General features: G+C 66.0%; 97 protein-coding genes, 1 tRNA gene, 1 other RNA gene and 1 riboswitch (1 of these 100 running past the window's edge). Of the genes, 57 read left to right on the top strand and 42 right to left on the bottom strand.

Annotated features, from left to right (window positions below; genetic code table 11):
- The 3 genes in view from ACK4HJ_RS12355 to ACK4HJ_RS12345 are tightly spaced (at most 40 nt apart) and all read left to right on the top strand, a layout consistent with a single transcriptional unit that may run on beyond the window.
- Positions 1–255 carry the end of an amino acid ABC transporter permease gene (locus ACK4HJ_RS12355; protein ID WP_409831778.1) on the top strand. Its footprint begins 504 nt before the window's first position, so 255 of the gene's 759 nt are visible here — the last part of the coding sequence; the start codon falls outside the window, past its left edge; it ends in the stop codon at positions 253–255.
- A 1-nt stretch (position 256) separates the two neighbouring features.
- On the top strand, positions 257–922 hold the full coding sequence (locus tag ACK4HJ_RS12350; protein ID WP_409831776.1) for an amino acid ABC transporter permease: 666 nt from the start codon (positions 257–259) through the stop codon (positions 920–922).
- Positions 923–962: 40 nt separating this feature from the next.
- A complete protein-coding gene (locus ACK4HJ_RS12345) occupies positions 963–1700 on the top strand; it encodes an amino acid ABC transporter ATP-binding protein (RefSeq protein ID WP_409831774.1) in 738 nt (245 codons plus the stop codon).
- 111 nt (positions 1701–1811) lie between these two features.
- Here ACK4HJ_RS12345 and ACK4HJ_RS12340 read toward each other — a convergent pair whose 3' ends face one another.
- Complete coding sequence (locus ACK4HJ_RS12340) at positions 1812–2732, bottom strand: MurR/RpiR family transcriptional regulator (RefSeq protein WP_409831771.1); 921 nt, start codon at positions 2730–2732, stop codon at positions 1812–1814.
- 122 nt (positions 2733–2854) lie between these two features.
- On the opposite strand from ACK4HJ_RS12340, the gene ACK4HJ_RS12335 reads away from it, so the two are divergent.
- The 5 genes from ACK4HJ_RS12335 (at position 2855) to htpX (ending at position 8071) form a co-directional block, all read left to right on the top strand.
- Complete coding sequence (locus ACK4HJ_RS12335; RefSeq protein ID WP_409831768.1) at positions 2855–4045, top strand: M20 family metallopeptidase; 1191 nt, start codon at positions 2855–2857, stop codon at positions 4043–4045.
- A gap of 47 nt (positions 4046–4092) precedes the next feature.
- A complete protein-coding gene (locus tag ACK4HJ_RS12330) occupies positions 4093–5082 on the top strand; it encodes a Bug family tripartite tricarboxylate transporter substrate binding protein (protein ID WP_409831766.1) in 990 nt (329 codons plus the stop codon).
- A 107-nt stretch (positions 5083–5189) separates the two neighbouring features.
- Positions 5190–6242: a dihydroorotase gene (gene pyrC, locus ACK4HJ_RS12325; RefSeq protein ID WP_409831763.1), complete on the top strand. Its 1053-nt coding sequence runs from the start codon at positions 5190–5192 to the stop codon at positions 6240–6242.
- A complete protein-coding gene (locus tag ACK4HJ_RS12320; RefSeq protein ID WP_409831760.1) occupies positions 6227–7006 on the top strand; it encodes a DUF3025 domain-containing protein in 780 nt (259 codons plus the stop codon). The genes pyrC and ACK4HJ_RS12320 overlap by 16 nt, the downstream gene beginning before the upstream one ends.
- Positions 7007–7198: 192 nt before the next feature.
- On the top strand, positions 7199–8071 hold the full coding sequence (htpX, locus tag ACK4HJ_RS12315; RefSeq protein WP_409831757.1) for a protease HtpX: 873 nt from the start codon (positions 7199–7201) through the stop codon (positions 8069–8071).
- 218 nt (positions 8072–8289) lie between these two features.
- Here the strand turns inward: htpX and ACK4HJ_RS12310 are convergent, their stop codons facing one another.
- From ACK4HJ_RS12310 to ACK4HJ_RS12300, 3 genes are all read right to left on the bottom strand, one after another.
- A complete protein-coding gene (locus ACK4HJ_RS12310) occupies positions 8290–11229 on the bottom strand; it encodes a DUF4132 domain-containing protein (protein ID WP_409831755.1) in 2940 nt (979 codons plus the stop codon).
- Positions 11230–11238: 9 nt separating this feature from the next.
- Positions 11239–11694: a hypothetical protein gene (locus ACK4HJ_RS12305; protein WP_409831753.1), complete on the bottom strand. Its 456-nt coding sequence runs from the start codon at positions 11692–11694 to the stop codon at positions 11239–11241.
- A 139-nt stretch (positions 11695–11833) separates the two neighbouring features.
- Positions 11834–12913: a GlxA family transcriptional regulator gene (locus ACK4HJ_RS12300; protein ID WP_409831750.1), complete on the bottom strand. Its 1080-nt coding sequence runs from the start codon at positions 12911–12913 to the stop codon at positions 11834–11836.
- A 110-nt stretch (positions 12914–13023) separates the two neighbouring features.
- Here ACK4HJ_RS12300 and ACK4HJ_RS12295 point away from each other — a divergent pair, with 110 nt between their 5' ends.
- Entirely contained in the window at positions 13024–14370 is a 1347-nt protein-coding gene (locus ACK4HJ_RS12295; protein WP_409831748.1) for an amidohydrolase, read from the top strand.
- Positions 14371–14404: 34 nt separating this feature from the next.
- Here ACK4HJ_RS12295 and ACK4HJ_RS12290 read toward each other — a convergent pair whose 3' ends face one another.
- From ACK4HJ_RS12290 to ACK4HJ_RS12240, 11 genes are all read right to left on the bottom strand, one after another.
- A complete protein-coding gene (locus ACK4HJ_RS12290; RefSeq protein ID WP_409831746.1) occupies positions 14405–16123 on the bottom strand; it encodes an NAD(P)/FAD-dependent oxidoreductase in 1719 nt (572 codons plus the stop codon).
- Between the two features lie 170 nt (positions 16124–16293).
- Complete coding sequence (locus ACK4HJ_RS12285) at positions 16294–17394, bottom strand: YbhN family protein (RefSeq protein ID WP_409831744.1); 1101 nt, start codon at positions 17392–17394, stop codon at positions 16294–16296.
- 58 nt (positions 17395–17452) lie between these two features.
- The gene (gene clsB / locus ACK4HJ_RS12280; RefSeq protein WP_409831741.1) at positions 17453–18772 is read right to left on the bottom strand and encodes a cardiolipin synthase ClsB; all 1320 of its coding nucleotides are present in this window, start codon (positions 18770–18772) and stop codon (positions 17453–17455) included.
- On the bottom strand, positions 18769–19572 hold the full coding sequence (locus ACK4HJ_RS12275) for an endonuclease/exonuclease/phosphatase family protein (protein ID WP_409831738.1): 804 nt from the start codon (positions 19570–19572) through the stop codon (positions 18769–18771). Before ACK4HJ_RS12275 ends, clsB begins: the two co-directional genes overlap by 4 nt.
- Positions 19573–19771: 199 nt before the next feature.
- The gene (gene cysK / locus ACK4HJ_RS12270; protein WP_409831735.1) at positions 19772–20689 is read right to left on the bottom strand and encodes a cysteine synthase A; all 918 of its coding nucleotides are present in this window, start codon (positions 20687–20689) and stop codon (positions 19772–19774) included.
- 117 nt (positions 20690–20806) lie between these two features.
- Positions 20807–21874, bottom strand: coding sequence for an RNA 3'-terminal phosphate cyclase (gene rtcA, locus ACK4HJ_RS12265; protein ID WP_409831733.1), 1068 nt, complete (start codon positions 21872–21874; stop codon positions 20807–20809).
- Positions 21871–22701 (bottom strand): nucleotidyltransferase domain-containing protein, encoded by an 831-nt coding sequence (locus ACK4HJ_RS12260; RefSeq protein ID WP_409831731.1) that lies wholly within the window; start codon positions 22699–22701, stop codon positions 21871–21873. The genes rtcA and ACK4HJ_RS12260 overlap by 4 nt, the downstream gene beginning before the upstream one ends.
- Before the next feature lie 195 nt (positions 22702–22896).
- Positions 22897–24120: an RtcB family protein gene (locus tag ACK4HJ_RS12255; RefSeq protein WP_409831729.1), complete on the bottom strand. Its 1224-nt coding sequence runs from the start codon at positions 24118–24120 to the stop codon at positions 22897–22899.
- 28 nt (positions 24121–24148) lie between these two features.
- Positions 24149–24889: a hypothetical protein gene (locus tag ACK4HJ_RS12250; protein WP_409831726.1), complete on the bottom strand. Its 741-nt coding sequence runs from the start codon at positions 24887–24889 to the stop codon at positions 24149–24151.
- A 27-nt stretch (positions 24890–24916) separates the two neighbouring features.
- Positions 24917–26059 (bottom strand): slipin family protein, encoded by a 1143-nt coding sequence (locus tag ACK4HJ_RS12245; RefSeq protein WP_409831849.1) that lies wholly within the window; start codon positions 26057–26059, stop codon positions 24917–24919.
- A 286-nt stretch (positions 26060–26345) separates the two neighbouring features.
- A tRNA-OTHER gene (locus ACK4HJ_RS12240) sits at positions 26346–26418 on the bottom strand.
- A 345-nt stretch (positions 26419–26763) separates the two neighbouring features.
- Between ACK4HJ_RS12240 and rtcR the strand changes: the two genes are divergently transcribed.
- The 4 genes from rtcR (at position 26764) to rnpB (ending at position 31462) form a co-directional block, all read left to right on the top strand.
- A complete protein-coding gene (gene rtcR, locus ACK4HJ_RS12235) occupies positions 26764–28392 on the top strand; it encodes an RNA repair transcriptional activator RtcR (RefSeq protein WP_409831724.1) in 1629 nt (542 codons plus the stop codon).
- A 492-nt stretch (positions 28393–28884) separates the two neighbouring features.
- Positions 28885–29844, top strand: coding sequence for an RNA ligase family protein (locus ACK4HJ_RS12230; RefSeq protein ID WP_409831722.1), 960 nt, complete (start codon positions 28885–28887; stop codon positions 29842–29844).
- A complete protein-coding gene (locus tag ACK4HJ_RS12225) occupies positions 29832–31013 on the top strand; it encodes an AAA family ATPase (protein ID WP_409831719.1) in 1182 nt (393 codons plus the stop codon). The genes ACK4HJ_RS12230 and ACK4HJ_RS12225 overlap by 13 nt, the downstream gene beginning before the upstream one ends.
- 10 nt (positions 31014–31023) lie before the next feature.
- An RNA gene (rnpB, locus tag ACK4HJ_RS12220) (RNase P RNA component class A) lies at positions 31024–31462 on the top strand.
- A 293-nt stretch (positions 31463–31755) separates the two neighbouring features.
- Here the strand turns inward: rnpB and ACK4HJ_RS12215 are convergent.
- The 8 genes from ACK4HJ_RS12215 to ACK4HJ_RS12180 all read right to left on the bottom strand — a co-directional run bounded on the left by ACK4HJ_RS12215 (position 31756) and on the right by ACK4HJ_RS12180 (position 39166).
- Positions 31756–32169, bottom strand: coding sequence for a hypothetical protein (locus tag ACK4HJ_RS12215; RefSeq protein ID WP_409831717.1), 414 nt, complete (start codon positions 32167–32169; stop codon positions 31756–31758).
- Positions 32166–32642, bottom strand: a complete 477-nt coding sequence (locus ACK4HJ_RS12210; RefSeq protein ID WP_409831715.1) for a hypothetical protein — start codon at positions 32640–32642, stop codon at positions 32166–32168. The genes ACK4HJ_RS12215 and ACK4HJ_RS12210 overlap by 4 nt, the downstream gene beginning before the upstream one ends.
- A 194-nt stretch (positions 32643–32836) precedes the next feature.
- Entirely contained in the window at positions 32837–34075 is a 1239-nt protein-coding gene (locus ACK4HJ_RS12205; protein WP_409831846.1) for a M48 family metallopeptidase, read from the bottom strand.
- A gap of 2 nt (positions 34076–34077) precedes the next feature.
- On the bottom strand, positions 34078–35340 hold the full coding sequence (locus ACK4HJ_RS12200; RefSeq protein WP_409831712.1) for a YjgN family protein: 1263 nt from the start codon (positions 35338–35340) through the stop codon (positions 34078–34080).
- Positions 35341–35531: 191 nt separating this feature from the next.
- A complete protein-coding gene (locus ACK4HJ_RS12195) occupies positions 35532–36317 on the bottom strand; it encodes an rRNA pseudouridine synthase (RefSeq protein ID WP_409831709.1) in 786 nt (261 codons plus the stop codon).
- Positions 36318–36352: 35 nt separating this feature from the next.
- Positions 36353–38044 carry an MBL fold metallo-hydrolase gene (locus ACK4HJ_RS12190; RefSeq protein WP_409831706.1) on the bottom strand — a complete coding sequence of 564 codons (1692 nt, stop codon included), beginning with the start codon at positions 38042–38044 and terminating at the stop codon, positions 36353–36355.
- Between the two features lie 113 nt (positions 38045–38157).
- Positions 38158–38355: a hypothetical protein gene (locus ACK4HJ_RS12185; protein WP_409831703.1), complete on the bottom strand. Its 198-nt coding sequence runs from the start codon at positions 38353–38355 to the stop codon at positions 38158–38160.
- 106 nt (positions 38356–38461) lie between these two features.
- On the bottom strand, positions 38462–39166 hold the full coding sequence (locus ACK4HJ_RS12180) for a glutathione S-transferase N-terminal domain-containing protein (protein WP_409831700.1): 705 nt from the start codon (positions 39164–39166) through the stop codon (positions 38462–38464).
- An 84-nt stretch (positions 39167–39250) separates the two neighbouring features.
- Between ACK4HJ_RS12180 and dapF the strand changes: the two genes are divergently transcribed.
- The 3 genes from dapF to ACK4HJ_RS12165 are packed head-to-tail and all read left to right on the top strand — an operon-like array spanning position 39251 to position 41827.
- A complete protein-coding gene (dapF, locus tag ACK4HJ_RS12175; RefSeq protein WP_409831697.1) occupies positions 39251–40132 on the top strand; it encodes a diaminopimelate epimerase in 882 nt (293 codons plus the stop codon).
- Positions 40129–40818, top strand: a complete 690-nt coding sequence (locus ACK4HJ_RS12170; RefSeq protein ID WP_409831693.1) for a DUF484 family protein — start codon at positions 40129–40131, stop codon at positions 40816–40818. The genes dapF and ACK4HJ_RS12170 overlap by 4 nt, the downstream gene beginning before the upstream one ends.
- Before the next feature lie 43 nt (positions 40819–40861).
- The gene (locus tag ACK4HJ_RS12165; protein ID WP_409831690.1) at positions 40862–41827 is read left to right on the top strand and encodes a tyrosine-type recombinase/integrase; all 966 of its coding nucleotides are present in this window, start codon (positions 40862–40864) and stop codon (positions 41825–41827) included.
- A gap of 90 nt (positions 41828–41917) precedes the next feature.
- Here ACK4HJ_RS12165 and ACK4HJ_RS12160 read toward each other — a convergent pair whose 3' ends face one another.
- A complete protein-coding gene (locus ACK4HJ_RS12160; protein ID WP_409831687.1) occupies positions 41918–43573 on the bottom strand; it encodes a methyl-accepting chemotaxis protein in 1656 nt (551 codons plus the stop codon).
- Between the two features lie 198 nt (positions 43574–43771).
- Here ACK4HJ_RS12160 and ACK4HJ_RS12155 point away from each other — a divergent pair, with 198 nt between their 5' ends.
- The 21 genes from ACK4HJ_RS12155 to ftsZ all read left to right on the top strand — a co-directional run bounded on the left by ACK4HJ_RS12155 (position 43772) and on the right by ftsZ (position 69414).
- The gene (locus ACK4HJ_RS12155) at positions 43772–45007 is read left to right on the top strand and encodes a class I SAM-dependent rRNA methyltransferase (protein ID WP_409831685.1); all 1236 of its coding nucleotides are present in this window, start codon (positions 43772–43774) and stop codon (positions 45005–45007) included.
- 113 nt (positions 45008–45120) lie between these two features.
- The gene (locus tag ACK4HJ_RS12150; RefSeq protein ID WP_409831682.1) at positions 45121–46191 is read left to right on the top strand and encodes a CobW family GTP-binding protein; all 1071 of its coding nucleotides are present in this window, start codon (positions 45121–45123) and stop codon (positions 46189–46191) included.
- A 186-nt stretch (positions 46192–46377) separates the two neighbouring features.
- On the top strand, positions 46378–47253 hold the full coding sequence (gene dksA, locus ACK4HJ_RS12145; protein WP_409831680.1) for an RNA polymerase-binding protein DksA: 876 nt from the start codon (positions 46378–46380) through the stop codon (positions 47251–47253).
- A gap of 43 nt (positions 47254–47296) precedes the next feature.
- The gene (locus tag ACK4HJ_RS12140) at positions 47297–49045 is read left to right on the top strand and encodes an STAS domain-containing protein (protein WP_409831677.1); all 1749 of its coding nucleotides are present in this window, start codon (positions 47297–47299) and stop codon (positions 49043–49045) included.
- An 84-nt stretch (positions 49046–49129) separates the two neighbouring features.
- A complete protein-coding gene (gene hslV / locus ACK4HJ_RS12135) occupies positions 49130–49693 on the top strand; it encodes an ATP-dependent protease subunit HslV (RefSeq protein WP_409831675.1) in 564 nt (187 codons plus the stop codon).
- Between the two features lie 107 nt (positions 49694–49800).
- Positions 49801–51126, top strand: a complete 1326-nt coding sequence (hslU, locus tag ACK4HJ_RS12130; RefSeq protein ID WP_409831672.1) for an ATP-dependent protease ATPase subunit HslU — start codon at positions 49801–49803, stop codon at positions 51124–51126.
- Positions 51127–51378: 252 nt separating this feature from the next.
- Complete coding sequence (gene mraZ, locus ACK4HJ_RS12125) at positions 51379–51807, top strand: division/cell wall cluster transcriptional repressor MraZ (RefSeq protein ID WP_218380857.1); 429 nt, start codon at positions 51379–51381, stop codon at positions 51805–51807.
- Between the two features lie 2 nt (positions 51808–51809).
- Positions 51810–52736 carry a 16S rRNA (cytosine(1402)-N(4))-methyltransferase RsmH gene (gene rsmH / locus ACK4HJ_RS12120; RefSeq protein WP_409831668.1) on the top strand — a complete coding sequence of 309 codons (927 nt, stop codon included), beginning with the start codon at positions 51810–51812 and terminating at the stop codon, positions 52734–52736.
- Positions 52737–52740: 4 nt separating this feature from the next.
- Complete coding sequence (gene ftsL / locus ACK4HJ_RS12115) at positions 52741–53064, top strand: cell division protein FtsL (RefSeq protein WP_409831666.1); 324 nt, start codon at positions 52741–52743, stop codon at positions 53062–53064.
- Positions 53061–54806 (top strand): peptidoglycan D,D-transpeptidase FtsI family protein, encoded by a 1746-nt coding sequence (locus ACK4HJ_RS12110; protein ID WP_409831663.1) that lies wholly within the window; start codon positions 53061–53063, stop codon positions 54804–54806. The genes ftsL and ACK4HJ_RS12110 overlap by 4 nt, the downstream gene beginning before the upstream one ends.
- Positions 54803–56323: a UDP-N-acetylmuramoyl-L-alanyl-D-glutamate--2,6-diaminopimelate ligase gene (locus ACK4HJ_RS12105; protein WP_409831661.1), complete on the top strand. Its 1521-nt coding sequence runs from the start codon at positions 54803–54805 to the stop codon at positions 56321–56323. Before ACK4HJ_RS12110 ends, ACK4HJ_RS12105 begins: the two co-directional genes overlap by 4 nt.
- 26 nt (positions 56324–56349) lie before the next feature.
- Positions 56350–57819, top strand: coding sequence for a UDP-N-acetylmuramoyl-tripeptide--D-alanyl-D-alanine ligase (gene murF, locus ACK4HJ_RS12100; RefSeq protein ID WP_409831843.1), 1470 nt, complete (start codon positions 56350–56352; stop codon positions 57817–57819).
- A 66-nt stretch (positions 57820–57885) separates the two neighbouring features.
- Positions 57886–59064, top strand: a complete 1179-nt coding sequence (gene mraY / locus ACK4HJ_RS12095; RefSeq protein WP_409831659.1) for a phospho-N-acetylmuramoyl-pentapeptide-transferase — start codon at positions 57886–57888, stop codon at positions 59062–59064.
- Complete coding sequence (gene murD / locus ACK4HJ_RS12090) at positions 59061–61103, top strand: UDP-N-acetylmuramoyl-L-alanine--D-glutamate ligase (RefSeq protein WP_409831656.1); 2043 nt, start codon at positions 59061–59063, stop codon at positions 61101–61103. The genes mraY and murD overlap by 4 nt, the downstream gene beginning before the upstream one ends.
- The gene (gene ftsW, locus ACK4HJ_RS12085; protein WP_409831654.1) at positions 61100–62368 is read left to right on the top strand and encodes a putative lipid II flippase FtsW; all 1269 of its coding nucleotides are present in this window, start codon (positions 61100–61102) and stop codon (positions 62366–62368) included. Before murD ends, ftsW begins: the two co-directional genes overlap by 4 nt.
- Positions 62365–63429 (top strand): undecaprenyldiphospho-muramoylpentapeptide beta-N-acetylglucosaminyltransferase, encoded by a 1065-nt coding sequence (murG, locus tag ACK4HJ_RS12080; protein WP_409831651.1) that lies wholly within the window; start codon positions 62365–62367, stop codon positions 63427–63429. The genes ftsW and murG overlap by 4 nt, the downstream gene beginning before the upstream one ends.
- Complete coding sequence (gene murC, locus ACK4HJ_RS12075) at positions 63426–64859, top strand: UDP-N-acetylmuramate--L-alanine ligase (protein WP_409831648.1); 1434 nt, start codon at positions 63426–63428, stop codon at positions 64857–64859. Before murG ends, murC begins: the two co-directional genes overlap by 4 nt.
- On the top strand, positions 64856–65845 hold the full coding sequence (locus ACK4HJ_RS12070; RefSeq protein WP_409831645.1) for a D-alanine--D-alanine ligase: 990 nt from the start codon (positions 64856–64858) through the stop codon (positions 65843–65845). Before murC ends, ACK4HJ_RS12070 begins: the two co-directional genes overlap by 4 nt.
- Positions 65845–66663 (top strand): cell division protein FtsQ/DivIB, encoded by an 819-nt coding sequence (locus ACK4HJ_RS12065; protein WP_409831642.1) that lies wholly within the window; start codon positions 65845–65847, stop codon positions 66661–66663. The genes ACK4HJ_RS12070 and ACK4HJ_RS12065 overlap by 1 nt, the downstream gene beginning before the upstream one ends.
- Positions 66664–66788: 125 nt before the next feature.
- A complete protein-coding gene (ftsA, locus tag ACK4HJ_RS12060; protein ID WP_409831639.1) occupies positions 66789–68018 on the top strand; it encodes a cell division protein FtsA in 1230 nt (409 codons plus the stop codon).
- A gap of 154 nt (positions 68019–68172) precedes the next feature.
- Positions 68173–69414 carry a cell division protein FtsZ gene (gene ftsZ, locus ACK4HJ_RS12055; RefSeq protein ID WP_409831636.1) on the top strand — a complete coding sequence of 414 codons (1242 nt, stop codon included), beginning with the start codon at positions 68173–68175 and terminating at the stop codon, positions 69412–69414.
- 277 nt (positions 69415–69691) lie between these two features.
- Here the strand turns inward: ftsZ and ACK4HJ_RS12050 are convergent, their stop codons facing one another.
- Complete coding sequence (locus ACK4HJ_RS12050; RefSeq protein WP_409831634.1) at positions 69692–71497, bottom strand: methyl-accepting chemotaxis protein; 1806 nt, start codon at positions 71495–71497, stop codon at positions 69692–69694.
- A 148-nt stretch (positions 71498–71645) separates the two neighbouring features.
- On the opposite strand from ACK4HJ_RS12050, the gene lpxC reads away from it, so the two are divergent.
- From lpxC to ACK4HJ_RS12030, 4 genes are all read left to right on the top strand, one after another.
- Positions 71646–72569, top strand: a complete 924-nt coding sequence (gene lpxC / locus ACK4HJ_RS12045; RefSeq protein ID WP_409831631.1) for a UDP-3-O-acyl-N-acetylglucosamine deacetylase — start codon at positions 71646–71648, stop codon at positions 72567–72569.
- A 38-nt stretch (positions 72570–72607) separates the two neighbouring features.
- Positions 72608–72784, top strand: coding sequence for a hypothetical protein (locus tag ACK4HJ_RS12040; protein WP_409831628.1), 177 nt, complete (start codon positions 72608–72610; stop codon positions 72782–72784).
- Positions 72785–72829: 45 nt separating this feature from the next.
- Positions 72830–72961, top strand: a riboswitch (TPP riboswitch).
- A gap of 104 nt (positions 72962–73065) precedes the next feature.
- On the top strand, positions 73066–74952 hold the full coding sequence (thiC, locus tag ACK4HJ_RS12035) for a phosphomethylpyrimidine synthase ThiC (RefSeq protein WP_409831626.1): 1887 nt from the start codon (positions 73066–73068) through the stop codon (positions 74950–74952).
- A gap of 223 nt (positions 74953–75175) precedes the next feature.
- Positions 75176–76849: a methyl-accepting chemotaxis protein gene (locus ACK4HJ_RS12030; RefSeq protein WP_409831624.1), complete on the top strand. Its 1674-nt coding sequence runs from the start codon at positions 75176–75178 to the stop codon at positions 76847–76849.
- Between the two features lie 24 nt (positions 76850–76873).
- Here the strand turns inward: ACK4HJ_RS12030 and ACK4HJ_RS12025 are convergent, their stop codons facing one another.
- The 11 genes from ACK4HJ_RS12025 to gspG form a co-directional block, all read right to left on the bottom strand.
- Complete coding sequence (locus ACK4HJ_RS12025) at positions 76874–79147, bottom strand: hypothetical protein (protein ID WP_409831621.1); 2274 nt, start codon at positions 79145–79147, stop codon at positions 76874–76876.
- 419 nt (positions 79148–79566) lie between these two features.
- Positions 79567–80955, bottom strand: coding sequence for a GspE/PulE family protein (locus tag ACK4HJ_RS12020; protein ID WP_409831618.1), 1389 nt, complete (start codon positions 80953–80955; stop codon positions 79567–79569).
- A 14-nt stretch (positions 80956–80969) separates the two neighbouring features.
- The gene (gene gspD, locus ACK4HJ_RS12015; RefSeq protein WP_409831616.1) at positions 80970–83408 is read right to left on the bottom strand and encodes a type II secretion system secretin GspD; all 2439 of its coding nucleotides are present in this window, start codon (positions 83406–83408) and stop codon (positions 80970–80972) included.
- 4 nt (positions 83409–83412) lie between these two features.
- Positions 83413–84237, bottom strand: coding sequence for a type II secretion system protein N (gene gspN / locus ACK4HJ_RS12010; RefSeq protein ID WP_409831614.1), 825 nt, complete (start codon positions 84235–84237; stop codon positions 83413–83415).
- A gap of 63 nt (positions 84238–84300) precedes the next feature.
- Entirely contained in the window at positions 84301–84873 is a 573-nt protein-coding gene (gene gspM / locus ACK4HJ_RS12005; RefSeq protein WP_409831611.1) for a type II secretion system protein GspM, read from the bottom strand.
- Entirely contained in the window at positions 84870–86162 is a 1293-nt protein-coding gene (gene gspL, locus ACK4HJ_RS12000; RefSeq protein ID WP_409831610.1) for a type II secretion system protein GspL, read from the bottom strand. The genes gspM and gspL overlap by 4 nt, the downstream gene beginning before the upstream one ends.
- A gap of 115 nt (positions 86163–86277) precedes the next feature.
- Entirely contained in the window at positions 86278–87321 is a 1044-nt protein-coding gene (gene gspK, locus ACK4HJ_RS11995; RefSeq protein ID WP_409831609.1) for a type II secretion system minor pseudopilin GspK, read from the bottom strand.
- The gene (locus ACK4HJ_RS11990) at positions 87318–87980 is read right to left on the bottom strand and encodes a type II secretion system protein J (RefSeq protein WP_409831606.1); all 663 of its coding nucleotides are present in this window, start codon (positions 87978–87980) and stop codon (positions 87318–87320) included. The genes gspK and ACK4HJ_RS11990 overlap by 4 nt, the downstream gene beginning before the upstream one ends.
- A complete protein-coding gene (gene gspI, locus ACK4HJ_RS11985) occupies positions 87980–88378 on the bottom strand; it encodes a type II secretion system minor pseudopilin GspI (protein ID WP_409831605.1) in 399 nt (132 codons plus the stop codon). The genes ACK4HJ_RS11990 and gspI overlap by 1 nt, the downstream gene beginning before the upstream one ends.
- Positions 88375–88806 carry a prepilin-type N-terminal cleavage/methylation domain-containing protein gene (locus ACK4HJ_RS11980; protein ID WP_409831602.1) on the bottom strand — a complete coding sequence of 144 codons (432 nt, stop codon included), beginning with the start codon at positions 88804–88806 and terminating at the stop codon, positions 88375–88377. The genes gspI and ACK4HJ_RS11980 overlap by 4 nt, the downstream gene beginning before the upstream one ends.
- A gap of 226 nt (positions 88807–89032) precedes the next feature.
- A complete protein-coding gene (gene gspG, locus ACK4HJ_RS11975) occupies positions 89033–89497 on the bottom strand; it encodes a type II secretion system major pseudopilin GspG (protein ID WP_409831600.1) in 465 nt (154 codons plus the stop codon).
- A gap of 51 nt (positions 89498–89548) precedes the next feature.
- On the opposite strand from gspG, the gene ACK4HJ_RS11970 reads away from it, so the two are divergent.
- Positions 89549–90004 carry a type II secretion system protein N gene (locus tag ACK4HJ_RS11970; protein WP_409831597.1) on the top strand — a complete coding sequence of 152 codons (456 nt, stop codon included), beginning with the start codon at positions 89549–89551 and terminating at the stop codon, positions 90002–90004.
- Between the two features lie 17 nt (positions 90005–90021).
- Here ACK4HJ_RS11970 and ACK4HJ_RS11965 read toward each other — a convergent pair whose 3' ends face one another.
- From ACK4HJ_RS11965 to ilvA, 3 genes are read right to left on the bottom strand one after another with little or no spacing between them, the layout of a single operon-like run.
- Entirely contained in the window at positions 90022–90663 is a 642-nt protein-coding gene (locus tag ACK4HJ_RS11965; protein ID WP_409831594.1) for a histidine phosphatase family protein, read from the bottom strand.
- Complete coding sequence (gene cobS / locus ACK4HJ_RS11960) at positions 90660–91469, bottom strand: adenosylcobinamide-GDP ribazoletransferase (RefSeq protein WP_409831592.1); 810 nt, start codon at positions 91467–91469, stop codon at positions 90660–90662. The genes ACK4HJ_RS11965 and cobS overlap by 4 nt, the downstream gene beginning before the upstream one ends.
- A gap of 55 nt (positions 91470–91524) precedes the next feature.
- Positions 91525–93087 (bottom strand): threonine ammonia-lyase, biosynthetic, encoded by a 1563-nt coding sequence (ilvA, locus tag ACK4HJ_RS11955; protein WP_409831589.1) that lies wholly within the window; start codon positions 93085–93087, stop codon positions 91525–91527.
- Between the two features lie 359 nt (positions 93088–93446).
- Between ilvA and ACK4HJ_RS11950 the strand changes: the two genes are divergently transcribed.
- Entirely contained in the window at positions 93447–93896 is a 450-nt protein-coding gene (locus ACK4HJ_RS11950; protein ID WP_409831587.1) for an OsmC family protein, read from the top strand.
- A 37-nt stretch (positions 93897–93933) separates the two neighbouring features.
- On the opposite strand, the gene coq7 is transcribed toward ACK4HJ_RS11950, so the two are convergent.
- The gene (gene coq7, locus ACK4HJ_RS11945; RefSeq protein ID WP_409831584.1) at positions 93934–94551 is read right to left on the bottom strand and encodes a 2-polyprenyl-3-methyl-6-methoxy-1,4-benzoquinone monooxygenase; all 618 of its coding nucleotides are present in this window, start codon (positions 94549–94551) and stop codon (positions 93934–93936) included.
- Positions 94552–94864: 313 nt separating this feature from the next.
- On the opposite strand from coq7, the gene ACK4HJ_RS11940 reads away from it, so the two are divergent.
- The 10 genes from ACK4HJ_RS11940 to ACK4HJ_RS11895 all read left to right on the top strand — a co-directional run bounded on the left by ACK4HJ_RS11940 (position 94865) and on the right by ACK4HJ_RS11895 (position 108002).
- Positions 94865–95911 carry a porin gene (locus ACK4HJ_RS11940; protein WP_409831582.1) on the top strand — a complete coding sequence of 349 codons (1047 nt, stop codon included), beginning with the start codon at positions 94865–94867 and terminating at the stop codon, positions 95909–95911.
- A gap of 545 nt (positions 95912–96456) precedes the next feature.
- Entirely contained in the window at positions 96457–98037 is a 1581-nt protein-coding gene (locus ACK4HJ_RS11935; RefSeq protein WP_409831580.1) for an ABC transporter substrate-binding protein, read from the top strand.
- Positions 98038–98184: 147 nt separating this feature from the next.
- The gene (locus tag ACK4HJ_RS11930; protein ID WP_409831578.1) at positions 98185–99165 is read left to right on the top strand and encodes an ABC transporter permease; all 981 of its coding nucleotides are present in this window, start codon (positions 98185–98187) and stop codon (positions 99163–99165) included.
- 150 nt (positions 99166–99315) lie between these two features.
- A complete protein-coding gene (locus ACK4HJ_RS11925) occupies positions 99316–100533 on the top strand; it encodes a M20 aminoacylase family protein (protein ID WP_409831575.1) in 1218 nt (405 codons plus the stop codon).
- A gap of 92 nt (positions 100534–100625) precedes the next feature.
- Positions 100626–102206 (top strand): ABC transporter substrate-binding protein, encoded by a 1581-nt coding sequence (locus ACK4HJ_RS11920; RefSeq protein ID WP_409831573.1) that lies wholly within the window; start codon positions 100626–100628, stop codon positions 102204–102206.
- A 104-nt stretch (positions 102207–102310) separates the two neighbouring features.
- A complete protein-coding gene (locus ACK4HJ_RS11915; RefSeq protein ID WP_409831570.1) occupies positions 102311–103222 on the top strand; it encodes an ABC transporter permease in 912 nt (303 codons plus the stop codon).
- 40 nt (positions 103223–103262) lie between these two features.
- Positions 103263–104255 (top strand): ABC transporter ATP-binding protein, encoded by a 993-nt coding sequence (locus ACK4HJ_RS11910; protein WP_409831567.1) that lies wholly within the window; start codon positions 103263–103265, stop codon positions 104253–104255.
- Positions 104252–105295 (top strand): ABC transporter ATP-binding protein, encoded by a 1044-nt coding sequence (locus tag ACK4HJ_RS11905; protein WP_409831566.1) that lies wholly within the window; start codon positions 104252–104254, stop codon positions 105293–105295. Before ACK4HJ_RS11910 ends, ACK4HJ_RS11905 begins: the two co-directional genes overlap by 4 nt.
- Positions 105296–105580: 285 nt before the next feature.
- Positions 105581–107527, top strand: coding sequence for a bifunctional metallophosphatase/5'-nucleotidase (locus tag ACK4HJ_RS11900; protein WP_409831563.1), 1947 nt, complete (start codon positions 105581–105583; stop codon positions 107525–107527).
- A gap of 193 nt (positions 107528–107720) precedes the next feature.
- Positions 107721–108002, top strand: a complete 282-nt coding sequence (locus ACK4HJ_RS11895; protein WP_409831560.1) for a hypothetical protein — start codon at positions 107721–107723, stop codon at positions 108000–108002.
- A gap of 27 nt (positions 108003–108029) precedes the next feature.
- Here the strand turns inward: ACK4HJ_RS11895 and ACK4HJ_RS11890 are convergent, their stop codons facing one another.
- On the bottom strand, positions 108030–108875 hold the full coding sequence (locus ACK4HJ_RS11890) for a MurR/RpiR family transcriptional regulator (RefSeq protein ID WP_409831558.1): 846 nt from the start codon (positions 108873–108875) through the stop codon (positions 108030–108032).
- Positions 108876–109081: 206 nt separating this feature from the next.
- On the opposite strand from ACK4HJ_RS11890, the gene ACK4HJ_RS11885 reads away from it, so the two are divergent.
- From ACK4HJ_RS11885 to tal, 4 genes are all read left to right on the top strand, one after another.
- Positions 109082–110110 carry an ABC transporter substrate-binding protein gene (locus ACK4HJ_RS11885; RefSeq protein WP_409831556.1) on the top strand — a complete coding sequence of 343 codons (1029 nt, stop codon included), beginning with the start codon at positions 109082–109084 and terminating at the stop codon, positions 110108–110110.
- Positions 110110–112341, top strand: a complete 2232-nt coding sequence (locus tag ACK4HJ_RS11880; protein WP_409831554.1) for an ABC transporter permease — start codon at positions 110110–110112, stop codon at positions 112339–112341. Before ACK4HJ_RS11885 ends, ACK4HJ_RS11880 begins: the two co-directional genes overlap by 1 nt.
- A gap of 26 nt (positions 112342–112367) precedes the next feature.
- Positions 112368–113432 carry an ABC transporter ATP-binding protein gene (locus tag ACK4HJ_RS11875; RefSeq protein ID WP_409831551.1) on the top strand — a complete coding sequence of 355 codons (1065 nt, stop codon included), beginning with the start codon at positions 112368–112370 and terminating at the stop codon, positions 113430–113432.
- Positions 113433–113728: 296 nt separating this feature from the next.
- Positions 113729–114679 carry a transaldolase gene (tal, locus tag ACK4HJ_RS11870; RefSeq protein WP_409831549.1) on the top strand — a complete coding sequence of 317 codons (951 nt, stop codon included), beginning with the start codon at positions 113729–113731 and terminating at the stop codon, positions 114677–114679.
- Between the two features lie 431 nt (positions 114680–115110).
- Here tal and ACK4HJ_RS11865 read toward each other — a convergent pair.
- Positions 115111–115343: hypothetical protein (locus tag ACK4HJ_RS11865; RefSeq protein WP_409831546.1), on the bottom strand; the 233-nt coding region annotated here is incomplete at its 5' end.

The raw sequence follows: 115343 nt of genomic DNA, 5'->3' as shown, positions 1-115343 counted from the left end.
ATCCCGCCGCTCACCAGCGAGACGATGAACATCTTCAAAAACTCGTCCGTGGCGTTTGCGGTGTCGGTGGCTGAACTCACCATGTTCGCCATGCAGGCGCAGGAAGAAACCTCGCGCGGCATTGAGGTGTACCTAGCCGTGACCACGCTGTACATCATCTCCGCGTTTGCCATCAACCGCATCATGGCGTTCGTCGAAAAACGCGTACGCATCCCCGGCATGGTGGTGGCTGGTGCGGCTGGGGGAGGCCACTGACATGAATCTCGACTTCTCCTTCTACAACTGGGACCTGATCTCCAACTTCGTGCTCAAGGGGCTTTACTTCAGCCTCATGCTCACGGTGATCGCCACCATCGGTGGCGTGATCTTCGGCACCCTGCTGGCGCTGATGCGCCTGTCCGGCAAGAAGTGGCTGGACGTACCCGCCACCATCTACGTCAACGGCATGCGCTCCATCCCGCTGGTGATGGTGATCCTGTGGTTCTTCCTGCTGGTGCCCGCCATCATCGGCCGCCCCATCGGCGCCGAAGTCTCCGCGGTCATTACCTTCATCGCGTTCGAGGCAGCGTACTTCAGCGAAATCATGCGCGCCGGCATCCAGTCCATTCCGCGCGGCCAGGTGTATGCCGGCCAGGCGCTCGGGATGACCTACAGCCAGAACATGAAGCTGGTGGTGCTGCCCCAGGCGTTCCGCAACATGCTGCCGGTGCTGCTCACGCAGACCATCATCCTGTTCCAGGACACGTCGCTGGTTTATGCCATCGGTGCCTACGACATGCTCAAGGGCTTTGAGGTGGCGGGCAAGAACTTCGGCCGCCCCATCGAGGCTTACCTGGCTGCCGCCGTCCTGTACTTCGTGATGTGCTATTCGCTGTCCTGGATGGTCAAGCGTCTGCACCAGAAGATCGCCATCATCCGCTGATCAATGCTGGTGCCAAAGAGATTGGATTGAGGAAAAAGAAATGATCGAACTCAAGAACGTATCCAAGTGGTATGGGCCGGTGCAGGTGCTCAACGAGTGCTCGGCCACCATCAACAAGGGTGAAGTGGTGGTGGTGTGTGGCCCTTCGGGCTCGGGCAAGTCCACGCTCATCAAGACCATCAACGCGCTGGAGCCCTTCCAGAAGGGCGAGATCACGGTGGACGGCGTGAAGCTGCACGACCCCAGCACCAACCTGCCCAAGCTGCGCAGCCGCGTGGGCATGGTGTTCCAGCACTTCGAGCTGTTTCCCCACCTGTCGGTGACGGACAACCTGACCATTGCACAGATCAAGGTGCTGGGCCGCAGTGCGGACGATGCCAAGAAGCGGGGCCTCAAGATGCTGGAGCGCGTGGGCCTGATCGCCCACAAGGACAAGTTCCCCGGCCAGCTCTCGGGTGGTCAGCAGCAACGTGTGGCGATTGCGCGTGCGTTGTCGATGGACCCCATCGTGATGCTGTTCGACGAACCTACGTCTGCGCTCGACCCCGAAATGGTCGGCGAAGTGCTGGACGTGATGGTGGGCCTGGCCAACGAAGGCATGACCATGATGTGCGTGACCCACGAAATGGGCTTTGCCCGCAAAGTGAGCAACCGCGTGATCTTCATGGACGTGGGCGGCAAGATCCTGGAAGACTGTTCCAAGGAAGACTTCTTCAACAACCCGGATGCGCGCCAGCCCCGCACCAAGGACTTTCTCAACAAGATTCTCCAGCACTGACTGGACTTGTCCGCCCATGCCGCTAGGCTTCGGGCGCTGATGCAAAAAAGCGCTCTTCGGAGCGCTTTTTTTATATGGAGCGCCCAACCGGGCGCGCCTTGCGGCCGCCGATTAGCGCCGCGGCCGCCGGCCGACTGGCGAGGGCGGCTCAAGGATGAGCTGCGCCTCAAAGTCCGTCCACAGGTCGTCACGCCGCTTCAACGCCTCGGACACCGCCTTGTGCCGCAACTGGGCCACGGCCGACACCAGGGCGTTGGCCAGAAAGAACGCGGCGGTGTACGAATCAAACGGCGAGGCGTTGGACGTACGCACCTGCAGCCGGTGATGGGCGAGTGCCGCCAGCGGGGCGGTGGCGCTGTCGGTGATGGCCAGCACCTGTGCGCCTGCGTCGCGAAAGCGCTGCGCCACCTTCACCGGCCCGCTGGCATAGCGGCGGATGCTGAAGACCAGCAGCGCGTCTTCCGGCTGGATCCACAGCAGCTGGTCGGTGGCGTCCACGGCGCCGGCACCCAGCTCGTGCACGCTGGGGCGGCACATGTTCAGGTGCAGGGCCAGCCAAGCGGCCATGGGCGCGCTGTTGATCTGCGCGAGCACAAAGACCCGCCCCTTGCCTTGGGCGATGCGCGCCACGATGGCCTCGAACGCCGCCATGTCGAGCCCGTCGCGTGTGGCGTTGATGTTGTGCTGGTCGTGCAGCAGGGCGTCGTCCACACATTGCTGCAGGCTGCGCTCGGTGCCGATGGTGACAGGCGCACGCTGCCCGGCGGTTTGCAACAGTGCCGTGACCTCGCCCCGCGCCTCGCGCTGCGCCTCGGCATAGCTCGCATAGCCCAACTTGGCAAACAGCCGCACCACGGTGGATGCACTGGTGCCGGTGCGCGCCGCCAGGGCAGTGGCCGACTCCAGTAGCGCGTGCGGGTAGTCACGCCCCAGGGCATCGGCCAGGGCGCGCTCGCTGGCGGTGAGTTCGCTGCCCTGGCGGGCTAGGCGCTCGGTCAGAAGCATGTTGGATGTTTGCAATGATGATTTCATTGATTTCTCTTTGATGAAAAATGTATTGCAAACCACGAGCGCGCGTGCAACACTTCGGCCAAATTGTGCCCCGCGCCGGGGCGGCACGAACAGACCGAAAACCCGCTCTTCCAACGATATCCATGCACGAAACGCACAAAAACAAGGCAACCCAGGTCGATTCCGCTACTGCCGCCCCGGCACTGGCCTGGCTGTCGGGCCAGGGGCAGGCCATGCAAGACCTGTTGCAAAAAGTGGTCAACATCGACAGCGGCAGCCGCGACGAAGCGGGTGTGACCGCCGTGGCCCATGCGCTGGCCGAGCGCCTGTTGGCCGCGGGCGTGCCCGTGCAGTTTGAGCCTGTGCCCGGCTACGGCGTGCTGCTGCACGCCCAGGTCACCCCGGACGAGGCGGCAGGCGAGGGCGCGCCGATCATCCTCATGGGCCACATGGACACCGTGTACCCCGCTGGCACGGTGGCGCGCCGCCCCTTCCGCGTGGAAGACGGCCGCGCCTACGGCCCCGGCGTGGCCGACATGAAATCCGGCCTGGTGCTCAACGTGTTTGTGGCCGAGGCCTTTGCACGCTGTGGTGGCCTGCATGCACCGCTGCACCTGTTCTTTTCGTGCGACGAAGAGATCGGCTCGCCTGCCACGCGCGACCTCATCATGGACAAGGTGCGCGGCGCCCGTGCCGTGTTCAATGCCGAGCCCGGCCGCGTGAGCGGCAACGTGGTCACCAGCCGCAAGGGCTCGATGGTGGTGGAGTTCGAAGTGACGGGAGTGGCCGCGCACGCAGGCATCAACCACGCCGCAGGCGCCAGCGCCATCGAAGCCCTGGCGCACAAGACGCTGGCACTGCACGCGCTCACCGACCCGGCCACGGGCGTGACCTGCAACGTGGGCGTGGTGCAGGGCGGCATCGTGCCCAACATGGTCGCCCCGCATGCCAAGGCCGAGGTGGACCTGCGCTTTACCGCCGACACCGACCCCGACGCACTGCTGGAGCGCGTGCGCGCCATCGTTGAGGAAGCATCCGTGCCCCGCACCCAGGGCCGCATCACCACCGCGCACCGCACCCTGCCCATGAAGCCCACGCCCGACTACCTGCTGGCGCTCTACCAGCAGGGCGCACGTGCGCTGGGCTTTGAGGTGCAGGGCGAGTTCACCGGCGGCGCGGCCGACAGCGGCCTCACGGCCTCGGTGGGTGTGCCCACGCTGTGCGCCACGGGCCCCGTCGGCGGCCACCCTCACACCGAGCGTGAGTACTGTGAGCTGAGCACCTTCGTGCCCCGCGCACAGGCCGTGGCGCTGGCCGTGCTGGGCCACCCCTGATTCCTGCCTTGTTCCCCATTTTTGTTTTTGCGTTTTCGAAGACAGCCATGAACCACATCCCTTCCCGCCGCCACCTCCTGTCCACCGGCCTCGGCCTGGCCGGCCTTGCCGCTGTGCCCGCGTGGGCGCAGGACAAATTTCCCTCGCGCCCCATCACGCTGGTCGTGCCCTTCCCGCCCGGCGGGTCGGTGGACATCATGGCGCGCCAGTATTCCGAGCCGCTGTCCAAGCTGCTGGGCGTGCCCATCGTGGTGGAGAACCGCGCGGGCGCGGGCGGCTCGGTGGGCGCCCAGTATGTGGCGCGCGCCAAGGCCGACGGCTACACGCTGGTCGTGTCGTCGCAAAGCAGCCACCTGGCCAACCCGCTCACGCAGCCCAAGGTGGGCTACGACCCGGTCAAGGACTTTGAAAACATCGCCATCCTGGGCCGCCTGCCCAATGCGCTGGTGGTGCACAGCAGCCTGCCGTTCAAGACCTTCAAGGAATTCATCGACTACGCCAAGAAGAACCCCGGCAAGCTCAACTACGGCAGCGGCGGCGTGGGCAGCATGGGCCAGTTGAACGTGGAAATGCTCAAGGCCGCCACCGGCGCCTTCACCACCCACATCCCCTACCGGGGCGGCACGCCGCTGATCACGGCGGTGCTGGGCAACGAGGTGCAGTTCATCCTCGACAACCTCGTCATCATGCTGCCGCACATCCAGGCGGGCAAGGTGCGTGCGCTGGCCCTGGCCAACGACCAGCGCCTGCCCCAACTGCCCGATGTGCCGACCCTGGCCGAAGTGGGCTACCCCCAGCTCAACCTCACGTCGTGGATTGGCCTGGCCGCGCCCGGCGGCACGCCCGATGCGGTGGTGCAGACCCTGTACAAGGCGGTGCGCGAGGTAGCCACCTCGCCCGCCATGCTGGCCAACCTCAAGGATCGCGGCGTGATTCCGCCCGAAGAGATGACCCCCGCCGCGTTCGAGAAGATGATGTCCGAGCGCCTGGTGAAGTTTGGCGAGGTGGTGCGCAAGGCGGGCATCACCGCCGAATGAGGTCCTACGGCAAGAGGGTTTGAATGAAATTGGCTGCTAGCGCTTGCTGGGTAAGCGCTAGCAGCTATCAATTTAATAGTTTTCTGACCGATGGGACAATGCAGCCCATGACCGCCGCATCCCCCACCCCCATCGACACTCTCACCCTCACCCGCCCCGACGACTGGCACCTGCACGTGCGCGACGGCGAGCCGCTGCACACCGTCGTGCCGCACACCGCCGCCCAGTTTGGCCGCGCGATCATCATGCCCAACCTGCGCCCACCGGTGACCACGGCGGAGCAGGCGCTGGCCTACAAACAGCGCATCCTGGCCGCCGTGCCCGCCGGTATGCAGTTCGAGCCGCTGATGACGCTGTACCTGACGGACAACGTGCCGCCCGAAGAGATCGTGCGCGCCAAGACTGCGGGCGTGGTGGCCTGCAAGCTTTACCCCGCTGGCGCCACCACCAACAGCGACGCGGGCGTGACCGACATCCGCAAGACCTACAAATCGCTCGAAGCCATGCAGAAGGCGGGCATGCTGCTGCTGGTGCACGGCGAAGTGACCAGCAGCGACATCGACCTGTTCGACCGCGAAGCCGTGTTTATCGAGCAGCAGCTCATCCCGCTGCGCCGCGACTTCCCCGAGCTGAAAATCGTCTTCGAGCACATCACCACCAAGGATGCGGCCGACTACGTGATGCAGGCCGACCGCTTCACCGCCGCCACCATCACGGCGCACCACCTGCTGTACAACCGCAACGCCATCTTTGTGGGCGGCGTGCGCCCGCACTACTACTGCCTGCCGGTGCTTAAGCGCGAAACGCACCGCGTGGCGCTGGTGCAGGCCGCCACCAGCGGCTCCGCCAAGTTCTTCCTGGGCACCGACAGTGCGCCGCACCCCGCGCACCTCAAGGAACATGCCACCGGTTGCGCCGGCTGCTATACCGCCCACGCCGCGATGGAGATGTACGCCGAGGCGTTCGATAACGCAGGCGCGCTCGACCAGCTCGAAGGTTTTGCCAGCTTCCACGGCCCTGACTTCTACAACCTGCCGCGCAACACCGGCACTATCACCCTGCGCCGCGAGTCTTGGACCCCGCCCGAGAGCTTTGTCTTTGGCGAAGCCAATCTCAAGCCGCTGCGCGCGGGCGAAGCGCTGCCGTGGCGGCTGGTGTAGCGCAGGCCTTCGGCAGCATCGACTGGGAGGCGCCTTGGCTGCAGCCCTTGCGCGGCCTGGGGCAACCAGCGGCGCAGCGGGTGGTGGACGGCCAGACCGTGCACAACGCGTTGCAACTGGCTTTGACGCAAGGCATGCCCGTGGCCTTTGCGCCGCAAACGGACCTGCCTGAAGGCACGGCCTACGAGCAGTACATCTGGCACGCCCGCCGCGTCCCGACGCGCGACAACCTGCATGATTTTTTCAATGGCCTGGTCTGGCAGCACTTTCCTCACACCAAGCGCCGCCTGAACGCGCTGCAGGCGCAGGCCATAGCGGCCGATGGGGTGCAGGCCGTGCGCGGGCCGCTGCGCGATGCGCTGACGGTATTTGATGAAAACGGGGCGCTGCTGTGGGCGCCTCAGCAGCTGTGGGATGCGCTCAGGGCGCGAGACTGGCAACGCCTGTTCATCGGCCTGCGGCCCCTGTGGGGCCAGGCGCGGATGGTGCTGTTCGGCCATGCGCTGCTGGAGAAGCTGGTTTCACCGCGAAAACCCATCGTAGCGCACGTGTACAAAGCGCAAGAAGCTATTGAATCAATAGCAAAATTGGATGCGTGCCTGGCGTCTGATATCGACCCGACACGCTGGGCGGCCAAGCCTTTCACGCCCTTGCCGGTGCTGGGCGTGCCGGGCTGGTGGCCGGCCAATGAGGCGGAGGACTTTTACGCTGATCCGCAGGTCTTCCGCGCACCCCCGGGCCGGCAGACCCGGGCGGGCCGCTAATTCCCGTCAAGCGCTGTGTGATAAGGGCCGGCGCGGGATTTGCACCTACCATTGCGCGATGCCATCGCGGCCGGTCTGGCGGCTTGAAGCCCGGCCTCTGGCCCCCATCTGCTGCGGCAGTGGCCTTGCTGGTTTCTGCTGGCAAGGATTGGCGTGACAACTGCCTATTCGTTTGAGTCCCACGGAGAACCCATGAAACGGATCCTGCTTTTTGTAATGACCAACCTGGCCGTGGTGCTGGTGCTGGGGGTGGTGGCGAGCCTGCTGGGCGTCAACCGCTACCTCACGGCCAACGGCCTGAACCTCACGGCCCTGCTGGGCTTTGCGCTCATCATGGGCTTTGGCGGCGCGATCATCTCGCTGCTCATCAGCAAACCCGTGGCCAAGTGGAGTGCCAAGGTGCAGATCATCGACGGCACCGGTTCGGCCGACGAGCGCTGGATCGTGGACACCGTGCGCAAGTTTGCTGACAAGGCCGGCATCGGCATGCCGGAAGTGGGCATTTTCCCCGGCGACCCCAACGCCTTTGCGACAGGCGCGTTCAAGAACAACGCACTGGTGGCCGTGTCCACCGGCCTGCTGCAGGGCATGACGCGCGAAGAGGTCGAGGCTGTGATCGGCCACGAGGTAGCCCACATCGCCAACGGCGACATGGTGACGATGACGCTGATCCAGGGCGTGATGAACACCTTTGTGGTGTTCCTGTCGCGTGTCATTGGCTACGCGGTGGACAGCTTCCTGCGCAAGAACGATGAGAACAGCTCGGGCCCCGGCATCGGCTACTACGTCACCACCATCGTGCTCGACATCGTGCTGGGCTTCCTGGCCGCGATCATCGTCGCCTGGTTCAGCCGCCAGCGCGAGTTCCGGGCCGACGCAGGTGCTGCCCAGCTGATGGGTCGCCGTCAGCCGATGATCAACGCCCTGGCCCGCCTGGGCGGCGCCCACCCGGCCGAGCTGCCCAAGAGCATGGCCGCCATGGGCATTGCCGGTGGCATCGGCAAGCTGTTCAGCACCCACCCGCCCATCGAAGAGCGCATTGCCGCGCTGCAGAACGCGCAGTAGCAGTAAGCAAGGGGGGCGCCGGTGCTTTGGCACTGGCCCCGGCCCCGAATCCATCTCAAGAGGAACGCCTCACACAACCGCCGCAGGGTTTGTACTCTGCGGCGGTTTGCTTTTTGGGGCTGCTCGGTCGGGCAGGCTGCCCACTGCCGAAAGTCTGCGAAACGACGGGTATCTTCCTCGCCCAAGTTTCCCGGGCTTTCAGAGTTCAGACCCAGCGCTCAGACCTGGCCCGCCCGGCCTTCGATCTGCGCCAGGATGCTGGGGTCCTTGATTTTGTCGTCTGCACTGAGCAGCAGCAGCTTGGACAACACCTCGCTGGTGCGTTGGTCATCGTCGACAAAGGGCAAAGCCACGGTTTTCTGGGAAGCCTTGTCGGCCGGCACGATGCACAGGTATCCGGCTGGCATCACGTGAATCACCGCAGTGCCCAGGTGCAAGCGGTAGCTCGCACGCTTGCCCTGGATGATGGCGTGGTGTCCCTCGACGCTGACGTTCTTTAAACCCAGGCTGGGGAGCAGGGCGCTGACCAGGGCCACCCGAGCTTGTTGCACCTCGGCGGAATGTTCATCGCTGTCGGCGGCGCCTGCGGTGATCACCAGGTCGAGGTCGCGCATGGCCTCGGAGAAGCCCAGCGCCGGGGCCTCCTGCAGCGCCATGCGTTCACCCTTGCGGCTGAACGCAATCTCGCCCAGCACCGTGGCCTCTTCCTCGGTCAGGAAGTGGTGGACATCGGGCAAAGACAGCTCGACAGCGATGTCGGGCGTCAGGCGCTTGCGGGCCGTGCAATCGCCTTCGCTGCCATCGACCCGCCAACCCCGGGCCGACAGGATCGCGCCCAGCACCGTGGTTCTGACGCGGCGCCCCTCGAAGCGGCGTGACAGGTCATGCGCCTCGCGCTCGGCGGGCGTCAACACATAGCATTCACGAAACGCCTGCTTGAACGGTTGCACCAGCGACGACTGCACCGCGTGCCGCTGGCACGCAATCAAGCGACCCGTCGCCAGCATCGAATGGACGTGGGCGATGGTCAGGGGCTGCTCCACCGGCAGGGGCGCCTCGGCCAAGCGGCCCTCCGCGTCCAGCAGCCGCAGTTGGGTCAGGCTGTCGTCCAGCAGACCCAGTTCGCCGCCGGGTGTTTGCAGGTAGAGCGCTTTCAGCAGATGCCGGGCCATGGGAAGGTTGGATAGCTCCCGAAGCTGGTCTGGCGAAAGTGTTCGTCCACTGACCATGAGGTTTTCCAGGGCGATGCGGTAGCGCTTGCTTTGGTCCTTGAGCAGGTCGAGCTGCGCCAGCAGCGGTGCCAGGCCGGGGTCTTTCTTGAGCGCAGGCGGCAGGCTCTTCAAGGCCTTTCCAGCCTTGACCACCTTCAGTTGCGGCTGGAACCGGGCCAGGCTCAACTCCACGGTGTACTCATCTTGCTGCCAGGTCCAGTCCTGGGCGGTGTAGGCGCTGGCGTCGAGTGACCATTCCATTTCGGTCACGTCTGCAAAACCGGCGTTGTGCGCCAGTTGCACCAGCGCTGCGGCGGCGGCATCACGCACATTGGCCGTGCGCTCGGAGCCATACATCTTCGATGCTTGCTTGCCCGCATCTTTGAAAAATTGAAAGCGCTCGCGCAGGTCTGCCGTATCCCGAATTGGCACCATGCCCCAGACGCGAATGTGCTCCTGGGAGAGCTTGCCCAGCATGCCCGCCAGCTTCTTGTCTTCCACGCCCTGCACCGCGTTGATGCGATTCACGGTGACTTTCAGGTGCTTGTACTTCTTGTGCCATGCCAGAAGCAGTTCACCGTACTTGCCCGCGCGCTGGAGGTGTTCCTTCATCAGCGCCACATCGAAATACGCGTTCGCATCGGCCCGCTCGCACTCGCGCATGAAGCGGTACAGCGGCGCGGCGCTGCCCCAGCCCAGAGCCTCCAGCACTTCGTCGGCCTGGGCGCGGCAGTGGCGCAGCAACTGCAGCAGAACCTCGGGGGTGAACTGGCGCAACTCCGCCACCAGCTCTGCAGATTCCGCTGCACCCAGGGTTTGCACATTGCAGATCAGTTTCAAGGCCCGTGCGGCGGGTCGATCCGCATCGTCCTGCACCAACCCGAGGATGGGTGGCGGCGACGGCATCTGCGCCAGAAGGCGTGCGCCTGCGACCACGAACCGGATGCCACTCAGGCTTCGTTCGGTGAGGTGATCGTATTCCACGCCCCAATGGTCTGCGAGTTTGCCGAGTGAGCCGATGGCTTCGGCCAGTGGTTTGGTGCAGTGGCCGTACACCCAGTCCAGCGCCTCGGTTCTGAAATCATTCAGGAGTTCGTCCTCCTGCCGCACGCACGTGCCTACCACCCGCGCACCGCGCGGCCACTCCACTTCGAACAGGCGTTGGACCCATGCAGAGGTGAGAGGGCCGAAGCGCGCGTACGGGTGTGCCAGGTCATCCGCAAAGTCGGTCAGGCCGAAAAACTCGGAGGTGCGCATCCGGCCTTTGCAGTCGCCGTCTTCCACCTGCGGTGGTGGTTGGAACTGCTCGTCCACCCAGGTGTCGCAGGAGTGCTCCATCAAATCCAGCAAGGCGTCCAACTGGGCGCGCGAGGACTGCATTTCGCACAGCAGTCGGCCCAGCGTGTCGGGGGCGGGCTCCAGAAAAGGATGGAAGCTGCGGGTCAAGGCTTTATTGAGTTCCGCGAGCCGGTGGTCCCTGTACGGCTCTTCAGTCTGAGCGCGAATCCGCTTGCGCTCTGCGTCCAGCCAACGCGGTGCGGCGCATTCGGTGGGGTCGGCGGGATGGCGCAATTGATGACGCAAGCGTTCCAACGCGAGATGGCCGGTGTACTCGCGCCCCCACTTCTTGATGGCCTCCGTCAGCAGATCGCTCACGTCGCGCGCGAAGCCCCACACACTGTCTGCGCGCGCGCGCATGTTGGGGATGCTTTCATGCAGCACCGGGAACATGAAGAAATCTGCCAGGTGCTGTTCGGCCTCGTCGCCGAACTCTTTGTGCAGTGCAGTGCAGAACGGTGAATCCTCATCGCCTTTGCGAATGGCGCGCTCGTCGTCATCCAGGCGGCGGCCTGCGTCCTTGGTCGCTTGCACGTAGCCCAACAACCAGGCCTCGAAACGTTGAATTCTGGCGTGCTGCGCGGCACTCGCCTTCCACTGCTCACTCATAAGTTCCTTTTATCCGCCAACCAGCGGACGCAATCTCAAAAAAACGGCGTGCGAGCTGTCTGTCAGGTTCAGCTCGGCATGCGATCGGTACAACATGCCATCGACCACCATCTGGAACTCGCCCGCCTCGAACGCGGCAAGGGCCCGTTGGATCTCGGCATGCTCGTGCACCGCCAACTCCGGCTCGCTGGCAGGCTCAGGTGGCCGGCGCAAGGCCACGCGCCCCTGCGCAAGGCCCTCGTCGATCAAGGCCTGTGTCAGCGTGGGTGCAGGGGGCTCGGTCAGTGCCGGTGCGGCCGCACTGGCGCGCGCAATGCGCTGCAAGGCCAGGTGGGACCGCACGCTGAGGGCAATCAGCTCACGGGTCGAGATCGACGGGCTCTCCATCTGAAACGCCACCTGGCCTTGGTGCAGGCCGGGGCTTTGGCGTTCAGCGATCTCACAGTTCAACAACAAGTGGGGCATGGTGGTGGGCTTCGTCTGCAGAGGCGCAGGTCGTGCCCAAATTCTAGAAGTGGGGAATGGCGCAGGGCTGGACAATTTGTCAACCGCTTGATGCCACGGAAGTACCCGATAACGGCGCTTGTGTCGTTGCTCGCTGTGATCACCGGACTTCCACCCGCCATCGCCGCCGTGGCGCCCGCAGCGCATGGCGCTTGCGGTATTCGGCGGGCGCCATGCCGACGTAGCGCACAAAGATGCGGCGGAACGCAGCCGGGTCGGCATAGCCGCACGCTACGGCAATGCTGGGCACGCTCTCCAGCGTCACCTCCAGCAGCACCTTGGCGCGCGCGCAGCGCAGGCCGTGCAGGTGGTCCAGCGGCGACAGCGACAGCTCTTGCTGGAAGTGGCGCAGCAGGGTGCGCGGGCTCACCGATGCGGCTGCGGCCAGCGTGCGCAGGCAATAGGGCTGGTCCAGGTGCTCCTCCATCCATGCCATCGCGCGGGCCAGCGTGCTGTCGCGCGTGGCGGGGATGTGCTGCTGCGCGTTGGCCTGCAGTGCCGCGCGTGTGCGCTCCGGGTCGGGCACCAGCACGCTCGCGCAGGCCTCTGCCAGCGTGGGACCCAGCGTGTGGCGTACCAGGGTCACGGCCAGATCGCTCACGTGGGCGGGCATGGCGCCGCTGATCCACAGGCCGTCTTCCGACACGGCCTGCCCCGGCGTGAAACCGATGTCGGGAAAGTCGCGCTCGAACCCCGCCACGTAGAACCACGGCAGGCACACCTGGCGGCCCGATAGCCGGCCGCTGTGCGCTGCGAGCCAGGCCGCGTTGCCCAGCGTGAGCACGGGCCGCCCGCTGTCCAGCACTTGCCCCACCTGGCGCGACATGGCTTGGTTGCGCCCCGCCACCGCGCGGATGGCCGGGATGTCGGCCGCATGGAAGGACGGGAGGAACAGTGCGCAGGCGCGTATGTCGACGGTGGGTGCCGCTGCGGCTTGGACGCTGCCGCCGGTATAGGCCGCCAACGGGCCGGGGAGCGCGGGCAGCGGAACACCGTAGGCATCCAGCAGGCGCCAGGCCAGACGTGGCGCCTGCGCGCCCAGGCGCAGGCGGGCCAGCAGGTTGGCGCCGCGCAGCAGATCAATGAACTGCATCGCGTGGCCCGCAGCCGACTCGGGCAGCAGCGGAATATCGACCAAAAAAACCGGGGTGGTCACCAATGGGACAGGGGTGGAAGACATGGCGATATTGGCTCGATGGATGGCCATTTTCGCTTGTCATCGACCGGTCATCGGCTTTTAGCATGGCTGTGCCTTTCGGCTTCCCTTCACACTCTTCCACGGATTTGCCCATGCACAAACCCTTCTCCGCCATCGCGGTTGCCGCTGGTCTCGTCGCCAGCGGGCTGGCCACCTTTGCCTCTTCCGCCCAGGCCCAGGCGCTGGACGCCGCCGGCCTCCAAGTCATCGACGCGGCCGTAAACGCCGTCGCACCCAAGGTGGTCAACTGGCGCCGCGACATCCACGCCCACCCCGAACTCTCGGGTCAGGAAGTGCGCACCGCCAAGCTGGTGGCCGACCACCTGAAGAAGCTGGGCATGGAGGTGCAGACCAACGTCGGCGGCACCGGCGTGGTGGGCACGCTCAAGGGCGGCTTGCCGGGCAAGGTGGTGGCCTTGCGCGCCGACATGGACGCGCTGCCCGTGCCGGAGAACACCGGTCTGCCGTTTGCCAGCAAGGCCAAGGCCAACTACCTGGGCAAGGAAGTGCCCGTGATGCACGCCTGCGGGCACGACGCCCATGTGGCCATGCTGATGGGCGCGGCAGAGGCGCTGTCCAGCATGAAGGCGCAACTGCCTGGCACCATCAAGTTCATCTTCCAGCCCGCCGAAGAGGGCGCGCCGGTGGAGCCCGACGCCAACGGCAAGGTACCCAGCTTTGGCGCCAAGGCCATGGTGGAAGAGGGCGCGCTGAAAGACGTGCAGGCCATCTACGGTTTGCACGTCACCGCCAACCTGCCATCGGGCGTGGTGGGATACCGCAGCGGCCCGCTGATGGCGGGCTCGGACAACATCCGCATCGAGGTGGAAGGACGCGGCGGCCACGGCTCGTCGCCCTGGAACGCGGTCGACCCCATCGTGGCTGCCAGCCAAGTGGTGCTGGGCTTGCAGACGGTGGTGAGCCGCCAGCTCAACATCAGCCAGGAGCCGGCCGTCATCACCATCGGCCAGATTCAGGGCGGCACGCGCTACAACATCATTCCCGACAGCGTGGAGATGCTCGGCACGCTGCGCACCTTTGACGAAGGCATGCGCCAGGAGGCCCTGAAGCGCATCACCACCACGGCCGAGTCGATCGCCGCGTCGAGCGGCGCCAAGGCCAAGGTGCGGTTTGGCCCGGTGGCTTACCCCGTCACCACCAATCCCGCCGAGCTGACGGCGGCATCGCTGCCCGCGCTTAAGCTGGCCTCTGGTGGCAAGGCCATGATCATCCCCAAGGTCAGCGGCTCGGAAGACTTCTCGGAGTTCCAGAAGGTGGCGCCCGGCTTCTTCTACTTTTTGGGCGCCCCACCCAAGGGCAAGGACTTCAAGACCGCGCCCTCCAACCACTCGCCGCTGTTCGACATCGACGAAGACCAGTTGCCCGTGGGCGCGCGCACGCTGGCGGCGCTGGCGGTGGACTTTTTGCAGCGCAAGTGAGCAGGCACGCTGGCCTGCTCCGCAACGGGACAGATCAGCCCGCCACGCCGAGCAGGCTGCGTGCCACAGCCTCGCCCACCTTGATGCCATCCACGCCCGCCGACAGAATGCCGCCCGCATAGCTTGCGCCTTCGCCCGCCGGGTACAGGCCCGGCGTGTTCAGGCTTTGCAGGTTGTCGCCGCGTCCGATCTTGAGCGGTGACGAGGTGCGCGTCTCCACGCCCGTCAGCACCGCGTCGTGCATGTCAAAGCCCTTGATCTTGCGGCCGAACACGGGCAGTGCCTCGCGCAGCGCCTCGATGGCGTAGCCGGGCAGGGCGGCATGCAAATCGCCCAGGGCCACGCCGGGCTTGTACGAGGGCTCCACGCTGCCCAGCTGGGTCGAAGGCTTGCCCGCGATGAACTCGCCCACCAGCTGGCCCGGCGCACTGTAGTCGCGCCCGCCCAGCACAAAGGCGTTGGATTCGAGCTGGCGCTGCAGCACGCTGCCCGACAGGGGGTGGAACTGCCCGGCGGGCAGGGCCTCCACGCCGTAGGTCTGGCCCAGGTGGGTTTCAAACGCCTGCGCGTGCTGCGGGTAGTCGCGGGGGTCGATGCCCACCACCATGCCCGCGTTGGCATTGCGCTCGTTGCGCGAATACTGGCTCATGCCGTTGGTCACCACGCGGTTGGGCTCGCTGGTGGCGGCCACCACGGTGCCACCGGGGCACATGCAGAAGCTGTACACCGCGCGCCCGTTGGCGGCGTGGTGCACCAGCTTGTAGTCGGCCGCGCCCAGCAGCGGGTGACCGGCGTGGCGGCCCCAGCGGGCGCGGTCGATCACGCCCTGCGGGTGCTCAATGCGGAAACCGATGGAAAACGGCTTGGCCTCCATGGCCACGCCGCGTTGGTACAGCATGGCAAAGGTGTCGCGCGAACTGTGGCCCAGCGCCATCACCACGTGGTCGGCACGCAGCTCGGTGGTCTCGCCCGTGGCCTGGTTCAGCACCTTCAGGCCGCGCAGGTGGCGGGCTTCACCGGTGCCTTCGATGATCACGTCCGTCACGCGCTGCTCAAAGCGGATCTCGCCGCCCAGCGCAATGATCTGCTCGCGCAGGTTCTCCACCACCTTCACCAGCTTGAAGGTGCCGATGTGCGGGTGGGCGACGTACAAAATCTCTTCGGGCGCACCGGCTTTGACGAACTCGTTCATCACTTTGCGGCCCAGGTGGCGCGGGTCCTTGATCTGGCTGTATAGCTTGCCGTCGCTGAACGTGCCTGCGCCGCCTTCGCCAAACTGCACGTTGCTTTCGGCATGCAGCTCGCGCTTGCGCCACAGTCCCCAGGTGTCTTTGGTGCGCTCGCGCACGGTCTTGCCGCGCTCCAGCACGATGGGCTTGAAGCCCATTTGCGCCAGCACCAGCGCGGCGAAGATGCCGCAGGGGCCGAAGCCCACCACGACGGGGCGCAAGGGCAAGTCGGCAGGCGCCTGGCCCACGGGGTGCCAAGCCATGTCGGGCGTGGGCTGGATGTGTGGGTTGCTCGCAAACTGGGCGAGCAGCGCGGCTTCGCATTCGGGCTGGGCCAGCGTGATGTCCACGATGTACACCGCCAGCAGGTCGGCCTTGCGCGCATCGAAGCTGCGCTTGAAGACGTGCAGGTGAGCGATGTCGGCGTCGGAGATGCCCAGGATTTGGGTGACAGCAGCGCGCAGGGGCGCCTCGGGGGCTTCGGCGGCGGTGAAGGGCAGCCGGATTTCGGAGAGTCGGATCATGTGCTTGCGGGCCCGTGTCGATCGGGCGAAGGGCAGTGGCGTGGGGCCAAGATGATACGGGGTGGCGCATTCCGGCGGAACCCGGGGGCTTGAAAGGGCGCTTCGGAGTGTGCAGGAAGGCACTCCATTTGATATCAAATTGATAGCTATTAGCGCTTGATGGATAAGCGCTATAGGCCATTTTTGCCCAAATTTCCCTGGGCGGGGGGCTCGTCGGGGCCATCACCGGCCGTCTGCTGGCGCCAGCGCACCTCGGCCACGCCAAACGCCACTGCAGCCAGCACCAGCGGCCCAAAGTAGTACAGCGCCCGATAGGCCAGCAGCGCGGCCAGCACTTCTTCCTGCCCCAGCGCGGCGGTGGCCAGCAGCGCCACGCCCACGGCCTCCAGCACGCCCAGGCCGGCGGGTACGCGCAGCACCAGCCCGGCCACGGCGCCCAGCAGCACGGTGGCCAGCGCGGCCGGGTAGCTGACCTGGCCCTGCAGCACCGTCCACAGCGCGGCGCCCATCAGCATCCAGTTGGCGGCCGATATGCCCACCTGCCACAGGGCCACCGGCCAGTGCGGCAATGGAAATGCGTGGCCGTGCAACGTCAGCGGGCGGCCCCCGCGCACAGCGCACAGCACCACATAGGCCAGCGGCACGCAGGCCAGCAGGCTGCCACCCAAGTGCCACTGCCACGGCTGCACGGCCCACCCGGCGACGGGCGGTGGTTGCCACACCCAGACCAGGCCGCCCGCCAGCAGCAGGTAGCCCACCCAGTTGGTCAGAATGCTGGTGCCCACCACCTGGCCGATGGTGCCCGGGTCCACGCCCTGGCGGTCGTACAGCCGGTACCGCACGCCCAGGCCGCCGATGAGTGAGCCCAGGTTCAGCGTGAAGGGGTAGCTCGTCATCGCAATGGCCAGAGTGCGGGCACGCGAAAGGCGGTGGCCGATGCAGTGGCGGCCGATCAAGTCAAAGGTGCCATAGGTGCAGTGGCTGGCCAGTGCCAGCACGCCCGCAACGGCCAGCACGCTGGCAGGCAGGGCCTGCAGCGCCTGCCACACTGCGGGCCAGTCCACGGTGCGCGCTTGGCGCACGATGAGCGTTGCCACCACGGCAAAAAAAGCAGCGGCCATGCCGCGGGTAAGCCAGGGCCACCAGGGGCGCTGGGGGATGCCGCGCCAACCCCGGGCGGTGGGTACGCCAGCCTCACCGCGTTCAGCAATGCGGGATGACGTGCCACCCGTGCTTGCGGTGGCCGGGTGCGTGCGTGTGGTGGCAGCCATATGCAAAAAAAAGTCGGCAGGTAGAGCACGGGCTGCATCGCGCGAGCGCTTGCCTTGCTCAGGCGGCCACTCCGGGCCCGTGGCCATCAGGGCTGCGGGGCGGGCCGTCGCTGCGGGACGTGGCAGCGGTCGCGTCCTTGGGCGCGTCAGGCGGGTTGACCACCGTAATGGCCGGCTTGTGGCGTGGCAGCCAGCCCGCCCAGGTGGGGAACCAGCGCATCAGGTGGAACAGCACATAGCTGCGCGCAAGACGCAGGCCATCCAGCCAGCCGGGCGGCGTGGCCTCGATCTGGCGGCAGCTGTGTTTCATCAGGCGGCCCAGGCGGCCGTGCAGGTGCGCGTTGAAGGCGCGGTCGCGGATGATGACGTTGGCCTCCAGGTTCAGCGACAGGCTCAGCGGGTCGAGGTTGCTGGAGCCCACGGTGGACCATTCATCGTCCACCAGCGCCACCTTGCCGTGCAGCGGGCGGTCGCAGTACTCATAAATGCGCACGCCTGCACGCAGCAGGTGGTCGTACAGCATGCTGGCGGCCGTCTTCACGATGGGCATGTCCGGCTGGCCCTGAAGAATGAGCCGCACGTCCACGCCGCGCCGCGCCGCGCGCCGCATTTCGCGGATGAATCGGTAGCCGGGGAAGAAATACGCGTTGGCAATCACCACCCGCTCGCGCGCTGCGCGCAGGGCCACGCGGTAGTGGCGCTCGATGTCGTTGGTGTGCACGTCGTTGTCGCGCGTGACAAAAATCGCATCGGCGTTGCCCGCGTGTTGCGGCGCGTTCTGCAGATCCGCCCTCTGCGGGGCCTGCCGCCGCCGCATGCGCTGCTGGCGCCGACGTTCGGGCGGACTGAGCACGGCGTCCAGCGCAAACTGGCGCATCTGCGCGACGATGGGGCCGCGCACGGCCACCGAATAGTCCTGCTTGGCCTCGGGACCAAAGTCAGCCACATGGTCGGCTGAATAGTTTATGCCGCCGATAAAGCCCAGCGTGCCGTCCACCACCACGATCTTGCGGTGCATGCGGCGCAGCAGGTTCAACTGCTGGCCCAACACCCGGTGGCCCGGGTCAAAAATGCGAAAGCGCACGCCGGCTTCCACCAGTTGCCCAATGAACTCCTCCGGCAAGGTGGGCGACCCGAAGCCGTCCACAAGCACGTCCACTTGCGCCCCGCGCCGCGCTGCCGACAACAAGGCTGCGTGCAGTTGCTGGCCGATCTTGTCATCGAACAGGATGAAGGTCTCCAGCACCACCTCGCGCTGCGCGTTGGCGATGGCCTCGAACACGCGAGGAAAGAACTCCTCGCCATTCTCCAGCAACTCAAAGTGGTTGCCCGGCACCCAGCGGGAAGAGCGCGGTGCGCGGAAATGGGGTCGTCTCATAGCATGATCTCCGCAGCCAACGGCGCGTGGTCCGAGAGCTTGTCCCACGGCTTTTTGGGCAGTTGCAGGGGCGAATGCACGGCTGCGTTGCGCACATAGATGCGGTCCAGCGCCAGCAGCGGCATGGACGCCGGAAAGGTGCGCACCGCGCGCCCGCAGGCCTGCACGAACACCTCGTGCAAACCCACCTCACGCCGCAGTACATCGTGCGCGCGGTGGCGCCAGTCATTGAAGTCCCCGGCGAGCACCACAGGCTCGTCGGCAGGAAAGGTGCGCACAAGGTCGCACACACGCCGCACCTGCTGCTGCCGGTGCGATTCCTGCAAGCCCAGGTGCACACAGATGGCATGGACTGGCAGATGGTGGCCTGGCGGCTGCAGCACGCAATGCAGCATGCCGCGCCGCTCCGGTCCGCTGATGGAGATGTCGTGGTTCTCGTAGTGCGTGATCGGAAACTTGGACAGCAGCGCGTTGCCGTGGTCGCCGTTGTCATACACGGCGTTGCGGCCATAGGCGTACTGCGACCAAATCGTGTCGGCCAGAAACTCGTAGTGCGGCACCTGCGGAAAGTTGGCAAACCGGCTGGCATGTCGGTGGTGCGATCCCAGCACCTCCTGCAGAAAAACCAGGTCCGCAGCCACCTCCCGCACCGCATCGCGCAGTTCATGCAGCATGAACCGCCTGTTAAAGGTTGTGAACCCCTTATGCACGTTAACGGTGAGCACCTTGAACGCGATGGGTTCGGCGTCGGTAGCGACGGTCGCGGAAGGGTTCTGGGCGGCGGTGGCGGTGGAGGCCATAGGCATTCAGCAATCGTTGTGTAGATGACCCGAGCAACCGCCGGGGCGGTCCAGGGGATGAAACGATTGTTGAGGCCACACCGGGTGGCCGCTGTAGGACGGCTGGCCGTGGTTTTGTGCTGTCGGGGACGAAAAAAAGCGGGGCCCCTGGGCCCCGCTGTCGATGAGCGTGTTGGCCGTGCGCGGCCACGCTGGTGGGTTACGCGGGCAGAAAGCCTTCCACCGACAAGTAGCGCTCGCCCGTGTCGTAGTTGAAACCCAGTACCTTGGCCCCCGCGGGCAGCTCGGGAAGTTTTTGCGCAATGGCGGCCAGCGTGGCGCCGGACGAGATACCCACCAGCAGGCCCTCTTCGCGTGCGGCCCGGCGCGCAAACTCGCGCGCGGGCTCCGCATCGACCTGAATCACACCGTCGAGCAGGCTGGTGTCCAGGTTCTTGGGGATGAAGCCCGCCCCAATGCCCTGGATGGGGTGGGGCGAAGGCTGCCCGCCCGAGATCACCGGCGAGGCCGAGGGCTCCACCGCGAACACCTTGAGCTGGGGGAACTTCGCCTTCAGCACCTGGGCCACACCCGTGATGTGGCCGCCCGTGCCCACGCCGGTGATCAGCACATCGATGCCATCGGGGAAGTCCGCCAGGATCTCCTGCGCCGTGGTACGCACGTGGATGTCGATGTTGGCGGGGTTCTCGAACTGCTGGGGAATCCACGAGCCGGGCGTCTGGGCCTGCAGCTCCTGCGCGCGGGCGATAGCGCCCTTCATGCCCTTTTCGCGCGGCGTCAGGTCGAACTGCGCGCCATAGGCCAGCATCAGGCGGCGGCGCTCAATGCTCATGCTGTCGGGCATCACGAGGATCAGCTTGTAGCCCTTGACGGCGGCCACCAGCGCCAGCCCAATGCCGGTGTTGCCGCTGGTGGGCTCGATGATGGTGCCGCCGGGCTTCAGCGCGCCGGATTTTTCGGCGTCTTCCACCATCGACAGCGCGATGCGGTCCTTGATGGAGCCGCCCGGGTTGCTGCGCTCGGACTTCACCCACACATTGGCGCCCGCGCCAAACAGGCGGTTGATGCGCACGTGGGGCGTGTTGCCAATGGTCTGCAGAATGTTTTCAACTTTCATGGCGTCTCCTGTGAAGGCAAGGTGGAAAGGGAAAAGAGGGCATTCTGAACCAGTTGTTCTACAGCCCCGGCCATATGGATATAGCCAGGGTGTGGGCTTGCAAAGCGCCTGATGCAATCAGCCGGCAGGCCGGATTTCTACCTGCATCGCGCGCTCCACCGGTGTGATCAACACCTGCACCGGCAGCCCCAGCGCGATCGTCTGCGCGTTGGTGGCCGTGTGCGGCGTCACCTCGGTGCAGGTGTACCGTGCCGCCTGGCCGCTCTGCCACACCGCCAGGGCCAGCGGCAGCATCCACTGGTCCGCCAGGTGCGGGCCCAACGCGCCGGTGCTGCGCTGGTACGCGCGGATCTCCTCCGCCAGCCGCTTGGCCACCTGCTCGGCCGACAGGCTGCGCTTGCCCAGCTGGCAGAACACCTCGGTGATATGCGCGTACTCCAGCGTGGCGATCAGCGCATTGCCCGGCCCCTCGTTCTGGCGCGCGGCTGCCTGGCGCAGCTGGCCCGCCTCAAAGGTCCAGCCCATGCGCTGGCCCAGGGTCTCCAGTTCGCGGTGGGCGATGTTGCGGGCCAGGCCGGGCACCAGGGCCTCGGCCCAGCCGTTTGTCAGCGGGCCGCGCTCCAGCACATCGACCGGCGCCAGCGGCCGGGCGGCGGGGGTGATGTGCGCCACCAGCTCGCCACCCCCGGCAGGGAAGAAGCCGCGGCGCTTGAGCTGCAGATCCAGCCCCACGCCCAGGCGCCGTACCAGCGGCGCGAACGCCCGCTCCAGAAAGTCGTACGGCGGCGCCAGGGGGTTGTGCGTGCCGCCCAGAAGCTCGACGCGGCTCTCCCCTGGCGCCAGCATCAACGCAGGCAGTACGGTCTGCAGCACCAGCAGGCAGCTGCCCGCCGTGGCAATCTGAAAACGGTACTCGCCCGCGCGCACCGCGCCGGGCACAAACTGCAGCGTCTGCGAGCCCAACTCGGCCCCCACGGCCTGCCCGCCGCACACGGCCACGGCCGCCTGTACGCAGGCCAGGTGCTGGCGCATCAGCCCCGGCTTGGGCCGCCCGGCGCGGATGCGCGTGATGTGCAGGGGCCGTCCAGTGACCATGGACAGGGCCAGCCCCGTGCGCAGGATCTGGCCGCCGCCTTCGCCGGTGGAGCCATCAAGGGTGAGGGGAACTGCGGTCGCTTCCATCATGGCGACACCTCTGCGGTTGCGCGGGCGTCATAGCGCAGCACCGTGTCCTGCAGCAGCGCATCCAGCGCGGCATGCCCCGGCACGGGTAGCGGCTGCACGAGCTCGGCCGCGTTGCGTGCCAGCTCGGTTTCGATGAACGCATGGATGCCGGGCCAGCGCGGGCTGGTCGCAGCCTCACCCGCGCGCATCTTCACCTCCAGCAGGGTGTTGATTTCAGCGACCAGCGCCGCATCCTGCACCGGGTGTAGCGTGTGCTGGGCCAGCTCGGCAAAGCGCATGGGCGGCACGCCGGGCTGGGTGCGTATCCAGCGCGCGGCCAGCAGCGGGCGCAGCACGTACAGGTACTTCTTGTACCGCACTTCATCAGCCTGCAGGTGTTCGCGGAAGTTCTTCTTCGCCATCGACGCGTAGTGGTGCCAGCCCTTGGCGTTGGAGAACACCTGCTGCGCGAGCGCACGGAACCGCGCCATGGTTTCCGCCTCTTCGCGGTAGACGATGGGCGAGCCCAGCCATTCGAGCAGCGTGGGGTTGGACTCGCGCAGCAGGGCCAGGGCCTTGCGCAGGTCCCAGCCATTGATGTCGAGGTCGCCGCTGATGGGCACCTCGATCACGTCGCGGCCCGGCGCCACGGTCAGGTACCAGTGCAGGCGATTCACGTAGATGAAGCGCACGTCGTAGTCGCTGTCGGGCGAGGCAAAGCCCCAGCCGCGGCTGCCGGATTCACAGGCGAAGAGCACCGTCACGTCGTGCCGGGCTTCGATATCGTGCAGTGCCTCCAGCACCTGCGTGCGCATGTGGGGCTCCACCGGGTGGGCGGAGCGCAGCATTTCTTGTTGTTCTGTTGTATGCATAAAAATAGGCTGTAGCGCTTGATGGATAAGCGTGAGAAGCTATCAAAAATGTAGTAATTTACGCAGTCCTTCGCAACTGGCGCGGCCCAGGCGAGAGACGCCAAGCAAGGGCAGCCCCGCAGCGAGGGCGTCGTCCCCCTTGGGGGGAAGCCGCGCAGCGGCTCAGGGGAGCTACCCTTTTACACAGACCAACTGCTTGAGCGTGTACACCACCTCCACCAGGTCCTGCTGTGCCGCCATCACCGCATCGATGTCCTTGTACGCCATCGGGATCTCATCGATCACGTCGGCGTCCTTTCGGCATTCCACGCCTTCGGTCGCCTTGATATGGTCTTCCACGGTGAACAGCTTCTTGGCCTTGGTGCGGCTCATGGTGCGCCCTGCGCCGTGGCTGCAGCTATTGAAGCTCTCGGGGTTGCCTTTTCCGCGCACGATGAAGCTTTTGGCCCCCATGCTCCCCGGGATGATCCCCAGCTTGCCTTGCTCGGCACTCACCGCGCCCTTGCGGGTCACGAACACGTCTTGCCCGAAGTGCGTCTCGCGCTGCACGTAGTTGTGGTGGCAGTTCACCGCCTCCACGTGGGTCTCGAACGGCTTGGTGATGACCTTGCGCAGCGCGGCAATCACACGGCCCATCATCACTTCGCGGTTGGCGGCAGCAAACTTTTGCGCCCACCCTACGGCCTTCACGTAGTCGCCGAAGTACTGCGCGCCTTCCTCGAAATACGCCAGGTCCTTGTCGGGCAGGTTGCGCTGGTTCATCTCGGCGTCCTTCTTGGCCAGCTCGATGAAGTGGGTGCCGATGGCGTTCCCCACCCCGCGCGAGCCCGAGTGCAGCATCACCCACACGGACTGGTGTTCGTCCAGGCAGATCTCGATGAAGTGGTTACCCGTTCCCAGCGTCCCCAGGTGCTTGTAGTTGTTCGTGTTCTTGATGCGCGGGTGCGCTTCGCAAATCTCGTCGAACTCATCCACCAGCGCGGCCCAGGCGCGGTCGGTTTCGGCGGGCGGCGTATCCCAGCTTCCCTTGTCGCGGCCAAAGCGCTTGGGGGTCATCCCCACGGGCACGGCGCGCTCGATGGCGGCGCGCACGCCGGACAGGTTGTCCGGCAGGTCGCTGGCCGTGAGCGTGGTCTTGCACGCCATCATTCCGCACCCCAGGTCCACCCCCACCGCGGCGGGGATGATGGCCTTGAGCGTGGGCACCACCGAGCCGATGGTCGCGCCGATTCCCAGATGCACGTCGGGCATCACCGCCACGTGCTTGAACACGATGGGCAGTCGCGCAATGTTGCGCAGCTGGTTTTTGGCGTCTTCTTCCACGGGCACGCCGTTCGTCCACATCTTCACGGGCACGCCGTTCGGGATTTCGAGTTGTTCGTAGGTTTTGCTCATCTCGTTTTTCTTTCTTCTTGATCGTTGTTCATTGGACCATTCCGCGGGCGGCGGCCTGGGCGTAGTCTTTCAGTTCATCGTCGTCTTTCACGTTGCGGATGAAGGCGTCCAGGTGGGCCTGCAGCTCTTCGTATCTCTTCAGCCGCGCCCCCTCGTGCCCGATCCCGTGCAAGGCCGAGACCTGCGCTTCACGCCAGGGCAGGGCCAGCATCTCGCAGAACACCTGCCACATCGCGTCGCGCCACTGTGGGATGTGCTTGGCGTTCCAGAACGACGGCCACACGTCAAACCACATGTAGCTCACGAAGTAGAGGCGGTCGCTTCGGCTTCCGATGGCGCTCTGCTGGGTGCTCAAGCGCGGGCCTAGGCAGTCGCGCCACAAGGAGGGCAAGGCCCGCACCATGCGCATTGCGTCGGCCAGGGGCACGGAGGGGTCGTTCACCATGTGCGGGATGTTGCCTGCGTTGTTGCTCATCACATGGTTCAGTCCCATCCCCACCTGCTCGTCGCTGTAGGGCGCCAGGTCGGTGCCCGCGTTGGCGAACAAAACGGTCTGGATGTGCGTCCATTGCAGCGGCGTGGCGTCGAACTCGGGCTCGTCGATGTTCCAGTACCACTCCTGCCCGCTTTTCTCAGGCACGGGGCGGTCGAAAAGGTAGCGTACGGCCGCGCCGTAAACCGCCGGGTCCAGTCGCACGGACTCGCAACTCACTGGGGTGGTTTCCCGGCCCAGGCGCCTTTCGCGTGCAGTCAGTTTCTTCACTTTCATCATGCTCGTCTCTTTGTCTGTGGATGCTCAGCGCATCTTCACCAGGCCATTCAGCACCTGGTCCAGGCCGCCGAACACCGAGATCTTGTCGATTCGCTCGGCCACACGTTCCAGCGTCTCCAGCTCCTTCATGCGCAGGGCGACGGGGTTGTCCTCCATCACCTTGGCGGTGTTGAGCAGCGAGCGCGTGGCGGCGGTTTCCTCGCGGCGGCGGATCACGTTGGCTTCGGCCTGCTTCTGGGCTTGCACCACCTGGGTCAGGATGGTCTTCATCTCGCCGGGCAGCACGATGTCCTTCACGCCCACGCTCTCCAGCTGCATGCCGTAAGGCAACAGCTTGGCGGCCATGTGTGCAGTCACCACCTCGTCGATCACCGTCTTGTTCTCCAGCAGCTCATCGAGCGTGCGGGTGCCCACGGCGGCGCGCAGCGCAAACTGCAGCTCGCGGTACAGGTGGTCGGCAGGCTTCTGCAACTGGGCAAAGGCGCGCAGCACATCGGTGTAGCGGTAGGTGGCGCTCAGGTTCAGGCGCAGGCTCACCTTGTCACGGGTCATGATGTCCTGGCCCGATACCTCCACGGCTTGCAGGCGCAGGTCCACCAGCTCCACAGCGACAGTGCGGCCGTACTTCCAGAAGGCGTAGGTGCCCGCGGTCAGCAGGCGCTCCACCTTGCCGTCCACCGTCAGCAGTGCGCACTGGCCTTGCGGCACTTGCACCTGCAGCACGCCATTCAGGCCCGTGACCGCGCGCTGGCGCAGTTGGGTCTGCGTCAGGCGGGCCACCAGGTCGGCGGGCAGCTCGGCGCCGTTGCGCAGGTCCACGACCTGCACGGTCACCTCCACCAGGCCTTTCCAGTACAGGCGGCGCGTGCCAGGGGGCAGGACCTCCACCAGCACGCCGTTCTCGCTGCGCAGGCCCACCTCGGTTTCCGAGAGGTTCACTTGCACGAATTCGGCGGCCACGACGGCAGGCTCCTGCGCCATCAGGTACTCGGCCAAGCCGTGGGTGAAGGCGGGTTGCTCCAGCGCGAAGGTCTCCACGCGGAGCTGGTCGGTGCCTGCAAACAGCCAGTAGGTGCCGCTGTGCAGCACGCGCTCGAAGCTGCCATTGCGCAGCAGCAGGGCGCGTTCGTTCTTCTTGACGGTGGTGCGTTGGAACAGTTTCAGCAACATCTCTTTTTCCTCTCTCTCTTCTTCGTTGTCGTATCGGGTGGCCGTTACAGCGATGGCGGGGTGCCAGGGGGCGCAGCCTGGGCCGTGCAGTGCGCCGTGGTTGCGCCTCATCCCAAAGGGAAGGGCGACAGCGCGGCTGGCTGCGGGCGCGGGCTGTGCCGGGTGCTGGCACAAACCGCCACCGGCTGACGGGGTGAATCCCTTGCAGTCGCTGCGCAACCTCGGGGCCTCTCCCCGCGTTCGGCGGGTGGTCTTTCGACCGGTACTTCCAATCAAGGTCTTGCGACCGTGGGCAGGAATCGAACCTGCGACAACCGCCTTTCGGCGGGGCTCTACCAGACTGAGCTACCAGTGGTGGCACGCCTGGAGTTGAACCAGACACTTCCTTTCGGAGTGATCACCACGACCGTGCCGCTACCCAGCGTTGGCGATGTGCGGCATGCAGGACATCGACAGAACCCGAAGGCCCCGGATGCCCGGCACCGGTGGGGCGAACGGCTGTCCTAACCCCGGCCTGTGAGCGATCACCGCTTGCGCTGGATGCTTCTTCTATTGCCAGATGCGTGCCAGCTTGCAATGCGAGGTTTCGGGTGAGCGCAAGTTGTTGATTTGTATATGAATACTTCCTGAACAATGAAACTGATTGGATCTGCGAATTTGAGAGTAACTAGAATGAATGCTAGTTAAATAGATAAAAATCCATGCGCAAAATCAAGGTAGTCATCGGGTTCCTGGGCACCCAGCTCGACTCCGGCAAGGGGGCAGGGCGGTGGGAGAAATGGCGCCCCTCCGTATCCCTGGTGCAGCATGAGGACGTTGTGATCGAGCGGCTGGAGCTGCTCTACACCCCGCCGCACCGCGAGCTGGCCCACCAGGTGCGCACGGACATGGCCACCGCCTCGCCCGAGACCACGGTGAACCTGGTGCCGCTGCCCATTGCCGACCCGTGGGACTTTGGCGAGGTCTACGCCCAGCTGTACGACTGGACGCAGGCCTACCGCTTTGACACCGAACGCGAGGAGTACTGGACCCACATCACCACCGGTACCCACGTCGCGCAGATCTGCCTTTTTTTGCTGGTGGAATCGCGCCGTATTCCGGGTGTGCTGGTGCAGACCTCACCGCCCAAGCGCCAGCAGATGGGTGACCCGGGCAGCTACACGCTGATCGACCTGGACCTCTCGCGCTACGACGTGATCGCGCAGCGCTTTGGCGCCGAGCAGCAGGATGCGGTGCAGTTCCTCAAAAGCGGCATTGCCACGCGCAATGCGCGCTTCAACGCGCTGATCGACGAGGTGGAGCGGGTGGCAGTGCGCTCGCGCGCGCCCATCCTGTTCACCGGGCCCACGGGCGCAGGCAAGTCGCACCTGGCGCGGCGCATGTATGAGCTGAAAAAATCCCGTCACCAGGTCGAGGGTGAGTTCGTGGAAGTGAACTGCGCCACGCTGCATGGCGACGGCGCGGCGTCCACGCTGTTCGGCCACAAAAAGGGCTCCTTCACCGGCGCGGCGGCCGACCGCGCGGGCCTGCTGCGCACCGCGCACAAGGGCGTGCTGTTCCTCGACGAAATCGGTGAGCTGGGCCCCGACGAGCAGGCCATGCTGCTCAAGGCGGTGGAGGAAAAGCGCTTCTACCCCCTGGGCAGCGACCGCGAAGTGGAGAGCGACTTCCAGTTGGTGGCGGGCACCAACCGCGACCTGCGCACCGAGGTGGCGGCCGGGCGCTTTCGTGAAGACCTGTTCGCGCGCATCAACCTCTGGAGCTATGTGCTGCCTGGCCTTGCGCAGCGGCCCGAGGACATCGAGCCCAATGTGGACCATCTGCTGCAGCGCGCGGGCGAAGAGCTGGGCCGCAGCGTGCGCTTTTCCAACGAGGCGCGCACCGCCTACCTGCGCTACGCCCAGTCGCCCGAAGCGCTGTGGACGGGCAACTTCCGCGACCTGTCGGCCAGTGTTACGCGCCTGGCCACACTGGCCGATAGCGGCCGCATCGGCCTGCCGCTGGTGGAGGCCGAGATCGCCCGCCTGCGCTGGCTGTGGCAGCCCGCGAGCGATGCGCGCCACGGTCTGGCTCCCGCCGCAGGGACGGTGGGACGCGACGAACTCGCGTCCCTGCTGGGCGACGAGGCGGTGGAATCCATCGACCTCTTCGACCAACTCCAACTGGCGGCCGTGCTGCAGGTCTGCCGCCAGTCGCGCACGCTGTCGGATGCCGGGCGCCTGCTGTTCCAGGCCTCGCGCACGCAGCGCACGGTGGTCAACGATGCAGACCGGCTGCGCAAGTACCTGGCGCGGTTTGGTCTGGATTGGGAGCGGGCCGTACAGTGTTGAGTGGACGTGCGCCAGTGTTGCATTCCGCGCACAGCGCGGATTGACCTGCGTGTGGCTCCGCCGGTAGCATCGCGCCCCTTGCCAGACTACGATGTTCACCATGGCGAGCACTCCTCAAGACTTGCATATCGCGCCGAACCATGGCGCCAGGAGTTTCCATGCACACCTTCTTCTTCATCGCTTGCTGAAGCCGCGCGCCGGCAACCTCTGACCTGCACCCCTGGGCTGTACCCGTCGATGCCATGATCGACCGGTCCCGTCTTCAGCGCTGCAGAGGCATGTCGCCTGCCAGCCTCGCTCCGCGCCTCCTGGTGCGCGGTTGCGCTCGCCCAAGATCACGTGGTCGGGCTTCTTCGTTTTTTGCAACCCGTGGTGGTGCCCTGTGGGCGCCGCTTCGTTCTGTCTCTGCGCGCGGCGGTTCGCCCTGCGTCTGAGAACCCGCATGCACGGGTTGCATTCCGATCAGACCTGACTTGTAAGGAGGAGCGCGCCATGGCGAAAACGCTCTCGAATACCCCTGTGGCAGCACAACTTTCGCTGCCCATCCTGCGCTACCCGCGCACCCCCCATCTGGAAGGATCTCGCCAACAGGCGGGCGATGCACCCGATGTGCAGCCGCTCGCGCCGCTGGCGGGGCGCCACGCCGTCATCGAAGAAAAGATGGATGGTGCCAACTGCGCCATTTCGTTCACCGAGGGCGGCGAGCTGTGCCTGCAGTCCCGTGGCCACTACTTGCTGGGCGGGGCGCGCGAGCGTCAGTTCGCAGCCTTGCATCCGTGGGCCCGAGCGCATGAAGCCGCGCTGCTGGCCTGTCTGCAAGACCGCTATGTGCTGTACGGTGAATGGATGTTTGCCAAGCACGCCATGTTCTACGACCGGCTCCCGCATTACCTGCTGGAGTTCGATGTGTGGGACCGCATGGAGCAGTGCTTTCTGTCCACCTCGCGGCGACATGCTGTGCTGGCAGGCCTGCCGGTGGTATCGGTGCCCGTGCTGTACGAAGGCCCCATGCCCCAGCGCGCCGATTGGCTGTGGTCGCTGGTCGGCCCTTCGCTGGCGCGCACACCGCGTTGGAGCGAGGCCCTGGACACAACCATCGAGCGCCTGGCGTTGCCGCATGCGCTGTGCCGCCAGCAGAGCGACCCCTCGACGTTGGCCGAGGGGCTGTATGTGAAGCTGGAGGACGAGCACCAGGTGCTGGCGCGTTTCAAACTGGTGCGCGCTGACTTTGTGCAGCACATACTGGATTCGGGATCGCACCACAGCGAGCGCCCCATCGTGCCCAACGGCCTGGCTCCCGGTGTGGATCTTTATGCCCCGCAGCTGCGCTGCAACTGGGCAGACCTGGGGGCTCAATGTTTGTACGGTTTGGACGCTTTGCAAACCCGCCATGCCGATGGCGCAGCGAATGCGCGCCCCCAAAGGAAAGGAGGTGCCCCATGGCGCCGTTGATGATGCGCGTGGCGCCCTATGCGACCTTGTGCAAGCTTTTGCCCCTGCCCGGACAAGAGCTGGACTGGGCATTGTGTTGTGAAGCCATTGAGGCTCTGCGCGCGCTCGACACCACGCCGCAGGACCCTGTGCACCACGCAGAAGGCGATGTTGGCACCCACACCCGCTGGGTGATCGCCTGCCTGCGCGACGACGCTACGTTCCAGCAGGCCCTGCCAGATCGGCAGTGGGTGATGTTCATGGCCGCACTGCTGCACGACATTGCCAAGCCCGCCACCACGGTGGTGGACGAGGCCACGGGCCGCATCCGCCAGCCCGGTCACTCCCAGCGTGGCGCGGTGGATGCGCGCGTGCTGCTCTGGCTCAGTGGCTGCCCGTGGGCGCTGCGCGAGGCCATCTGTCGTCTGATCGCGGTGCACCAGCAGCCGTTCTTCGTGTGGCATTCGCACCGGGGAACTCCGCCGGAGTACGTGGTGCGCAAGCTGTCGTGGGAACTGTGCTGGTCTGAGCTACTGGCAGTGGCCCGTGCCGACATGCGCGGGCGCGTCTGCCAGGACCAGGCGAGCCACCTGGACGACTTGCTTTTGCTGGAGGAGCTGGTGCGCGAGGAGGGTGCGTGGGATTGTCCGCGACACTTTGCAGACGCCCACACAGCGCTGCAGTACTTCCGTGGCACGCGCCTGTACCCGGATGAGCCGCTGCACCCGCAGCCGGGATCGCGTGTCACGGTGATGTGCGGCCTGCCCGCATCGGGCAAGAATCATTGGGTGGACAAGCACCGACCAGACCTTCCTGTGGTGTCGTTTGACGATGCCCGCGAGGCCCTGGGCCTGGCCCATGGCGACAACGAAGGCAAGGTGGCTCACCAAGTCTGGGACCAGGCGCGCGCCCTGCTGCGCGCGCAGGCCCCGTTCGTATGGAATGCCACCCACCTCTCGCACAGCATTCGCGACAAGACGCTGGACCTGCTGTATGCCTACCACGCGCAGGTGGACATCGTGCATCTGGAGCAGCCCTTGCCCGAACTGCTGCGTCGCAACCAGCACCGCGACACCACGCTGACCAATGCCGCGCTGCTGCGCATGTTGCATCGATGGGAAGCTCCGTTGCCCACGGAGGCGCACCGTGTGATGTACGAAGGCGGCGTGGCATTGCCAAGTGCAGGATAATCAGCCCCGTGAAGCACGCCAGACCGCCGCTGGTGCAATCTGGGAAACCAGGCACTGGAGGAACGTCCGGACTGCACAGGACAGCGTAGCAGCTAACGGCTGCCCACCGTGAGGTGAGGATCAGAGCAACAGAGACGAGTCCGGGTGGAAACTACCTGCCACGGAGTGTTCTGTGAGGCGCCAGCGGAAGCTGGCGAGAGGACAGCGAGAGCTGTCCGAACCCGGCGAAAGCCGGGTCGAACAGTCGCCCCGAGCGGGCAAGGCCGCTCGGGGTGAAACGGGCAATCTCTACGCGCAGCAATACCAAGTAGGCCAGCGTTGATGTGGTTCCGCAGAGCTGGCGGGTAGGTAGCACCGAGCCGTGGTGGCGACACCCGGCCCAGATTAATGGCGGTCACATTGCGGGCAACCGCAGTGCACAGAATCCGGCTTATCGGCGCGCTTCACACTTTTCATCGTTGAATCAAACCCTGGATTCGACGAATCGCTGCCGTTTCCTATCGCCAATCGCACCGAGTAAGGTGTCTCAGTATCCGCATTGCAGATAGCCCAAATTGCGCTTGCTGGGCTCAGAATCTTCGGTCGCAGCGCTGCGCAAATGATGCTGCTTCTAGGCGGCGCCGCATCGGTTGCGGCTGCGGCTTTTAAAGGCGCAAGGCGACGTTGGAGGGAAGCAAGCGAATCCCTCAACTCTTGACATGCCTATGTTGTGCTTTATTGCCTGGCTTTGACAGCTCTGCCCTCACGGAGTGATGACGCACTGAAGTGAAGATGCCCGCGCCTTCCCCGCAATGACGCTGAACGAGATAGCCGCAGAAGCTACATCCTCCCCCGCTGCGTGATTGATCGAAAGCGTGCATTGCGCTTTATTGCAATTTCCCTTGATCACATTGTCACCCGCATAGAGGTAGGCCATTCTCATGGCCAGAAGGTCCTTGACTTTGGCCCGGCCTGATTGACCGAAATTGGCATGGCAGGAGGATGCCGCTGGAATGGCGTCGTTGGCGGCGGCAAACAAGGCTCGCAGTGCCTGCTGCGTAGCCACCGGGTCGGCGGAACTGCTGGCGGCAGACGACGCCGTTTCGCCGAAGACAGGCCCAATCAATACGCCGCCAAGCAGGACGGCCGCACCGAGTGCGCGCAATTGCCGCATCACGGGGCCACTCCGAAGTACAAAGAAATATCGCTGCCAGCATATGCGCTTTTGAATTTGCTGTGAAAGGCTTCGACGGAGTTGTCGGCCACCACCTTGCTTTGGCTGTTGGAGAAGTTGAACACCATGCCTCCGTAATGAATCCCCACATGCTTTTGTGGCACGGGTGCCATCAAGTTGTTGACCACATTCTTGGCGGAAAGGACGAAGATCAAGAGCCCGTCCGTCATGGCGGGCTTGTCTTCCCATTTGCCCCGTTGCGGCAGTCTGTTGTAAAGCTCATCGCAGCGTATGGAGGCACCCGTCTTCTTGGTCTTGAATGCCATGTCGCCACACAGCATTCCCAGCTTGATGCCTAGTGCGTGACTTACAAAATGTGCGCAATGATTTTGGTTAGACGAGGAAAATCCATTGGAGCAAATGTCTGAAATGGGTTTGCCAACATACGCTTGTAGTGCGGTGAGTGTCGTGCTCATTGAGTTGGTTGAATGTAAGAGTAAGAAATCTTGCTGCGCTGGAAGGGGGGCGCCTTTAGTGCCCAAGATCGCATCGACAAGAGGTCCCGCCATTTTCTTGCTGGAGAACCCAACGGCTGTTACGTTGTGTTTTCTGGGGTAACCAGGCTTTAACGGCGTAGAGGCTCTGCGTACACCCGTGTGCCAGCAGTTGCTCAGCCCTTGCCGCAATGCGGCGCATGCCCCTTTTCCAGCTCGCTGGCCCGTGCCACGGTGTCGGGGTGGCTGCTGAGCAGTGACCAAACAGGGTGCGACGTCACCTCTTCGGCCTTTTTGCGCTGGCGCACGCGCTCGGAGCTGCTAGCGCCGGGGTCGGGCGTGGATGCAACGCCTGTGTCCGGGCTCGACTTTTCTGCCTTCTTCTTTTTGTTCTCTGCTTCCGCTTCTTCCTCTTCATCGTGCGCAATGGCCAGCAGTAGCTGGCCCATGGGCGCGGTGGGCAGCGCCGTGTGGCGCATGAGGGCGATGGCGTAGCAGTCGGCTTCACGTTCGTGGCTGCGGCTGTAGGCCAGGCCGGTGAGCACCGACGCGCCGGTGGACACGATGCCCGATACATCTCCCAATGCCAGCCCCAAGCCCATGTTGAGCACGCCTTGCTCCACCACCATGCGGGTGGTATGGCGGTGCACCACGTGGCCGATCTCGTGGGCCAGCACGCCGACCAGGGCGTCATCGGGCAATCGGTGCTCGGCGGCGGCTTTGACGATGCCGTCGGTCATCACGACCTTGCCTCCCGGCAGCGCAAAGGCGTTGGCGCCCATGCCGGAGCGGAACTCCAGGCTCAGTGGCGGCCGGTAACCGTTGTAGCGGTGCAAGGTGTCAGGGGTTTGCTGCACCAGGGCGTCGAAGCGGGCTTTGAGTTCGTCCTGGCGCGCCTGGGGCAGCTCGCTGGGTTTGAGGGTGCCGTCGTCCATCTGCCGCAGCACGTTTTCGGCCACGCTGGTCTCCCACGACAGAGGCACAAAGCGCGTGAGCTGCGTGGCGGCCCAGGGGGTGCCATAGCGGTAGAACAAGCCAAGGCCGATGACCGCTGCGGCTGTTACGCCCAGCAGCACGGCCCAGCGGGTCTGCATGCGCTGGGCGATGCCGGGGCGGTCTCCCGCCGAGGCCAGTGCCGCGCGCCACGCGGCCACGGCGTCGATCTCCAGGCTGCCTTGGTCGCGCAGGTCCACCACCACGCGCGGCGGGGGCTTGCGCTCGTTCCAGGCTTCGGGCCAGCCAATATGCTTGTATGCAAACACAATGGGCTCGGCGCCCGGTTGCGTGAGAGGGTGCAGCACCAGCGAAGGGCCCTGCGGCGTGGGCCGCAGGCTCACCATCACAGGGCGGGCTTTGCTGCTCAGGCCGTCGAACCAGCGTCCCTGGATCAGGTCTGTCTGCGCCGGTGCGGGCATGCTCAACCGATAAGGTCCAAACCGGCCGCGTCAGCCAGTGCATCGCCCAGGCCGCCCTGCTGCTGGCGCACCATGGCGCCGGCCACCTGGTCCACGCCGCCTTTCACGTGCAGCGTTACGGACTCACATTTCATGCGGTATTCGCTGATGCGGGCAAAGGGGCGGTAAAAGCCCAGCGTGATGACGGTCAGCAGCAGGTTCTTGATGCGCAGCCACACATAGCTGCTGGTGCGCAGGTGGCACTTGAAGCGCGCGACGTGGCTCACGCCGGTGTTGTCCCACATGAGCTGGAACATGCGCGCCTCGCGATACGCGCGCGCTGGCGCGGACGCAAGGAAGAGGAACGCCACACCGCCGACGATGGCGACAAAAATCAGTACGAAGACCCACATTCCGAGCTTGTTGCCCAGACCTGCGCCCAATGCCATCGTGCCGCCCGCCAGCAGCGTGCCGACCAGGAAGAGAAGCACCACGCTCAGGATGAAAACCAGCACCGTCGCCAGCCAGATTTTCACGAAGTCCATATACACCGGCTTCCAGCGGCCACGCTCTGCGCCCACCTGGGCCTTCAGCACCAGCAGGCTCTTGTAGTTGAACTCCAGGCGGATGAAGCAGAGCAGCGTGAGCACCACGCCCAGCGCCACCAAGCCCCCCATGGCGGGCGTGAAGCTCGGCATGGGCATCTTCTCGCCTTCTTCCTCCACTGCCTCCAGCGCCTGGGCCAGCTCGGGCGACAGCACTTGCAGGCCATAGAACACGCCGAACCAGATCAGTGCAATGGCGAACACGGGCCAGCTTGCGATGTAGACCTCTTTCCAGCTGGCGGTGAACTGCAGCCGCAGGCCGCGCCAGCGCGTTGCCCCCAGGCGAAAGCGCATGGCGCTGGCCCAGATGAAGGGCGACAGCACCGCGCCTACCAGCAGAAAAAGCCCCACCGCCAGGTCTTGCCCCGTGTTGGCGGCAATGTTGTAGGCAATGGTGATGAGCATCAGCAGCACAAAGCCCACCACCATGCGGCGCTGCTGCGCAGTGAACTCCAGCGGGCTGCCCGCCACCAGGGTGTGGCTGTAGAAATACTGCGCGGTACGGCGCCGGGCCCAGGGCGTGTAGATGCCCAGTGTGACGATGGACAGCAGCACATTGACGATCCACACCCTGAAGTACTCGCCGCCCGTCCCTGTGAATTCCAGGGGATACGCATCGATGTTCTGCGGCATGAAGGTGGACATTGGCCCGCCTGCGCTGTCTGATGGAACTTGGCTCATCCATTCCCTCCTGTGTGTTTGTTTGCCGCGCAGTGTAGCAGCGCACAGGGCAGGATGGTTTCGAGTCAAAAAGGTCTCTGACGCTTGCTAAGCAAGCGCTGGTAGCTATGCTTTTGGTAGCTTAAGAGCCAGACCTGGGTCCGTTGCAGTCATGGAGGCAGTACGGCGCTGGGCCGTGAGGGCAAACGCTGTCAGAACTTCTCCCACGGCTGCAGGTAGCGCCACTGCCCTTCGGGCACTTTGGCCAGCGGCACGCGGCCGATGCGGATGCGTTTGAGGCCCACCACTGCAAGACCCACGGCCTCGCACATCGCAGGGATCTGTCCGGGGCGGATGCCTTTCAGGGCGAAGCGCAGTTTGGTCTCGCTTTGCCAGCTCACCTTGATGGGCGGTAGCGGCCGGCCGTTGAAGCTGAGGCCGTGGCACAGCCGCTGCAGGCCGTTGGGTGCAATCTCGCCCTTCACCTCGACGATGCACTCCTGCTCCAGCGATTCGATGTCTTCCGCCAGCTTGCGCGCGATGCGCTTGTCCTGCGTGTACACCACCAGGCCGCTGGCCTCGGTGGGCAGGGGTGTGAAGCATTCGAGCTGATTGAAGTGGCGCTGCAGCACGCGGATGCCCGAGGCGTCCTCGGGCAGGTGAGACGCGGCGCCAAGCAGCGTGGCCGCCTGGGGCGAGCCCTGGCTGCGGCTGCCGTGGGCGGCGGCCCCGGTCGGCTGGCCCAGGCCGGCTTCAAAGCCTGGGGGTTTGTGTAGCAGCAAGGTCACTGGGGTCAACGCTAGCAGGCTGGCGTCTTGCGCTACCGCTACCGTCTGATCAGGCCGAACGCGCGCGCCGGGCGCTTCTTCCACGCGGCCATCCACGGTCACAAAGCCGCCTTCGATGAATTGCTCGGCCGTGCTGCGCGAGCAGTTCAGTTGTTCGGCCACGCGTTTGGCCAGACGGATGTGGGTGGGGTCGGGGTGCTTGTCGGTCATTGAATCTGGGTGATTGCGGTGGGGTGGTCTGCGGTTCAGTTGTTGCCGGGGCTCAGGGAGCGGATGCGTTCGACGTGGGCCAGCAGCGACCGCTGCGCCACCGGCCACATGCGCGGCGGGACGTCGTCATATGCGTGCTGCACCCAGTCCTCCATGCTGCCCTGGGGCAGGGCCTGCATGGCGGCCAGCACCTTGGCCTCGCGCGCCAGGCGGTGGGCCTTGAGCTTGGCGATGGCGCCGCGCGCGTCGCCGATCACGTAGCCGTGCGCGGGCAGGATGAACTCCACGCCGTGCTCGGCGCACGCACCGTCCAGCCGGTCCAGCGAATCCAGGTAGTCGGCCATGTTGCCGTCCGGTGGGTCGATCACCGTGGTGCTGCCGTTCAGGACGTGGTCGCCGCTGAAGAGCAGGGCGTCTTCCACCAGCAGCAGGCAAATGTGATTGGCCGCATGGCCCGGCGTGTGGATGACCTGCAGAGTATGGGTGATTTGGCCCTCTGGCGCTTGTCCAGTAAGCGCCAGAAGCTCATTATTTTGTAGCGACCTGTCGGGCGTGAAGGCGCTGGCGGCGCGGGCTGTGGGCGCAGACGGCAGGCCCAGGATGGGCGGCCGGGCCCGGCCTGCCTGCACACACAGCGCCTGCAGCGGCGCGGCGCCGGGCGCGTGGTCGGCATGCGAATGGGTGCACACGATCATGCGGATGTCGCCGCCCGCCGCGCGCCAGAGCTTGTCCAGGTGATCGGCATCGGCCGGGCCAGGGTCGATGGCGATGTAGCCCGTGGCCGGGTCGCCCACCAGGTAGCTGTTGGTGCCGGGGCCAGTCATCACGCCGGGGTTGGGGGCCGTCAGGCGCAACACGTTGCGCAGCAGCGGCACGGGGCGCTCGGTCTGCCAGTCCAGCGGGTGCACGATCTGCCCGTCGGGGCAGACCAGGGCCAGCTCGCCGTAAGGCAGGTCGCTTTCCATGTAGCGCGCCTCCTTGCCTGCCAGCGTGCCGGCGCGCGGGCAACTGGTCCAAAGCGGCTGTTCCTCGGCCAGTGCATCGAACACGGCTTGCGTTGTGCTGAAGGCGGCCAGCCGCTGCAGCGTGCGGATGGTAGGGAAGATCATGAAGAACTGCCCCGCCTCGTGCCGCGCCAGCGCATCGGTCGGGCGCACCCACACGGGCTCGAACTGCTCGGCTTCGTCGGCCACGGGCTCCTGGCCTGCGGGCATGCGCGCCACCAGAAAGGGCACGTCAAAGCGGCGCGGCAGGTCGCGGTCGGTGATCCAGTGCGCCAGCAGGAAGACGCTGTCCGCCGCCAGCCGCAGGCCACGCGCCGTGCATTGCGCCACAAAGGGCTGGTGCCGGTCGATGGCGGCGATGTCGTCTGCGTCGGCCCAGCGCCCATCGGCCGCGTGGCGCGCCAGCAAGATGCCCAGCTCTTCAAAGCTCTCGCGGATGGCGGCAATGGCCTGGGTCAGGTGCAGGTCACTCTGCGTGGGGCGGCGGTCGGCGGCGGCGTGGGTGTCCGGTGCCGCGTCCAGCGCGTCGATGCCACCGCCGGGAAACACGTACGCGCCGGGCGCAAAGCTGGCTTTGTCCGAGCGCCGCGTCATCAGCACTTCAATGCCGCTGCCGCCTGCTTTGTGGGGGTCTGCGGCAACGCGCAGCAGCAGCACGGTGGCGGCGGGGCGGGTGGGGACGGGGGCGCGGAAGGGGTGGAGCTGTTGGGTGGGGCGGGGCATCAGGCCATTATCGAATGGCCGAGGGGTGGGCGGCTGGGTCGCTGATGGGTTGGGGCGCGCTGGCGGCAGGCTCGCGCTGGCGGATTACCCGGCGCAAGACCTTTGAGCCCGCATCAACGCAGCGCCCGCAATTGCTGCAGGCGCTGCAACACGGCGTCAATGACGGCATTGGCCCCTTCCACATCGCAGCTCCACAGCATTTCCAGCAGTTCGATCAGCGCGATGGCATCGTCCTCCTGCAGCGCGGCCCGCGCGGCGGCCTGGAGGTCGTGTGTGTCCAGTTGCTGAAGAACGTCAACGGTCAATCCCATGGGGCACTCCCTGATTTTTAAGGAGGCCATGGTAGGTGCCGCGCGGCCGGGCCACCGGCCTGCGGACCTGATGGAGGTCAAAGGCCGGCCAAAAAAAGGCGCCGGCTCAAGCCCGCGCAGGGATGGCGAGGCCGCGCGTCACTGCCGGGCGGGCCACAAACACCTCCAGCACCCGCTGCACTTCCCTGAACTGATCAAACCCCACCAGATCCCCCGCGCCATAAAAGCCCACCAGGTTGCGCACCCACGGCAGGATGGCGATGTCGGCGATGGTGTACTGCTCGCCCATCACCCAATCGCGGCCCTTCAGGCGCTGGTCCAGCACCTTGAGCAGGCGCTGGGACTCGGCCACGTAGCGGTCGCGTGGGCGCTTGTCCTCGTAGTCCTTGCCGGCAAATTTGTGAAAAAAGCCCAGCTGGCCGAACATGGGGCCCAGGCCGCCCATCTGCCACATCACCCACTGCAGGGTCTCGTAGCGGCCAGCAGTGTCCTGCGGAATCAGCTGGCCGGTCTTGCCGGCCAGGTACACCAGGATGGCGCCGGATTCGAAGAGCGCCAGCGGCTGGCCGTCGGGGCCGTTCGGGTCGAGGATGGCCGGGATCTTGTTGTTGGGGTTCAGTGAGAGGAATTCGGGCGAGGTCTGGTCGTTGGTTTCGAAGCTCACCAGGTGCGGCTCGTAGGGCAGGCCCAGTTCCTCCAGCGCGATGGACACCTTCACGCCGTTGGGCGTGGGCAGGGAATACAGCTGGATGCAGTCCGGGTGGCGGGCGGGCCACTTGCGGGTGATGGCGAAGGCGGAGAGGTCGGTCATCTATGAAAACTCCAGGAATGGCGGAACCGCCGAGGCTACGCCGCATGGCCGTTGCGCGCAGGGCCGGGGCCATAATCCCGTTCCATGCAGATTCGCTTCACCAAAATGCAGGGCGCGGGCAACGATTTTGTGGTGCTCGACGAAACCCAGGGCCGCCTGGGCCTCAGCGCTGCGCAATACCGCTTCCTGGCCGACCGGCACTTCGGTGTGGGTGCCGACCAGATCCTCACCGTGCGGCCATCGCCGGCTGAGGGCGTGGATTTTGAATACGTGATCCACAACGCCGATGGCGGCGAGGTGGAGCAGTGCGGTAACGGCGCGCGCTGTTTTGCGCGCTTTGTGCACGACAAAGGCCTGACTGCCAAGGACACCATCCGCGTGCAGACGCAAAGCGGCGTGATCGCCCCGCGCCTGACGGCGGACGGCCGCGTTACCGTGGACATGGGGCGGCCCGTGCTGGAGCCCGCGCTGGTGCCGTTCGATGCGGCCGGCCTCACCCCCGTGACACAAGGTTTGGGGCAAAAATGGCCTCTGGCGCTTGCTGGTAAAGCGCTGGAAGCTACTGTTTTAGTAGCGGTCGTCTCCATGGGCAACCCGCACGCCGTGCAACTGGTGGACGACGTGGACACCGCACCCGTGCAACACACCGGCCCTCTCATCGAAAGCCACGCGCGGTTTCCGCAGCGGGTGAACGCAGGCTACCTGCAGGTGGTGGACCGCAGCCATGTGCGGCTGCGCGTGTTCGAGCGGGGCGTGGGCGAGACCCTGGCCTGCGGCACGGGCGCCTGCGCGGCCGTGGTGGCGGGCATCCGCCTTGGGCTGCTGGGCCCTGAGGTGCAGGTGGACACGCGCGGCGGCCGCCTCACCATCGCCTGGAGCGGCCAGGAGGCCGATTCCGTTTTCATGACCGGCCCGGCCACCACCGTGTTTGAAGGCCAGATCGATATCCCTGACACCCTCCCATGACCACCCACATCCCCCCGATCACCGAAGACGACATCGCCCAGTTTCTGACCAACACGCCGGGTTTCTTCGAGCGCCATGCGGAGGTGCTGGCCAGCGTTCAGATCACCAGCCCCCACGGCGCGCGCGCCGTAAGCCTGCAGGAGCGCCAGGCCGAGATGCTGCGCGAGAAGATCAAGGGCCTGGAGCAACGCGTGATGGAGATGGTGCGCAACAGCAACGAAAACGCGGCCATTGCGCACAAGGTGCACCAGTGGACCGGCAGTCTCCTGCAGGTGCGCGACCCGTTCGATCTGCCCCAGACTGTGGTCGATGGCGTGCGCACCCTGTTTGACGTGCCCCAGGCAGCGGTGCGCGTGTGGGAAGTGGCCGCGCCGTACATCGATGCCGATTTCACCCAGGGCGCCAGCGACGATGCCCGTGCATTTGCCTCGTCGCTGACCATGCCGTTTTGCGGGCCCAACCTGGGCTTCGAGCCCGCAGGCTGGCTGGCGCAGGAGGGCGGCGAGCCCGCCCAGTCGCTGGCCTTGCTTCCGCTGCGCGCAGGCGCCATCGACAGTGCCACGCCCGCATTCGGCCTTCTGGTGCTGGGTTCGCACGATCCGCAGCGTTTTGATGCCACGATGGGCACTGACTTTTTGTCCCGCATGGCAGAACTGGCCAGCGCGGCACTGCTGCGGCTGAAGTAGTCTCTGCATTCGCAATACTGGCGCTGGCTCAGCCACGGCAACCATGTCTGAGACGCCCCCCGCCCTCGACCCGCACGTCCTGCGTTACCTGGAGCACGTGCGCGTCGAAAAGCGCCTGGCGGCGCGCACGCTCACGCTTTACACCCTGGACCTGGAAAAGCTCGCGCAGTTTGCGGCAGGGGTCGACGTGCCGCTGCTGCAGTTGCAAACCGCCCACATCCGTCGCTTTGTGGCGCAGATGCACAGTGGCGGGCGCAGCGGGCGCGGCATCGCGCTCATCCTGTCAGGCTGGCGGGGGTTCTTCACCTGGGCCGGGCGGCAGGGGTTGATTCCGCACAACCCTGTGCAGGACGTGCGCGCCCCCAAGGCGCCCAAGCCCTTGCCCAAGGCGCTGCCGGTGGACGATGCCGTGCGCTTGGCCGAATTCGACAACGCCGGTGCCGATCCCTGGCTGGAGGCGCGCGACGCCGCCATGGTCGAGCTGCTGTACGGCTGCGGCCTGCGGGTGGGGGAACTGGCAGGGCTGGACGCCGTCCCCAACGCTGACACGCAGCGCCTGGGCCGGGGCTGGGTGGACCTGCAGGCGGGCGAGGCCCATGTGTTTGGCAAGGGCAGCAAGCGCCGCAGCGTGCCGGTGGGTGCAGCTGCCACGGCGGCGCTGCAAGCCTGGCTTCAGCTGCGCGCCACACCGTTTGGCGGAGAGGGCTCGGCGCGGCTGGACCCCGCGCTGTTCGTGGGCCAGCGCGGTGCCCGGCTCACGGCGCAGTCCATCTGGCTGCGCCTGCGCCAGCGCAGCCAGCAGGCGGGGCTGACCACGCCCGTGCACCCGCACATGCTGCGCCATTCGTTTGCCAGCCACCTGCTGCAAAGCAGCGGCGACCTGCGCGCAGTGCAGGAACTGCTGGGCCACGCCAATATCACCACCACGCAGGTCTACACCCGGCTCGACTTTCAGCACCTGGCCAAGGTGTATGACGCGGCGCATCCAAGGGCGCGCAAGAAGGGCTGATTGCTGCGCCTCCGCCGGGCGGCGATGGGAGGGCGGGGCCTTGGCAGATGCAGGCCCCTGAGGCCACGGGAAGAAAGAGCCCCAAAGTCTTTAACCGGGCGTCAGTCCCAGTCGACGGGGCGCAAAGTGGGATGCGTTTTGCGCGTGTTCCGGGGTGGCATGGCTGCGGCCGTAGCTTGGCAGCTCCGGTCCGTCCTGCGGCTCCAACTTGAATGCGGAGACCACGTTCACCAGCTCGGCGGCCTGCGTGTTCAGGCTGGTGGCGGCGGCGGCCATTTCTTCCACCAGTGCGGCGTTCTGCTGGGTGGCCTGGTCCATCTGCGACACGGCCACGTTCACCTGCTCCACCCCCTGGCTTTGCTCGCTGCTGGCTGCGCTGATCTCCGACATGATGTCCGTCACGCGGCCAATTGCGTCCACCACTTCGCTCATTGTCTGGCCTGCGCGGTCCACCAGTGTGGTGCCGGCCTCGACCCGCTCCACACTGGTGCCGATCAGGGCCTTGATCTCGTGTGCCGCGCTCGCCGAGCGGCTGGCAAGGTTGCGCACCTCGCTGGCCACCACGGCAAACCCACGCCCCTGCTCGCCAGCGCGCGCTGCCTCCACGGCGGCGTTCAGCGCCAGGATGTTGGTCTGGAAGGCAATGCCATCGATGACGCCGATGATGTCCGCAATCTTGCGCGAGCTCTCGTTGATGTCCTTCATGGTGCGCACCACTTCGGCCACGACCTCGCCGCCCTGGGTGGCCACGGTGGACGCCGTCTGTGCCAGGTTGTTGGCGTGGCGGGCGTGTTCGGCGTTCTGGCGCACGGTGGAGTTGAGCTCTTCCATCGACGCCGCGGTTTCCTCCAGCGCGCTGGCTTGGCGCTCGGTGCGCGCAGAAAGGTTGCTGTTGCCCGCAGAAATCTCGGCGCTGGCCGTTGCCACGCTGTCAGAACCCTGGCGCACTTGCGAGACCACCTGCGTGAGGGAGGCCTGCATGGCCGAAAGCGCCTGCAGCAAGGGGCTGAACTCGTCCCTCGAGTGATCGGTGATGGGCCCGGTCAGATCGCCGTCCCGTACGCGGTTGGTCACGGCCTGGGCTTCGCGCACGCGGCGCTGCAAGACTGCGCCCAGATACCAGGAGAACACCACCAGCGCCAACGCCGCAGCGGCCACGGCAGCCACCAGGGTGTAGAGCGTTTTTGTGGCGTCCTGCACAACGGCAGACACGCTGTCAGCGAGCGCGCCGCTCTGGTGGTTCTTTTGTTTGCTCAGCATCTCCAGCACCACATTGCGGGCGGGGATGGTCTTGGCCACCAAAAAGTCAAAACCACCTTCCTTGTCGCCCTGCTCGATCAGCGCCACGTTCTGGCCGGCAATCTGCCAGAAAGTGGAAAGCGCTTGTACCAGTGCGGCGTAGTCCGACTTTTCAGCGCTGGTGAGCGCGGCTTTCTCAAGCGCCGCCTGATCGGCGTCGATGAGCTTTTTTTTGTCGGCGATATCGGCCAGCGTGGCGGCCACGTCGACGGGCGTGCGCGCCAGCATGGCGTGGCGCAGCTGCAGCGACGAGCGCGTCACGTTGAGCTCCATGTTGGCCAGACGCAGCTGGTGGGGCAGAGATTCCGCAGACACCTTGTGGGTCTGGCGGATCACGTCAGACAAATTGGCCCAGGCGAAGACCGCCACCAGGCCCAGTCCGCCCGCCAGGGCGAACGACAGCAGATACAAGCGACGAGTGATGCCGAAAGATTCGAGGAGTTTCATGGGGTTCCTGAAAGGCAAGGAGGAATTTTTGATAAAAATGATATTTTTCGCAATTGTATTTTTTGGAGAATCATATTTGTCAAATGTGCTATTTCGGCCGTTGACGTAACTGGGCAAGGCGCGGCGGGGGCGGGCTTTTTTCCTGAGGACGGTGTTGCGCGTATGCGCCCGCAGCCGCCAGCCCGCACAATTCCGCACATGAAAACCCTCCGCCTACGCCTCGGCAAAGAGCGCTCCCTGCTGCGCCGCCATCCCTGGATCTTTGAATCTGCCATCGCCAAGGGCGGCGGCGACAGCGGCGAAACCGTGCGGGTGGAGTCGCACGAGGGGCAGTTCCTGGCGTGGGCGGCGTTCAGCCCTAGCTCGCGCATCCGGGCCAGGGTTTGGAGCTTTGACGAGGCGCAGCGCATTGATGCTCCGTTTTTCATAGCTGCTTGCGCAAGATCCATCATCGCCAGAGCCCGTTTTGACGTGCAAAGCGACGGCATCCGCCTGGTCCATGGCGAATCGGACGGCCTACCGGGACTCATCGTGGACCGGTATGGCGACACCCTGGTGGCGCAGTTCACCAGCGCCGGCACCGAGCGCTGGAAGGGCGTGATTGCCGATGCGCTGCTGCGCGAGACGGGGCTCGCCAAGCTGTATGAGCGGTCGGACGCGAGCGTGCGTGCGCTGGAGGGGCTGCAGCCGGCCACTGGCTGGCTGCGCGGTGGGCCGACGGGCGCAGCGGGCGATGGTGAGGGGCCGCCGCTGGAACTCACGATCCGCGAGCATCAGTGGCGCCTGACCCTCAACATCGCCGAGGGCCACAAGACGGGCTTTTATCTGGACCAGCGCGACAGCCGCAAGCGGTTTGCCGACTACACCCAGCGCTTGGGCTTCAAGCACGTTCTCAACTGCTTTTGCTACACCGGCGGCTTCAGCGTGGCGGCACTGGCGGGCATGCGTGCAGCGGGTAACGTGGCCGATGGGCATGTGACTTCCATCGATTCTTCAGGCCCCGCCCTGGAGCGCGCCCGCGCCCATGTGGCGCTCAACGGTTTTGATCCGAACCGGGCCACCTTCCTGGATGCGGACGTCAACGCGTCGCTGCGCCAGTTCTTGAAGGAAGGCCAGCGATTCGACGCCATCATCCTCGACCCCCCCAAATTTGCCCCCACCGCCACCCACGCGGACCGGGCTGCCCGGGCCTACAAGGACATCAACCGCCTGGCGCTGCAGTTGCTGTCGCCCGGCGGGGTGCTGTTTACCTTCTCATGCTCCGGCGGCATCAGCGCCGACCTGTTCCACAAGATCGTGGCGTCAGCGGGTGCCGACGCGGGGGTGGACGGCTACATCGTGGAGCGCCTGGGGGGCGCGCCTGATCACCCGATGACGCTGGAGTTTCCGGAAGGGGAGTACCTGAAGGGCTTGGTGGTCATGCGCAAAGGGTGAACCTTCCGGCACCAGCAGGGGCTTGACAGCCTCGATACACTGAAAAAGTGGCCCCCGCGAGGGGCACTGCTGCGGCGCAGCGCAAGTATTTGATTCCCTTGAAAGACAGATTTATGGCATTGATTCCCGTCACCATCCTTACCGGCTTCTTGGGCTCGGGCAAAACGACGCTGCTCAAGCGCCTGCTCACCGAGGCCCATGGCCAGAAGATCGCCGTGATCGAGAACGAGTTCGGCGAAGAGAACATTGACAACGACATCCTGGTGACCGAATCCAAGGAGCAGATCGTGCAGATGAGCAATGGCTGCATCTGCTGCACCATCCGCGAAGACCTGCGCGAGACGCTGCAACTGTTGGCGGCGAAGCGCCGCAAGAACCTGCTGGAGTTCGACCGCATCGTGATCGAAACCACGGGCGTGGCCGACCCCGGCCCCGTGGCGCAGACGTTCTTCATGGACGAGGAGATCGCCGAGACCTACCTCATCGACTCCATCATCACCCTGGTGGACGCCAAGCACGCGCCCCAGCAGCTCAACGACCGCCAGGAAGCGCGCCGCCAGGTGGGCTTTGCGGACCAGATCTTCCTGTCCAAGACCGACCTCGTCTCCACGGAAGAGACCGACGCGCTGATTCACCGCCTCAAACACATGAACCCGCGCGCGCCCATCAAGGCTGTGCATTTTGGCGAAGTACCCCTCAACGAAGTGCTGGACCTGCGCGGCTTCAACCTGAGTGCCAAGCTCGACATCGACCCGGAGTTTCTGCAGGAAGACAGCCATGGGCATGACCACCACGACCATGACCACGAGCACGGCGAGCACGGCGAGCACTGCAGCCACCCCTCGCACCAGCACGACCACGGCCATGGCCACCATCATCACCACGACGATGACGTGAAGAGTTTCGTCTACCGCTCGGACCGGCCGTTCGACCCGGCCAAGCTGGAGGATTTCCTCGGCGCGATCGTCAACATCTACGGCCCGCGCATGCTGCGATACAAGGGCGTGCTGAACATGAAAGGCACCGAGCGCAAGGTGATCTTCCAGGGCGTGCACCAGCTCATGGGCAGCGACCTGGGCCCGCAATGGGCCGAAGGCGAGCCACGCACCAGTAAGATGGTCTTCATTGGCATCGATCTGCCCAAGGACATCTTCCTGCAGGGGCTGGAGCAAAGCCTCGTGTAAAGAAGGCCCCTGGCGCAGGCTGATGGCATGCGGCTTGGAGCGGGTTTGTGTTGTATCCGCAACGTTTCCGTTTGCGTCAGTCGAGGTCGATACAATCGCGCCCCGGTAAAACCACCCAAGGCTTGCCACCAGTCCCGGGCCGCGAGAGCGGCCAAGGGCCCGCCCGTATTGCGAGGAGACCAGGAAGTGAAAGCCGAGACCAGCAAAACCAAAGGGACCACCAAGGCAACGCCCGCCGCAGCCAAAAAGAGCGCCGCAGCCGCGCCTGCGGCCCCCAAGGCTGCTGGCCCCGCTAAAGCGGCTCCCGCCAAGGCGGTTCCGGCTGCAAAGGCAGCTGCAAAACCTGTGGCCAAGCCGCCCACCAAGGCCGCTGCCGCGCCCAAGGCTGCGGCACCGGCTCCGGCGGCCAGCGCACCAGTGGCCCCTGCGGCGCCTACGCTGCAGCCTGGTTCCGAGGTACCCGTGCGTACAACCCGGCCTTCTTCCCGATTGGCCCAATTGACCGTACCATCCATGGCACAGTCAGTGGCTTCGACCGCTGCCAAAGCCAGTTATCTACATACCATGCCCACGACCGTGCAAGCGCAGCCCACTTTTACGGCTGCCAAAAAAGACCCCAAGCTGGCGAACAACTGGAAGACCAAGTCCGCCGCAGAGTTGACCGACGCTGAAGTCATGGCCATGCCCGACAGCGAGTACATGAACGACAAGCAGATGGCGTTCTTCCGCCTCAAGCTCGTTCAGCTCAAGCAGGACATCCACAACAGCGCTGGCGAAACCACCGAACACCTGCGTGAAGACACCGTGGTCGTGCCCGACCCGGCCGACCGCGCCACCATCGAAGAAGAGCACGCGCTGGAGCTGCGCACCCGCGACCGCGAGCGCAAGCTGCTCAAGAAAATCGAGCAGTCCATCGCCCGCATCGACGCTGGCGACTATGGCTATTGCGACGAAACCGGTGAACCCATCGGTGTGGGCCGTCTGATTGCTCGCCCCACCGCCACCCTGTCGCTCGAAGCGCAGCAACGCCGCGAACTCAAGCAGAAGATGTTTGGGGACTGATCCTGCCTCTGGCCGGATCATCCACCCCAGCGCACCCTGACCCATGAGCAAGGAAGAAACCACCCCCGGCGGCCTGCTATCCAAGGTGGTTCGGTTCGTCAAGAACCCGACGGTGAACTGGACCGAGCTCGACTCCCTGCAGGACGACCGGGAGAGCCAGTACAGCAAGCAGATGCTCAAGGAGATGATCGAGCGCAAGCGCCGCAACGACTTCGTGCGGCGCCGCGAATTTGATCAGCTGCGCAAGCTGCGCCAGCGCGAAGTGCTGCAAGGCCATCGCGTAGAGGACGCCGCCGGCCGCCCCTCGTTCTTCCAGAGCAGCATGGCCTCGCCCGACGAGCGCGCCGTGACGCTCAAGAAGATCGACGAGATCGAGGCGCAGATGTCGCAGCAATGGTGGAAAAGCAAGCAGGGCGCCGACGCCCCCACCCAGCCGGGCGTCATGCCCGACTCCAGCAAGGATGTCAGCGAATCGGCGCACGCCCGGGCCTACGCGCCGACGGCCCCGGGCAGCCTGCCCGCGCCGCTGGAAGACAAAGCCGCTGTGCAGCCGCTGTTTGCGGATGACAGCATGGCCATCGGCCGGTTTGGCGGCACCGATGCGCAAATGAACGCGAATGCGAATGGGGAGGGCGCGCTGCAGGAAGAAGCTTCCTTCAGCCCTGCGCCCGTGGCGGCCAGCCCCGCGCCCGCATTCGAACCGGAGGAATTCGTGCACGAACCCGACCTAGAAGAAGCCGCCATCCGGTTTGCCAACGGCGACCACGCGGGGGCCGAAGCCGGCCTCATGGACGTGCTGGCCCAGCACCAGCAAGACGACCCCGCCCAGCAGCTCGAAATCTGGATGACCCTGTTCGACCTGTACCGCGCCACCGGCCAGCACGACCGTTTCGACACCCTGGCCATCGACTTTGCGGCTCAGTACAGCCGCTCGGCACCCCTGTGGTTCTCCATGCCCGAACAGCTGGGCATGGCGGCCGAAACCAGCGCCGCGGCCGCACCCGCTGCCCCCGTGCGCAAGGATTTCAGCTGGAACGCGCCGCCCACAGTGGCGGTATCGTCCGTTGCCGCGCTGCAGGCATCGCTTGCGCGCGCCGCCTCGCCTTGGACTTTGTCTTGGGTCCGCCTCACAGGCATCGACGAAGGCGCCGTGCCGCTGCTGGCAGACCAGTTCACCGTGTGGGCCGACCGTGATGGCCAGATCGTTTTCTCGGGCGTCGAAAAGCTCAACGCCCTGCTGGAGGCGCAGACCCCGTCGGGAGACCGCTCCACGCTGCCGGACTGGTGGCGCCTGCGCATGGCCGCCCTGCGGCTGATGGGCAAGGCCGACGAGTTCGAGATGGTGGCGCTGGACTATTGCGTGACCTACGAAGTCTCGCCCCCCTCCTGGGTGTCGCCGCGTTGCGGCTACTCCGACAACGAGGGTGCCTCATCCGGCGCGGCGCCCCTGGCGGTCGACAGCGATTTTGGTCCGTCCGACCTGGGCGAGAACTCGGTGCCCGCCGCCGATACCGGCCCCGTCGCGCAGCTCAGCGGCCACATCGATGGCGACGCCACGCCGCTGCTGGAGCCCTTCCAGGCGTTTGCGCGGCCAGGCGTGCCGCTGACCATCGCCTGCGACAAGCTGATCCGCGTGGACTTTGCCGCAGCCGGCTCGGTGCTCAACTGGGCCGCCGAGCAACAGGCCCAGGGCCACGTGATCCAGTTCCACAACCTGCAGCGCCTGGTGGCGATCTTCTTCAATGTGATCGGCATCAACGAGCACGCCTGGGTCGTTCCGCGCAAGAACTAGTCCACTGAGTCCAGGACATCGGCGGCGCGCTTCAGCTCCGGTGTGCGCTTGCAAATTGCAGCCGCGCCCCCATCTGCCGCTGCTATGGACTCCTCTCAAAACACCCCGGTTTTTCACGGCACCACCATCCTGAGCGTGCGCCGCCAGACGCCCTCTGGCATGCAGGTCGCCATCGGCGGCGACGGTCAGGTCACGCTGGGCAACATCGTGGTCAAGGGCTCGGCGCGCAAGGTGCGCAAGCTCTACCACGGCAAGGTGCTGGCCGGCTTTGCTGGCGCCACGGCCGATGCGTTCACGCTGTTTGAACGCTTCGAGGCCAAGCTGGAAAAGCACCAGGGCCACCTGACCCGTGCCGCCATCGAGCTGACCAAGGACTGGCGCACCGACCGCGTGCTGCGCCGCCTGGAGGCCATGCTGGCCGTGGCCGACGCGAGTGCCTCACTCATCATCACCGGCAACGGCGACGTGCTGGAACCCGAGCAGGGCATTGTGGCCATCGGCTCGGGCGGTGCGTATGCGCACTCGGCAGCCAAGGCGCTGCTCAACCATACCGAACTGTCTGCCGAGGACATCGTCAAGAAGTCGCTGGAGATCGCCGGCGAGCTGTGCATCTACACCAACATGCACCACACCATCGAGACGCTGTAAGCGCGCCGGTGCGTTAAAAAAATACTCACAATTTAATAGCTGCCAGCGCATATCCAGTAAGCGCTAGAGGCTGTTTTAGCATCAATTTTTGAAGGCAGGCCCTCACCATGTCCTCCATGACCCCCCAGGAAATCGTCTCCGAACTGGACCACCACATCGTGGGCCAGGCCAGTGCCAAGCGCGCCGTGGCGATTGCGCTGCGCAACCGCTGGCGCCGCCAGCAGGTGGAAGGCGCACTGCGCCACGAGATCACACCCAAGAACATCCTCATGATCGGCCCCACGGGCGTGGGCAAGACGGAGATTGCGCGGCGCCTTGCAAGATTGGCCGATGCGCCCTTCATCAAGGTCGAGGCCACCAAGTTCACCGAGGTGGGCTACGTGGGCAAGGATGTAGATTCGATCATCCGCGACCTGGCCGAGATGGCCGTCAAGCAGACGCGCGAGACCGAGATGAAAAAAGTGCGGACCCGCGCCGAAGACGCTGCCGAAGAGCGCATCCTGGACGTGCTGATCCCGCCCGCCCGCGCGGCAGCCGGCACCGAGCCCGCTGCCGACAATACGGCGCGGCAGGTGTTCCGCAAAAAGCTGCGCGAGGGTGCACTGGACGACAAGGAGATCGAGATCGAGGTGGCCGAAAGCCGCCCTCAGTTGGAGATCATGGGTCCGCAGGGCATGGAGGAAATGACCGAGCAGCTGCGCGGCATGTTCAGCCAGCTGGGCCAGGACAAGCGCAAGACCCGCAAGCTCAAGATCGCGGAGGCCCTCAAGCTCATCATCGACGAAGAAGCGAGCAAACTGGTCAATGAAGAGGAGATCAAGACCCGCGCAGTGCAGAACGCCGAGCAAAACGGCATCGTCTTCATCGACGAGATCGACAAGGTGGCCGCGCGCCAGGAGGCCAGCGGCGCCGATGTGTCGCGCCAGGGCGTGCAGCGCGACCTGCTGCCGCTGGTAGAAGGCACCACGGTGTCCACCAAGTACGGCATGATCAAGACGGACCACATCCTGTTCATCGCGTCGGGCGCCTTCCACCTGGCCAAGCCCAGCGACCTGATTCCGGAGCTGCAGGGGCGATTCCCGATCCGGGTGGAACTGGAGTCGCTGTCCGTGAAGGACTTCGAGGCCATCCTCACCCAGACCCATGCGTCGCTGGTCAAGCAGTACCAGGCGCTGCTGGCGACCGAGGGCGTTGCGCTGGAGTTCACGCCGGAAGGCATCACGCGCCTGGCGTCCATCGCTTTCGAAGTGAACGAGCGCACTGAGAACATCGGTGCGCGCCGCCTGTCCACCGTGATGGAGCGGCTGCTGGACGAGGTGAGTTTTGACGCCACCCGCCTGTCCGGCCAAACCATCACCGTGGACGCGGCCTATGTGGACGCGCGCCTGCAGAGCCTGAGCAAGGACGAAGACCTGTCTCGCTACATCCTGTGACCACTCGGCGAAGCCTTGAGAGGTCACTTTCATAGGTTCCCGTAAGTGCTTCTTTTTCAACGACTTTTGCCGATTTCCAGGCTGCGAAACAGCGCCTAAGTCGTTGATTTCATTAACAAAGTTTGTTGGGCACCCCCTTGCTCGGAGTGCTTTTCCTGCTACAGTGCAAAAAAGTGCAATTAAGTGGTGAAAAGTGCCCTCGGAGCGCCTTCTTGGCCCCCAGGGATCCAAAACAAGCTGGGAATCTCGTCTGTGTTTCAAGGTGCCTCGTCGCTGAGTCTCGATGCGAAGGGTCGGCTGTCCGTGCCGACCCGGCACCGTGACGTGCTCGCGGCCACCGCATCGGGCCAGCTCACGATCACCAAGCACCCCCACGGCTGCCTCATGGTGTTCCCCCGCCCCGAGTGGGAAAAGTTTCGCGAGCGCATCGCCGAGCTGCCCATGTCGGCTCAATGGTGGAAGCGCATCTTTCTAGGCAATGCCATGGATGTGGAGATGGACGCCACCGGCCGCGTGCTGATTTCCCCCGAACTGCGCCAGGCCGCGGGCATTTCCAAGGACACCATGCTGCTGGGCATGGGCAACCATTTCGAGCTCTGGGATAAGGCCACCTACGACGAGCAGGAGGCCAAGGCCATGCAGGGCGACATGCCGGATGTCTTCAAGGACTTTTCCTTCTGACCATGACATCCACTCCTTTGCAACACACCACCGTCCTGCTCGAAGAAGCCGTGGACGCCCTGCTGGGCGGCGCGGGCCCCGAGCCTGCGGGCACCTGGGTGGACGGCACCTTCGGGCGCGGTGGACATTCGCGGCGCATCCTGCTGCGGCTGGGGCCCCAAGGGCGGCTTGTCGCGTTTGACAAGGACCCCGAAGCCATCGCCGAAGCAACGCGCATCACCGATGCGCGTTTTTCCATTCGGCACGAAGGATTTCGCCATCTGGCCGATTTGCCGCCCGCCAGTGCTGCCGGCGTGCTGATGGACCTGGGCGTGAGCTCGCCCCAGATCGACAGCCCCGAGAGGGGCTTCAGTTTCCGTTTTGACGGCCCGCTGGACATGCGCATGGACACCACGCGCGGCGAAAGCGTGGCCGATTGGTTGGCCACGGCCGAAGTCGGTCAGATTGCGGAGGTGATACGTGACTACGGTGAAGAACGGTTTGCTGGCCCCATTGCAAAGGCGATTGTTGCTCGGCGCGAAGAACGGGGCCCTCTTGCAACCACCGCCGAACTGGCCGATCTCGTGGCTGGCGCGGTCAAAACCCGCGAGCCGGGCCAGAACCCTGCAACGCGCACATTTCAGGCTCTACGGATTTTCATCAACGCTGAGCTTGAAGAACTGCAACAGGCGCTAGACGCCAGCCTCTCGGTGCTGAAGCCTGGCGGGCGGCTGGTGGTGATCAGCTTCCATTCGCTCGAAGACCGCATCGTCAAGCAGTTCATCGCGAAGCACTCCAAGGAGGTGTACGACCGCCGTGCGCCGTTTGCCGCACCGCAGGCGATGAAGCTCGTGGCGCTGGACCGCATCAAGCCCAGCGCCGCTGAGGTCGAGGCCAACCCCCGCGCGCGCAGCGCGATCATGCGCGTGGCCGAGCGCACAAAGGCCTGACGACATGACCAGGCTCAACCTTGTGCTGCTTGTGGCCGTGCTGGCCAGCGCCATTTACCTGGTGCACACCCAGTACCAGTCGCGCCGCCTGTTCACCGAGCTGGACCGCGCCACGGCCGAGGCGCGCCGGCTGGAAACCGAACACCAGCGCCTGCAGGTCGAAAAACGGGCCCAGGCCACGCCGTTGCGTGTGGAGAAAATTGCGCGCGCACAGTTGCAGATGCGGACCGCAACGCCAGCCATCACCCAGTATGTGTCGGACCCTGCCGGGGCTGCTGTAGGGGCGGCGGCATCAGCGCGCGTGGCGTCGCCCGGAGCCCAGCCATGAGCCGCAGCGTGGTCTACACCGCCAGCCCGCTGCTGGCCAGCAAGACGCCCGTCTGGCGCAGCAAGTTCATCGTGGCCGCCATTGCGCTGGGTTTTGTGGGACTGGGCGCGCGGGCGGCCTATGTGCAGGTGTTCGGCAACGACTTCTTTCAGCGCCAGGGCGAGGTGCGGTTTGCGCGCACGCTGGAGCTGCCGGCCAACCGCGGCAAGATTCTGGACCGCAACGGCCTCATCCTGGCCTCCAGCGTGCCGGCGGCCAGCATCTGGGCCATTCCGGAAGACGTGGAGCAGGACAAGCCCGAGGTGCGCGCCAAGCTCAAGCAGCTGGCTAGACTGCTCGACATGCCGCTGCCAGACCTCACCAAAAAGCTGGCCGACGAGGACAAGACCTTTGTCTGGATCAAGCGCCAGCTCGACTGGGACGTGGGCCAGCAGATTGCCAAGCTGGAGATCAAGGGCATCTACCAGCGCAAGGAATACAAGCGCCAGTACCCCGAAGGAGAAGCTGCCGCGCACGTGGTGGGCTTTACCAACGTGGAAGACCACGGCCAGGAGGGCATGGAACTGGCCTTCAACGACCAGCTGGCAGGCAAGCCCGGCTCGCGCCGCGTGATCAAGGACCGCCTGGGCCGTGTGGTGGAAGGCGTGGGTGAAACCGTGCCGCCCGTGGACGGCAAGGACATGCAGCTGTCCATCGACAGCAAGGTGCAGTTTTTTGCTTACCAGAAGCTGCGTGACCAGGTGCTTGCGCACAAGGCCAAGGCGGGCAGTGTGGTGGTGCTGGACGCGCACACCGGCGAGCTGCTGGCGCTGGCCAACTACCCCAGCTACGTGCCCGACAAGCGTCAGAACCTTACCGGCGAGCAACTGCGCAACCGCGCGCTGACCGACGTGTTTGAGCCCGGGTCCACCATGAAACCCTTCACGGTGGGCATCGCGCTGGAGAGCGGCCGCGTGCGACCCGAGACCGTGGTGGACACCACGCCGGGCCGCATCAACATCACGGGCTCCACCATTTCGGACACGCACAACTACGGCGTGCTGACGGTCGAAGGCGTGATCCAGAAGTCCAGCAACGTAGGCACCACCAAGCTGGCGATGCAGATGCCTGCGCGTGAGATGTGGGAGACGTTCTCGGCCGCCGGCTTTGGCCAGAAGCCGCAGATCAGCTTTCCCGGCGCCGTCAGCGGGCGCCTGCGCCCTTATAAGACCTGGCGGCCGGTGGAGCAGGCGACGATGTCGTACGGCTATGGCCTGTCTGCCAGCCTGTTCCAGATGGCACGCTCCTACACCGTGTTTGCCAATGGCGGCCGGGTGATTCCGGCGACCATGCTCAAGACCGACGAAACGGCCGTGGGCGTGCCCGTGTTCTCCGAGCGCACGGCCGACCAGGTGCGCAAGATGCTGCAGATGGCCGCGGGCCCCGGCGGCACAGGCCAGAAGGCCCAGACCCTGGGCTATTCGGTGGGTGGCAAGTCGGGCACGGCGCGCAAGCAGGTGGGCAAGAACTACGCTTCGGGCAAGTACCGCGCCTGGTTCACCGGCATGGCCCCCATCGACAAGCCGCGCATCATCGTGGCCGTGATGATCGACGAGCCGAGCAACGGCGTGTTCTACGGCGGCGCCGTGGCCGCGCCCGTGTTCAGCGAGGTGGTGCAGCAGACGCTGCGCATGATGGGCGTGCAGCCCGACATGGCGGTCAAGCCGCAGATCGTGGCCAACGCGGTGGAGGAATCGCTATGACGGCAAGCACACTGCCTCTGCTGGCCTCGGTGCACGACGCCGTGGCCTGGCTGCGCGAGCGCGTCATCGGCACGCTGCAGACCGACAGCCGTCAAGTCCGCGCGGGGGACGGCTTCATCGCCTGGCCCGGCGCTGCCACCGACGGACGCGCGCACATTGGCGACGCGCTGGCGCGGGGCGCCGCAGCGTGCCTGGTGGAGCACGAGGGAGCCGACGCCTTTGCGCTGGATGGCGTGCCGACCCAGTCCATCGCTGCTCTACACGGCTTGAAGGCCGCCACCGGGCTCATTGCGTCCGAGTGGTTCGAGCAGCCCACGCAGCGCCTGGACGTGCTGGCCGTGACCGGCACCAACGGCAAGACCAGCACCACCTGGTGGCTGGCCGAAGCGCTGAATTTGCTATCAAAAAATGAGCTGATTGCGCAGGGTGGGTGCGCGCTGGTGGGCACTTTGGGTATGGGGGTGCCGCCTGCGCTTGCCAGCACCGGCATGACCACGCCCGACCCGGTGCGCCTGCAGCGCGCCTTCCAGCAATTTGCTGACGCGGGCCGCACGGCCTGCGCCATCGAGGCCTCGTCCATCGGTCTGGCTGAGCACCGCATGGTGGGCACGCGTGTGCGCGTGGCGCTGTTCACCAACTTCACGCAGGACCACCTGGACTACCACCCCAGCATGGCGGCCTACTGGCAGGCCAAGGCCGTGCTGTTCGACTGGCCCGGCCTGCAGGCCGCAGTGGTCAACATCGACGACCCGCGCGGCGCCGAGCTGCATACCTCGCTGGCCGACCGCATGCTGGACCTGTGGAGTGTGTCCATCACCGGCCCGGCGCGCCTGTGTGCGCGCGACATTGCGATGGGCGATGGCGGGCTGCGCTTCACGGTGGCCGAAGGTGCGCACACCCATGTGCTGCAAACGCGGGTCATCGGCCTGTACAACGTATCCAATTTGCTGGGCGTGCTGGCCGGCTTGCGCGCTCTGGGCGTGCCGCTGGAACTGGCGCTGTACGCCTGCGCCCAGCTGTCGCCCGTGCCGGGCCGCATGGAACAGATTCACACGCCCGGCCAACCGCTGGTGGCTGTGGACTATGCCCACACGCCGGACGCCCTGGACAAGGCGCTGCATGCCCTGCGTCCCGTTGCCGCCGAGCGCGGCGGCCAGCTGTGGTGCGTGTTCGGGTGCGGCGGCGACCGCGACGCGGCCAAACGCCCGCTGATGGGCGCCGTGGCGCAACAGCATGCCGACCAGGTGGTGGTGACCAGCGACAACCCGCGCAGCGAAGACCCTGCGGCCATCCTGCACCAGATACTGCAGGGCACGATTGCCGGCCGCACCGTGCGCACCGAGGTGGACCGCGCCGCAGCCATTCGCATGGCCTTGCAAGAAGCCGCGCCCGCGGACGTGGTGCTGATTGCCGGCAAGGGCCATGAAGAGATCCAGGAGACAGCTGGCGTGCGCGTGCCGTTCTCTGACATGGCCCACGCGCAGAGTGCTCTGGATGCCCGGGGAGACCGTCCATGAGCGCCACAACGACCCCGGGGCGGATGATGATGACGCTGCAGCAAGCCTTTGCGCTGGTGCAGCCGCGCTTGCCTGCCGCCCGTCTGGTGGGCGACGGCGCCACGCCCCTGGCCCGGGTGCATACCGACACGCGCACGCTGCAGGCGGGCGACCTGTTTGTGGCGCTGAAGGGCGAGCGCTTTGACGCGAATGCCTTCCTGTCCGATGCGCGCGCCGGGGGCGCCGCCGCAGCCATCGCCCACGGGGGGGTGGAAGCAGCGGGCCTGGCCGGCATCGAGGTACCGAACAGCCTGGCAGCGCTGGGCGCCCTGGCCTCCGGCTGGCGCGCGCAGTTCGCCTTGCCGCTCATCGGCGTCACGGGCAGCAACGGCAAGACCACCGTGACGCAGATGATCGCGTCTATCCTGCGGGCCTGGCAGGGCGATGCAGCCTTTGCCACGCAGGGCAACTTCAACAACGATATCGGCGTGCCGCTGATGCTGCTGCGCCTCACGGTCGCGCACCGCGCCGCCGTGATCGAGATGGGCATGAACCACCCTGGCGAGATCGCCCTGCTGGCCGCCATGGCCCAGCCCACGGTGGCGCTGGTCAACAACGCGCAGCGCGAGCACCTGGAGTTCATGCACACGGTGGAAGCCGTGGCGCGCGAGAACGGTGCGGTCTTCGCCAGCCTGCCGGCCGATGGTGTGGCGGTGTTCCCGGCCGGGGACACCTACACCGCGCTCTGGCAAGCGCTGGCCATGGCGCAGTCTGGCCGCCGCACGCTCACTTTTGGCGAGGGCGGTGACGTGAGCTGCCGCAGCGCGGCGTGGGAGCACGGCGCCTGGGCCGTGGCGCTGGCCACGCCGCAGGGTGACTGCAACACGCGCCTGCACATTGCCGGGCGCCACAACGTGACGAATGCGCTGGCTGCGGCTGCCTGCACGCTGGCGGCGGGCGCGCCACTGTCGGCCATTGCACAGGGGCTGCAGGATTTTGTGCCGGTGAAGGGCCGCTCGCGCGCCTTCAGCGTGCAGGTGGCCGGCCGCGAGATCACGGTGGTGGACGACACCTACAACGCCAACCCCGATTCCATGCGCGCCGCCATCGACGTGCTGGCCGAGTTGCCCGCGCCGCAACTGATGGTGATGGGCGACATGGGCGAGGTGGGTGACCAGGGGCCGCAGTTTCATGCCGAGGCCGGCGCCCACGCGCGCGCGGCGGGCATTGCGCGGCTGTTTGTGCTGGGGGCCCAGTCGGCGCACGCCGCAGCGGCCTACGGCCAGGGACACGAGGGTGCCGAGGGCGCCCGGCATTTCAATGCGATGGGCGCACTGCAGGACGCGGTGCGCCAAGCCCTGCCCACCGTGGGCAGCGTGCTGGTCAAGGGATCACGATTCATGAAGATGGAACAGGTGGTGGAGGCGATTGCGTCCGCCGCACAGGAAGAACAACAACTACAACAACGACCTGCGCAGAGCAGGACACCGGAGGGACACCATGGCGCCACGCAGTAACCCCGTGCAGGCCATGGCGGCCGTCCCCTGCATCTTTGCCGCGTGGCGCACGGCCGGAGGTTTCCCATGCTGCTGATGCTGTCGCAATGGCTGCAGGGCCTGTCGCCGGAGCTGGGGTTCTTCCGCGTGTTCCAGTACCTCACCTTCCGCGCAGTGATGGCGGCCATGACGGCGCTGCTCATCGGCCTGGTGGCCGGGCCCAAGGTGATCCGCGTGCTCACCTCGCTCAAGATCGGCCAGCCCATCCGCGGCTATGCCATGCAGACGCACCTGTCCAAGAGCGGCACGCCCACCATGGGCGGCGTGCTGATCCTGCTTTCGATCGCGATTTCCACGCTGCTGTGGTTCGATCTGTCCAACCGCTTCGTGTGGATCGTGCTCATCGTCACGCTGGGCTTTGGCGCCATCGGCTGGGTGGACGACTGGCGCAAGGTGGTCAACAAGGACCCCGAGGGCATGCGTTCGCGCGAGAAGTATTTTTGGCAGTCCATCATTGGCCTCATGGCCGCGCTGTACCTGGTGTTCAGCATTTCCGAAAGCTCCAACGCCAAGGTGTGGGAGCTGTTCGTGGGCTGGGTGCAGTCCGGCTTCTCGCTGGACCTGCCGCCCAAGGCCGGCCTGCAGCTGCCGTTCTTCAAGGAAATCAGCTACCCGCTCGGCGTGCTGGGCTTCGTCATCCTGACCTACCTGGTCATCGTGGGCTCCAGCAACGCCGTCAACCTTACCGACGGCCTGGACGGCCTGGCCATCATGCCGGTCGTGATGGTGGGCTCGGCCCTGGGCGTTTTCGCTTATGTCACCGGCAGCTCGGTGTATTCCAAATACCTGTTCTTCCCGCACATCCCGGGGTCGGGCGAGTTGCTGATCTTCTGCGCTGCCATGGCGGGCGCGGGGCTGGCCTTTCTGTGGTTCAACGCGCACCCGGCCCAGGTCTTCATGGGCGATGTGGGTGCGCTCGCGCTGGGTGGGGCTTTGGGCACCATCGCCGTCATCGTGCGTCAAGAAATTGTGCTTGCCATCATGGGCGGCATTTTCGTGGTCGAGGCCTTGTCCGTGATGTTGCAGGTCACCTGGTTCAAGTACACCAAGAAGCGCTACGGCGAAGGCCGGCGGCTGCTGAAGATGGCGCCGCTGCACCACCACTTTGAGAAGAGCGGCTGGAAGGAGACCCAGGTGGTCGTGCGCTTCTGGATCATCACCATGTTGCTGTGCCTGATCGGCCTGTCCACGTTGAAACTGCGATGAACCCCCACGATCCCCTGGCTCCAGCCGAGACTGCAGCGACCGGTGTGCCCGACGCCCCGGTGGGCGGGGCCGCGCCTGCGCCGGAGGTAGAGCAGGGCGTGGAGCCCGTGGAGTCCGTTGCGCCTTTCGATCCACCCGTCGATCCGCGCATTGATCTGTCTTCGGGCCAACCCGCCGAGGCGCCGGGCTCCGGCGATGCGGAGGGCGGCCTGCAGCCCGCTGCGCCCGCCGATTCCTTCGAAGCCCCGGCACCCCTTGCTGCAGACCGGTCCACCCCGGAGCCCACCGCCCCCGCCAAGTCCGCAGGCCCCGCCGCCTGGGATCCGGAGGCCGTGCCCGCCATCTCCGCCGCCAAGGCCGCGGCCGATTTTGTGGCCCAGATATTTGCCGACGTGTCTGCGCCCGATGTGTCGGAGTCGACCGCGCCAGCGGCACCCGATGCGCAGCCAGCGGCGGGTGTGGAAGATGCCGCAGCCCCGGCCACCGCGCCGCGCGAAGGCGTGGCCCAGTTGCTGCAGGACCAGAACATCCTCATCCTGGGCCTGGGGGCCTCGGGCCTGGCCATGGCGCGCTGGTGTGTGCGCTGCGGTGCCCAGGTCACGGTGGCCGACACGCGCGCCGATCCCCCGCAGCGGGCCGTGCTGCAGCAGGAGCTGCCACAGGTCCAGTTTGTGTCCGGCGCCTTCGATGCGGCCCTGGTCGAAGGCCGTGGCCTGCATGCGGTGTACCGTTCGCCGGGCTTGAGTCCCGCAGTGGTTGCTCCTGTTCTAGTAGCTGCCAGCGCTTATGGGATAAGCGCTGGAGGCGAATTAAGCTTGTATTCCATGGCGCTGGCCGCGCTGCGCGCCTCGCACGGCTACGCGCCTGCGGTGCTGGCCATCACGGGCACCAATGGCAAGACCACTGTCACATCGCTCACCGGGCAATTGGTGGAGCGTGCGGGCCGGCGTGTGGCCGTGGCCGGCAATATCGGCCCCACGCTGCTCGACACGCTGGCCGCGCACCTGGATGCCGGCACGCTGCCCGACGCCTGGGTGCTGGAGCTGTCCAGCTTCCAGCTCGACGGCACGAGTATGGGAGAAGGGGGCTTCGAGCCCACGGCCGCCACCGTACTCAACATCACGCAAGACCATCTCGACTGGCACGGGGACATGGCCGCCTATGCCGCCGCCAAGGCCCGCATCTTTGGCCAAGGCGGGCTCATGGTATTGAACCGGGAAGACCCGACGGTGATGGCCATGCTTCCGCCACCCATCAAGGTCAAGCTGCAAAAGCCCCAGGTTCGAGCTCACATCACGTTTGGCGGCGACCTTCCCCGGCGCCCCGGCGACTTTGGCATCGAGGTGGTTAACGGCATGCCCTGGCTGGTGCGCGCCATGGACGCCGACGAAACCCGCAAGCGCGGCAGGAGCGAGGTGGAGGAAGACCTGCACATCCAGCGCCTCATGCCCGTCGACGCGCTGCGCATCCGAGGCCGCCACAACGCCACCAACGCCCTGGCCGCCCTGGCGCTGGCATCGGCCGCCGGCTGCCCGCTGGCGCCCATGCTGTACGGCCTGCGCGAATACCGCGGAGAACCCCACCGCGTGGAGCCCGTGGCCATCGTCAACGGCGTGGAGTATTTCGACGACAGCAAGGGCACCAACGTGGGCGCCACGGTCGCCGCGCTTGCCGGGCTGGGGGCAGACCGCCGCATCGTTCTCATTCTGGGTGGCGAGGGCAAGGGGCAGGACTTCACGCCCCTGTCTGCGCCCGTGGCGCGCTACGCCCGCGCGGTGGTGCTGATCGGCCGCGACGCGCCGCTGATCCGCACGGCGCTGCAAGACGCGGGCGTGGCCCTGCTGGATGCCGACGCGCTGCCACACGCCGTATTGCTGGCCACGCAGCGCGCGCATGCTGGCGATGCCGTGCTCATGTCGCCTGCCTGCGCCAGCTTCGACATGTTCAAGGACTACGAACACCGCGCCCAGGTCTTTTGCGACACGGTGCGCGGGCTGGCCGACGAGGCCGGCCAGATGGCGGACGGAGGTATGGCATGACCGCGCCCGCCAGCAACCTGCTGCAGCGCCTGACCGGCTGGTTTGGTGGCATGTCCCACAAGGCGTCCGACGTGCTGCCCGTGCGTGTGGGCGGTGTGGAATACCGCCGCGCCTCCAGCACCCCCGCCAGCGTGCTGGGCTTCGACCAGGCCCTGCTGGGCGTGGTGGTCGCCTTGCTGGCCTGGGGGCTGGTGATGGTGTATTCGGCCTCCATCGCCATGCCGGACAACCCGCGTTTTGCCAACTACGCGCCCACGCATTTCCTGGTGCGCCATGCCATGTACCTGGTGGTGGGTTTTGTGGTGGCGCTGCTGGCCTTCCAGGTGCCCATGGCATTGTGGGAGCGCGCGGCGCCCTGGCTGTTTGTGGTGGCGCTGCTGTTGCTGATCGCGGTGTTGATTCCGGGCGTGGGCAAGGTGGTCAACGGCGCGCGGCGCTGGCTGTCCTTCGGGCCCATCGGGTTTCAGCCGTCCGAGGTGGCCAAGTTCGCGGTGCTCATCTACGCGGCCGACTACATGGTGCGCAAGATGGAAGTCAAGGAGCGCTTCTTCCGCGCCGTGCTGCCCATGGGCGCAGCCGTCGCCATCGTGGGCGTGCTGCTGCTGGCCGAGCCCGACATGGGCGCCTTCATGGTGGTGGCCGTCATTGCCATGGGCATCCTGTTCCTGGGCGGGGTCAACGCGCGCATGTTCTTTTTGATCGGCGCCATCCTGGTGGGCGCCTTCGCGCTGATGATCGCCAGCTCGCCCTGGCGCCGCGAGCGCGTGTTTGCGTACCTGGACCCGTTCAGTGAGGAGCATGCGCTGGGCAAGGGCTACCAGCTCTCGCACGCGCTGATCGCCATCGGCCGCGGCGAGGTGTTTGGCGTGGGTCTGGGCGGCAGCGTGGAAAAGCTGCACTGGCTGCCCGAAGCCCACACCGACTTCCTGATGGCCGTGATCGGCGAAGAGTTCGGCCTGGTGGGCGTGCTCGCGCTCATCGTGCTGTTCTTCTGGATGATCCGCCGCATCATGCACATCGGCCGCCAGGCCATTGCGCTCGACCGCGTGTTCGCGGGGCTGGTCGCGCAGGGTGTGGCGATCTGGATCGGCTTTCAAGCCTTCATCAACATGGGCGTGAACCTCGGAGCGCTGCCCACCAAGGGGCTCACGCTGCCGCTGATGAGTTTTGGCGGGTCGGCGATTTTGATGAATCTGGTGGCACTGGCGGTGGTGCTCAGAGTCGATTACGAGAACAAGCTCCTCATGAGAGGAGGCCGTGTATGAGCGCGCAGAGAACCGCTTTGATCATGGCCGGAGGGACTGGCGGCCATATCTTCCCCGGGCTGGCCGTGGCGGAAGAACTGCGCGCACGCGGCTGGCGCGTTCACTGGCTGGGCGCGCCCGGCAGCATGGAATCGCGCATCGTGCCCACACACGGTTTTCCGCTCGAACTCATCGACTTTTCAGGCGTGCGCGGCAAGGGCATCGTCACGTTGGCCTTGCTGCCGCTGCGCCTGCTGCGCGCGTTCTGGCAAGCGCTGCAGGTGGTGCGCCGCGTGAAGCCCGACGTCGTGGTGGGCCTGGGTGGCTACATCACCTTTCCGGGCGGGATGATGGGCGTGCTGGCCGGCAAGCCCCTGGTGCTGCACGAGCAGAACTCTGTGGCCGGCATGGCCAACAAGGTGTTGGCGGGAGTGGCCGACCGGGTGTTCACCGCCTTCCCCAACGTGTTCAAGAAGGGTCAGTGGGTGGGCAACCCCCTGCGCACGGCCTTTACGCAGCAGCCTGCGCCTGCCGAGCGGTTTGCAGGCCGCGGCGGTCCGCTGCGCCTGCTGGTGGTGGGCGGTAGCCTGGGCGCTCGCGCGCTCAACGAAATCGTGCCGCAGGCCATCGCGTTGATGCCCGCGGACAAGCGCCCCGTGGTCATCCACCAGAGCGGCGCCACGCAGATTGACCAGCTCCGCGCCAACTACGCCGCCGCAGGTGTGGAGGCCGAGCTGACGCCTTTTATCGACGACACCGCCAGCGCGTTTGCAGCGGCCGACATCATCGTCTGCCGGGCGGGGGCGAGCACTGTCACCGAGATCGCGGCCGTGGGGGCCGCGCCCATCTTCGTGCCCTTCCCGTCGGCAGTGGACGACCACCAGACCACCAACGCGCAGTTCTTGGTGAATGCGGGCGGCGGCTGGCTGGTGCAGCAGCGCGACCTGACGCCGCAAGGGCTGTCTGAAATGCTATTGAAGTTGGAGCGCCCTGCGCTTGTAGATATTGCGCTGAAGGCCAAAAACATGCAAAAAATCAACGCCACCCGCGAAGTAGTGACTGCCTGCGAGGAGTTGGCATGAAGCACGCGATTCGCCACATCCACTTCGTCGGCTTGGGCGGCGCCGGCATGAGCGGCATCGCCGAAGTGCTGTTCAACCTGGGCTACCGCATCTCGGGCTCGGACCTGGCCGACAGCGCCACGCTGCGCCGCCTGGAGGGTCTGGGTATCAAGACCTGCCTGGGCCACGCGGCGTCGCACATCGACGGCGCGGATGCCGTGGTCACCTCCACGGCGGTCACGCAGGACAACCCCGAGGTGCTGGCCGCGCGTGAGAAGAAGATTCCCGTGGTGCCCCGCGCACTGATGCTGGCCGAGCTGATGCGCCTCAAGCAGGGCATTGCCATTGCCGGCACGCACGGCAAGACCACCACCACCAGCCTTGTCACCAGCGTGCTGGCCGAGGCGGGGCTTGACCCCACCTTCGTGATCGGGGGGCGCCTGAACAGCGCGGGCGCCAACGCAAAGCTGGGCAGCGGCGACTACATCGTGGTCGAGGCCGACGAGTCCGACGCGTCGTTTTTGAACCTGCTGCCCGTGATGGCCGTGGTGACCAATATCGACGCCGACCACATGGAGACCTACGGCCACGACTTCGGCCGGCTCAAGGGTGCGTTTGTGGACTTTCTGCACCGCATGCCGTTCTACGGCACGGCGGTGCTGTGCGTGGACAGCCCCGCCGTGCGCGAGATCCTGCCCAGCGTGACCTGCCCGGTCACGAGCTATGGCTTTGCAGAAGACGCCCAGGTGCGCGCCATCAACGTGCGCGCCGAGGCCGGACAGATGCGCTTTACGGTGCAGCGGCGCAACGGCGTCACGCTGCCCGACATGGAGATCGTGCTCAACCTCGCGGGTGAGCACAACGTGCTCAACGCGCTGTCGGCCATCGCTATCGCCGTGGAGCTGAACATTCCCGACGACGCCGTGCAGCGCGCGCTGGCGGGCTTCAAGGGCGTGGGCCGGCGCTTCCAGCGCTATGGCGACCTGCCCGCCAAGGACGGCGGCGAGTTCACTGTCATCGACGACTACGGCCACCACCCCGTGGAGATGGCCGCCACGCTGGCTGCGGCGCGCGGCGCCTTCCCGGGGCGGCGGCTGGTGCTGGCCTTCCAGCCCCACCGCTACAGCCGCACGCGCGATTGCTTCGAGGACTTCGTCAAGGTCATCGGCAATGCCGACGCAGTGCTGTTGACCGAGGTGTACGCGGCGGGCGAGGCGCCGGTGGTGGCTGCCGACGGCCGCTCGCTGGCGCGCGCGCTGCGTGTGGCGGGTCGGGTGGAACCCGTGTTCGTGGACAACGTGGCCGACCTGCCCCAGGCCATTGCCGACAACGCAAAAAGCGGTGATGTGGTGATGTGCATGGGCGCAGGTTCCATCGGCGCCGTGCCGGGCAAGGTGGTTGAAATGCTACAAAAAAATGAGCTGGCAGCGCGTGCCAGTCAAGCGCTATGAGCCAATTTGATTCAAATACTGATGTGAAGGCCCTGGGCAAGGTGGCCGTGCTGATGGGCGGCGACTCGGCCGAGCGCGAGGTGTCGCTGATGTCTGGCAGCGGCGTTCTGCAGGCACTGCGCGCGCGTGGCGTGGACGCACATGCGTTCGACCCCGCACAGAACGCGCTGGGCGACCTCAAGCGCGACGGCTATGCGCGGTGCTTCATTGCGCTGCATGGCCGCCATGGCGAAGACGGCACCGTGCAAGGCGCGCTGGAGCTGTTGGGCATTCCGTACACCGGCCCGGGCGTGATGGCGTCCAGCATTGCCATGGACAAGGTGATGACCAAACGCGTGTGGCTGGCCGAGGGCCTGCCCACACCGCGCTACGTGTGGCTGGCGCCCGACCGCCAGCAGCGCGAGGTGGTGCGCACCGTGCCCGACGAGCTGGGCCTGCCCCTCATCGTGAAGCCGCCACGCGAGGGTTCGTCGATTGGTGTGACCAAGGTGCGCGGCTATTCGGACATGCAGGACGCCGTGGCCCTGTCGGCGAAGTACGACCCCGACGTGCTGTGCGAAGAATTCATCGACGGCGAAGAAGTGACCTGCCCGGTGTTGGGCCAGGGCGCCGACGCGCGGGCGCTGCCCGTGATCCGCATCGTCGCGCCCGATGGGGCCTACGACTACCAGAACAAATACTTCACCGACGACGTGAAGTACCAGTGCCCGAGCGGCCTGCCTGAGGCGGAAGAGCGCGAGGTCCAGCGCATCGTTCTGGAGGCCTATCGCACACTGGGCTGCCGCGGCTGGGGCCGTGCCGACCTGATGATCCGCGCGAGCGACCGCAAGCCGTTTCTGCTGGAGATGAACACATCGCCCGGCATGACGGGCCACTCGCTCGTGCCCATGTCGGCGCGGGCATCGGGTATCAGCTATGAAGAGTTGTGTCTGCGCATCCTTGCGGCTGCGGCGCTGGACACGCCCGCAAAACCAAAGGCGACCTGATGACCAATACGCTGCCCGCACCGCTGGACGTCAAGCTCATGAACCTGACCGCTTCGGTCCTGTTCGTGGGCTGCGCCCTGGCCGTGCTGGCAGCGGGCGCCTGGTGGGTTTTGCGCTACCCGGGCTTCGCGATTGCACGCATCGTGGTGCAGGGCGAGCTGGTGCACAACAACGCGGTGACCTTGCGCGCCAACGTGGGTCCACACATCGTGGGCAATTTTTTCTCGGTGGACCTGCGCGCCGCGCGCGATGCGTTCGAGCAGGTGCCGTGGGTGCGCCGCGCCCAGGTGCGCCGTGTGTACCCGGCAAGCCTACGGGTGGAGCTGCAGGAGCACACGGCAGTGGCCTTCTGGGGGCCGGAATCCGGCTCGGCCATGGTCAACAGCCAGGGCGAGGTGTTCGAGGCCAACGTGGGCGATGTCGAGCAGGAAGGCTTGCCGCGCCTGCTGGGGCCCCGCGGCACATCGGCCGAAGCGCTGCACATGCACGGGCTGCTGCAGCCGGTGTTCCGCCCGCTGGGGCTGGAGGTGGAAGAGCTGGAGCTGACCGGCCGCGGCGGCTGGCGCGCGCGGCTGGACAGCGATGCCGTGGTGGAGCTGGGCGGCGGCGCCCCGGAAGAGGTGGTGCAGCGCACGCAGCGGTTTGCCCGCACGCTGACCCAGGTGGCCGCGCAGTACGGGCGGCGCGTGGACGCGCTGGAGTCTGCCGACCTGCGGCACGCAGGCGGCTACGCGCTGCGGCTGCGTGGCGTGACCACGGTGATCCCCGACGCGGCCGGTGTGGCCGCCGGGGCCACGGGCGGCGTGCGCAGGAGGTGACGCGATGCACGGTGACAACAGCAGCAATCGGGCACAGGGCGCAGGGCAGGCCATCGGACCGCAGAAGCAAGTGCGGAACGGGTGGGATGGCCGGCAGGACAGAACAGAAAAGGGCAGAGGCTGATATGGCAAGAGAGTACAAAGACGTGGTGGTGGGGCTGGACATCGGCACGGCCAAGGTCATGGCCGTGGTGGCCGAAGTGCTGCCCGGCGGCGAGCTGAAACTGGCCGGCCTGGGCGTGGCACCCAGCAACGGCCTCAAGCGCGGCGTGGTGGTCAACATCGACGCCACGGTGCAAAGCATCCAGCAGGCGCTGAAAGAAGCCGAGCTGATGGCCGACTGCAAGATCCAGCGCGTGTACACCGGCATCACCGGCAGCCACATCCGCGGCCTCAACTCCAGCGGCATGGTGGCGGTGAAGGACAAGGAAGTCACGTCCGCCGACGTGGCGCGCGTGGTGGAGACCGCCAAGGCCATCAACATCAGCAGCGACCAGCGCCTGTTGCTGGTGGAGCCGCAAGAGTTTGTTATCGACGGGCAGGATGTGAAGGAACCCATCGGCATGAGCGGCATCCGCCTCGAAGCCAAGATCCACATCGTGACCGGGGCGCAAAGCGCGGCCGAGAACATCATCAAGTGCGTGCGCCGCTGCGGCCTGGAGGTGGAGCAGCTCATGCTGAACCCGCTGGCCAGCAGCCAGGCCGTGCTGACCGACGACGAGCGCGAGCTGGGCGTGGTGGTGGTGGACATTGGCGCGGGCACGACCGACGTGGCCATCTTCACCGGCGGTGCGATCCGCCACACGGCGGTGATCCCGATCGCGGGCGACCTCATCACCAGCGACATCGCCATGGCGCTGCGCACTCCCACCAAGGACGCCGAGGACATCAAGGTCGAAAGCGGCTACGCCAAGCAACTGCTGGCCGACCCCGAGGCGCAGGTGGAAGTGCCCGGCCTGGGCGACCGCAGCCCGCGCATGCTGAGCAAGCAGGCGCTGGCCGGAGTGATCGAGCCGCGGGTGGAAGAAATTTTCTCGCTGGTTCAGCAGGTGGTGCGCGAGTCGGGCTACGAAGAGGTGCTGTCGTCGGGCATTGTGCTCACAGGCGGCAGCTCGGTCATGCCCGGGATGATCGAGTTGGGCGAGGACATCTTCCTCAAGCCCGTGCGCCGCGGCATTCCCAAGTATTCCAGCGCTTTGTCTGACATGGTGGCCCAGCCCCGTGCTGCTACTGTCATGGGTTTGCTCGAAGAGGCGCGCATGGCGCGGCTGCGCGGCTTCAAGGTGGCCCAGAAAAGTGGCTCCATGAAGACGGCGTTCGGCCGCTTCAAGGACTTCATCGTGGGGAACTTCTGACCATGAAATTCCCCCTGTGGCTTGCACGCGGAAGCCCCCACCAGGCGCCGCGAGAGCGATGGCGATGCACCGGGCCGCCGCGCTGTCGAACGACTGAATTTCCCATTTTTCCTATTTGGCAATTGCATACGAATCTAGAACCAGGAGCTCCAACATGACCATCGAAATGATCGAAGCCGAAGAATTCAACCAGGGCACCCAGATCAAGGTGATCGGTGTGGGCGGTGGCGGCAGCAATGCCGTCGAGCACATGATTGCCCGCAGCGTGCAGGGCGTGGAATTTGTCTGCGCCAACACCGATGCGCAGGCCCTGACCCGCAGCTCGGCCCACCGCGTCATCCAGCTGGGTGGCAGCGGCCTGGGTGCCGGCAGCAAGCCCGACAAGGGCCGCGACGCCGCGGAAGCAGCTGTCGAAGACATCCGCAGCGCCATCACCGGCGCGCACATGCTGTTCATCACTGCCGGCATGGGCGGCGGCACGGGCACGGGCGCTGCGCCCGTGATTGCCCGCGTGGCCAAGGAGATGGGCATTCTGACGGTGGGCGTGGTGACCAAGCCCTTCGACTGGGAAGGCGGCCGACGCATGCAGAACGCCGACAACGGCCTGGCCGAGCTGGAGGCCAACGTCGATTCACTGATCGTGGTGCTGAACGAAAAGCTGCTCGAGGTGCTGGGCGACGACATCACGCAGGATGAAGCCTTTGCGCACGCCAACGATGTGCTGAAGAACGCCGTGGGCGGCATTGCCGAAATCATCAATGAGTACGGCCATGTGAACGTCGACTTTGAAGACGTGCGCACCGTGATGGGCGAGCCCGGCAAGGCCATGATGGGCACGGCCACTGCCAGCGGCCCGGACCGCGCCCGCATCGCCGCCGAGCAGGCGGTGGCCTGCCCGCTGCTGGAAGGCATCGACCTGTCGGGCGCCAAGGGCGTGCTGGTGCTGGTCACGGCCGCCAAGGGCAGCCTCAAGCTGTCCGAGTCGCGCCTGGCGATGAGCACCATCAACGCCTACGCTTCGCCCGACGCACACGTCATCTACGGCGCCGCCTATGACGACAGCCTGGGCGACGAGATCCGCGTCACGGTGGTGGCCACGGGCCTGTCGCGCCCCAATGCACGCCGTCAGCCCATCTCGGTGGTGCAGGGCGGCCTGCGCACCGGCACGGACAACATGGCCTACCAGGTGCCTGTGATGGGCGCCGGCACCCTGGGTGCTGCGGTGGGCGTGCAGGGCGGCCACGCCGGTGGCTCGCAAGCCGATTACGGCAGCATGTCGGTGCCCAGCGTGTGGCGCACCAACCGCACCCAGGCCGCAGCCCGCGTGGATGCGCTGTCGTCGGGCGGCATGGACGACCTGGAGATCCCCGCGTTCCTACGCAAGCAGGCGGACTGATCGATGGGTCTGTGGATTGCTTGGCTGGGCGGTGCGACGGGACCACAATGCCCCGGTTGCTCCTGAAAAGTGAGCTGGTAGCGCTTGAAGGCAATGGGATTGAGTTGAATTTTGAACTCAACCCCTTATTCGAAAAGCGCTAGCAGCTACTGATTTAGTAGCGTTCACGCCATCGCCACCGCGCTCCACAAAAAAAGCCCCGACCGTAAGGCCGGGGCTTTTTCTTTGCTGGCTCTGCCGTCTTTCGCGTATCCGCGCGGCCCGGCAACCGCGCCGTTCAGAAGCTTTCCCAGTCGTCGTTGTCGCCGGCCTGCCCAGCCTTGGGCGCCGGGGGCTGCGGTGCGCTGGCACGGGGCGGCAGGGCCGTGGGGGCCTTCAACGGGGCTTTGGCGGCGGCGGCCGGCGCCTTGGAGGCCAGGGCCGGCTTGCGCGCAGGGGCTGCGGCCGGGCGCGCCGCAGCAGGTGCGGGTGTGGGGCGGCGAACTGCCGGTGCTGGTTCATGCGCTGCCGCAGCGGTGCTGCCGTTCACGCGGAACAGTGCCACCACCTGCGTCAGCCGCAGCGCCTGCTCGCGCAGGCTGTCGGCTGCGGCAGTGGACTGCTCCACCAGCGCCGAGTTTTGCTGCGTCATCTGGTCCAGCTGGTTCATGGCGGTGTTCACCTGCGCAATGCCCTGGCTTTGCTCCGACGTGGCCGAGCGGATCTCGCCGATGATGTCCGTCACGCGCTGCACGCTGTCCACGATCTCGGTCATCGTGGCGCCCGCGTCGCCCACCAGCGTTGTGCCGGACTCGACCTTTTCCACCGAGGCGCCGATCAGCGTCTTGATCTCTTTGGCGGCCTCGGCGCTGCGCTGGGCCAGACTGCGCACTTCGCTGGCCACCACCGCAAAGCCCCGTCCTTGTTCACCGGCGCGCGCCGCCTCCACGGCAGCATTCAACGCCAGGATGTTGGTCTGGAACGCGATGCCATCAATCACGCCGATGATGTCGCTGATCTTGTTGCTGCTGGCGTTGATGTCCTGCATGGTGGCCACCACACGCGACACCACCTCGCCGCCGCGCGCGGCCACGCTGGCGGCAGAGGTGGCCATCTGGTTGGCCGTCTGCGCCGAGTCGGAGGTCTGCTTCACCGTGCTGGTCAGCTCCTCCATGCTGCTGGCCGTGCTTTGCAGGTTGCTGGCCGTGTCTTCGGTGCGGTGGGCCAAATCGTTGTTGCCCTGCGCGATCTCGCTGGAGGCCGTGGCGATGCTGTCGGACGCCGTGCGCACTTCTGTCACCAGCTTGCGCAGCGACGCCACCATGTGCGCCAGGCCGTCCAGCATGGAGCCGGGCGGTGATGGCGGGATGGGGGTGTCGAGGTTGCCCTGGGCCACCTCTGACATGATGCCGATGGCCTCAGCGGGCTCACCCCCGATCTGCCGCAACACCGAGCGCGAAACGATCAGGCCGATGGCGCCTACGGCCACGAAAACGACCAATATGATGCCCATGCCAGAGAGAAGCGTTCGACGAACGATGGCATCGATGTCGTCCGTGTACAGCCCCGAGCCCACCATCCAGTTCCAGCCATCCACGCGAATCACGTACTGAAGCTTTGGCACCAGCTCCTGCTGCCCCGGGCGCGCAAACATGGTGGGGACGAACACTCGACCGTTGGCGCTGGCCCGCAGAGCGTCCGATATTTGCTTGAGGATGTCGGTGCCAGAGCCGTCCTTGACTTTGCCCGCCATGTCCTGGCCTTCCCATTCAGGCTTGATGGGATGCATCACGCCTTTGGCATCCAGAGTCCAGATGTAGAAATACTCGGTTTTTCCATCAGGCCCGCCGAAGCGGGAGATGCGCAGCGCTTCCTTGGCGGATTTTTGCGCGTCTTCGACGGTCATGGCGCCACTGGCCGCCTTCGCCTGGTACCCGGTCACGATGCTGTGGGCTGACTGCACTGCGGTGGTCAATAGCTCTTGCCGCGACTCGATGATGAGCCGCCGCTCGTGCAGCATTGATGCGACGGCCATGACCAGCAGCGCGGCAAGTGCGGTGCCGATCATGATGAGGATCTTCATCTTGAAGCTGAGCTTGCCCATGGGAGTCTCCTGTGAAACATTTTTGTGCGGCCGAGCAGGGTCGGTCTCAGCCATTGTGCTGCGGAGTACCTGGGCCGCGCAGTAGGTGAAAACGTGGCGTGGTGCCCTCTTTGCCCGTGGGGCAAGGCGCCAGAAACTAGAATGCGCCATGCTTGCGCAACGCACCCTCAAGACTCTGACCCGCGCCGTGGGCGTCGGGCTGCACAGCGGCCAGCGGGTTGAGTTGACGCTGCGGCCCGCACAGCCTGACACAGGTATCGTGTTCCGCCGTGTCGACCTGCCCCAGCCCGTGGACATTCCTATCCGCGCCGAGGCCGTTACCGACACGCGCCTGGCCTCCACCATCGCCGTGGGCACGGCCAAGGTGCACACGGTGGAGCACCTGATGTCGGCATGCGCGGGGCTGGGCATCGACAACCTGTACGTGGACATCACGGCCGAAGAGGTGCCCATTCTGGACGGTTCGTCCGCCTCGTTCGTGTTCCTGCTGCAAAGTGCGGGCATCGAGCTGCAGAAGGCTCCCAAGCGCTTTATCCGCGTCACCCGCCCGGTGGAAGTGCGCGAAGGCGAGGGCGTCCGCACCAAATGGGCACGTCTGGTCCCGTACCACGGCTACAAGCTCAGCTTCGAGATCGACTTCGACCACCCGGCCGTGGATTCGACCGGCCAGCGCGTTGAGTTCGACCTCGGCCAGGGTAATTACAGCCGCGACATCGCCCGCGCCCGCACCTTCGGCTTCACGCGCGACGTAGAGATGATGCGCTCCAGCGGCCTGGCGCTGGGCGGTGGCCTGGACAACGCCATCGTGATGGACGACTACAAGGTCCTCAACAGCGACGGACTGCGCTACGACGACGAGTTCGTGAAGCACAAGATCCTGGATGCCATGGGCGACCTGTACCTCATCGGCAAGCCGCTTTTGGCCGCCTACAGCGCCTTCCGCTCGGGCCATGCGATGAACAATCTGCTGCTGCGCGAGCTGCTGGCGCAGCGCGATGCCTGGGAGGTCGTCACATTCGAGGACGAGCGCCAGGCACCCACGGGCTTTGCACAGCCAGCGCGGGCCTGGTAGCCGCTCCGCCATCCACGCCGCTTGTTGGCCCGTTCACCATGCTCATCGTCCGCTGGCTTGCGCTGTTCCTGCTGATCGCCGCCGCCGTGTGCTTTGGTTTCTACGTGGGCACCGGGCAGGTGTTCTACAAGCGGCTGGGGCTGGTGATCGTGAAATGGACGGTCATTGCCGCGGCCGTCTTTTTTGTGGTGGTTTTCTTCGAGCGGCTGCTGTGACGGCCGCAGCCCGCAGCGGCGCCCGGCCAGCGCTGGCCTATACTCGCGCCTGCTCCGGGGTGCACGTAGAGGCTCATTGACTGGGTTTTCTGGGCGTGCTGAGACGGCGGACCCAACCGCCGGAACCGCGAACTTGATCTGGTTAGTACCAGCGTAAGAAGAGCTGCAGCCACTGGCGCACCCGCGTCCCTGCCAATCACCGCGTGATCTGCAGGAGCGGGTCCGCGCACAGGGCCGATGGCGGAGCACTTTTCCATCCCACCGACAGGAGAGTGCCCACCATGAACGCCCCCGACAAGTTCGCCCACCTGCTTGCGCTTACGCGCGAACCCTTCCCAGCCTCCACCAAGAGCTACATCGCCGGCAGCCGCGCCGACCTGCGCGTGCCGGTGCGCGACATTGCGCTGACCAACGGCGAGGTGGTGAGCGTGTACGACACTTCCGGCCCCTACACCGACCCCACCGCCACGATCGACGTACGCAAGGGCTTGGCCAGCGTGCGCGGCGCGTGGATTGCCGAGCGCGCCGATACCGAAAGCTATGAGGGCCGCGTGCGCAAGGCGCTGGACGACGGCCAGAAGGTCGAGGACGGTGACCGCCTGGCTCAGTTGCGCGCCGAGGCCGCCGCACTGCAGCGCCGGCCGCTGCGCGCCAAAAGGACGAATGGTGTCGGCGCCAACGTGACCCAGATGCACTACGCCAAGAAGGGAATCATTACGCCCGAGATGGAGTATGTGGCCCTGCGCGAGAACGGCAAGCGCGAGTGGATGACGCAGTACCAGCAGGACGCGACGCGCGAGCAGCGCCTGATGGGCAACCCGATGGGCGCGAGCATCCCGAAGATCATCACGCCCGAGTTCGTGCGCGACGAGGTGGCCCGGGGCCGCGCCATCATCCCCGCCAACATCAACCACCCCGAGGTGGAGCCCATGGCCATCGGGCGCAACTTCAAGGTCAAGATCAACGCCAACATCGGCAACTCGGCCGTCACGTCCAGCATCGAGGAAGAAGTGGAAAAGCTGGTGTGGGCGATCCGCTGGGGCGCGGACAACGTGATGGACCTGTCCACAGGCAAGGCCATCCACACCACGCGCGACTGGATCGTGCGCAACTCGCCCGTGCCCATCGGCACGGTGCCCATCTACCAGGCGCTGGAGAAGGTGGGCGGCATTGCCGAAGACCTGACTTGGGAGATCTTCCGCGACACGCTGATCGAGCAGGCCGAGCAGGGCGTGGACTACTTCACCATCCATGCGGGCGTGCGCCTGGCTTACATCCACCTCACGGCGCAGCGGCGCACGGGCATCGTCTCGCGCGGCGGCTCCATCATGGCCAAGTGGTGCATGGCGCACCACCGCGAGAGCTTCCTCTACGAGCACTTCGAGGACATTTGCGACATCATGAAGGCGTACGACGTGTCGTTCAGCCTGGGCGATGGCCTGCGCCCCGGCTGCGCATCGGACGCCAATGACGAAGCGCAATTTGCCGAGCTGCACACGCTGGGCGAGCTGACCCAGGTGGCCTGGAAGCACGACGTGCAGACCATGATCGAAGGCCCCGGCCACGTGCCCATGCACATGATCCAGGCCAACATGACCGAGCAGCTCAAGACCTGCCACGAAGCGCCGTTCTACACGCTGGGGCCGCTGACCATCGACATCGCGCCCGGCTACGACCACATCGCCAGCGCCATCGGCGCGGCCATGATCGGCTGGATGGGCACGGCCATGCTCTGCTACGTGACGCCCAAGGAACACCTGGGCCTGCCCGACCGCGACGACGTGAAGCAGGGAATCATCGCGTACAAAATCGCTGCCCACGCAGCCGACGTGGCCAAGGGACACCCCGGCGCCCGCGCGCGGGACGATGCGCTCAGCCAGGCGCGCTTCGACTTCCGCTGGCAGGACCAATTCAACCTGGGCCTGGACCCCGACACGGCCAAGGAATATCACGATGAGACCCTGCCCAAGGACTCGGCCAAGGTGGCGCATTTCTGCTCCATGTGCGGGCCCAAGTTCTGCTCGATGAAGATCACGCAGGAAGTGCGCGACTTTGCCGCGCAGAAGGGCCTGACCGAGGCGGCCGCGCTGGCCCAGGGCATGGAGACCAAGGCGGAGGAATTCCAGCGCCAAGGAGGGCAGCTGTACGTTCCGCTGCACCGCGTATAGCGAATTTTGTAACAGACGCTTACGGCTGTCGGCCCGGCCGCATAAGCCACGCTACTGGCCCCGAGGATTCCCTGTACCGGCCTCCGGGGCGGTGCTTTCCCTGTGAAGGGGCGGGCTTCGCCCGGCCTATAGTCGCGCCCACGCCCGGTCCAGAAGAACGGGTGGTGGCGTGGCACTAAATTTGCTAAGCTGGGTTGTCTGTTAAAAAATGTAAGGAAGAGCCATGAATGCTCTCGGCCGCTTCTCCATCCGCACGCGTCTGTATTTCGGAACCGTCTTTTCGCTCATCCTTCTCATCGTGATTGGCGCCATGGGCTATGTGGCGCTGGACCGCACCCGGGGTACGTTGCAGGTACTGTTTTCGCAGCGGGTTCAGACGCTTACAGACATGTCTGACCTGCGCACCACTTTGGGCGACCTGCGGCGGACCGAAAAAGACATCATCATCAACTTCAACAACTCGGTAGAAGTGTCCAACCTGCGCGAGTCGTGGGCCAAGACCCTGGCCGCGCTGCGCAAGAGCCTGGCCGACGTGCGGCAGGTGCAGTCAGGCGATGCGGAGTTTGTGGCGTCCATCGACAAGTCGCTGGACGAGATCAAGCAGTACGAGACCGGCATCTCGCCCATCTTCGAAAAAATTGAAGGCGCGCAGCTGGACGGTGCGGGCGGTGGCGCGTATGCCGACCGCCTCAAGGTGCACATGGAGGCCACCGACAAGCTGTTCTCCACCCTGGCCAGCACGGCCCGCGCGCAAATGGACGAAGCGCGCGCAGGCGTGGAGTCGCGCACTTCCACCATGTCGGCGTTCATCGGCTTTGGCCTGCTGCTGGCACTGGCGGTGCTGATTCCGCTCACGTTCTTCAGCGTGCGGTCCATCACCCGGTCGCTGGGCCAGGCGCAGGAGCTGGCCGACCGCATTGCCAGTGGTGACCTGTCGCGCGATGTGGCGCCCATGAACCAGGACGAAGTGGGCCAACTGGTGACTGCCATGGGACGCATGCAGGAGTCGCTGCGCGGCCTCGTGCGGCAAGTGCAGGACGCGGCGGGCAACATCTCCACCGCCAGCAGCGAGATCGCCAGCGGCAACCACGACCTGAGCCACCGCACCGAGCAGACGGCGGCCAACCTGGAAGAAACCGCTTCGTCGATGGAGCTGTTGACCAGCACGGTGCAGCAAAGCGCCCAGTCGTCGCGCCAGGCCAGCGACTTCGCCTCGTCGGCCGCCGAAGTGGCGGCACGCGGCGGTGCGGTGGTGTCGCAGGTGGTGACCACCATGGACCAGATCACCACCAGTTCGCGCAAGATTGCCGACATCACCGGCGTGATCGACTCCATCGCCTTCCAGACCAACATCCTGGCGCTGAACGCGGCTGTGGAAGCCGCCCGCGCGGGCGAGCAGGGGCGCGGCTTTGCCGTGGTGGCCAGCGAGGTGCGCAACCTGGCGCAGCGCAGCGCCGAGGCCGCCAAAGAGATCAAGGGCCTGATCGGTTCGTCGGTCGAGCGCGTGGAAGACGGCTCGCGCTTGGTCAGCCAGGCGGGCGAAACCATGACCGAGATCGTGTCCAGCGTGCGCCGCGTGTCCGACATCATTGGCGAAATCACGGCCTCATCGGCCGAGCAGAGCGACAACATCGGCCAGATCAGCCAGTCCGTGAGCCAGCTCGACCAGATGACGCAGCAGAACGCCGCGCTGGTGGAGCAGTCCACGGCCGCGTCGGAGTCACTGCGCGAGCAGGCGCTGCAGCTGACCAGTGCGGTCAGCCAGTTCAAGCTGCAGGAAGGCGCTGGCGGCGGCATGCCCGCACCCGCGCCTGCTTACGCCAGGGCAGTACCGGCCCCAACGCCGCGCGCGGGCGCCACTGCGGGCACAGGCCAGGCACCTCTGCGCATTCGGTAACGGGCGAGGACGGCGGCTGACGGGTTAACGAGGCCCCGGTGCTGCCTCCGGCGCCGAAGCACCCGCAGCCGGCGCTGGTGCCGGTGCTGGTGCTGGTGCTGGTGCTGGCACTGATACCAGAGGTGGCCCGTCCGTTGAGGCAGCGCCCCACCAACGCCAGGTGCTGTAAGCCGCTGCTGCCAGCACCAACACCCCGAGCAGCCACCACAGCGGCGCGTGTGATTCGGCAAACGGGTCCTTCAGCGAGCGCCGTGCGTGCGGCGGCACGCGCGCGGTCTGCGACAGCGATCCGCCCAGCCGCGTGTTCACACGCATGCGCCCGTTGATGGCCCAGCCGCTGGCGTCCAGCAGCGGGCCCAGGCTGCGCTGGCGCAGCTTGAGCCAGGCAATCATCATGCTGGGCCCCGAGATGGCCAGCACGATGCCGATGAGCGCGAGTGGAATCCACACGCCCAGGTCCACAAACTTTCCGAAGATGCCCACCAGCACCGTGCTGATGCTGCCCAGCGCCACGCCAATGGCGGCCACGGTGCCAACGTCGGTCCGGTGCGGCGCGGCGGTGGCGGTGGCAATGGCATCGGTCGTGGTGCCGGCCGTCTTGGCCGTGGTGTTGGCCAGCAGGTTGGCGCTGTTGTCCAGCGACTTTTGCGCGCGCGCTTCGCTGGCGGCGGCGCGCTTGGCCACCTGCTCTTCCACCAGCCGCACAAACTTCTTGTACGGCGCCAGAAACGCCTGGCCGATGCTGGTGGGGTTTTCGATGATGCGGGTGATGGTGGCGTCCCAGTCCTGGCCCTTGCGGTCGTAGAACACGCCATTGCGTCCCACGAACAGAAAGTCCACATCGCCCGCCGTGAAGGCCGCGACGATGCCCAGGGTCTGGCCCTTGCGCGTGCAGGTGCAGTAGGCCAGGTACGTCTTGGCAAGGCCCGCCAGCTTGGCGTGCTGGGCGGCGTCGTCCACGCGCACCGTCAGGTCGCAGCTGCGCGCATCCAGATACAGCGTGCCAGCCTGGAAAATTGCGCCCTGGCGCTGGTAGAAGGCCGAGAACGACACGAAGTTGTTCAGCAGCACCAGCAGGTCGCGCTTGAAGCGCAGAAGCTTTTCCAGGTCGCGCGTGTGCTCGTTGTGGGCCTGCTCGGCCTCGTCCTGGTCGATGAGCGCCATCACGCGCGCCTGGGCGTCGCTGGTCTGCAGCGCCTGCAGCACGTCTTCATCCAGCGCGTCGAGCGAGGTGGCCGGCCGGTCGGCCAGCCACTGCTGGCAAGGGGCCAGCGCCTGGCGGATGCGGCGCCACTGGTCCAGCGTCAACGCCTGCGCCTGCGGCTCGCCCAGCAGCGGCGCGACGGTGTGGTCGCGGAATGCGCGCAGCGCCTTGGCCCAGGCCGGGTTCACGCCCTCCAGCAAGGGCAGCACGCCGTGCGGCGTGATGGGCGCGAGCGGCAGCGTGGTGATGGCGCTCGCGCGCAGGTCCAGCAGCTGGCCGGCCATGGCGCTGTACTTCTCCTGCGAGGGGTTCAGCGCGGTGGCTGCACGCGCGTCGAAAGCCGCCAGGCGGCAGCGCGCAAAAAAGTCTTCCACCTTCTCGGCCACTGCATTCATGGCCTGCGTGGCGCGCAAGGTTTGGTCGCCCAGCGCGAGCCCCGTGGTGGCGCCGCGCGCGCGGGCGGCCCATGCGTGCAGCTTGTCCAGATCGGCAAAAAAAGCGTTGGCCCGTGCACGGTCGATGCCCGGCCGCGCCGGGTCGCCCACCGGCGGCGTGCCGCCCTGCGTCAGCAGGATGTGACCAATCGTCTCGCGCGCCAGCGTGTCGTCCTGCGCGGTGTCGGCGGTGATGATGCCGTCGCCATTGAACCGCATGGCGCTGAGCTGGTCGCTGCGCGCCAGCACGTCGGCCAGGGTGATGGTGGTGGCGCTGTCGGGCTGCCCGGCCATGGCCAGGATGCGCCGCGCAGCCTGGGCCAGCGCGGCGCCGGCCTCGGTCTGGTCGTTGATGGCGGCGATCTGCAGGGCCTCGCCGGGCTGGGCCAGTTCTTCGGGGTCGCGCACACGCTCGCAGGCCCATGCGCAGGCGGCCAGCAGTTCGGGCGGCCGAATGCGGCCGTCGCCGTCGGTGTCGATCAGGTCCAGCGTGCGCGGGTCAAATTCGATGCCGCGCGTGGGGCAGGCCAACGCCACCCACAACTTCTGGTCCAGCTCGGGCAGGCGCGCAATGTCTTCGCCGGTGCGGATGATGACCTGGTCCACGCCCCCGGCGCGGAAGAACTGCCAAGGATGGGGCGTGGAGCGCAGGGTTTGCATGGGGCGGGTGGGAGTTGGCGGCGGTTGGGGCTAGCAGAGAAAGCACGCAGCGCAGGCATTGAGCGTTGCGGCGTTTTCTTCGCGCCCATTCTTCGACGCCAGCCTTTGCGCGCCCAGCGGCCAGGCGCTGCATGCACTGTCGGACGAGGCTGACAGAACCGTGTGGATTGAATAGGTTTGAAGCAAAAATAGCTGCTAGCGCTTATGGAATAAGCGCTAGCAGCTATCGATTCGGGAGCAAATCGTTTTCGCGGGGCTCAGAGGCTGAGAGGGAATTGGGCGTGCCCGAAAGGGCACCCCAAAGCGCCGCCAGCAAGGCGCAAAGCACAGCCGTAGCTCGGGCTACGGCGCGCATTTGCAACGCCGCTGGCGGTGGTTTGGGGTGTCAAGGCGGGCATGACCGATTTCCTCTCAGCCTCTTAGTCGCGCGTCACGCGCAGCACCTCTTCGCGGCTGGTGATGCCGGCCGCGATCAGCCGCTCGCCGTCTTCGCGCATCAGCGCCATTCCATCGGCGCGCGCCGCATCGCGGATGTCGGCCTCGGCGGCCTGGTTGTGGATCTGCGCGCGGATTGCATCGGTGGTAACCAGCAACTCGAACACGCCCGTGCGCCCGGTGTAGCCGGTCTGGCCGCAGTGCTCGCAACCCGCGCCGTGGCAGTGGCTGCAGTACTTGCGCACCAGCCGCTGCGCCAGCACACCCAGCAGCGACGACGACAGCAGGAAGGGCTCCACGCCCATGTCCGTCAGCCGGGTCACCGCGCTGGCCGCGTCGTTGGTGTGCAGCGTGGCCAGCACCAGGTGGCCGGTGAGGGAGGCCTGGATGGCGATCTGCGCGGTCTCGAAGTCGCGGATTTCGCCGATCATGATGATGTCCGGGTCCTGCCGCAGGATGGCGCGCAGCGCCTTGGCAAAGGTCAGCTCGATCTTGCTGTTGACCTGGGTCTGACCCACGCCCGGCAGCTCGTATTCGATGGGATCTTCCACCGTCATGATGTTGTTGCGCGTAGCATCCAGCCGGCCCAGCGCCGCATACAGCGTCGTCGTCTTGCCCGAGCCCGTGGGGCCGGTCACCAGGATGATGCCGTGCGGTTGGGTGATGAGGCCCTCGAAGCGCTCCAGCGTCTCGCCCTGCATGCCCACGGCTTCCAGGCTCAATTTGCTCTCGCTCTTGTCCAACAGGCGCAGCACCGCGCGCTCGCCGTGGGCACTGGGCAGGGTGGACACGCGCACGTCGATGGCTCGGGTGCCCAGGCGCAGGCTGATGCGGCCGTCCTGAGGCAGGCGCTTTTCGGAGATGTCGAGGTCCGCCATGATCTTCAGCCGCGAGATCAGGGCCGCGTGCAGCGCGCGGTTGGGCTGCACCACTTCGCGCAGCGTGCCGTCCACGCGAAAGCGCACGCTGGAGTGCCGCTCGTAGGGCTCGATATGGATGTCGCTGGCGCCATCGCGCGCGGCCTGCGTGAGCAGGGCGTTGAGCATGCGGATGATGGGCGCATCGCCAGCCGACTCCAGCAGGTCTTCCACGGCCGGCAGCTCCTGCATCATGCGCGAGAGGTCGGCGTCGCTTTCGACCTCGCTCACCACCGTGGCGGCGCTGGATTCGCTGTGCGAATAGGCGGCGCTGATGCGCTGGGCCAGGGCAGGCGGGTCGAGCGGTAGCAGCTGCTGCACGGCATGCTTGCGCAGCACTTCGGACAGCGCGCCCGCGTCGGGGCTCGGTCCGTGCCACAGCACCAGCTGGTGGCCGTCGTCCTCCAGCAGCAGCTGGGCGGTGCGGGCAAAGGCGTAGGGCAGGGGGTGGCGCATGGTGGGCACGGTCCTCAGCGCGGCCGGCCTGTGGCGTGTGGCGCGGACGCGAGCATCGAGGCTCCCATGCCATCGGCCGGCGCGCTGCTGAGCGGAACCACACCGGGGGGCGTAGTTTGCGGTTGGGGCGCGGGCACTGGCGGCACGGGCGTGGTCACGGCGGGCAGAACGCCGGGTTGTGTTTGTGGCGGCAATGGCTGTTGCTGCAACAGCGGTTGCTGCACCGGTACGGGCTCAGTGCGCACCGGCAGGGCAGGCAGCACCGGTGCGCCCGAGACGGAATTCATCATCAGGCTTGGAGCTGGTTGCGTGGTCTGCTGCAGCGCGCGGATGGCCTCGTAGCGGTCCAGCATCAGCGCTTCGCTGGTGGCGTTGTCGCGCACCACTACGGGTCGCAGAAAGACCATGAGGTTGGTCTTGTTGCGTGTGCGGTTTTCGCTGCGGAAGAGCGCGCCCACCACCGGCAGGTCGCCCATCACGGGCACTTTGTCCTGGCCCTGCGAGTAGCTGTCCTCCAGCAGGCCGCCGATCACGATGATGCTGCCGTCGTCCACCACCACGTTCGACTCGATGGAGCGCTTGCTGGTGGTGGGGCCATTGGCGTTGCCCAGCGTGGCGGTGTTGATCTTGGAGATTTCCTGGTAGATCGACATCTTTACCGTGCCGTTTTCGCTGATCTGCGGGCGCACCTTGAGCATCAGGCCCACGTCTTTGCGCTCCACCGTGTTGAAGGGGTTGATGGTGCCGCTGCTGCCGGTGTTGGCATACGAGCCGGTGACGAAAGGCACGTTGTCGCCGATGAGGATCTTGGCCTCTTCGTTGTCCAGCGTCATCAGGTTGGGGGTGGAGAGCACGTTGGCGTCGCCGCTGTTTTGCAGGAAGTTGGCCAGCGCGCCCAGGTAGTACTGGCCGTTGATGCGCGGGGCCAGTGCCAGGTTCATGCCATTGCCCAGTCCGCTGCTGCCGGCCAGAGATGCGTAGTTGCCCGTTGCCAGCGCCGCCGTCGCGCTGAGGATGTTCATACCGGCCTGACCGGAGTTGGTGCCGATCACGCCGATGGTGCCGTCGCCCTGCTTGCCCAGCAGGCCCTGCCACTGGATGCCGAACTCTGCGAGCTTGGTGGCCGAGACCTCGACGATGAGGCTTTCGACCAGGACCTGCGCGCGGCGGCCGTCCAGCTTGTCGATCACGGCGCGCAGCTGGCGGTACAGCGGCTCGGGCGCGGTGATGATGAGCGAGTTGGTGGTGGGATCGGCCTGGATCTGCCCGCCCGTGGAGGGCTGGTTGCTGTTGGTGCTGCTGGTGCCCATGCCCATGCCGCTGCCCAGGCCCATGTTGCCACCAGTGCTGTTACCGCCCAGGCCGCTGGACGAGAGGCCGTTGCCACCGCTCAGGCCCGAGCCCGACGGAGAGGCGCCCGTGCCGCCCACACTGGCGCCCGCACCACCACCATTGCCATTGCCCATGGCCGCCATGGCGGCGCGCAGGGTGGTGGCCAGCTTGGTGGCGTCGGCGTTTTTCAGGTAGACCACATGGATGTTGCCGTTGGCCGCGCTGCTGCCAGGCACGGGCGGCTGGTCCAGCTGGTCCACCAGCGCGCGCACCTGGGCCACGCGGGCACGGTTGGCGGCGCGCAGGATGAGCGAGTTGCTGCGCGGCTCGGCAATCAGCGTGGTCTTGAACGAGGTGTCGGACTGGCCGGGCGTGGCGGCCGGCGCGCCGGCTGCAGCCGTGCCGCCGCCGTCGATGAGGCGGGCCACCAGCGGGGCGAGGTCGGTGGCGATGGCATTGCGCAGCGGGATCACTTCGACGTCGCTGGCGTTGGACACATCCATGGCCGCCACGATGCGCGCCAGGCGCTGCAGGTTGTCGGCATAGTCGGTGATCACCAGCGAGTTGTTGCCGGGGTTCACGTTGATGGTGTTGTTGGGGCTGATCAGCGGGCGCAGCACCGGCACCAGGTTGGCCGCACTCTCGAAGTTGAGCTTGAAGATCTGCGTGACGATCTGCCCGCCCGCGGGCGCGTTGCCGCTGCTTCCCTGCACCACGCTCACGCTGCCGCCCTGCAGCTTGGCGTCGGCCTCGGGCACCACCTTGTACAGCCCGGCGGATTCCACCACCGTGAAGCCCTGCAGCCGCAGCGCGGCCAGGAACTGCTGGAAGGCGGCGGCGGGGGTGACGGCGCGCTCGGTCACCAGGTTGAGCTGGCCCTTCACGCGCGGGTCCACCACCACGTTGCGGCCGGTGATGGTGGCCATGGTGCGGGCCACGGCTTCGATCTCGGCGTTGGCAAAGTTCAGCGTGACGGGTTCGCTCTGGCGCACGCTGCCCACGCCGGTGCGGGTGTCAATAGAAGTTTGGGCATGAATTTGGCTGCTAGCGCTTGCCAGTAAAGCGCTGGCAGCTATTGTTTTGAGAGTAAATCGCAGGTGTGACGAAAGCAAGGAGGTCATAGATTCAACCCACGGTGATGATGGAGCGCGCGCCGCTGCGCCGTCCGATGATGTTCAGAAGATTGGACAGCGCGGCTTCGCGCTCGGGGCTGGCGCTGGCCTCGCCTGCAAAGCGCAGGCGCTGGCCCACCCATTGGCCGGTGCCGCTGAGCTGCAGGTGCCCGTCCAGCGTGCTGAGCGTGAGGGTGGGCACCTCGCCTCCCTGCAGTATCAGCCGGTAGCTGCCCATGGGCCGCAGCGTGGACAGGCGCGACGACATGGCCCGCGCGTCCATTTGCATTTGGCCCGCCAGCACAAGGCGGCCTTGCGCCCAGCGCGCCTCCAGGCCCAGGGTCTGCAGCGCAAGCTGGCCCTGGGGCTGGAGCGTGTTCCACGGTGTGCCCAGGCCGCTGAGCAGGGCCGCCGGCCACTGGCTCTGCCCGTCGGCCACCGACACGCGCACGCCGCCCAGGCCCGCCACCACGCGCGCGTGCAATGGGGCCGGCGTGCAGCAGTCGGCCTGGACCTGGGCCTGCACGCCGCCCCAGGTGGGGCGCAGCCGCCAGTCCAACCGCCCGGGCAGGGCCGCGCGGTCCTGGCTGGCGGCGCCGCCGGTCAACACCAGCTGGGCCGAGCCCGTCCACACCGTACCCCGCGCCTGCTGCAGCAGCACCTGCCCGCCCGTGGCCGTGGCCACGGCCTCGGTCAGCCAGTGCGCTGGGGCAAACACCACGATGGCCGGCAGCACGCCCGCCACGGCGCCCAGCCACGCCCAGCCCCAGGCCGCGCGCGGCACAGGCGCAGCAGCCGATGGCCGTGAAGGAGGGCGGTTGCGGGTGTTGAGGGCCACGGGTGCGTTGAATGAAAGACGAAATGGACTGAGTGGATGAATGGCGAAAACGGTGCGTCCGGGTCAGCGGGCGGCAGGCAGGGCCAGCACCACGGTGCCGTCCCAGCGGGGCAAGGGCGCACCGCCGTTGCCCAGGGTGACAGGGGCGGGCGCGTTGGACGCAGCTGCAGGGGCACTGCGCGCCAGGCGCGCCTCCACCGGTGTGGCGCGTGCGTTGCTGCGGGCCTGGGCCAGCCACTGCGCCAGCGCATCGGCGGGCGCGCCCTTCAGCGTGACGGTGGCGCGGTCGCCCACTACATTGAGCTGGGCCGTGTTGCCCAGGCGCTGGGTGAGGGCGGTGCGCAGCGCGCCCACCGTGTCGCCCGGTGTGGTGCGCGGTGCGGCCTGCAACTGCTGGGCTTCGGCCTGCAGGCTGTGCATGCGCTGCAGCTGGGTGTCGAGTGCGGCATGGCGGGCTGGCGCGGCGCGCAGTGTGGCCAGAGCCGGGGCCAGGGCCACCCACCACAGCAGGGCCAGGGCCACCAAGCCACCAGCGGCCAGCACCAGGTTCTGTTCGCGTGGCGCCAGGGCCTGCCAGCGGGCCTGCAGCGGCGCGGTTGGGCGTGTTGCGGGGGGGCGGGCTTGCGGAGTGCTCATGGGTTTCCTTCTGCGCGCAGCAGCAGGCTGCCGTCGTCCATGCGTGCGCGGTAGCCGGCGGCCTGCAGGCGGACCGCGATGGCGGCTTCGTCATCGGGCGACAGCGTCACGCCGCGCAGGCGCAGTTCACCGGGCGTGTATTCCAGCGCGGTGGGCAACTGGCCTTCGGGCAGCGCGGCGCCGGCAGCGGCCAGCAGCGGCTCCAGGTCGCGGGCCGACACGCTGCCTGCTGCCTGCCGCAGCAGGGCCAGCTCGCGTTCCATCTGCACAGGCGCGTCCACCACCACCTGCACCTGCGGAAAGGTCTGTGTGAGCGTGCTGCGCACGCCCGCCTGCTTGGCGGCCAGGGCCTTGCGCTCGGTCCACGCCAGCGCATTGAGCCCCACCAGATGCGCCACCACCAGCACCCCCGCGCCCCAGCGCGCAGCGCGCCATTGCGGGGCATACAGGGCGGAGCTCAGGGCGCTGCCCGCCTTGCGCAGCGCACGGGTGCGGCCGGTGCTGGCCAAGTCGAACTGGGCCAGGTCCCAGTCGCTGCGGGCGGCGTCCAGCGCGCGCTGGCTGCTGGTATACAGCGTCATGCGCTGGCCTTGATGACCCAGTGTGCGTTCGGCCAGCGCCGCCACGGCGGGTTCGGCGCGCACGGGCAGGGTGGATTCATCGGCCGCATCGGCAGCGCCCGCAAGGGCTGTGGCGGGGGCAGCTGCACGGGCCAGCGTCAGCGCCATGGGGGTGAGGGGCAGCACGGCCACGCCCAAGTCGGGGCCCTGGCCGGTCAGCACCACATAGGCTTCTTCGGGCGTGCCCAGGGCACACAGCTCGGGCCCGCCGCTGGTGGTGGGGCCGGGCGCAAACTCAGGCACCACGCGCGACACGCGGCGGCCAGCGGCCTCCAGCGCCTGGAGGTGCTCGCGCAGCCAGGCGCGGTCGCACACGGCCACCCACAGCGGCGCACCGGCCTGGGCATCGGGCTGCAGGGCAAAGTGCAGCTGGGTGGCGTCGTCCAGCACGCGGTCTTCCAGCAGGCCTTCCAGCACCGAACGCAGGCGCGGCGTTTGCTGGCCGGGGCCCAGCGGCAGGCCGGGCGGCAGCTGCACGCGCTGCCACGACAGCAAACGCGCGGGCACCACGGCCACCACCTCGCCGCCGGGGCGGGTGGGTTCGGGCAGCAGGGCTGCCGCAGCGGTGGCGTGGCGAAGGGCCGTGTGGCCATCCGCAGTCAGCGTGTAGCTGTACTCGGTGGCGGGCCCGGGGCGGGCCGTCGGCAGATGAAGAATCAGGGTGCTCATGGACGGGTTTTGCGGGCCATTTTAGGGGGCTGTCTTGACACTGCCGGGCGGGGGAGATGCCGGGGCCTCGAAGGCCGCACCCAAGGCGGTCCGATGGAGGGCGGTGATGGGGCCGTCATCGCAGGGGCTGGGCGGCAGCCAGGGGGCTGTCGCGGTCGAAAGCGCCGCGTTCGCGCCACAGGGTTGTCACGTCCGTTCCCTGCCTGCGCACCAGCGACCGCTCGTCCACCATGGTCTCGCCCAGGCGCAGCCGGCCGCGCACTTCAAAGTACGAGGTGCCAATGGCGAAGCTGCTGGTGTCCGAGACTTTCACCGCATTGCCCAGCAATTCGCTGACTTCGCTCAAAGAACGAAAGTGCTTGGCCTCGCGGGCCTGCACCATCTTCTGGGCGCTGGCCCGGTCCAGCCCTTCGATGGCTGCCATCAGTAGGTCGATACTGGCGGTATTGAGGTTGAGGGGCGTGCGCACCGGCAGCAGGGTCACATACGGCGCCAGCACCGCCACCGTGGAAGGCGAAAGCCCCAGCCAGCCAAGCTGGCCGACGGTGGGGGGCATCAGCGGCGCGTTGCTGTTGTCGCCGCCACCCGGGGCCGACTGGGCCTGGCGCATCGCTTCCACCAGCGCGGCCAACTGCTGGGACGGCAGCCCCAGTTGTGCAAACAAGCGGGTGAACTGACCGAGTGCCACCGTCTGCACCTGCCCGCCCTCTACCAGGTTGGTGATGTTGAGCCGTGCCTGCATGTCGGTGATCTGCCCGGAGAGAAACGCCTCGGTGGTGTCGGTGCTGGCATCGTCCACTTGCGACACATTCCCCTCAGCCGCCAGAAAGGTGGACAGGCGCGCTTCCTCCAGCGGCACGGCCCAGGGCTCGGCCAAGTGGTCGCCGCCGCCGGTGCGACCGTCCTCGCTCAGGATGAGGCGCGACCAGTCCAGTGCCCCGATCAATATCCAGGCGGACTGCACCTGCCCGCGCTCGGCGGTTTCCACCTCCACCGCGCGCCACTGCTGCCACATGGCCGAAGCCGCAAACGTGGCGACCAGGGTCACCGTCAGCATTGCCGCCAGCAGCGCTGCGCCGACCTGGCGTGCCCGCTGTGCCGGGGAACGCGCCGTGCGATTGAAAGGCGCTGCCGACGTGCGAAGGAAGCGAGAGTTCATGACCGTCTCCCGCCCAGGATGGGGTTGACCCAGTCGCGGGTCAGCACCCCCGTCAGCGCCTGGCCGGGGGGAAGGTTGATCTGCAGTCGGACCCCGTCCGGAATGGCGGCCGAGGGGTCGGCGCCGGTACTGGACAGCGGGTTGGACCATGCGCCGCCGCGGTAGTAGAAGAGCTGCCAGCTGTCCAGCGGCATCAGCGTGACCTCGTAGCGGCGTTCGGCGTCGCCGGGTGTGCGGGCCCACTGCGCGGCCTGCTGCCAGGCCTGCTGCCAGGCGCCGCGCGTGCGCACGGGGGGCGACTGCCAGCGTAGCCACTGGCCCACACCCTGCGCGTTGTTGCGCCGCGTCCAGGCCACCACCACTGGGCCTTCGTCAGGCACAGCGCTGCTGCGCCGCGTGAGGCGCAGCACCTGGCCGTCCCAGTCCAGCGGCGTGGTGTTGGCAATGGGCATGAGGGCATCCAGGTCGGTCGCCCACTGGCCCAGCGCCGCCTGCAGCACCAGCATCTCGTCGGCGCGCTGGCGCGTCTGTTCCTGTGCGCGCACCATGCCGTCCAGCCCGCGCCAGCTGAGGATGGCGATGAGCGCCATCACGCCGATGGCGACCAGCAATTCGATGAGCGTGAACCCGCGCGGCGGGCGGACAGAGCTGCTGCGCATTACAGCTCGCGCCCGATGATGGTGGACACGCGCAGGATGGAGTTGTCTCCATCCAGCACCTGCGCATCCATGCGCCGAAAGCGCGGGTTGGGCGTGGGCCGCACGATCACCGCCACCGTGAGTGCGCGCCCCGCCTGTTCGCACGTCACTGTGCTGTCGCCCACACTGGGCATCTGGCGCGACAGCCGGGCCTTCACCAGCTCGTTCTCGGCGCACAGCTGTGCCAGCACGATGTCGCTTTGCCGCAGCGCGTTGCGGGTGAGGGCCGTAGTGGCCTGCAGCCCCGCCATCAGTGCAATGGCCACAATGGCCAGCGCCACCAGCACCTCCACCAGCGTGAAGCCGCCCTGGGGGACCGGGCGCCCCCGGGCAGCCCGCGCAGGAGCTCCGGGTGTCACTGCGCAGACTCCACAGAAAACGGCCGCACGCCGTCGGTCACTACGCGCAGGCTGCGGTCGGGGTAGGCCTGGTGGGTGATCAGCACCTGCTGGGGGCCGATCAGCGGCTCGGGCCCCAGCACCAGCACGGCCTGCCCCCGCACGGTGGTGCCTGCGTCCAGCCACTGGGTCGGCAGCGCGGCCTGTGCACTGGGCGGCAGCCCTTCAAACCGAAAGCCCTGCGGCACGGCGCGCCAGCGCACCGGAATGCCCCCGGCACGCGACTGTGCCCGCGCCGACTCCAGCAGCGCTGCCAGCCGTGCGGCCTCGCGCTCCAGCTGCGTCTGCCCGCCATCGCGCAGCGCCAGGCCCACACCAGCCGTGGCCAGGGCCATGATGCTGATGACGATCAGCAGCTCAAGGAGAGTGAAGCCGCGCAGGCGGTTCATGGACTTGAGCGATTGGAATTTGCGACGGTCGCGGCGTATCCACTGGGCGTGCGGCCGCAGCGCCGGGCCGCCCCAAGCAAGGCCCGGCCCCCTTGGGGGGCAGGGAGCGACAGGCAGTGCGCGACCGTGGGGGCCAACGGTTTCGCCGCCGGGCCGCCCCAAGGCGAAACGCGGCCCCCTTGGGGGGCAGGGAGCGACACGCAGTGCGCGACCGTGGGGGCCATATTCACTGCCAGCTGCCGATATCGGCGTCCTTGCCTTCGCCGCCGGACTGCCCATCGGCGCCAAACGACATCACGTCGATCTCGCCCTTGATGCCGGGGTTGAGGTACTGGTACGGACGGCCCCAGGGGTCGTTGGGCAGCTTTTCGAGGTACAGCTTCCAATTGTTGGGAATGGGGCCGGCGGTGGGCTTGACGATAAGTGCCTGCAGGCCCTGTTCGGCTGTAGGGTAGCGCTGGTTGTCCAGGCGGTACAGCTTGAGCGCCTGCATGATGTTGGTGATGTCGGTGCGGGCGGCGGTGCTGCGCGCGTCGTCGGCGCGGTCCAGCACATTGGGCACGATGAGCGCGGCCAGCACCCCGATGATGACCAGCACCACCATCAGTTCGATGAGGGTGAAGCCGCGGGCAACGTGCTGTGCCAGGCGGCGGGGGGCGAATCGCGCGAGGAGGGGAAAGGTGGTGTTCACTGCAGGCGGTCTCACGGGTGGTCGAAGGATCGCGTGAATCATAATCCCCGCATGGTGACCAATTCACACAGCAAATGGGGCGTGCGCCTGGGGACTCTGGCCCTGTGGGCCGCAGCGGGCGCCAGCGTGGTGTACTGGGGCATGCGCCTGTCGGCCCCGGCCGGAGGGGTGGCTGTGCCGGTGGCCCTGCCGCCCCCCGCGGCACCGGACGCTCAGGCGCTGGCGCGGCTGCTGGGCGGCCTGCCGCCAGTGCCCGGCGCCGCACCTGCTGCGCCGGTGGCGTCGCTTTCCAGCCGGTTTCAGCTGATCGGGGTGCTGTCGGGACGCCAAAGCGGTGGTGGCGCCGCCCTCATCGCGGTGGATGGTCAGCCGGCCAAGCCGTTCCGGCTGGGGGCCGAGGTGGACCAGGGCCTGGTGCTGCAGGCGCTGAGCCCGCGCCAGGTGCAGTTGGGGGGCAGCCTGCAGGGCCCCTCCACGCTGACGCTGGACATGCCGCTCAAGAACTGACCCGTCTAACTGTCTAACTAATACCGAACAGAAGAGCCGCCCAGCGGCGGCGCCGGGCCCAGGCTGCAAATCTCCCAGCCGCCCCAGGCAGGGGCATACGCAGGCCATGTGTCGGGTTGGGGCGGGGCCTCCGAGCCGTGGGCCAGCAGCCAGGCCACACAGCGCGCCACGCCTGCGTGGGTGATCCACACCGCGTCCTGAACTCCCGAATCTGCATGCTGCTGCCGCGCTGCCTGCAGGGCCTGCCCCACGCGGGCCAGCATGGCGCGCAGGCTTTCGCCGCCGCCGGGGGGGTGGGTGTGAAAAGCGTCGGTCCAGGCATCAATGGCCGTCTTGCCAATCGCGTCCCAGGTCTGGCCCTCCCACTCGCCAAAGTCCATCTCGCGCAGGTGGGTGTCGGGTTGCGATATCAAATCAGGCCGTAGCGCTTGCAGATCAAGCGCCAGCAGCTCACATCTTTGTAGCGGAGAGTGCCACACCGCCGCGCTCCCGGGCAATGCCGCCGCCAGCCGCTGTGCCGCAGCCCGGGTGGCCGCCGGGTCTGCCGGCACATCGTGCTGGCCGTAGCACACGCCCGGTGCAATCAAAGGCTGCGCGTGGCGCACCAGCCAAAGCCGGGGCGGCGGCGGCAGCGCAGTGGCGGCCGCGTCCCAGGTCACAGCCAGCGCAGGGCCAGAGCCGCGCCCAGGTAAAAGCCGATCTCGCTGACTTGCTGCGTGGCGCCCAGGCAGTCCCCGGTAAAGCCCTGCAGGCGGCGCGCAAACCACCGGCCCATCCAGGCAGCGACCCCTGCGCTGGTCAGTACGGACGCTACTAAAAACATAGCTGGTAGCGCTTGCCAGACAAGCGCTAGCGGCAAAAAACACCAAAAAGCCGCCGCCACCAGCGCCCGACCCGTGATCTGGTCTGCCAGGGGTTTGCTTTTGGACCGCGCCGTGTCTCCCACATGGGGCAGGCTGCGCACGATCAGCAAGGGCCAGAAGCGCGACACCACATGCGCGCCCGCCAGCGCAGCCGCGGCGGCTGCCAGACTATGGGCGCCCAGCGCGCCCAGCAGGCTGACCTTGGCGAGCAGCGCCAGCACCAGCGCCATCGCGCCAAACGCGCCGATGCGTGAGTCCTTCATGATGTCCAGCGCGCGCTCGCGGTCGGCACTGCCGCCCAGGCCGTCGGCCACGTCGGCCAAGCCGTCTTCATGGAAGCCGCCGGTCATCAACACGGTGGCGATGGTGCAGAACGCCGCAGCCACCACCGGTGCCAGCGCATTGGGCGCCAGCGCCAGGTGCAGCGCGGCATATACGCCGGCCGCCAGCAGCGCCGCCAGCCAGCCCACGCCCGGAAAATGCGCCGCACTGGCGCGCAGCATGGCGGGGCTGAACCCTACCCACTCCGCCAGCCGCCCGGTGACGGGTATGCGGGTAAAGAACTGCACGGCCAACAGGTAATGGCGCAGGAATGAAGCCATCAAATTCAATAGCTGCCAGCGCTTGCTGGATAAGCGCTAGAGCTTGTTTTGACCATTATTTCTTGGACCGCAGGAAGAGCCGGTAGGCCGGGTTCTGTGTTTCCTCCACATACGGATAGCCCAGCGTGGCCAGGAAGGCGTCGAAGGCGGCCTTGTCTTCGGGCGGCACTTGCATGCCCACGAGGATGCGACCGTAGTCGGCGCCCTGGTTACGGTAGTGGAACAGGCTGATGTTCCAGGTCGGCTGCATCAAACTCAAAAATTTGAGCAGCGCGCCGGGCCGCTCAGGGAAGGTAAAGCGCATCAGGCGCTCGTCCTGCGCCAGCGCCGAGTGGCCGCCTACCAGGTGGCGCAGGTGTTCCTTGGCCAGCTCGTCGTGCGTCAAGTCCAGCGCCTCGAAGCCGTGGCGGCCGAAGTTCTTGGCGATCTTTTCAGATTCGCCCTTGCCGTTGGTGGTCAGGCCCACAAACACATGGGCCTGGGCTTCGTCGCTGATGCGGTAGTTGAACTCGGTCACGTTGCGCGGGCCACCGGGCAGGCCGCCCACCACCTCGCAGAAGCGGCGGAAACTGCCGCGTTCTTCGGGGATGGTGACGGCGAACAACGCCTCGCGCTCTTCACCCACTTCAGCGCGCTCGGCCACAAAGCGCAGCCGGTCGAAGTTCATGTTGGCGCCGCAGAGGATGGCGGCATAGGTCTCTCCCTTGGTCTTGTTCTTGGCTACATATTGTTTGATGGCCGCAACGGCCAGCGCCCCGGCGGGCTCGACGATGCTGCGTGTGTCCACAAAGATGTCCTTGATGGCGGCGCAGACGGCGTCCGTATCGACGGTGATGTAGTCATCCACCAGGCCCTGAGCCACGCGGAAGGTTTCCTCGCCCACCAGCTTCACAGCCGTGCCGTCGGAGAACAGGCCCACGTCGGCCAGCGTCACGCGCTCGTGGGCTTTCACCGACTGGATCATTGCGTCCGAGTCGTTCATCTGTACGCCGATCACCTTGATCTCGGGCCGCACGGCCTTGATGTAGTTGGCCACGCCCGAGATGAGCCCGCCGCCGCCAATGGCCACGAACACGGCATCGAGCTGGTTGCTGCCCAGGCTTTGCAGCTGGCGCAGGATTTCCATGGCAATGGTGCCCTGGCCGGCGATCACGTCCGGGTCGTCAAAAGGGTGCACGAAGGTCAGGCCTTCGTCCTTCTGTAGACGCGCCGCATGTTCATACGCATCCGAATAGCTGTCGCCATGCAGCACCACCTCGCCGCCCAGTGTCTTCACAGCGTCCACCTTGAGCTGGGGCGTGGTCGTGGGCATCACGATAACGGCGCGTGTACCCAGCTTGTGCGCGCTCATGGCCACGCCCTGGGCGTGGTTGCCGGCCGACGCACAGATCACGCCGCGCCGCAGCTGCTCGGGCGTGAGGTGCGCCATCTTGTTGTAGGCGCCCCGCAGCTTGAAGCTGAACACGGGTTGCTGGTCTTCGCGCTTCAGGAGCACCTTGTTGTGCAGGCGGCGGCTGAGGTTCTTGGCGGGTTCCAGCGCCGACTCCACCGCCACGTCGTACACGCGGGCGGTCAGGATCTTCTTCAGATAGTCGGCGGGAGAGAGGTGCTGGGTCATGGCAAGGCAGGTGGGGCCGCCGCTCGGCTTTGGCGGGGGCCCACATCATAGGGGGTCGTCTTGTAGGGCCTTTGTGCGGCCGCGGTCATGGCGCGGCGGGCGCTGGCCAAAAAAAAGCCCCGGGCCGTGAGGCCTGGGGCTGAATCCATCCTTTGAGGAGATGGAGGAGACAATCGGTGCGAGGCAAGTGCCGGATTCCGGGCTTCTTGCCGCCTGCCGTTTCCTTTCTGTTCGAAAGCGGCAGCGCATGGGCGAAGTTTAGCGCGAGTCTTGTTGCGATGCAGCAAAATTCGCATCAAATTCTTTTCGTTTCGGTTTTTCGTGCGAAAAAAACCACGCGTCATCAAGGAGAAACACAAATGGAATGCACAGTCAGCTGGACAGGCGGGGCCGGAACACGGTCCGGCATGGGTTTTGTGGCCGAAACCGGCAGCGGTCACGTCCTGGCCATGGACGGCGCCCCAGACGCGGTCAACCCCGCCAATGGCGGCCAGAATTTCGCCCCTCGCCCTATGGAAACAGTGCTTGCTGGTACGGGCGGCTGCACGGCCTATGACGTGGTGCTCATCCTCAAGCGCGGTCGCCACGACGTGCGCGGCTGCAGCGTCAAGCTGACCACAGAGCGCGCCCAGACCGATCCAAAGGTCTTCACCAAGATCCACATGCACTTCACGGTGACGGGCAAGGCCATCCCGCCTGCGGCCGTGGAGCGGGCCATTGCCATGAGCCACGACAAATACTGCTCGGCCAGCATCATGCTGGGCAAGACTGCCGAGATCACCACAGGATTCGAGGTGCTGGAGGCCTGAGCCTTCTTCCCGGAGCGCCGATGGGCCCGGCCACTGATTAAATATGGTGGGCGGTGGTTGTCATGACCTTGGCGGCCGCCCGCATCAGTGCCCGGGCCGGGGCGGGCAGCTGCAATGCCCCGCTGGCGCGTGCCTGCGCCGCGTGCCGTTCTTCATCCTGTTTCATGCGGTGGACCACGGCACGTGACGCCCGGTCTTCCTCTGGAAGCCTGCGCAGATGGCTTTGCAAGTGCGCCGCTACCTGGTTTTCCGTCTCCACCACAAACCCCAAACTGGCCCGGTCGCTGACCTTGGCAGTCACCGCCCCCAGAACAAAGGCTCCGGCAAACCACAGCGGGTTGAGCAGGCTGGGGCGCGCGCCCAGCGCGTCCAGGCGCTCCCGGGTCCAGGCGAGGTGATCGGTTTCCTCACGCGCCGCTTCCTGGAGGTGGGCTCTGAGCGCGGGGTCCTTTGTCACCGCCGCCTGGGAGGTATACAGGGCCTGTGCGCAGACCTCTCCCACATGGTTCACGCGCATCAGCGCACCCGAAAGCTGCTTCTGGGCAGCGCTCAGCGTGCCCTCTGCCATGCCGTGGGCGGGCGATTTTTCTGAGGCATGTGGGGACGCAAACAGAGTGCGCAAAGCGTTGTCGGCAGCAATGAAAAGAGAGTCCATGGAAGTCTGGGTATGGCAATAGCGTCGAAACACAATTTGCACTTCGACACAAATAAACGGGAGGTCTGCACCTTCGTTGTGCGCTCAGACAGCGATTTTGCCGCTACGCGCGGAAATGTTGCAACACTGCAACGGATTTTCCCTTTCAGGGCAATTGTGGGTGAATTCCTTTGCGAAACCCGGCCGGGTCTGGTGCAATAAGAGCAACTTCCCCACCAGGAGGTTGGCCCGGGGAACCGGCGGGACTGTGCAGGTGCTTTCACCATAGACCCCCCGTACCGGCGCCCTATGTTTAACCTTGGAGTAACTCGCAATGAAAAAATCCCTGATTGCCCTGGCTGTGCTGGCTGCTTCCGGCGCTGCAATGGCTCAATCTTCCGTGACCCTGTTCGGCGTGGTCGATGCAACCTACGCATACGGTAACGGCAGCGTCGCTAACCGTTCGCAACTGACGAACTCCGGCTACAACAGCAGCCGTCTGGGTTTCCGCGGCGTTGAAGATCTGGGTGGCGGTCTGTCCGCTTCGTTCTGGCTGGAAGCTGGCGTGAACAACGACAACGGTTCGGGTGCTGTGACCCCCACCAACAACCAAGGCGCCACCACTGGCGGCGGCGGTCTGACTTTCAACCGTCGTTCGACGGTGAGCCTGAACGGCGGCTTCGGTGAAGTCCGTCTGGGCCGTGACTACACGCCTCAATTCTGGAACCTGACCGTGTTCGATCCGTTCGGCACGAACGGCGTGGGCACGACCCAAACTCTGAGCTCCAGCCTGGGCGGCCCCACCAACGTGCGCGCTTCCAACTCCATCGGCTACTTCCTGCCTGGCAACCTGGGTGGTTTCTACGGCCAAGCCCAGTACTACATGGGTGAAAACCTGAGCAACGCTGCTAACAAGAAGGACGGCAACGGCCTGGCTCTGCGCGTTGGTTACGCCAACGGCCCCATCAACGTGGCTCTGGCTTTCTCTGAAACCAAGTTCCTGGCTGGCGATATCCAGTCCGTCAACCTGGGCGGTCAGTACGATCTGGGCATGGCCAAGATCATGGCTCACTACAGCCAAGACGACGTCGACAACGGCGCAGAAGGCAAGGGCTTCCTGATCGGTGGTCTGATCCCCGTGGGCGCTGGCGAAGTTCGTCTGTCGTACTCCACATACAAGATCGACACCGTCGGTGCTGACCCACGTACCAACAAGATGGCTCTGGGCTACGTGCACAACCTGTCCAAGCGTACGGCTCTGTACACCACCGTTGCTCGCGTGAGCAACAAGAACGGCGCTGCTTCCGCTCTGAACGGTTCCGTGACTGCTGCTGGCCGCAACTCCACCGGCTACGACATCGGTATCCGTCACAGCTTCTAATTGGACGCTGGCTAAGCCAGCAGTCTGATCAAAGCTTAAAAGCCGCCTTCGGGCGGCTTTTTTACTTCCCCATCGTTTTGTGTGGCTTGGATGCGTGCTAACTGGGACTTGATGCCGGCGGCCTTCGAGGTGTCGATCAAGGCGTTATGCCTTCGAGCGCTTGCGGCGCGCGGTGGGGCGTGCTGTTACTTTGGTGGTACTGCCAGATCGCCTTGCGCTTTGTTCGGCTAGTTCGCAATGGTCGCGACTCTGTATGCAGATGCAGTGCATTGGTGTCGCTTTGGAGCACAGGATTCACCGTTGAGTTGGTAACTCCGTGCACATCGGCAACCATGCCTTTGGACGGTAGAACTCCCCGTACCCTCCTCACGTAGGGGCTTGGCTGCTGGAGCGTCTTGGTGCGCCGCGTTGGCACCATCCTTGCATACTCAAAACTCTCGGAAATAGCCTTCAGAGGCCCTTCGTGGCGCCCGGGATTCAGGGATTTCCCGTTGGCTATAGAGCAACCTTTACTGCATAGTAAAACTTTTATTAAAGAGGGTTCCATGAAACTCAAATACAGTCTTTTGTCGGTGGCTGCGGCTGCTGCGTTGCTGGTGTCTCCAGCGCTCCACGCCAAGCCCTTCAAGTGGGCCAGCCAGGGCGAAATCGCGACGTGGGATATTCATTCACAGAACAACGCGCTGCAAAACGGCATTCATGCCAACGTGTATGAAAGCCTTGTCTACTACAACAGCAAGACGTTTGAGGTGGAGCCCGTGCTTGCCACTTCCTGGAAGGAAGTGAGCCCCACACAGGTGCGTTTTACGCTGCGCCAAGGCGTCAAGTTCCATGATGGGTCCGCCTTCACCGCGGACGATGCTGTGTACTCGCTCCAGCGCGCCATGGCCAAGACGTCGAACTTCACGCCCTACGTACAGGGCATCAGCAAAATCGTCAAGGTTGATGCACAGACCGTTGACGTGATCCTGTCGTCGCCCAACCCCGTGCTGCTGCGCCAGATGACGGAGCTGCGCATGATGAGCAAGGCCTGGGCTGAAAAGAACAAGTCTGTAGAACCCAAGGACATCAAGGGCACAGACGAGAATTTCGCCCACCGCAACGCAATGGGCACTGGCCCTTACACGCTCGAATCGTGGCAGCCCGATGTGAAGATGGTATTCAAGCGCAACCCTAACTGGTGGGGCAAGATGGACGGCAATGTGACGGAAATCGTCTACACGCCGATCAAGTCGGCCGCCACGCGCATTGCAGCACTGCTGTCGGGTGAAGTGGACATGGTGCTGGATCCTACGCCTCAAGATTTGGGCCGTCTGCGTGCCAGCCCTGACCTGAAGGTGATTGACGGTATTGAAAACCGCACCATCTTCCTGGGCATGGACCAGTTCCGTGACGAACTGCCAGGCTCCAACATCAAGGGCAAGAACCCTCTGAAGGACGTGCGCGTGCGCAAGGCCCTGTACCAGGCTATTGACGCCGACACGATCTCGCGCAACATCATGCGCGGCCTGGGCAAGCCCACCGGCACCATCGTGGCACCCCAAGTGGCTGGCTACACGGAGGCCGTGGGCAAGCGTCTTCCCTACAGCGTCGAAGCTTCCAAGAAGCTGCTGGCGGAAGCTGGTTACCCTGATGGTTTTGAAGTTGACTTTGCCTGCCCCAACAATCGCTATATCAACGACGAAGCGATCTGCCAGGCCGTGACCGCCATGTGGTCGCGCGTGGGCGTGAAGGCCAAGCTGCGCACGCTGCCGCTAGTGAACTATTTCCCCATGATCCAGCGCTACGAAGCCAGCATCTACATGCTGGGCTGGGGCGTGCCGACGTTTGACGCGCTGTACAGCCTGCAGTCGCTGGTGCGCACGGTGGGCCAGGGCGGTGACGGCAACTACAACGTGGGCCGCTACAGCAACCAGCGCATGGACTACTTGGTGGACCGCATCAAGGCCGAGACGGATGCACCTGTGCGTGCCCGCATGCTGACGGAAGCGCTGCAACTGTCCAACGACACCGTGTCACACATCCCCCTGCACGACCAGGTCATCCCCTGGGCCGTGAAGAAGAACATCGAGCTGGTGCACCGCGCGGACAACCGCGTGGATATGCGTACTGTCAAGGTCAACTGATTTATCCTCGGTGACCCTTCAAGGAGAGCAAGGACCGCATGGTCCTTGCTCTCTTTGGTTTAGTTAGACGACGACGTATTGCCCGTCAGCGCTCCCGCCATCAAAAGTGGCCGCAGCGCTCCCATCGAACACTCACTCGACTTTCCGATGCTTGCCTTTATTTTGCGCCGCCTGATCCAGGCTGTGATTGTCATGGTCACGGTGGCCTTCATCTCCTTCATGCTGTTCCAGTATGTGGGCGACCCCGTGGTGTTTCTGCTGGGCCAGGACGCCACCCCCGAGCAGATCCGCGAGCTGCGCGCTTCGCTGGGCCTCGACAAACCCTTCTTTGTGCAGTTTGGCCACTTTCTGGTGAACGCTGCCCAGGGCGAATTCGGCCTGAGTCTGCGCCAGGGCGCCAAGGTGTCGCGCCTGATTGCCGAGCGCTTCCCGGCCACGCTGGAACTGGCCCTGGTGGCCGCCTTCCTGGCCCTTGTGCTGGGTGTGCCCATGGGCGTGTACGCGGCGCTCAAGCGCGGCACGTTCACCAGCCAGGTGTTCATGACGCTGTCGCTGCTGGGCGTGTCCCTGCCCACTTTCCTGATCGGTATCCTGCTGATCCTGGTGTTTGCCGTGACCCTGGGCTGGTTCCCCAGCTTCGGCCGCGGCGAGGTGGTGCAGATGGGCTGGTGGAGCACGGGTCTCCTCAAGGCCAAAGGTTGGCACCACATCATCCTGCCGGCGGTCACGCTGGCGATCTTCCAGCTGACGCTGATCATGCGGCTGGTGCGCGCCGAGATGCTGGAGGTGCTGCGCACCGACTACATCAAGTTCGCGCGTGCCCGAGGCCTGTCCAACCGGGCCATTCACTTTGGCCACGCGCTCAAGAACACGCTGGTGCCCGTGATGACCATCACCGGCCTGCAGTTGGGCGGCCTGATCGCGTTTGCCATCATCACCGAGACCGTGTTCCAGTGGCCGGGCATGGGTCTGCTGTTCATCCAGGCCGTGACATTTGCCGACATCCCGGTGATGGCCGCCTACCTGTGTCTGATCGCGCTGATCTTCGTGGTCATCAACCTTGTGGTGGACCTGTTGTACTTTGCGGTGGATCCGCGCCTGCGCGTGGGCAAGGCGGGGGGACACTAGAGATGAAGCCCCCCCTGAGTCGCCTGCGGCCCCTTTCCCCTAAAGGGGGACGCCACCCTCACTGCGGGGCGGCCCTTGCTCGGTGTCCCTGGCTGGGGCGGCGCCCCGTTCACGCGCCTCAGGCCGCGCGCAGTGCTGCGGAAATCTGACATGCAATCGCTTCGCTACAAAGCCGGAGGCCGGGCGTTCGCGCACATCGCGCAATACCACCCCGAGTTGACCGCGCTGCGCCGCGACCTGCATGCGCACCCCGAACTGGGCTTTGAAGAGGTCTATACCGGCAGCAGGGTGAAGGAAGCCCTTAAAGCCTGCGGCGTGGACGAGGTCCACGACGGTATCGGCCGTACGGGCATCGTTGCCGTGGTACGCGGGCGCAGCACGGCCAGTGGCAGCATGGTGGGCCTGCGCGCCGACATGGACGCGCTGCCGCTGACCGAGCACAACGACTTCACCTGGAAGTCGTGCAAGCCCGGGCTGATGCATGGCTGCGGGCACGACGGCCACACCGCCATGCTGGTGGGGGCCGCGCGCTACCTGGCCGAAACGCGCAACTTTGATGGCACGGCCGTGCTGATCTTCCAGCCAGGCGAAGAAGGCCTGGCGGGCGCGCGCGTGATGATGGAAGACGGCCTGTTCGACCGTTTTCCGGTGCAGTCGGTGTACGCCATGCACAACTGGCCAGCCATGAAGCCGGGCACGGTGGGGCTGAACCCCGGTCCGATGATGGCGGCGGCAGATCGCGTGACGATTGAGATCACTGGCCGCGGCGGCCACGGTGCCCACGCCTACCAGACGGTGGACGTGGTGCTGGTGGCGGCGCACATCATCACGGCCGCGCAGAGCATCGTGGCGCGCAACGTGCGGCCCATCGAGAGTGCCGTGGTCAGCCTGTGCGCCGTGCAGGCGGGCGACCTGGGCGCCTTCAGTGTGCTGCCGGGTTCGGCCACGTTGGTCGGCACCGTGCGCACCTTTGATCCGCAGGTGCAGGAAATGGTGGAGCGCCGCCTCAAAGAGATGTGCAACGCCATCGCCCTGGGCTTCGGCGCCACGGCCACGGTGAACTACGAGCGCATTTACCCCGCCACCATCAACAGCGAAGGCGAAGCCCAGTTCGCGGGCGACGTGGCCGAGTCCCTTGTGGGCGCCGACCATGTGGTGCGCGACCTGGAGCCCAGCATGGGCGCGGAAGACTTTGCTTTCATGCTGCAGACCAAGCCGGGCGCCTACCTGCGCATCGGCCAGGGCATGGGGGCCAGCGGCAGCGCGTTGCACAACAGCCGGTACGACTTCAACGACGACATCCTGCCGCTGGGCTCGGCGCTGCACGCCAGCCTCATCGAGCAGTCCATGCCGCTGCCCGCCGCTTGAACTGCGCCATCGCTAAACCGCTGACCTGTCCATCATTCCCTGTGTTTCCTTTCCACACTCCAGACACACTTTTCACAACCAGGAGGTTTCCGATGAAATTCCAGAAAAAAGTTGCCCGTTCAGCAATCTTTGCCGCGCTGGCCGCCGCGAGCCTGGTCGCCAGCGCCCAGACCATCCGCATCGCGAACCAGGGTGACTCGCTGTCAATGGACCCGCATTCGCTTAACGAGTCGCTGCAGCTGAGCGTCACCGGCAATGTGTACGAACCCCTTGTGGCGCGCAACAAGGACCTGAGCCTGGCTCCCGCCCTGGCCACCAGCTGGAAGCAGACCTCGCCCACCGTGTGGCGGTTCGAGCTGCGCAAAGGCGTGCAATTCCATGACGGCACGCCGTTCACCGCCGACGACGTGGTGTTCAGCTTTGCGCGCACCCAGGTGGAAGGCTCGGACATGAAGAGCTACACCAACGACTTCAAGGAAGTGCGCAAGATCGACGACCACACGGTGGAGATCGAAACCAAGGCGCCTTTCCCCATCGTGCCGGACGTGATCTCGCTGGTGTACATCATGAGCAAGAAATGGTGTGAGACCAACCAGGCGACGGCCCCTGTGGATCGCCGCAAGGGCATCGAGAACGCGGCTTCGTTCCGTGCCAACGGCACCGGCCCGTTCCGCCTGCGCGAGCGCCAGCCCAACGTGCGTTCGGTGTTCACCCGCAACGGCACCTACTGGGGCAAGATCGAAGGCAACGTGAATGAAGTCATCTTCACGCCCATCGGCAACGACGCCACCCGCGTGGCGGCCCTGCTGTCGGGCGAAGTGGACGTGATGGAACCTGTCCCGGTGCAGGACATCGAGCGCGTGAATGCCAGCCCCAACACGCGCGCCATCACCGGCCCCGAGCTGCGCACCATCTTCCTGGGCATGGACCAGAAGCGCGACGAACTGCTGTACTCCAACGTCAAGGGCAAGAACCCCTTCAAGGACAAGCGCGTGCGCCAGGCCTTCTACCAGGCCATCGACATCGAAGGCATCAAGCGCACGGTGATGCGCGGAGCGTCCAACCCCTCCGCGCTGCTGGTGGGCCCTGGCATCAACGGCTTCCAGCCCGACACCAAGCGCCTGCCTCATGACGTGGAAGCCGCAAAGAAGCTCATGGCTGAAGCGGGCTACCCCAACGGCTTTGAAGTGACCATGAACTGCCCGAACGACCGTTACGTTAATGACGGCCGCATCTGCCAGACCGTGGCCGCCAACCTCTCGCGCATTAACGTCAAGATCAACCTGGCGGCCGAGACCAAGGGCACCTATTTCCCCAAGGTGCTGCGCCGCGACACCAGCTTCTACATGCTGGGCTGGACGCCTTCCACCTATGACGCGCACAACGCGCTCAACGCACTGGTGCGCTGCGTGGACGACAAGGGCGCGGGCCAGTTCAACCTGGGTGCGTATTGCAACCCCAAGGTGGACGAGCTCACGCTCAAGATCCAGTCCGAGACAGACAAGACCAAGCGCGACGCCATGATCAAGGAAGCCTTTGACCTGCATGCCGCCGACGTGGGCCACCTGCCGCTGCATCAGCAGGCGCTGGCCTGGGGCGTGAAGAAGAACGTGAAGCTCGTGCAGCTGGCCGACAACTTCATGCACTTCAAGTGGATGAGCATCGAGAAGTAATTCAACCCCCCGGGCCCGATGCAACCGACCTTGCAGACGGCCCACGGCAACCCGCGGCGGCTACCCGCCCCGCGGGTTGTCATCTGTTAACTGGTTTCCCCACAATGAAAACTACCCTTGCCCGCTGGTTCGACAGCGACATCGGCTACAGCTTCCGCACCTCGCCCATGGCGATGGTCGCTGCCGCCATTGCCTTGATCTGTGTGTTCTGTTCGCTGTTTGCCGGATGGGTTGCTCCGCACAACCCATTTGACCTGGCGACGCTGGAACTCAGCGACGCGCGGCTGCCGCCCGCCTGGAGCGCCGAAGGCTCCATGAAATACCCCCTGGGCACCGATGACCAAGGCCGCGACATTCTTTCTGCGCTGATCTACGGCGCGCGCATCTCCCTCGTGGTGGGCCTGGCGTCCGTGGTCCTGTCCGTGGTGGTGGGCGTCGCCTTCGGCCTGCTGGCGGGCTTCCGCGGCGGCTGGATCGACGGCGTGCTCATGCGCCTGTGCGACGTGATGCTGTCCTTCCCCGCCATCCTGGTGGCGCTGCTGATTGCCGGCGTGGGCCGCGCGCTGTTTCCCAACGCGCACGAGTCGTTGGCCTTTGGCGTGCTGATCCTGTCCATCTCGCTCACCGGCTGGGTGCAGTACGCGCGCACGGTGCGCGGCTCCACGCTGGTGGAGCGCAACAAGGAATACGTGCAGGCCGCGCGCGTGACCGGCGTGTCCTCGCTGCGCATCATGCGCAAGCACGTGCTGCCCAACGTGATGGGCCCCGTCATGGTGCTGGCCACCATCCAGGTGGCCACGGCCATCATCACCGAGGCCACGCTGTCCTTCCTGGGCGTGGGCGCGCCGCCCACCTCGCCCTCGTTGGGCACGCTGATCCGCATCGGCAACGACTACCTGTTCTCGGGCGAATGGTGGATCACCGTGTTCCCTGGCGCCATGCTGGTGCTGATTGCCCTGTCGGTGAACCTGCTGGGCGACTGGCTGCGTGATGCCCTGAACCCCCGCCTGCGTTGACTGGCCCCCGCTGTTTATTTGTGAAGCAGGCACCTATCCCATGTCTCTCCTAGAAGTCAAAAACCTCGTAGTCGAATTTCCTGGCCGCCGCGGCACCCTGCGTGCGCTGGACGACATCTCCTTCTCCATCGCACCCGGCGAGATCCTGGGCGTGGTGGGGGAGTCCGGCGCGGGCAAATCGCTCACCGGCGCCGCCATCATCGGCCTGCTGGAGCCACCGGGTCGCGTGGCCTCGGGCCAGATCCTGCTGGAGGGCCAGCGTATCGACAACCTCAGCAACGACCAGATGCGGACCATCCGAGGCCGCCGCATCGGCGCGATCTTCCAGGATCCGCTGACCTCGCTGAACCCGCTGTACACCGTGGGCCGCCAGCTGACGGAAACCATCCTGGCCCACCTGCCCGTGAGCGCCGCTGAAGCGCGCAAGCGCGCGATCGATCTGCTGAAGGACACTGGCATTCCGGCCGCCGAAGAGCGCATCGACCACTACCCGCACCAGTTCTCTGGCGGCATGCGCCAGCGGGTGGTGATCGCGCTGGCCCTCGCGGCCGAGCCCAAGCTCATCGTGGCCGACGAACCCACCACGGCGCTGGATGTGTCCATCCAGGCGCAGATCATCACGCTGCTCAAAAACATCTGCAAATCCCGCGGTGCGGCCGTGATGCTCATCACCCACGACATGGGCGTGATCGCTGAAACCTGCGACCGCGTGGCCGTGCTGTATGCCGGCCGCGTGGCCGAGATCGGCCCCGTGCACGACGTGATCAACAAGCCCTCGCACCCCTACACCGCCGGGCTGATGGCATCCATCCCTGATATGGAGCAGGACCGCGAGCGCCTGAACCAGATTGACGGCGCCATGCCGCGCCTGAACGCCATCCCCAAGGGCTGTGCCTACAACCCCCGCTGCCCCAAGACCTTTGACCGCTGCATGACCGAACGCCCCGAACTCATGGCCGCTGGCACCACCCGTGCCGCTTGCTGGCTGCACGCTGGCGCCCCCGCCGCCCCCCGCGCCGAGGTGACCGCATGAGCGCCGCAGCGACCACCCCCCGCGCAGCCAGCGCTGCGCCCGCGCAGAGCAATGCCCTCGTCCGGGCGCACGACCTGGCCAAGACCTTCGACGTGTCCGCCCCCTGGCTCAACCGTGTGATCGAGCGCAAGCCCCGCACGCTGCTGCATGCGGTGGATGGCGTGAGCTTCGAGATCGAAAAAGGCAAGACGCTGGCCCTGGTGGGCGAATCGGGCTGCGGCAAAAGCACCGTGGCCCGACTGCTGGTGGGCCTGTACGAGCCCACGCGCGGCGGCCTCACGTTTGACGGCCAGGACGCGCACGCCGCATTCAAGGGTAACGACGCGCGCGCCATGCGCCGCCGCATTCAGATGATCTTCCAGGACCCGTACGCCAGCCTGAACCCGCGCTGGCTGGTGGAAGACATCATCGGCGAGCCGCTTAAGGAGCACGGCCTCATTACCGACAAAGCGCAGCTCAAGGAGCGCGTGGGCGAGCTGCTCAAGTCCGTGGGCCTGTCGCCGCTGGACATGGTCAAGTACCCCCACCAGTTCTCCGGCGGCCAGCGCCAGCGCATTTCCATCGCGCGCGCCCTGGCCACCGAGCCCGAGTTCCTGGTTTGCGACGAGCCCACCAGCGCGCTGGACGTGTCGGTGCAGGCGCAGGTGCTCAACATCATGAAGGACCTGCAGCGCCAGCGGCAGCTCACCTACCTGTTCATCAGCCACAACCTGGCCGTGGTGCGCCACGTGAGCGACCAGGTCGGCGTGATGTACCTGGGCCGCCTGGTGGAGCTGGCCGACAAGCACACGCTGTTTGACACCCCGCGCCATCCCTACACCCGCATGCTGCTCGATGCTATCCCCAAGATGCACGACACCGGCAAGGCGCGCACCCCCGTGCAGGGCGAAGTGCCCAACCCGCTGAATCCACCACCCGGCTGCGCCTTCAACCCCCGGTGCCCGCACGCCAATGACCGCTGCCGCAACGAGCGGCCCCAGCTGCTGTCCATCGGCGGCATCCGCATCGCGTGTCATGCGGTGGAAGAGGGACGGATCTAAATCAGGAAATGCTCCTTAATCAATAGCTGTTAGCGCTTGTTGGATAAGCGCGAGAGCCTGTTTTGATTCATAAAAACGAATCGCAGCAGACCCTTCACGCCACGGGCTCCGCCGAGGAGCCCGTGGCGTTTTTGCGTGGGCGCTTGCCAGCGCGTGCCGCCCGGCCATTCATGCGCCTGTCATCTTCGGTGCGGACCATGCACGTCTTTGTGCACGCACATGCACCCGCGTTCGCGGGTACGCAGGTAGGCACCGAACATTTGGAGAAGAAAGCCGATGATGACAATGGGGTGGTTTACACAGCAGCGCGGGACGGCGCGCACGCATGGGCAAGGGCAGGGCATAACGAAGCGCCTGGGCGTGGGGCTGCTGGCCCTTGCAGCGGCCGGCGCCCTGGTGGCCTGTGGCGGCTCGGGCAACAGCGAGCCTGCAGGCAAGCCGCTCACGCTGACCATCCTGCACATCAACGACCACCACTCCACGCTGGAGTCGCGCTCCAAGACGCTCAAGCTCTCGGCCGGCGGCGCATCGGCCGTGGATGTGGCCGTGGATGCCGGCGGTTTTCCGCGCGTGACGGCCGCTATCAACGAGCTGGCGGCCCAATCCACCAACGTGCTCAAGCTGCACGCGGGCGACGCCCTGACCGGCACGCTGTACTTCAATCGCGCGGGCGCCGACGGCGAGGCCGACGCGGCCATGATGAACACCGTGTGCTTTGACGCCTTTACCCTGGGCAACCACGAGTTCGACAAGGGCGACAGCGGCCTCAAGGGCTTTCTGGACCTGCTGCGCAAGGGCAATTGCAAGACGCCGGTGCTCAGCGCCAACGTGCAGTTCGGCCCCAACTCGGCGCTCAACGCCACGCGCGCCCAGGGGTATGTGAGCCCCTCCACCGTGGTGGAGCGCGACGGCCAGAAGATCGGCATCGTGGGCCTGACCATCGCGCAAAAGACCCAGGCCTCGTCCAGCCCCGACGCAGGCACCACCTTCCAGGATGAAACGGCTGCCGCCCAGCGCGAGATCGACGCACTGCGCGCCAAAAGCATCAACAAGATCATCGTGCTGAGCCACATCGGCTACGACTACGACAAACAGGTGGCTTCGCGCCTGTCGGGTGTGGACGTGGTGGTGGGCGGCGACTCGCACACGCTCCTCGGGCCGGAGGCCTTGCGCACTGCCGGCGTGGGTTCGCCCGCAGGCGCCTATCCCACCCGCACCACCGACAAGGACGGCAAGCCCGTGTGCGTGGTGCAGGCCTGGGAATACGCGCAGGTCGTGGGCGAGCTCAAGGTCAGCTTCAACGCAGAGGGCGAGGTCACGCAGTGCGCGGGCACGCCCCATGTGCTGATCGGCGACAACTTCACCATCGCCGGCAAGGCGGCTACAGATGCCGAGAAGGCCGCCCTCAAGACCAGCGCCGCTGCCACGGGGGTGTTGCGCGTCACCACGCCGTCCGCATCGGCCACCACCACGCTGCAGCCCTTCAAGGACCGTGTGTCCGTGTTCAACCAGACCCAGGTGGCCGTGGTGCCGCAGGAGCTGTGCTCGCGCCGCGTGCCCGGGGGCGTGGGCTCGGTGGACTACAGCCGCTCCAGCGCGGCCTGCAACGCCGAAGGCAGCGTGAGCCTGCGCGGCGGCGACATTCAGCAGCTGGTCGCCCAGGCCTACCTGGACGTTGCCAACGAAAAGTACGGCGGCGCCGACATTACCCTGCAAAGCGGCGGCGGCGTGCGCATCCCGCTGCAAGGCACGGTGACGGCCGCGCAGGTGATCCAGGTGCTGCCGTTCGGCAACATGCTGTTCCGCCTGGACATCACCGGCGCCGAGGTCAAGGGCATGCTCGAAGACGGCCTGGAGGCCGTATACGGCCCGGGCGGCTCCACCGGCCCGTACCCCTACACCGGCGGCCTGCGCTACGACGTGAACGCCAAGGCCGCCTTCGGCAGCCGCGTGACCAACATCGAAGTGCGCAACCCAGCCACCGGCACTTGGGGCCCGCTGGACCCGGCCAAAACCTACAAGCTGTTCGTGCTGAGCTTCAACGCCACCGGCGGCGACGGCTACAAGACCCTGGCCGCCGTGCCCGCCGCCCGCCGCCTGGACATCGGCGTGCTGGATGCCGACGTGTTCTTCAGCTACATCGACAAACAGCCCAAGGACGCCACCACCGGCCTGCCCGTGCTCACGCGCCTGCCCGTGGAGCTATACAGCACCAAGAGTTTTACGAACTGAGCTGAGATTTGAAGCAAAAATGGCTGCCAGCGCTTGATGGTAGAGCGCTAGCAGCTATATTTTTTGTAGCTTATCTTTGCACGGCCGCATGAGGCTGGCGCAAGGCTGCGATTGCGTCCCACCCATATCGCTATAGTTCGCGCGCCGGCACTTGATGCCGGCAACCTGCGACCACAGCGCGAGGAGGCGCGACATGAAACTACAAATCGAACGGCTGTCACCCCACCAGAACGCCAAGGTCTTTGGTGTTCTCATGGCCTTGGGGTCCTTGGTCTTCCTAGTCCCGTTCTTTCTCTTCGCGTTGCTGCTGGCGCCCGCCGAGCAAGCGCCACCGGTCTGGATGGTGCTGATCTTCCCGGTTATCTACCTGGTGGTCGGCTACCTCTCCATGGTGGCAGGCTGTGCGCTGTACAACGTGATGTTCAAGTATGTCGGCGGCTTCGAATACATCGCACAACCCAAGGACGCTGGCTGAGGCAGCCCCGCGCCTGTGCGGGCCACCTCACGCGTAGCGCTTGGCCCGCAGGTTTTCCTTCATCTGCTGCAGGATGGGTTGCAGCGAACTGCCGATCCGCAGCGCCACGCAGGTGGCCAGCACGTCGATGATGAGCAGGTGCATGAGGCGCGACACCATCGGGCTGTAGCGGTCGTAACCCTCGGGGTGGTCGGCCGCCAGGTGGATCTGGCAGGTGCTGGCCAGCGGCGAGCCGCTGGCGGTGATGGCGATGGTGGTGGCGCCGTTCTTGCGTGCGATGTCGGCCGCGTCCATCAGGTCGCGCGTGCGGCCGGAGTTGGAAATGATCACCGCACAGTCGCCCGGGCCCAGCAGGGTGGCGCTCATCACCTGCATGTGGCCGTCGCTGGTGGCAATGGATGTGACACCCAACCGGAAGAACTTGTGCTGCGCATCCTGCGCCACGATGCCGGAGTTGCCCACGCCATAGAACTCGATGCGCTTACCGGTCTTCCAGGTGCCGGCAATGGCCTCGGCCGCGCGCTCCAGCGCCACGGTGCTGGCGGCGTTGCGGTATTGCAAGAAGGCCGCCACGGCGTTGTCCACCACCTTCACCAGCACGTCGCCGGTCTTGTCGTCCACGTCCACGCTGCGGTGGATAAAAGGCACGCCCTCGCTCACGCTGCCCGCAAGCTTGAGCTTGAAGTCCGCCAGCCCGTCGTAGCCCATGCTGCGGCAAAAACGCACCACGGTGGGTTTGCTTACATGGGCGCGTTCGGCCAGTTCGCGCACCGGCAGTCGTGCAAAGGTGCGGGGGTCGCTCAGCACGAGCTTGGCAACGCGCTGCTCGGCAGGGGCCAGGGACGAAAGCGAGGCGGTGATGCGGTCCAGCATGGGTGCGTGTTCCCGGGGGAGGCGGCAACAAAAAAGGAGGAAAGAGGCGAGGGAAATAAATGGTAACTGCGTTTCATGGACAGCGGGGCGCGGGTTACAGCGGCGATGCCGTTTCGGCGTGGGTGTTATCCCGGTGTCCTGTGGCACAGGGCGGGTCTACGATGGTCTGTAACCTTGTTGTCATATTTCCACTCCAGAGACGAACCATGTCCAAGTTCTCCCGCACCACCCTTGCCGCTGCCTCACTGCTTGTTGTGTCCGCCACCTCCGCCCATGCTCAGGGCCAGGTCAACATCATCTGCTCGGTGCAGGCCGAGTGGTGCAACCTGATGTCCACCGTGTATTCCAAGACCACCGGCACCAAGGTCAACATGACGGCCAAGGGCTCGGGCGAAGCGCTCGCACAGCTCAACGCCGAGAAGGCCAACCCCAAGACCGACATCTGGTTTGGCGGCACGGGCGACCCGCACCTGCAGGCGGCCGAGCAAGGCCTCACGCTCGAGTACAAATCGGCCCAGCTCGCGCAACTGCATCCTTGGGCGCAGAAGCAGGCCGCTGACTCCAAGTACCGCACTGTGGGCGTGTACCTGGGCCCGCTGGGCTTTGGCTACAACACCGAGCTGCTGGGCAAGCGCAAGCTGAAAGCCCCGCAGTCCTGGGCCGACCTGCTCAAGCCCGAGTTCAAGGGCGAGGTGCAGATGGCCAACCCCGCATCCAGCGGCACGGCTTACACCATGATCGCCACCCTGGTGCAGATCATGGGTGAGGAAAAGGCCTTTGAATACCTCAAGGCCCTGCACCCCAACATCAGCACCTACACCCGCTCGGGCACGGCGCCCGTCAAGGCCGCGGCGCGTGGCGAGACCACCATCTCGGTGAGCTTTGTGCACGACGTGACCACCGAGGCGGTCAACGGCTTCCCCGTGGGCTCTGTCACCCCGTCCGAAGGCACGGGCGCCGAGGTGGGTTCGATGAGCATCGTCAAGAACGGCCCCAATACCGAGGCCGCCAAGAAGTTCTACGAATGGGCGCTCACGCCCGGTGGCCAGCAGTTTGGCCTGGCGGCCAAGCAGTTCCAGCTGCCCAGCAACACGCAGGTGCCCAAAGACCCGCGCATGACCGACCCCGCCAAGATCAAGCTCATCAACTACGACTACGCCAAGTACGGTGCCAGCGCCGAGCGCCGCCGCCTGATTGCGCGCTGGGAAAAAGAAGTCCAGAACGCGGCGCGCTGATGGCGGCCGCGTCTGTGGCGATGGGGATCGCGCCCCGGCGGGCGGTGGCGGCCAACCGGCCCCTGTGGGCCTGGGTGCTGATCGGTGTGCTGGGCTACCTGCTGCTGCCCTGGTATGCGCAGCAGGACGCCAACGGCCTGCTGGCCGTGGGCCAAGTGTGGGGCGATGCGCAGGCCGCCAATGGCCTGCTGCAGGCCGCGCAGCATGGGCGCCCCTGGCTGTGGCTGGGCCTGCTGGGCCTGGCTGTGGCGGGCGTGGGCACAGCCCTGCCTGCGGGCCGCCAGCAAGGCGCTGTGTTGGTGGCCGGAGGTGCACTGGGGCTGGTGGCCTTGCTGCTCGGTGGCTTCACCATTGGCGCGCGCGGCTGGGCGTTTGAATGGATGAATGCCAGCCTGGGCGAACTGGGCACACGCCAGCCCGGCATGGGCTGGGGTGGCTTTGTGGTGCTGTCGGCGCTGCTGGTGCTGCTGTCGTTTGGCGTTGCGCGGCGAGGCTTCTTCAAGGGCGATCTGTTTGTGGCCGCAGCCGTGCTGGGCTGTGGCAGCCTGCTGGGGCTGTTCATCGTGTTTCCGGTGCTCAAGGCGCTGTCAGCCGCGTTTTTTCTGGAGGACGGCCCGTTCTCGCTGGCCGTGATGTGGGAGCGCATCGCACACGAGCGCAACTTTGGCCTGGCCTGCCTGGGGGGCGGGCAGCGCTGCGGCGTGGCGTGGAACACGCTGTTCCTGGGCCTCATGACAGCGACCAGCACCACGCTGCTGGGCACCTTCATGGCGCTGATGGCCGAGCGTGCCTCGCGCCGCTATGCGCGGCCGCTCAACATCGTGGCGCTGCTGCCCATCATCACGCCGCCCTTTGTGGTGGGTCTGGGGCTCATCCTGCTGTTCGGCCGCGCGGGCGTGTTCAACCAGTTTCTGGAGTACGCGTTTGGCATCACGCCCACGCGCTGGTTCTACGGCTGGTTCGGCGTGTGGGTGGCACAGACCTTCGCCTTCACGCCGATCGCCTTCATGATCATGCGCGGCGTGGTGCAGGGCGTGGCCCCCAGCCTGGAAGAGGCCGCACAAACCCTGCGCGCCAGCCCGCACCAGACCTTCATGACCGTCACGCTGCCGCTGCTCAAGCCCGGCCTGGCCAACGCCTTCCTGGTGGGCTTCATCGAAAGCATGGCCGACTTCGGCAACCCCATCGTGGTGGGCGGGCAGTTCTCGGTGCTGTCCACCGAAATCTTCTTCGCCATCGTGGGCGCGCAGTACGACCAGGGCCGTGCCGCATCGCTGGCCTGGATCCTCACGCTGTTCGCGCTCACTGTGTTCGCCATTCAGCGCGGGCTGCTGGGCAAGCAGAACTTCACCACCGTCTCGGGCAAGGGCGATGCAGGCATTGCCATGCCGCTGCCCCAAGGCGTGCGCCGCGTGGTGCACTCCGTTGCGCTGCCCTGGATGGCGTTCACCCTCATCGTGTACCTGTTCGCGCTCGCCGGTGGTTTTGTGCAGACCTGGGGGCGCGACTACACGATTACCCTGGCGCATTTCCGCACCGCGTTCAGCGTGGAATGGGGGCAGTTCGGTGTGGTGTGGGCGGGCACGGCGTGGAACTCGTTCTTCACGACCATCAAGCTCGCCGCCATTTCGGCGCCGCTCACGGCCACGCTGGGCATCGGCATTGCGTGGCTGCTGGCGCGCACCGAGTTCCGGGGGCAGGGCGCGTTCGAGTTCTCGGCCTTGCTGGCGTTTGCCATCCCGGGCACGGTGCTGGGCGTGAGCTACATCCTGGCCTTCAACGTGCCGCCGTTCGAGCTGACGGGCACGGCGCTCATCATTGTGTTGTGCTTCATGTTCCGCAATTTGCCGGTGGGCGTGCGGGCGGGCACGGCGGCTTTCAAGCAGCTCGACCGGTCGCTGGATGAAGCGTCCGTCATGCTGCGCGCAGGCAGCGTGCAGACGCTGCGCCACGTGGTGCTGCCGCTGCTCAAGCCCGCGCTGGTGGCCGCGCTGGTCTACAGCTTTGTGCGCGCCATCACCACCGTGAGCGCGGTGATCTTCCTGGTCACGGCCGAGAACGAGCTGGCCACCACCTACATCATCGGCCGCGTGGGCAATGGCGACTATGGCGTGGCGCTGGCGTACTGCACGGTGCTCATCATCCTCATGTCGGCCTCCATCGGACTCATTCAACTGCTCGTCGGCGACCGCAAGCTTGGGCGGCGTGCAGCCGCACCCGCCGCGCACTGACCCCTCTCCAAAAGAAGAACAACGCCATGAACCACAGCGACGCGGGCATCGTGTTCCGCAACATCACCAAGCGCTACGGCACTGACAGCAGTGCGGCCTTGGCTGTCAAGGGCATCAGCTTCGAGGTGCCACGCGGCACGCTCACCACCATCCTCGGCCCCTCGGGCTGCGGCAAGACGACCACCTTGCGCATGATTGCGGGGCTGGAGTCGCCCACCTCCGGTGAGATCTTCATCGGCGGCAAGGACGTGACCACGCTAGGCCCCGCGCAGCGCAACGTGAGCATGATGTTCCAGAGCTACGCGCTGTTCCCGCACATGAACGTGGTGGAGAACGTGATGTACGGCCTGCGCATGTCCGGCCAAGCCAAGGAGGCGGCCCGCGCCAAGGCCGTGGAGGCGCTGCGCGGCGTGGGCCTGGTGGGGTTTGACGACCGCCTGCCCAGCGAGCTGTCGGGCGGCCAGCAGCAGCGTGTGGCCCTGGCACGCGCGCTGGTGCTGGAGCCCGAGGTGCTGCTGTTCGACGAGCCCTTGTCCAACCTCGACGCGCGCCTGCGCCGCGAGATGCGCGAAGAAATCCGTGCGCTGCAGCAGCGCCTGTCGCTCACGGTGGCCTACGTCACGCACGACCAGGCCGAGGCCATGGCCGTGAGCGACCAGATCATCGTGATGAACCAGGGCCTGATTGCGCAAAAAGGCTCGCCCCGCGCGCTGTACGAAACCCCGCACAGCGAATTCGTGGCCGGCTTCATGGGCGAGGCCATGCTGTTCCCGGCTGTGGCCGACGCTGACGGCACGGTGGCGCTTGGCCCGCTGGTGCTGCGCCCGCGCGTGGCGGTGAAGAGCGGCCCGGTGAAGGTGGCGGTGCGACCCGAAGCCTGGCGCATCACCCGCCAGGGCGAGGGGCTTCTGCCCGCGCGGCTGACCAAGTCGGCCTACCTGGGCGCGGTGCACGAATACACGTTCGAAACCGCGCTGGGGAGCATCTTCGTGGTGTCGGCCGACCTAGACGATGTGTTGAGCGTGGATGACGAGGTGGGGCTGGGCCTGGGTGCCCATGGCGTATCTGTGGTTGGTAGTATCGAGGGTTAGAGCCTGTTTGCGATCTCCCAGGGGTCGCGCAGTGGCCTTTGCGGGATGGGATGCAAGGCGCGGTGCGCAGCCAATAGCACTGCTATGGGCAAGCGCCGCAACGCCGCAGACCGCCCGCAAAGACCACTGCCCGAAGGGTTGGAGCGAAATCGGACGATTGAACGCCTCGGCTGCTTGCATGGGCATGAGCCCATGCGGCGCATCCGAAGCCTCCACTCATCCCGATTGCGCACCAACGCGATCCCCTGGGAGGTCGCAGATAGGCTCTACGGCCAATGCGGAATAATGGCGCCACCATGACGAACCAACTCGACGCCCTCAAACAGTTCACCACCGTGGTTGCCGACACCGGCGACTTCAAGCAACTGGCGCAGTTCCAGCCCCAGGACGCCACCACCAACCCGTCGCTGATCCTCAAGGCCGTGCAAAAGCCCGAGTACGCGCCGCTGCTGCAGGACACCGTGGCCCAGTTCCGGGGCCGCCCGATGGATGAAATCATCGACCGCCTGCTCGTGCGCTTCGGCCGAGAGATCCTGGCCACCATCCCGGGCCGCGTGTCCACCGAAGTCGATGCCCGCCTGAGCTTTGACACCAGCGCCACCGTCACGCGCGCCGAACGCATCATCGAGCTGTACCAGGCGGAAGGCATCCACATCGACCGCGTGCTCATCAAGATTGCCTCCACCTGGGAAGGCATCAAGGCCGCCGAGCAGCTGGAGCGCAAGGGCATCCATACCAACCTCACGCTGCTGTTCTCGTTTGCCCAGGCAGTGGCCTGCGGCGACGCCAAGGTGCAGCTGATCTCGCCCTTTGTCGGCCGCATCTACGACTGGTACAAGAAGCAGGCAGGCGCCAGCTGGGACGAGGCCGCGCGCGCTGGCGCCAACGACCCGGGCGTGCAGTCGGTCACGCAGATCTACAACCACTACAAGCGCTTTGGCATTGCCACCGAGGTGATGGGGGCGAGTTTCCGCAACGTGGGGCAGATCACTGCGCTTGCTGGGTGTGACTTGTTGACGATTGCGCCGGAGCTGCTGGCGCAGCTGGCGGCGAGCGATGCGCCGTTGCAGCGGGCGCTGGATGCCGAGGCTGCGAAGGCCATGGATCTGCCTGCGGTGAACTATGACGAGGCGGGGTTCCGCTATGCGTTGAATGAGGACGCGATGGCTACGGAGAAGCTGGCCGAAGGGATTCGGGCGTTTGCTGCGGATGCGGTGAAGCTGGAGAAGATGATTCTCGCGGCTTGAGACTCGGGTTTGGGTGATTTTGGCGGCTAGCGCTTGTTTGGTAAGCGCTAGCCGCTATTGTTTTTGTAGCTTCTTGTTTTGCGATGGGACGGAGGGGATGTGGAGGCTTGGGCTGCGCGCTTACCCGTTCGGGCTGAGCTTGTCGAAGCCTGGGCGCCTCCTTATCCGTTAGAGCTTGTTGAAGCTGGGGCACTGCTCGCAAGCTCGCTGATGGGCAGCATGCCTGTGCTGAGTGCGGAGGCCGGGTCTCGGCCCGGCGGCCGAGGTACTTGTTCTTTGCTTCGCCAAAGAAAAGTACCCAAAAGAAAGGCGACCCCCAGTCTGCGACCCCTGCGCTGCGCTACGGGGCAAACCTGCGTCGTGTCGGTTGCGGGGTGCGCCGCAGAACTCACTTCGCGCCTGCGGCGCTCCGTTCAAACAACTGCGGCGAGCTAGAGCACGAAGTATGGGCGCTTCGACGCCCATGCCACCCCGCAACCGCCCCACCACAGGCGCAGCCAGAGGGGTGGGGCAGCCAAACAGCCAAACAGCCAAACAGCCAAACAGCCAAACAGCCAAACAGCCAAACAGCCAAACAGCCAAACAGCCAAACAGCCAAACAGCCAAACAGCCAAACAGCCAAACAGCCAAACAGCCAAACAGCCAAACAGCCAAACAGCCAAAC

The sequence above is a fragment of the Acidovorax sp. genome, from assembly GCF_046294525.1.
Lineage (GTDB): Bacteria > Pseudomonadota > Gammaproteobacteria > Burkholderiales > Burkholderiaceae_C > Acidovorax.
The sequence above is the reverse complement of the archived record's forward strand: the minus strand, read 5'-3'. Positions and strand labels throughout refer to the sequence as shown.

Bases quoted from the DNA above. Each gene is read 5' to 3' on its own strand.
- ACK4HJ_RS12350 (WP_409831776.1), top strand. From the start codon at position 257: ATGAATCTCGACTTCTCCTTCTACAACTGGGACCTGATCTCCAACTTC.
- ACK4HJ_RS12345 (WP_409831774.1), top strand. From the start codon at position 963: ATGATCGAACTCAAGAACGTATCCAAGTGGTATGGGCCGGTGCAGGTG.
- ACK4HJ_RS12340 (WP_409831771.1), bottom strand. From the start codon at position 2,732: ATGAAATCATCATTGCAAACATCCAACATGCTTCTGACCGAGCGCCTA.
- ACK4HJ_RS12335 (WP_409831768.1), top strand. From the start codon at position 2,855: ATGCACGAAACGCACAAAAACAAGGCAACCCAGGTCGATTCCGCTACT.
- ACK4HJ_RS12330 (WP_409831766.1), top strand. From the start codon at position 4,093: ATGAACCACATCCCTTCCCGCCGCCACCTCCTGTCCACCGGCCTCGGC.
- pyrC (WP_409831763.1), top strand. From the start codon at position 5,190: ATGACCGCCGCATCCCCCACCCCCATCGACACTCTCACCCTCACCCGC.
- htpX (WP_409831757.1), top strand. From the start codon at position 7,199: ATGAAACGGATCCTGCTTTTTGTAATGACCAACCTGGCCGTGGTGCTG.
- ACK4HJ_RS12310 (WP_409831755.1), bottom strand. From the start codon at position 11,229: ATGAGTGAGCAGTGGAAGGCGAGTGCCGCGCAGCACGCCAGAATTCAA.
- ACK4HJ_RS12305 (WP_409831753.1), bottom strand. From the start codon at position 11,694: ATGCCCCACTTGTTGTTGAACTGTGAGATCGCTGAACGCCAAAGCCCC.
- ACK4HJ_RS12300 (WP_409831750.1), bottom strand. From the start codon at position 12,913: ATGTCTTCCACCCCTGTCCCATTGGTGACCACCCCGGTTTTTTTGGTC.
- ACK4HJ_RS12295 (WP_409831748.1), top strand. From the start codon at position 13,024: ATGCACAAACCCTTCTCCGCCATCGCGGTTGCCGCTGGTCTCGTCGCC.
- ACK4HJ_RS12290 (WP_409831746.1), bottom strand. From the start codon at position 16,123: ATGATCCGACTCTCCGAAATCCGGCTGCCCTTCACCGCCGCCGAAGCC.
- ACK4HJ_RS12285 (WP_409831744.1), bottom strand. From the start codon at position 17,394: ATGGCTGCCACCACACGCACGCACCCGGCCACCGCAAGCACGGGTGGC.
- clsB (WP_409831741.1), bottom strand. From the start codon at position 18,772: ATGAGACGACCCCATTTCCGCGCACCGCGCTCTTCCCGCTGGGTGCCG.
- ACK4HJ_RS12275 (WP_409831738.1), bottom strand. From the start codon at position 19,572: ATGGCCTCCACCGCCACCGCCGCCCAGAACCCTTCCGCGACCGTCGCT.
- cysK (WP_409831735.1), bottom strand. From the start codon at position 20,689: ATGAAAGTTGAAAACATTCTGCAGACCATTGGCAACACGCCCCACGTG.
- rtcA (WP_409831733.1), bottom strand. From the start codon at position 21,874: ATGATGGAAGCGACCGCAGTTCCCCTCACCCTTGATGGCTCCACCGGC.
- ACK4HJ_RS12260 (WP_409831731.1), bottom strand. From the start codon at position 22,701: ATGCTGCGCTCCGCCCACCCGGTGGAGCCCCACATGCGCACGCAGGTG.
- ACK4HJ_RS12255 (WP_409831729.1), bottom strand. From the start codon at position 24,120: ATGAGCAAAACCTACGAACAACTCGAAATCCCGAACGGCGTGCCCGTG.
- ACK4HJ_RS12250 (WP_409831726.1), bottom strand. From the start codon at position 24,889: ATGAAAGTGAAGAAACTGACTGCACGCGAAAGGCGCCTGGGCCGGGAA.
- rtcR (WP_409831724.1), top strand. From the start codon at position 26,764: ATGCGCAAAATCAAGGTAGTCATCGGGTTCCTGGGCACCCAGCTCGAC.
- ACK4HJ_RS12230 (WP_409831722.1), top strand. From the start codon at position 28,885: ATGGCGAAAACGCTCTCGAATACCCCTGTGGCAGCACAACTTTCGCTG.
- ACK4HJ_RS12225 (WP_409831719.1), top strand. From the start codon at position 29,832: ATGGCGCCGTTGATGATGCGCGTGGCGCCCTATGCGACCTTGTGCAAG.
- ACK4HJ_RS12210 (WP_409831715.1), bottom strand. From the start codon at position 32,642: ATGAGCACGACACTCACCGCACTACAAGCGTATGTTGGCAAACCCATT.
- ACK4HJ_RS12205 (WP_409831846.1), bottom strand. From the start codon at position 34,075: ATGCCCGCACCGGCGCAGACAGACCTGATCCAGGGACGCTGGTTCGAC.
- ACK4HJ_RS12200 (WP_409831712.1), bottom strand. From the start codon at position 35,340: ATGAGCCAAGTTCCATCAGACAGCGCAGGCGGGCCAATGTCCACCTTC.
- ACK4HJ_RS12195 (WP_409831709.1), bottom strand. From the start codon at position 36,317: ATGACCGACAAGCACCCCGACCCCACCCACATCCGTCTGGCCAAACGC.
- ACK4HJ_RS12190 (WP_409831706.1), bottom strand. From the start codon at position 38,044: ATGCCCCGCCCCACCCAACAGCTCCACCCCTTCCGCGCCCCCGTCCCC.
- ACK4HJ_RS12185 (WP_409831703.1), bottom strand. From the start codon at position 38,355: ATGGGATTGACCGTTGACGTTCTTCAGCAACTGGACACACACGACCTC.
- ACK4HJ_RS12180 (WP_409831700.1), bottom strand. From the start codon at position 39,166: ATGACCGACCTCTCCGCCTTCGCCATCACCCGCAAGTGGCCCGCCCGC.
- dapF (WP_409831697.1), top strand. From the start codon at position 39,251: ATGCAGATTCGCTTCACCAAAATGCAGGGCGCGGGCAACGATTTTGTG.
- ACK4HJ_RS12170 (WP_409831693.1), top strand. From the start codon at position 40,129: ATGACCACCCACATCCCCCCGATCACCGAAGACGACATCGCCCAGTTT.
- ACK4HJ_RS12165 (WP_409831690.1), top strand. From the start codon at position 40,862: ATGTCTGAGACGCCCCCCGCCCTCGACCCGCACGTCCTGCGTTACCTG.
- ACK4HJ_RS12160 (WP_409831687.1), bottom strand. From the start codon at position 43,573: ATGAAACTCCTCGAATCTTTCGGCATCACTCGTCGCTTGTATCTGCTG.
- ACK4HJ_RS12155 (WP_409831685.1), top strand. From the start codon at position 43,772: ATGAAAACCCTCCGCCTACGCCTCGGCAAAGAGCGCTCCCTGCTGCGC.
- ACK4HJ_RS12150 (WP_409831682.1), top strand. From the start codon at position 45,121: ATGGCATTGATTCCCGTCACCATCCTTACCGGCTTCTTGGGCTCGGGC.
- ACK4HJ_RS12140 (WP_409831677.1), top strand. From the start codon at position 47,297: ATGAGCAAGGAAGAAACCACCCCCGGCGGCCTGCTATCCAAGGTGGTT.
- hslV (WP_409831675.1), top strand. From the start codon at position 49,130: ATGGACTCCTCTCAAAACACCCCGGTTTTTCACGGCACCACCATCCTG.
- hslU (WP_409831672.1), top strand. From the start codon at position 49,801: ATGTCCTCCATGACCCCCCAGGAAATCGTCTCCGAACTGGACCACCAC.
- rsmH (WP_409831668.1), top strand. From the start codon at position 51,810: ATGACATCCACTCCTTTGCAACACACCACCGTCCTGCTCGAAGAAGCC.
- ftsL (WP_409831666.1), top strand. From the start codon at position 52,741: ATGACCAGGCTCAACCTTGTGCTGCTTGTGGCCGTGCTGGCCAGCGCC.
- ACK4HJ_RS12110 (WP_409831663.1), top strand. From the start codon at position 53,061: ATGAGCCGCAGCGTGGTCTACACCGCCAGCCCGCTGCTGGCCAGCAAG.
- ACK4HJ_RS12105 (WP_409831661.1), top strand. From the start codon at position 54,803: ATGACGGCAAGCACACTGCCTCTGCTGGCCTCGGTGCACGACGCCGTG.
- murF (WP_409831843.1), top strand. From the start codon at position 56,350: ATGATGACGCTGCAGCAAGCCTTTGCGCTGGTGCAGCCGCGCTTGCCT.
- mraY (WP_409831659.1), top strand. From the start codon at position 57,886: ATGCTGCTGATGCTGTCGCAATGGCTGCAGGGCCTGTCGCCGGAGCTG.
- murD (WP_409831656.1), top strand. From the start codon at position 59,061: ATGAACCCCCACGATCCCCTGGCTCCAGCCGAGACTGCAGCGACCGGT.
- ftsW (WP_409831654.1), top strand. From the start codon at position 61,100: ATGACCGCGCCCGCCAGCAACCTGCTGCAGCGCCTGACCGGCTGGTTT.
- murG (WP_409831651.1), top strand. From the start codon at position 62,365: ATGAGCGCGCAGAGAACCGCTTTGATCATGGCCGGAGGGACTGGCGGC.
- murC (WP_409831648.1), top strand. From the start codon at position 63,426: ATGAAGCACGCGATTCGCCACATCCACTTCGTCGGCTTGGGCGGCGCC.
- ACK4HJ_RS12070 (WP_409831645.1), top strand. From the start codon at position 64,856: ATGAGCCAATTTGATTCAAATACTGATGTGAAGGCCCTGGGCAAGGTG.
- ACK4HJ_RS12065 (WP_409831642.1), top strand. From the start codon at position 65,845: ATGACCAATACGCTGCCCGCACCGCTGGACGTCAAGCTCATGAACCTG.
- ftsA (WP_409831639.1), top strand. From the start codon at position 66,789: ATGGCAAGAGAGTACAAAGACGTGGTGGTGGGGCTGGACATCGGCACG.
- ftsZ (WP_409831636.1), top strand. From the start codon at position 68,173: ATGACCATCGAAATGATCGAAGCCGAAGAATTCAACCAGGGCACCCAG.
- ACK4HJ_RS12050 (WP_409831634.1), bottom strand. From the start codon at position 71,497: ATGGGCAAGCTCAGCTTCAAGATGAAGATCCTCATCATGATCGGCACC.
- lpxC (WP_409831631.1), top strand. From the start codon at position 71,646: ATGCTTGCGCAACGCACCCTCAAGACTCTGACCCGCGCCGTGGGCGTC.
- ACK4HJ_RS12040 (WP_409831628.1), top strand. From the start codon at position 72,608: ATGCTCATCGTCCGCTGGCTTGCGCTGTTCCTGCTGATCGCCGCCGCC.
- thiC (WP_409831626.1), top strand. From the start codon at position 73,066: ATGAACGCCCCCGACAAGTTCGCCCACCTGCTTGCGCTTACGCGCGAA.
- ACK4HJ_RS12030 (WP_409831624.1), top strand. From the start codon at position 75,176: ATGAATGCTCTCGGCCGCTTCTCCATCCGCACGCGTCTGTATTTCGGA.
- ACK4HJ_RS12025 (WP_409831621.1), bottom strand. From the start codon at position 79,147: ATGCAAACCCTGCGCTCCACGCCCCATCCTTGGCAGTTCTTCCGCGCC.
- ACK4HJ_RS12020 (WP_409831618.1), bottom strand. From the start codon at position 80,955: ATGCGCCACCCCCTGCCCTACGCCTTTGCCCGCACCGCCCAGCTGCTG.
- gspD (WP_409831616.1), bottom strand. From the start codon at position 83,408: ATGACCTCCTTGCTTTCGTCACACCTGCGATTTACTCTCAAAACAATA.
- gspM (WP_409831611.1), bottom strand. From the start codon at position 84,873: ATGAGCACTCCGCAAGCCCGCCCCCCCGCAACACGCCCAACCGCGCCG.
- gspL (WP_409831610.1), bottom strand. From the start codon at position 86,162: ATGAGCACCCTGATTCTTCATCTGCCGACGGCCCGCCCCGGGCCCGCC.
- gspK (WP_409831609.1), bottom strand. From the start codon at position 87,321: ATGAACTCTCGCTTCCTTCGCACGTCGGCAGCGCCTTTCAATCGCACG.
- ACK4HJ_RS11990 (WP_409831606.1), bottom strand. From the start codon at position 87,980: ATGCGCAGCAGCTCTGTCCGCCCGCCGCGCGGGTTCACGCTCATCGAA.
- ACK4HJ_RS11980 (WP_409831602.1), bottom strand. From the start codon at position 88,806: ATGAACCGCCTGCGCGGCTTCACTCTCCTTGAGCTGCTGATCGTCATC.
- ACK4HJ_RS11970 (WP_409831597.1), top strand. From the start codon at position 89,549: ATGGTGACCAATTCACACAGCAAATGGGGCGTGCGCCTGGGGACTCTG.
- cobS (WP_409831592.1), bottom strand. From the start codon at position 91,469: ATGGCTTCATTCCTGCGCCATTACCTGTTGGCCGTGCAGTTCTTTACC.
- ilvA (WP_409831589.1), bottom strand. From the start codon at position 93,087: ATGACCCAGCACCTCTCTCCCGCCGACTATCTGAAGAAGATCCTGACC.
- ACK4HJ_RS11950 (WP_409831587.1), top strand. From the start codon at position 93,447: ATGGAATGCACAGTCAGCTGGACAGGCGGGGCCGGAACACGGTCCGGC.
- coq7 (WP_409831584.1), bottom strand. From the start codon at position 94,551: ATGGACTCTCTTTTCATTGCTGCCGACAACGCTTTGCGCACTCTGTTT.
- ACK4HJ_RS11940 (WP_409831582.1), top strand. From the start codon at position 94,865: ATGAAAAAATCCCTGATTGCCCTGGCTGTGCTGGCTGCTTCCGGCGCT.
- ACK4HJ_RS11935 (WP_409831580.1), top strand. From the start codon at position 96,457: ATGAAACTCAAATACAGTCTTTTGTCGGTGGCTGCGGCTGCTGCGTTG.
- ACK4HJ_RS11930 (WP_409831578.1), top strand. From the start codon at position 98,185: ATGCTTGCCTTTATTTTGCGCCGCCTGATCCAGGCTGTGATTGTCATG.
- ACK4HJ_RS11925 (WP_409831575.1), top strand. From the start codon at position 99,316: ATGCAATCGCTTCGCTACAAAGCCGGAGGCCGGGCGTTCGCGCACATC.
- ACK4HJ_RS11920 (WP_409831573.1), top strand. From the start codon at position 100,626: ATGAAATTCCAGAAAAAAGTTGCCCGTTCAGCAATCTTTGCCGCGCTG.
- ACK4HJ_RS11915 (WP_409831570.1), top strand. From the start codon at position 102,311: ATGAAAACTACCCTTGCCCGCTGGTTCGACAGCGACATCGGCTACAGC.
- ACK4HJ_RS11910 (WP_409831567.1), top strand. From the start codon at position 103,263: ATGTCTCTCCTAGAAGTCAAAAACCTCGTAGTCGAATTTCCTGGCCGC.
- ACK4HJ_RS11905 (WP_409831566.1), top strand. From the start codon at position 104,252: ATGAGCGCCGCAGCGACCACCCCCCGCGCAGCCAGCGCTGCGCCCGCG.
- ACK4HJ_RS11900 (WP_409831563.1), top strand. From the start codon at position 105,581: ATGGGGTGGTTTACACAGCAGCGCGGGACGGCGCGCACGCATGGGCAA.
- ACK4HJ_RS11895 (WP_409831560.1), top strand. From the start codon at position 107,721: ATGAAACTACAAATCGAACGGCTGTCACCCCACCAGAACGCCAAGGTC.
- ACK4HJ_RS11890 (WP_409831558.1), bottom strand. From the start codon at position 108,875: ATGCTGGACCGCATCACCGCCTCGCTTTCGTCCCTGGCCCCTGCCGAG.
- ACK4HJ_RS11885 (WP_409831556.1), top strand. From the start codon at position 109,082: ATGTCCAAGTTCTCCCGCACCACCCTTGCCGCTGCCTCACTGCTTGTT.
- ACK4HJ_RS11880 (WP_409831554.1), top strand. From the start codon at position 110,110: ATGGCGGCCGCGTCTGTGGCGATGGGGATCGCGCCCCGGCGGGCGGTG.
- ACK4HJ_RS11875 (WP_409831551.1), top strand. From the start codon at position 112,368: ATGAACCACAGCGACGCGGGCATCGTGTTCCGCAACATCACCAAGCGC.
- tal (WP_409831549.1), top strand. From the start codon at position 113,729: ATGACGAACCAACTCGACGCCCTCAAACAGTTCACCACCGTGGTTGCC.